This is a genomic window from Candidatus Velamenicoccus archaeovorus (assembly GCF_004102945.1).
In the GTDB taxonomy this organism is placed as follows: domain Bacteria; phylum Omnitrophota; class Gorgyraeia; order Velamenicoccales; family Velamenicoccaceae; genus Velamenicoccus; species Velamenicoccus archaeovorus.
In genome coordinates this window covers 1,554,999-1,667,251 of record NZ_CP019384.1, presented here as the reverse complement: position 1 = coordinate 1,667,251, position 112,253 = coordinate 1,554,999, and the positions used below count along the sequence as shown (strand labels likewise).

Sequence of the window (112,253 nt, the reverse complement as noted above, 5' to 3'; positions counted from 1 at the left end):
TCAAGGATTTCACGGACAAGGTCGGCGACGCCGAATTCGTGATCTCCGGCAAATCGGATTACTGGCGCGCGATCTTCAAGCGCCAGCTCGATCCCTTTGCCGCGACGACGCAGAAGAAGCTGAAACTTAAAGGGGATTTCGCCAAGATTTCGCGCTGGTATGTGCCGTTCAACCGGCTCTTCGATCTGTGGACGAGCGCGCCGGTAGCATAGTTTTACCCCGCACCTGCGTGTGGGGCATGGATGCTGCGAGGATAAGATGATGCAATATCAGATGTATATCGACGGCAAGATGTGCGATGCCAGGGACGGCGCGCGGCTGGAGGGCGCCAACCCGGCGACAGAAGAGAAGATTGCATCGTTCCCGAAAGCGGGGACGGCGGACCTGGAAGAGGCGGTCCGTGCGGCCCGCCGGGCTTATGACGAAGGCGAGTGGCCGCGGATGTCTTTGTCTGAACGGGCGCAGATCCTGGTGCGCGTGGCGCATCTGATCCGTGAACGCGCCTATGAGCTTGCGAAGATCGAGACGCAGGACACCGGCAAGACGACCAAGCAGACCACGTTCATCGATATCCCGACCGCCGCCAATGCCTACGAATATTTTGCTGGGGCTGCCGCCGAGGTCAAGGGCGAGACGATGACGGTCCCGGCGCCGGCCATGAGCTATACGCTGCGGGAGCCCGTAGGCGTCGTGGGCGCTGTCATCCCGTGGAATTATCCGTTTCTGATGGCGGCCTGGAAGATTGCCTCAGGTATTATTTTAGGTAACACCTTGGTGCTTAAGCCTTCGCAGGAGGCCTCGTTGAGCTGCCTGGAGCTGGCCAAGATCCTTCAGGAAGTGGAATTGCCTGCCGGCGTCGTCAACATCGTGACAGGCGAAGGCCGCCTGTTGGGGCACGGCCTGGCTGCATCCATGGATGTCGATATGCTTTCTTTTACCGGATCGACGGAAGTCGGCCGGGACGTGATGAAGGCGGCCTCTTCGAATTTAAAGAGGCTTTCTCTGGAATGCGGCGGCAAGTCGCCGAATATCCTTTTTGCGGACTGCGATCTGGAGACGGCCGTCAACGGCTCTTTGTGCGCCATCTTCATGAATCAGGGGCAGATGTGCGTGGCGGGATCGCGGCTTCTGGTCGAAGAATCCATTTATGAGAAGTGTGTCGAGCTTTTGGTTGAAAAGACCAAAAAGCTCAAGGTCGGTTCGCCCGAGGATCCGGCAACGGACATAGGCCCTTTGGTCAGCGATAAACAGAGAAAAACCGTCTTGGAGTATATCGCCGTCGGAAAAAAAGAGGCCAGGTTGGTCGTCGGCGGCGGCGCGCCGAAGGATTTGCGCCGGGGTTTCTACGTCGAGCCGACCATTTTTGCCGATGTGGACAACAGCATGCGCATCGCCAGAGAGGAGATCTTCGGTCCCGTCCTGTCGGTCATCAAAGTCAGGGATGCGGAGGATGCCGTGCGCATTGCCAACGATACGATCTATGGCCTGGCGGCCATGATCTGGACAAAAGACGTCAACAAGGTGGCGACCGTGGCCAGAAGGCTGCGCGCAGGCACGGTCTGGGTCAATACCTTCGGCGGATTTTATAACGAAGCGCCTTTCGGCGGCTACAAGCAGAGCGGTTTCGGCCGGGAACTCGGCAAGGAAGGCCTGTGCGAATTAACGCAGGTCAAGCATGTCAATGTCGATCTGACGCCGGGCGGCAAGACCTTGGTCGCCTCTTGGTTTAATGTGTAGGGCATAGAATGAAAAAATCCAAAATCCCAATTTCCAAATCCCAAACAAATTCCAATCACCAAAATTACAAATATAAAAGATGCTGGTCGTTGGTCAATTGAGATTTGAACATTGTTTGGAATTTGGAGCTTGGTGTTTGGAATTTAACGTGCGGCTTGTGATTAGGCAAGAGGAGTTTCTATGAAAAAAGTATTGTTCATCATGCCTCCGATCGGTGGATGGGCGACGCACGGCGTGATCAAGGCGCCTAACCAGTATTATGCCCAATTGGCGGCCTATGTCCGGCAAAAACAGTCCGGAGAGCCTTTTGTCGTGGATGCGCGCGCGCTCGATCTTACCTACGACGGCATCAAGGCGAAGATCAAGGATATCGGGCCCGACCTTGTTGTTTTGGGCGATATCCTGCATTCGACAGGCGGACTGGCGGTCATCTGGCATTTTAACAAAATAGCCCAGGCCGTCAAAGAGGTGAGTCCGCATAGCAAGGTGGCCGTCGGCGGCCTGTGGTATTCAGCCCTTTATCGGGAAACATTGGAAGAAAATCCGGCGATCGATTTTGTCCTGATCGGGGAAGGCGAACAGACGCTGGATGAATTGCTGCGCAAGCTCGACGACGCAAAAGGGGCGGATTATTCCCGCATCGCCGGTCTGGCGTCCCGCAAGGCCGGGCAGGTCGCGGTCGGCCCCCACAGGGAGCTGATCAAGGATATCGACGTTCTTCCTTTACCTGCTTACGATCTGTTCCCTATGGAGAAATACGTGGCGCACACCTACTGGACGAATTTCTGCGAGCTTTTTACCAGCCGCGGGTGTCCGGGCGGATGTTCTTTCTGTTATGAATGGAGCCAGTATGATCCGCGCTTTCCGCAGGATTTTGTCTCCTGGCGTTCGCACTCCGCCGGCCGGATCGTCGAAGAACTGGAGCTCTTGACGAAAAAATTCGGCGTCAAGACCGTCGTCTTTCAGGATGACGCCTTTAACGTGAATTACGATATGGTGAAGGATGTCTGTAACGGCATCCTCGAGAAAGGCATCAAGATCAATTGGGTGATCCTCGGCCGTGCGGACGACTGGTCGAGACAGGAGGATTTGATTCCCTTGATGAAGCAGGCCGGTATGTTCATGGGGTTGGTCGGCATTGAGGTCAGTGATGATGCCGAGTTGTCGCGGATCGGCAAAGGGGTGACGGTTTCGCAGATCAAGAAGACCGTTGATGCCCTGCGCAGGAATAATATCGCGACGATCGGGACGTTCATGATCGGTTTTGAGGATGATACGGAGGAAGCCGTCAAGAAACGGTTTTCATTTGCCGATCAGGTGGACCCGGATATTTTTGCGTTGCAGTTTGTGACACCCGTGCCCGGATCTCCCCTCTGGAAGAAGGTCGTCAAGGAGGGCCTGCTGGATCCAGCCAAGATCAGCCTCAAGGCTTGGGATTTTCAGCATCCGGTTGTCCCGACTAAACACCTTTCCGTCGAAGAGGTCGGGCGTCTGGGGTCCTGGTGCATGAGGGAATTTTTCTCAAGGCCCCACCGTATCCATAGGATCATGGCCGGCAATTATTCAGATCTGGCCAAACTCTGCGTCAAGGACTATATGGCGAACATCTCCAAGTTCGAGGCTGCGGCCACTAAAGGAGATTTGTATGTCTGAGCATATCACCATGAGTTGGGAAAAGACGACGGAAGAGCGCTTCAATAAGATGCTCTCCAAGATGCCGATTTTCCATCGGCACATGACGGAGGTCGGCGCCACCCAGAAGGCGGAACAAAACGCCAAGACGCGCGGCTCCAGGACCGTCGAGGAAGAGGATCTGATGCGCGCCATGTTCTCCGAGGTGCCTATGCAGTTCTATTCTTTGATGATCAAGCTCCTGGACGATGTGGGCTTTGATTATAAGAAATACAATCTGCCCCGTTAGAAAAAATATCACATTGGTTTCAAGAGAGGACCCTGTGGGCGCAAGGTTGTTGTGATGGAGCATGGCGAAACGGGAAAATTTTTTCAAACGGCGTCTGCCGGTCAGGAACGGCGCAAGCGTCCGCTGACAGTGGAAGAAAACAGGCATTCCATCATCATCAGGACGGACCAACCTGCTCTTTTGAGAAAAGAAATCATCTGCTGGGGGGAGGCGGAGTGGTGGCCGAAGGGTTCTTTGATGGCCTTCAAGCGCCTCTCCTCGGGCGAAGTTGCCGTAGGCACCCTCTATATGCAGAAGGTGCTTTTGCCCTTGGCGCCCCGGTGGCGCGTTGAGGTCAGCGAGGTGACGAACGGGGGCATTTCCCGCAGGTTTCTCGACGGGATGTTCAAGGGATTCGAGCAAGTGAGTTTCCAGAGGGTGGCCGGCGGCTGGCGGGTGGAGTACGCCATGCATTACGAGGTGTGCGGATCTTTAAACAGGTTTCTGTGGTTTCTGGTCTTTCGGCGCCTGCACGACCGTAACATCAAAGAGATACTGGGGAACCTGAAGATATTCATGGAGACACAGTGAGTCCCGCCAGGCCCTCCTGGTGTGGTATGCGCAGGCCTGTCCCTTGTAGATTAGTCCTTCCGCTATGTGGTTAGCCGACCCATGGGGCATGAATAAGACGGTGTTTAGCGGCCAGCAGTATTTTTTGGAGATTTAAGGGGATGAAGGTTGCCGTTATCGGATTGGGAGCTATCGGCGGGCTCGTCGCCTGCTGCTTGAAGTCTCGCGGAATCCCTGTGGTCGCGGTCGGCCGCCCGGAGCAGAAAGAGGCGGTAGAGCGTGAAGGGTTCGTGATTGACGGCGTGCGCGGGCGTTCGGTCGTTTATTTGGACGTTCGGCCGCGGCTGGAAGAGCGCGTGGACCTGGCGATCGTGACGGTTAAGACCCAGGATATCCGGGATGCCGTCGACAAGTCGCGCGTCTTTTTGGCCCAGGCCGACATCCTTTCGGCCCAGAACGGCGTGCGTGCCGACAAGCTCCTGGGGGTGATGCTGGGCGAGGAGAGGATCATCTCGAGCATCGTTATGTTCGGCGCGACCTATGTTCCCTACAACAAGGTCGTGCATAATTTTGAGGGCAAATGGCTGATCGGCCGGCCCGGAGGAACCAATGACGCAAAGGTCAAGGCGGTCGTCGATTTTTTGACGCCGGCATTTGCGGCCGAAGAAGTCGAGAACATCCAGGCGATGAAATGGACGAAGATTTTTTTGAATTCCGGCAATGCCCTGCCGGCGATCCTGGGCAAGAGCATCCAGGAGACGTATGCGAACATGGAGATGTGCAAGCTGGCCTTGCGGCTCCAGCGGGAAGGATTCGATCTTTTGGAAAAACTCGGTATCGCACCGGCGAGCATGCCGGAGTTCGATGTTGAGAAGCTTAAGGGGTTGACCCGCATGCCGCCGGACCAGGCAGCGCCCGTTTATTCGCAGATCATGGTGAATCTGAGCCGGGAGCCGCTGTATGGTTCGATCCTCCAGAGTATCCGGCGCGGCCGGCCTTCGGAGATCGATTATATTAACGGCGAATTCGCCAATCAGGCCAAGCTTCATAATGTCGACGCGGTCCTGAATTCCCGGATCGTTGAGATGGTGCATCAGGTGGAGAAGTCTGGAAAATATATGACGGAGGAACAAATTCTTGCGGCCTTGGAAGTTTGATATCAGGCTGTGCGTTTTTTGAGGGGGCCTCGAGGAGACAGGGAGTTTAAGATGGAAGAGAAAAAACAGACATTTGGGGCGCTGCGGCGGAGACTGCGGATGAAATTCTGCCGCTTGCGCGCGACCGTCGTCAAGAAAGAAGGATTTTGTTATCACCACTATGAGGTGGGCAACCAGTTTGTTTTCGAGGATTTTACCCATCCGCAGAAAGATTTCTGTCTGGGGGCGGTGCATTCGATGTTCCCGGCGATGTATGCCTTGACTTTCGGTGCAGAGTTCCCTTTTATGGAAAACACGCGGTCTTTGCGTACGACGTGTCCGGACGGAAAGAAAGTGGAATTTTTGATCGAAGTCATTGATGAACAAGGAAATGTTTTGGCGAAGCCCCGAAGCGCGGCACCCGCGGGCCCGAACCCCAAGACCATGGACATCGAAATCAAGGAGTGCACAGGCAAGTGTCATTATGGCTACGAGATCGGCGACAAGATCCGTGTCAAAGGGCTCAAGTGCCCCGACGGCTTTTGCGGGGCGGCCTATCATATGATGTTCCCGACGCTGTTTGCATTGAATTTCGGGGCGTCATATCCGTTCATGGAAAACCCGGATTCATTGGATACGCTGACGTGTCCCGACGGCGGCCATGTTGTTTTCAAATTGACGAGAGTGGAAGAAAAAGACAAATAGCGCGTCAATAATCAAGCTCCAAGATGCAATCTCAAACAATAACCAATCACCAAGATTCAATAATCAAACAGCGCTGTTGTTTGTTTGATCATTGGTGATTGGGATTTGGAATTTGCTTGGGATTTGTTTCTTGGTCACTGGTGATTAAAGGAGTGTTTTTCATGAAGAGACGAGTTGTGGTGACAGGCCTGGGTGTCATATCGCCCAACGGTATCGGAAAAGAAAATTGCTGGAAGGCCATGGTCGGCGGCGTTTCCGCCGTGCGCAGGGTCGATATGTTTGATGTCTCGATGTTCCGCACGCGGATCGCCGCTTATTCCAAGGAGTTCAATCCGTTCGAGCTGGGCTTGAATGAAGAAGAAGCGGAGCGGATGGACCGCTATGTGCAGTTCGCGGTCGTGGCGGCCCAGATGGCGGTCAAAGACGCCAAGCTGGATTTTTCAAAGATCAACAGGCAGCGCGCCGGCGTAAGCCTGGCCAATGCCATCTGCGGCACCAAATACATGGAAGAAGAATTCGCGCTGGTGACGGATAACGGCAAAAATCCCATCGATCCCCGCCTTGTGCGGCCTTACCTTTATGATGCCTCCATGTTCAATACGCCTTCGGCCGAGATTGCCGCCAAATACCATCTCAATGGTATCTGCAATACGATATCGACCGGATGCACGGCTGGGACCGATTCCATGGGGTTCTGTTTTGAAACGATCGCCGACGGTGACGCGGATATCATGATCGCGGGCGCCTCGGAAGCGCCCCTGACGCCCATCACCTTCGGCGCCTTTGACGTGGTGAGCGTCTTGTCCGCCAGGAACGATGAGCCGGAGAAGGCCTCGCGGCCGTTTGACAACAAACGCGACGGCTTTGTGCTTTCCGAAGGATGCGGCATTCTGGTCTTGGAAGAACTTGAGCATGCTAAAAAGCGAGGGGCGCATATTTATTGCGAGATCATCGGTTACGGCACCTGTAATAACGCTTTCCACATGACGGACCTTCCGGCCGACGGCCTGGCCATGGCGAATTGCATCACGCTCGCGCTCAAGGACGCCCGGATCGCGCCCAAGGATATCGATTACGTCAATGCGCACGGTTCCTCGACGCGGATGAACGACGTCTTTGAGACCAATGCCTACAAGATCGCCCTGGGCGAAGAGGCGTATCGCATACCGATCAGTTCGCTCAAATCCATGATCGGCCACCCCTTGGCGGCGGCCAATGCCATCGAGATGGTGATGGCCTCCATCATTTTCGAGCGCAACCTGATTCCTCCGACGATCAACCAGGAGGTGCGCGATCCGCAGTGCGACCTGAATTACATTCCTAACAAAGCGATTGAGAAAAAGGTGGACTTGATCCTGAAGACATCGAGCGGATTTTCCGGGATCCATTCGTCTCTGGTCATGAAGCGTTACCAGGAGGGTCAATAATGAAGAAGATCGCCATCACAGGTATCGGCATCGTTGCTCCCTCCGGGATAGACAAGAAGGTCTTTTGGGCCAATATCAAGGCCGGCCGTTCGGAGATCAAGACCATCGACCGTTATGACGCACAGCTGTATCCGTCGCACATCGGCGGCCAGATCCACCAGCTTGACGCCTACTCGCATATCTCTTCGCGCCTGCTCCAGAAGATAGACCCGTTTTCCCATATGGCCCTGATCGCCTCCGAGATGGCCCTCAAGGACGCGGGTATCGACCTGACCAAAGAGAACCTGAACCATATCGGCATCTTCATGGGCAATGCCCTGGGCGGGTGGCTTTACGGAGAGACCGAGTTGCGCGACCTTTATATCGAAGGGCGCGAAGGGGTAAGCCCTTACATGGCTTCGGCATGGTTTCCGGCGGCGCCGCAGGGGCAGGTTTCCATTTATTACGGCATCAAAGGGTATTCCAAGACCGTCGTCTCCGACAGGGCGAGCTCATTGATGGCCATCGGCCACGGGGCCAAGGTGCTGGGTAAGGACAAACTGGATTTTATCCTCGCCGGAGGCATGGAAGCGCCCTTGTCGCCCTACGGTCTATTGTGTTGCAATACCAACGGCGACTTGTCTGTGGATAACGAACATCCCGAGTCCGCGTATAAGCCGTTCGATAAAAACAGGGCTGGTTTTGTCGTCGGAGAAGGCGCCGGCATTATGATTTTTGAGCCGCAGGAGCGGGTTCAGGCGCGTGGCCGCAAGCCTTACGGTTATATCACGGGATACGGTACGACCTGCGACGGCGTGGACAGGATCAAGGCGAATCCCGACGGCAAAGAGCTGGCGCGCGCCATCCGCATGGCCTTGGATGACGCCGGCTATAAGCCGCAGGACATCGATTACATTTCTTTGGACGGCGCGGCGACCATAGAAGGCGATGTGAGCGAAGCCGCGGCCATCAAAGATGTTTTCGGCAGCCGCGCGGCGCATCTGCCTGTCAGCGCGCCCAAGACCATGTTCGGCAATCTTCTGGGGGCGTCGGGCGCCGTCGACATCATCATCACCTTGCTGGCCATGGAGCATAGCCTTATTCCTCCTACGCTGAACCTTAAAGATGTGGATCCCCGTTGCGCGGGGCTGGATTATGTGAGAGAAAAGGCCCGGCCGGCCGAGATTCATAAGGCGCTGGTGATTTCGCGAGGACGCGGCGGGATCAATGCGGTCGTCGCTTTGGAAAAAGTCAAATAAGGACTTAAGTTGTGGAGCAAGGCGAACACAACTTAATGTCCGCATTTGACCCAGCACCAATTTTACTAACAAGTTTAGATGTAGAGATAAACGTTGGTGTTGGGGGACAGGTTGTTGCGATATAGAAAAGTATATCAGTAAAATTAGTGCTGGGTTTAATTCGCGCAAAACAATTTACGTTCACTATCGTTCCGTAAATTCTGCGCTCATTAAAGGAGGCTAGATGGACACGAAAGGAAAGGTGAAGGACGTCGTCGTGAAGTTGCTTAAGGTCAGGCCGGAAGAGCTTAAAGAAGGCCAGACCCTTGAGCAGAGCCTGGGCGTCGATTCGACGGAGATGGTCGAGGTCTGCATTGCCCTTCAGAAAGAATTCGGCGTGCAGCTCGGAGAGAAGGAAGTGACGAAATACCAGACGCTTGACCAGATCGCCGGCGTCATTAATAAAAAGAAAGGTTGATCGGTTTCGCTATATCCAAGGCCAGGAGGCGGGTGATGGATACGGTCCTTCAGGAACAGTTGTTGAGATGGCGCAGGGCGAACCGCAGGTTGTTTTTCTGCGGCTGGGCGCTTATCGCCTGTGTTGTTTTTTCCTGGATTTTTCTGGCGTTTTCCAGCCAGCGTCTGCAGGCTTATCTTTTGAGACCCGGCGCAGAGGAGCGGGTGATCTTGAGTAAGCTGGATACAGCCGGGCCGCTTTCTCTCCGCGAGAAGAAACTGTTGGCTGTGACGAAGACGTTGATCATCGCGCCAAGGGCGATCCTCAAGGTCCTCACGATCCGTTTTGCCCAGACGCTGACGATGGTGATGGGGATTTTTGTTCTTGGCTTTTCCGTCTGGGAACGGAAAAAACTGAACCTGTTGCAGAAATTGGTTGAGACGAAATGAAGATCATTGATTTGAGCCTTCCTATTGACGATACGCTGGCCGAGACCCATGCGGCAAGGATCGACAGGATCGCGCATGCCGAGGGTGTCGAGCATTTCAATGAGATCGTGATGGCCAGGCAGCCCGGCGGCAAAGAGCGTTTCCGGAAAGGTGAGCGGGCGGCGATGCCGGAGGAGGTTCCCGACGGCGAGATGCTCTCTTTGGAGATCGTCCACGCCTCCGTTCATATGGGCACGCATGTGGATGCGCCGTTCCATTACGGTTCGAAATGCCAAGGCAAACCCGCCAGGAAGATCGCCGACCTTCCTTTGGAATGGTGCTATGGTGCCGGGGTCGTCTTGGATTTTACGCACCTGAGATACCCGCAGAACATCGCGAAAGCTGATGTCGTCGCCGCCCTCAAGCGTATCTCCTATAGGCTCCAAAAAAATGACATTGTTCTTATTTATACGGGAGGGGACAAACTCGTGGGGACGCCGGACTACGTCAACAAATATGTCGGCATGCTTCCCGACGCCCTGGAATACATCCTGGACCAGGGTGTCAGGATGCTCGGCATCGACACGATCGGCTTGGACCGGCCATGCTTCGAGATGTTTAAGGAATTCCTGGACACCAAGGACAAACAGAAGATCTGGCCCTGCCACTTTTTGGGGCGCAAGCGCGAATATGTCCACATGGAACGTCTGGGCCACCTGGGAGACATCCCAAAGCCCTTCGGTTTCAAGGTGTGCTGTTTTCCCGTCAAGGTGAAGGATGCGGGCGCCGGCTGGACGCGGGCCGTTGCGATCATAGAAGAGTGAGAGAAGAAAGGCCCCTCGCCTCTGCGATAGACGTCAGGGAGGGGAGGGCTCGGGGTCAATTTCAGACAAACACATTCAGCAGAAATTGAGGGGTTTATTATGGGATATACCTGCAATTCGATCACGATCAAAGCGCCTTATGAGAAGATATTCGATATCTCCAACGATATCCCAAGATGGACGGAGTTGTTCGGCGGCGAGTATAAAGAGGCCAGGGTCGTCAAAAAAGAGGCCAGCAAGATCGTCTTCCAGCTGACGGACGACGAGGGCCGTTCTTGGCAGTCCTTCAGGCTCCTGTTCAAAAAGGATTATTTTACGTACGCCGAGAGGCTAGACCCGAAATTTCCCTTTGAGTACATGAAGATCATCTGGCTCTATACGCCGACTCCCGACGGCGTCATCTTGACCTGGATCCAGCATTTCACGATGGACAAGAAGGCCAAGTTCAATGACGAGCAGGTGGAAGGGTTCATCAATAAGCACTCCAGGGAGAACCTGGAAATTTTCAAAAGAGTGATAGAAAAAGAAGCTGCACAAGTTTAATTCCGAATTCCAAATGATGAATGTCCAATAAATGTCGAATGACGAATGGCCAAAGTTCGGGGGCTTCGTTATTTTGATCTTTGACTCTGCGCGGCCTAAGGCTCCGCCCTTTAGGCCGGGGAGCATGGGTTGACATTAAGAATTTATTCGTCATTCGGATTTAGGAATCGGACATTGGCAAATTTAGAGAGGTTGCTATCAAGCGTTCTGATTTTTCGATATTGTGCCTGCAAGGGTTTTGTATCGCGTTTAATGTGGCGTCGGTATCGGCCATCGTGCCGGCCATCGCCTCGGATTTCGGCATCTCTGATTTTGTGGCGGGCCGCATCAACTGGGCCTACATGCTGCCTTACGGCATCATGGCGCTTCTCTACGGCCCTTTGACGCGTGTGTTTGAGAACCGGCATATCGCGGTCGCAAGCCTCTTGTGTTTTTCGATTTTCAGTTTTTTGTCCGGGATCGCCGCCGATATCTCACAGCTTTTTGTCTACAGGTTACTCGTCGGGATGTTTGCGGCAGCCATCACACCGCTGTCTTTGATCTATATCGCGGACCATGCCCCGCAAGACGGCAGGGGTAAAGCTGTCGGGCTGTTTTTCAGTGCGACGTTTATCGCGGATTTAAGCGGGCTTTTTTTGAGCGGTATCATCCCCTGGAGGGCCATGTTTTTTATCCCGGCGGTGCTGGGCGGGATCACGGCTTTTTTGACGGCGCGTCATTTTCCGGCGACGCTTGCCGGCGCGCCTTTCGGTTCCGCCGAGAGGCGGGATGAGGTCGGCATGCGCTATGCCGAGGCCTTCCGGGACCGAGGGATCCTGGCGGCCTTTGCCTATATTTTTTTGATCAGCATGCTGTATCACGGCGTGCGGCAGTGGCTGGGGGTGTATTTTGCGCAAGGATTGGGTCTGCGTCAGTTTTGGGTATCGATGGTCCTGACCATGGCAAGCATCGCCGGCATTTTCGGCGAAGCCATGGGCGGGTTCTTGTCCGACCGCCAGGGGCGTATTCCGACGCTCAAGATGGGCGTTTTCCTGATGGTCCTGTCTTTGGCGATCCTGATCTTTTTTAAGGCCGTGGCCGCCTTGTGCGTCATCCTGCTTATCTGGGGATTCGGCTGGACCATGAACCATGCCGGGCTCTCGACGCATTTGACGGATTTGAACAAGCACTACATCAAGGAGATCTCGAGTCTCAACAGTTCCGTGCGGTTCGTTTCCGGCGGACTGGGCGTGATCGCCGGCGGCTGGGTCATGCAGAGGGGGTTTGCGCCGGGTTTTGCCGTTTTTGCGGTTGCCTTGTTTTTGATGTATCTTCAAACAGATAAAATTTTAAAAAAGGAGTTGGCATGACGTCATTAAAAGGGAAAGCGGTCATCATTACGGGCGCCAGCCGCGGCATCGGCCGGGCCATTGCCGAGAGCCTGGCGAAAGAAGGCGTGAATCTTGTGATTGCGGCCAGAGGCAAGGAGACGCTGGAGGCGACAGCCGCCCAGATCGCCAAGGCTTACGGCGTCAAGGTCTTGGCCGTGCCTTGCGACGTCAGCAAGCAGGCGGACCTGGAGAACCTGGTCAATGTTTCGATCAAGGAATACAAAAAGATCGATGCGCTCATCAACAATGCCGGCGTTTCCAGCCAGTATCCGTTCCACGAGCAACCCCTCGAAGACATCGAGAAGCTTATGTATACTAACTTTTTCGGCTACGTCATGCTGACGCGTCTGATCATCAATCATTTTGTCGCCAACAAGGGCGGGGCGGTCATCAACATGGTTTCCGGATCGACCATGGTCGATCCGCCGCCGCGGAATTTCATCGTCTATACCTCGTTGAAGTGGGCCCTGCGCAAGTTCGGCAAAGGGCTTTTCTGGGAGATGCGCGATTACGGCATCAAGGTGACGTCGTTGTTGCCCGGCGTGACGGATACGGAACTGACGGGTAAGCTCAAGGACGTCTCCGAAGACCGCAGCCGTCTTATGTCGACGGAGGCGATCGAGAATGCGGTCAAGTTCGCCCTGACGGTCCCGGCAAACGTCTGTCCTCTGGAGATCTCGGTCATCAACCAGCAGACGCCGTGGACAAAACCCGTTATTCCGTTGAAACAGAACCATCCGACTAAATAACAAGGAGTCGTTATGTTGATGCATCCATGTGGAAATGTTTGTAAGCGCCGCGCAAGGTTTTTCGGCCATGTTCCGGCGAAAGCGGGACAGTTGTTTTTTTTGTCGGTCCTGCTTGTGGCCGGTTGCGTCCAGGCCCAGGATGCCCCGAAGGCTTTTGTCCTGGATGATTTTGAGGGGCCCATCATCTCGGATCCCAAGGGGACCATTGACGCCGGCGCCGGGAACGGCTCAAGCGTGGCCGTCAGCGCCGATAAGGAAAATAAAAAATCAGGAGAGCAGTCTTTGAAGATCGATTACGACGCCGTCAGCGGCGGATATATCTGGGTGGCGCGGGGATTCAACCTGGATGTGAAAGGGGCCGACCGGTGGACGAAAAAACCGCAGGATATCCCCTGGTCGAGCTATGGCGCGCTCAGTTTTTATCTCTACGGCACGGCGTCGGGGATGCGGATGGCTTTTGATATCAAGGACGCCGGCGGCGAGATGTTCCGTTTTATGGTGACGGATGACACGAAAGGCTGGAAGCAGGTCGTTTGTCCCTTCGACCAGTTTTTCCCTAGGGGCGATTGGCAGCCGCCGACGGCGGATGTTAACGGCGCCCTGGATTTTCCCGTCATGAGTTTTCAGTTCGAGCCGATCGCCATCGCCAAAGGCACGATCGATGTGGATGACGTCAGCCTGGAGCCGTTAAATTGATAGTTTTTTGAGCCTCTTGAGTTAAAAAATTCTATGAACTCAACGAACTTTATGAATCCATATGATTATCGACGCCCATAGTCACTGGTTGCCGCAGGAGATCATAAGCTCCGCCCATTTTTACTCCAAGGCCTGGGGAGATATCGAAGCCCATCTCAAGGCCATGGACGAGGCGGGGGTTGACCGCGCGGTTTTGAGCTATCCGACCTCCGATGCTTTTGTGCGCCTGGGAGGCTTCAGAGAGGTGGCGGAGGTCTTTAACGGGAGCGTGGCCGGAGTCCTGCGTAAATATCCGGAGAGATTCATCGGCGCGGTCGTCCTTCCGGTCGATGAGAAAAAAGGCATGGTCGATACGTACAAGAAGGCGACGGCCGAACAGGGTTTTCGGGCCATTTCTCTTGCGACCAGCACCAACGGCTTATTTTTGGACGACCCGCGGTATTTTGATCTTTATGCCCTGGCGCAGGACGAGGGGGTGCCGGTTTTTGTCCATCCCCAGATCGTCAAGCCTATCGGATCCGAGAAAGTGGAAGATCCCCTCCTGACGCCGGTGATTGAATATGTTTTTGAAACGACCATGTGCGTGGGCAAGCTGCTCATGTCCCAGGTCTTCGAGCGGTTCCCGGAGCTGAATTTCATCTTTGCCTATTTCGGCGGCGTCACGCCTTTTATTGCGCACCGCTATGACGCGACATACACGATGTTGAGGGGTGTCAATTTCGTCCGCGACCTCGGGGACCTCCCCTCGGCGTATCTCAAGCGCATCTATGTGGATACCAGCGGCGACAGAACGGCGGCAAACTACCTGTCGTCCCTGGAGCTTTTCGGCCCCGGCCATATCGTCTGGGGCAGTGATTATCCGGCAAAAAAAGATGTCAAGGGGTCCATGGGGATCCTGCATGACTTGGATATAGCGGAAAAGGACCGCCGGGATATCTTGGGCGGGACCTTGGAGAGGATTTTTCAGGAGGTAAAGTTATAGGGAATAAGCGTTTATCCCTTGTCTCAACGCTTGTCAATTTTTCCAGGGTAGGCCGTCGGCTTCGCCAGGACGGCCATCCGGCAAAAATTTACGGCGCAAGCCGCGGAGTTAATTTTGTAAGGAAGAGAAACCTCAATATAGGCAAAATTAAGGAGGATACGAATGAAGATTTTATTTGTTCAACCGCCGTTGGGCGCCTGGGCGACATGGGGAACGCATAAAGCCATCAATATCGGCCATGCGCAGCTGGCGGGTTTCTTGCGTCAGCATAACCCGGACTTGGAGCTCGCCGTCCTGGATTGCCGCGCCTACGGCCTGACGGAAGCGCAGATGCTCGACAAGGTGGGAGAGTCCGGCGCCGACATCGTTTATCTCGGCGATATTCTGCATACGACCGGAGGATTGGCCGTTGTTTTCATTTACAATGAGGCGGCGCGCAAGATCAAGGAGCGCTATCCTCATGTCAAGATCATCGTCGGCGGCATCTTTTATGCTTCAGCGTCGGAATTTACCATGAAGGAAAATCCGCACCTGGACTTCTGTATCGCAGGGGAAGCGGAGCTGACGTTGAGCGAGTTATTGAAAGAGCTGGTCAAGACCAAGCCGGACATCGCCGGCGTCAAGGGTATCTGCTGGCGCGATAACGGCAAGATCACCCTCAATGCATACCGGCCCCTCATCCAGGACCTGAACACTTTGCCTATGCCGGCCTACGATCTGTTTCCCATGGATGTCTACGTCAGCCATACCTATTGGAAGAATTATTCGGAGACGTGGAATTCCCGCGGGTGCCCGGCGGCCTGCACCTTTTGCTATGAATGGGGCCAGTATGACCCCCGGGGGCATCAGGACCTGAAAAATTACCGCTATCGTTCCGGCAAGAAGGTCGTCGACGAAATGGAGATTTTGTACGAAAAGCACGGCACGCGTGTCATTGTCATGATGGACGATACGTATAATGTTTATCGTTCGCGCGTGGAAGAGACGATCGAGGAGTGTTTGCGTCGCGACAACAAGATGAAATGGATGCCGTTGGGCAGGGCGCCGTATTTTATCCGCGATATCGATTTGTTCAAGGACCTGCGGCGTGCCGGCTGTTTTATGTGCCTTGTGGGCCTGGAAGTCGCCGATGATGAGGAGCTGCGCAAGATCAAGAAAGGCATTACCGTCGAGCAGGTCAAGGAAACAGTGGCGAAACTCAGGGAAGCCGGGATCGCGACGGTGTTGACCTGGATGATGGGCTTCGAGGACGATAACGAAGAGAAGATCAAGGCGCGCTTTGAGGCTGTCGATGAGGTCGATCCGGACATCATCGCCCTTCAGTTTTTGACGCCCATCCCCGGATCGCCGATCTGGGAGGAGGCAACCAAAAAAGGCCTCTTGCGTCTGGAAGACCTCAACAAAAAGATCAGACAGTGGGATTTTCATCAGCCGATCATCCCGACGAACCACCTGACGGTCCCGGAGATAGCGGACCTTGGTTCCTGGGCGTTCCGCGAATTTTATTCAAAACCGGGCCGTATCCAGAGGGCCATGCATAACCGCAATTACGATCCCCTCGTCGGCTTGTGTGTGAGGGATTTCATGAATAACGTGGGCCATTTCGAGAAGGAATCCCACGGCACAAGGTCTTACGTCGGCAAGGAGTGAGCCGCCGGACTCGGGCGCCCTTCGAGATGTTTTCCGTAACGCAGACACCGCTGAAATTTGATGGGGGCCGGCGTATTCTGGCTCTGGGCACGGATACGCGGCCGGGTCTTTGTTGGGTTGACGGAAAAACCCTGTTCCAGTTGTCTCCTCGGCTGGAGGCGGAAGATATCGAGGAATTTTATCGGCAGGCGGTCGCCTTTGCCGTTCGAAGATACTGCGTGCGGCCGGCCGTCATCGCTTTTGATCCTCATCCGCATTTTGCTTGCCGGAGGCTGGCGCCTCTTCTTCAGAAAGAGCTCTTTCCCTCTGCCCGCCTCCAAGCCGTCTATCATCATTGGGCCCATGTGGCCAATGCCGTTTTCGATATGCAAACGCGGCGGCCTTTCATCGGCGCGGCTTTTGACGGAACGGGCTTCGGCGCCGACGGCCGGATGTGGGGCGGCGAATTTTTTTACTGCAGCGCCAAAGGTTTTGTGCGCGCGGGCCACCTGGATTATCAGCCCTTGGCCGGCAATGAAGCGGCGATCCGGGAGCCATGGCGCATCGCATACGGGATCCTCAGGACAGCGGGTGCCGGCCGCACGCCGTTTTCAGGAAAGATCCCTGCCAAAACACTCCGTCTTATCGATCAGATGATCGCCCGGGGGGTTCAGACGCCGCTTTCGTCGAGCGCAGGCCGCCTGTTTGATGCGGCAGCGGCCCTTTTGGGGTTGACTCCGGCGGTCGCCAAACAGGCCCAGGCCGCACAGGCTCTGGAGGCGGCAGCCGCATCCTGCGGTCAAGAGGTGGGCAGCTATGGGATGCCTATCGCCAGGTCGCGCGACGGTTGTCTGGTCCTGGATACAGGGTTTCTTTTTATCGCGATGCAGCGGGATCTGGCGCATCGCATGGCGAAGGAAGCCATCGCCATGAAATTCCATAGTGCCTTGGCGGAAGGCATTTTTTTTGTTTGCAAGCGTCTGGCCCGCAGATACGGCGTGCCCCGCGTCTATGTCTCGGGCGGCGTGTTTTTGAACAGGATATTGACGCAAAAAATTACAGGATTGTTCGGCAAGAGCCGGTTGCGCCTGCTTGTGCCGCCGCCGCCGTTGATGACGGATGCTGCGATCGCACGCGGCCAGATTGGATATTGTCTGATGAGGCGGTCCGGGGTTGATGATAAGAAATAACCATGCAATGACCAATAACCAAATTCAAATTTCCAAATAGTCGCACGTTTGGTTAGCGGTGATTTTTAACATGTACCAGAAAGCGAGTCCGTGATATGTGTCTGGCTGTTCCCATGAAGATCGAGACGATCGGCAAGACGGAGGCGCTTGTGAGCGCTGGCTCCCTGAAGGCGCACGTGAATATCCAGCTTTTGCCGTCTTTAAAGAAAGGCGATTATGTCCTTGTGCATGCGGGATTGGCGATCGAGAGACTCGATCCCTTGAAGGCCAGGGATACGCTTAAGCTTTACCGCGATGTCGCGCGCAAAGGCAGAAAAGAAGAGCCATGAAATATGTCGATGATTTCAGGGGGGCTGAAGCTTGTCTGGCTATGGCGCGCCAGATCAACGCCGCTGCCGCCGACCGATCCTACAGGATCATGGAAGTTTGCGGTACGCACACGGCCGCCATCAGGCGTTTTGGCATCCCTGCCATGCTTTCCAGCCGTATCCGGCTGATTTCCGGACCGGGCTGTCCCGTATGCGTGACCAGCGACGCTTATCTGCGGAATGCATTCCGGATGGCTGCAGATAAAAACGTGACGATCGCGACTTATCCCGACATGTTGCGCGTTCCTGCCGACGGCATGTCTCTTCAGGACCTTAAGGCGAAAGGGGCAGATGTTCGCGCCGTGAATTCCGCTCTGGAAGTTTTGGAGATCGCCAGGGAATCGGAAGGCAGAACGGTCGTTTTTCTGGCCGTCGGCTTTGAGACAACGGCCCCGGCGACCGCTATTCTGGCCCAGAGGGCCCGTCGGGAAAGGATCAAAAATTTGAAGATTTATTCTGCGCACAAGACAATTCCGCCGGCCCTCTTGAGCCTTGGGAGAGATAAGGAGCTTTGTCTCGACGGCTTTCTCCTGCCGGGCCATGTCAGCGTCGTGATCGGTGTGCAGGGTTACCGGCGGGCGATGCGTTCCCTGCGGCTGCCTGCCGTGGTCACCGGTTTTGAGCCGCTGGATATTCTTTCGGCGATATTGACGATCGTCGACGCCGCCCGCCATCGCAAAGCGGTCCTGAGGAACGGTTATGGCCGGGTGGTGAGAGAAGGGGGCAATCCGAAGGCAGTGTCGTTGTTAAAAGAAGTTTTTGTGTCAAAAGACAGCCTGTGGCGCGGCCTGGGCGTAATTCCCGGAAGCGGCTTGTTCTTGCGCAAACCCTATGATTCCCTCGATGCGCGGCGCACTTTCAGCCTGAGGCAAGAGGATGAATGTCGGCTAGACAACGGCTGCCGGTGTGCCGGGGTGCTGACAGGTAAGATCGAGCCATCGGCATGCCGTTATTTCGGCAAACAATGTATCCCTCAGAAGCCCCTCGGCCCCTGCATGGTTTCACGAGAGGGTACCTGCAGGGCGTTTTTCGAGACGCGATGAAAGAATATATCTCCCTTTCCCACGGTTCCGGCGGTGCGCTGACGCAAAAACTCATCCGCGAGATCTTTGCGTCTGCTTTTGATAATGTCTATTTAAGGAAGCTCGACGACGCGTCTGTCGTTGAGCTTCGCGGGGGCCGCTACGCGATGACGACGGATTCTTTCGTCGTTGATCCGATCATTTTTCCCGGAGGAGATATCGGCAAGCTGGCTGTCTGCGGGACTGTCAACGACCTGGCGTCCTGCGCCGCCGAGCCCAGATATCTTTCGGTTTCTTTCGTGATCGAGGAAGGATTGCCTTTCGATGTCCTGGAGTCTGTTGTCTCCTCCATGGCGCAGGAAGCCGGACAGCAACGAGTGTTGATTATCACGGGGGACACGAAAGTCGTGCCCCGCGGCAAGGCCGACAAGCTTTTTATTAATACGACAGGGATCGGTCTGGTGCATAAAACTTTGGAAGCAGGCATGATACGTCCCGGAGACAAGATCCTGATCAACGGGCCGGTAGCGCAGCATGGTGTGAGTGTCCTGGCGGCCCGCCAGGGGTTTGAAGGCCGGGAGAGCCTAAAAAGCGATTGCAAATCCTTATGGCCTATTGTAAAATTGTTACTTCAAGAACATGTGGATGTCCGTTTTATGCGGGATCCGACACGCGGCGGTGTCTCTGCAGTAGCCAATGAGATGGCCCAGTCGAGCGGTTTTTCTCTGGTTCTGGCGGAACGCGACATCCCCGTCACTGCTTCCTGTAAATCTTTCTGCGAAATATTAGGCCTGGAGCCGTTGGATATCGCCAACGAAGGCAAGATGCTCTTTTTTATCGGTGCAAAAGACGCGCATCGCGCCTTAAGGATTTTGAGATCGGTTCCGTCCTGTCGCAGGGCTTCGGTTATCGGCGACGTCTTGTCTGAGCGAAAAGGCAAGGTTTATCTTAAGACAGCGGCCGGGGGATCCCGGATTTTGGGGATGCCGGTTGCGGAAGCCCTTCCGCGGATCTGTTGAGCCATGCATGAGACGGGTTTGATCAAGAATATGCTTGAGGCGGTTCGCCGGGTCCAAGAAGACCACGCCGGCCGCCGGATTGAAGCGATTACCGTCGAGATGTCGGCGTTCGGTGGCTGGGACGAAGGGCATTTCCGGGAGCATTTCCAGGAAGCGGTCGGGGGGACGCCTTGGCAGGACGTGCGTCTCGAGATCAAGAAGGTCATGACGGGGCCGGAGGCCAGGCTCGTGAGCGTCACGTTCAAAGACAAGAATTGAAGTTGACTGACAATGTCCTGTGGGGGTAAATGTATGAAATATGCGATCATAGCCAAGAAAGACATGCCGCGGTGGTTCGACTCGTTAAAACGCCACGGCAAGATCTTTGGACCCAGGAAAAAAGAACACCAGTATGTCTTCCGCCCCATCGATGAGTTCGAAGAGATGTCCCTCGTCTATATCCCGACGATCCTGCCCCCCAAGAAATATTACTTTCCCCAGAAAGAGGCCCTGTTGAAGTTCAGCATCGATCCTTACAAGACGGACAAGGCCATTAAGGAGTTCGAGGAGTACATCCTTTTTGCCGTCCATACCTGCGATATCGCGGGTATCCAGTGTCTGGACGTCGTCTTCAATGACAATCCGGCCGATCCGAATTACCTGAACCGTAAGGAAAAGACGACGGTTATCGGTATCGAGTGCATGGACTATTGCGATAGCCATGCGTCCTGTGCGGCTGTCGGCAACCATGTGCCCCGCGGCGGCTATGATATCATGCTGACGGACTTGGACGGATCTTATGCGATGCACATTAATTCCGAGAAGGGTGAAAAGCTTGCGGTCGGCAAGAGCTATATCCGCGAGATGAACGCGACGGACAGGGCCCGGCTGAAAAAAGCCCAGGACGAGAAACTGAAAAAATTTCATAACGAATTCAGCAAGGATATCAAGTCCGTCGAGAGGGCCTTTGACGACGGATTCTTCAGCCCTGTGTGGCAGGACGTGGGCCGGCGGTGCGTCGGCTGCACCAACTGCACGGCCGTCTGCCCGACCTGTTACTGTTTCGACATCGCCGACGAGATGGAGATGAACCTGAATGACGGCGTGCGGACGCGGACGTGGAGCTATTGCCAGATGGACGATTTTGCCAAAGTCGCCACAGGAGAGGATTTTCGTCCCGGACGGGACGGCCGCCAGCGCCACAGATATTACCGGAAATTCAAATACCCTGTGACAAAATACAACAAGTATTTTTGCACGGGTTGCGGCCGCTGCACGCGCACCTGCATGGCCAAGATCAGCCTGGTGGAAACGGTGAATGCCCTCTTGGATAATAAGGCATAGCAATTTACTTCTCATTCTGCCAGAGGCGGAAAGGTTAAAGGAAGGTAACGTTACTCCTCGTGTAAGCATCTTGACAATTTATGTCTGCGACCAGCCTTCACAGAGCTCAGGCGGGCAGCCATAAATTCTCAAGATACACGTGGAGTTAATTCTGCCAGAGGCGGAATTAAGGAGTAGGGTATGAAAACAGAATTGTCTTATCAGGAGCTTCTCAAGACCTCTCCGTACAAGCCGGTCAAGGCGAAGATCGTCAAGACCAACAAATACACGGAGTTTGAGAAGCTGTTTCGTATCGAGCTTGACGGTAAAAAAGACCTGGAACATGTTCCAGGGCAGTTTGTGCAGGTTTCCCTTTTTGGCGTGGGGGAGGCTCCGATTTCCGTCTGCTCATCGCCGACGGAAAAAGGGTATTTCGATTTGACGGTCCGCCGCGTCGGGGGGCTCACGACCGCCATGCATAAGCTGGAGACAGGCAGCGTCCTGGGGATCCGCGGGCCGTTCGGCAAAGGGTTTCCTCTCGATGCGATGCGGGGCAACGATATCCTGATCGTAGCGGGAGGCCTGGGGATCGTCCCGTTGCGTTCCCTTATCCATTACATCCTCGACCAGCGCAAGGATTTCGGCGACGTGCAGATCCTTTTGGGCTGCAAGACGCCCAAGGACATGCTTTTCGGCGAGGAAGTCGAAGCCTGGCAGAAACGGGCGGACATCAAATTCAACTGCACGGTGGACCGCGCCGACCCGGACTGGAAAGGCAACGTCGGCTTGATCACGAGTCTCATCCCCGGCGCCTCTATCGAGCCGAAAAAGACCTATGCCGTTGTCGTCGGGCCGCCGATCATGTATAAATTCGTCATCGTCGAATTGTTGAAGAAAGAGATCCCGGGACATCAGATCATCGTTTCGCTGGAGCGCAAGATGAAGTGCGGGCTGGGTAAATGCGGCCACTGCCAGATCCGCGGCGTCTATGTCTGCCAGAGCGGCCCGGTCTTTACCTATGATGAGCTGCGGCAGATGGAAGGGGAGTGCCACGAGGGGGAATGCCATGTCTAAAGCGAAGCCCAAAGTCGCTTTTTTTGAGTTTACGGATTGCGAAGGATGCCAGCTGCAGGTGGCTAATCTCGGCGCCGACCTTCTGGAGTTGACGAAGGCCGTTGATATCGTGAATTTCCGCGAAATCATGAGCGAGGAAGGGCAGGAGTATGATGTCCTCGTCGTCGAAGGGAGCATCGCCTCCAAGCATGACGAAGAGAGGCTCAAGGCGATCGCCGCCAAGGCCAAGGTCATCGTGGCGCTCGGCGCCTGCGCGGCAACAGGCGGGGTCAATAATCTTAAGAACCTTAAATCCCTCGAAGAGCAGAAAAAAATCGTTTACGGAGACGTCGATCCCGTCAAGGACGCCGTTGCCGCCAAGCCGATCGATGCCGTCGTTAAAGTGGATTATTATGTCCACGGTTGCCCTATTCACGGCCCGGAGTTCGTTAAGGTGATGCAATGCGTGCTCATGGGCAAACCCTACAAGGTTCCGACATATCCCGTGTGTGTTGAATGCAGGCAGAACGAGAATGTCTGCCTGTATGACAAAGGCCAGTTTTGTCTGGGGCCGATCACGCGCGCGGGCTGCAACTCGTGGTTGCCGAATAACGGTGTTCCATGCGTCGGCTGTCGCGGTTTGATCGATAATCCGGCCGCCAACGCCCAGAAAGACATCCTGGAGAAATACGGCCTGACGGTCGAAGGGATCCTGGATAAATTTACGCTCTACTGCAACGCCCAGAAGGAGAGGGCCAAATATGACAAAGAGTTCAAATCCTGATCCAGAAAGGACGGCCCGCCGCGCTTCCCATAGCGGGGGGGCAAAGGACGTCAAGATCGACGTTCACTATCTGACGCGCGTCGAAGGCCATGGCGATATCACGGTGGATGTCCGCTCCGGTGAGCTTAAGGAGTGCAAATTCAAGGTCATCGAGTCGGCCAGATTCTTTGAGACGATGTTGCGCGGCCGGTTGATCTACGAGGCCCAGCATTTGACAAGTCGCATCTGCGGCATCTGCGCCTGCGGCCACAGCCTGACGTCGATCAAGGCCTCGGAAAAAGCGCTCGGTATCGTGCCCCACGAGGATACGCTCCTTTTGCGTAAGCTCCTCCTGCATACCGAACAGATGGACAGTCACGTCCTGCACGCCTATGTCCTTGTTGCGCCGGACCTCCTGGGCGTCAAGAGCATCATGCCCCTGGTGAAGACCCACAGGCCTGTCATTGAGCGGGCCTTCCGCATGAAAAAGCTTTCCGATTGGGCCGGAGAGATCCTGGCCGGACGTCACACCCATCCAATCTCTTTTGCCATCGGCGGCTTGACGAAGATCCCCGAGAAGGCCCATTTACAGAAGCTGCGGGAGATGATGGTGGAGGCGCGCGCCGATTACGCCGAAACGGTCGAGCTCTTCAAGAAGCTGGCGCTGCCGTCCTTCGAGCGCAAAGGGCAGTATGTGGCGCTGTCGCATGAGAAAGAATACGCATTTTATGACGGAAAGATCAATGTCAACGGCGAAAAGCTCGTCGACCCTCAGGATTACCTGTCGGTGATCAAGGAAGAGGTACGCGATTATTCTTCTGCGAAATTCGTGACGGTCAACAAGGCGCCCTATATGGTGGGCGCCTTGGCGCGCTTCAATCTTAACGGCGACAAACTGGACAAGAAATCAAAAGAGGTCGCTTCTTACTTGGGTTTGAAGCGTCCGTGCGCCAATACCTTCATGAATACTGTGGCCCAAGTCGTTGAATGGGGTTATTGTCTGGAGGATTCCATCTCCATCCTCGAGAGATTGATCAAGAACGGCATCGACGAGGAAAAGGTCTTGGTGACGATGTATCCGAAAAAAGACCAATGGCCGATCAAGACGCGCGCCGGTCGCGGTGTGGGGGCGGTCGAAGTGCCGCGCGGCATTCTTTTCCACGATTATACGGTCGACGACCACGGCGTCGTGGCGGCCGCCAACTGCATTATCCCCACAAACCAGAACATCAATAATCTTGAGGCCGACATGAGAAAAATCGTTCCGGAAATCGTCGGCATTCAAGGCGAAGAGGAGATGCGCCTGACGCTGGAAATGCTGGCCAGGGCCTACGACCCCTGCATTTCCTGTTCGACGCACTTGCTTGATGTTAGATTCGTCTCGTAATATCGCCGTCATCGGCCTTGGCAATACCCTGCGCCGGGATGACGGCATCGGGATCCATCTCCTTGCCGAGCTCGAGAATGAGCTCAAAAGCAGCGGCATTTCTTTTCTGAACTTCGGGATCGCAAGCTTCGGTCTGGTCAATTTCTTGGGCGAATTTCGCAAGGTCTTGTTGATCGATGCCATGGATGCCGGATTTGCCCCTGCCACCATTAAGATCTTTCGTCTGGAAGAAGCACAGGTCTATGCCAGCCAAAGCAAGATTTCTTCGCATGAAATATCACTGGCCGATCTCCTGGAAATCTACAATGTCCTCGGCCTGGCGACGGATATCCATGTGGCCGGCATCCAGGTAAAGGACGCTTCCTACGGCCTTGAGATGACGCCGGAACTGGAAAAGGCCAAGGAGGACATCGTCAAGAACATCAAAGAGCTCGTCCTCTCCTGGCTTGAGGAACAAGAAACGAGCCGGGAGTGATCCGCCTCGCCGGGATGCGTCCTATCATGATTTCATTCACGACCGCGCGCAAGATTGTTTTCCGCCATCTGCCTCGACGTAAAACCTCCTGTCTTGAACTTGTTAAAGCCGAAGGAAGATTTTTGAGCCGCGATGTCATGGCTCCGACGGACGCTCCTGCTTTTGACAGGGCTGTCATGGACGGCTTTGCCGTGCGCAGCCGGGACACGGCGGATGCGCCGGTCGTCCTGCGGGTCGTCGGGTTTGTTCCTGCGGGTCGGGTCTTTGGCCGCAGGATCGGCGCCGGCGAAAGCGCTGCCATCGCCACGGGCGCCGTGATGCCTCCGGGCGCAGATGCCGTCATCAAAAAAGAAGATGCGCAGGTTTTGTCGGACGGCCGCCTGCGGGTGGTGCGCCGCGTGTGTCGGGGGAAGGACGTTTATCCCCGCGGCCGCGATTACAGGAAAGGGACGCTTCTCTTGCGGCGCGCAACGTTGTTGAATCCGTCGCGCATCGCCCTTCTGGGGTCCCTGGGATACGGCTGTGTCGAGGTCTTTGCGCCTGCGCGTGTCGCTTTGTTGACGACGGGTGATGAGGTCGTTCCAGCCGGACGGTGCGCGCGCCGCGGCCAGGTCTATGATGCGACAACACCCATGATCTTCTCCAGTTTGTCGCGCATGGGCGCCTTGTGTGAACATCTGGGACACGCCCCTGATCGTGTGGCCCTTTTGGACAAGAAGGTCCGTCAGGGGCTGAAGCATGACATTCTCATCGTGACTGGAGGCGTCTCGGCAGGCGCAAAGGACTATGTGCCGCGGATGTTGGCCAAGAACGGCGTGACCCGTCTTTTCCATAAAGTCCTGATTCGGCCGGGCAAGCCTTTGTGGTTCGGCCGCCGGGGCCGTCAACTGGTTTTTGGCCTCCCCGGCAACCCCATAGCGAGCCTCGTGACATTCATGTTGTTTGTCAAACCGGTGATAGAATACCTTCAGGGGGGTGAGGGCAAGTCTTCCTTCTTGCAGGGTGTTTTGCTGAAAGATGTGTATAATGAGAGCGAGCGCCTGTCGTTTCTGCCGGCACGCCTGCGCCGTCAAAACAGGGGAACCGGCCTTATGCCTCTGACGTTCCATGGGAGCGCGGATATCTATCACGTCGCAGGCGCGGATTGTTTTTTTGCGGCGCCTGCGCATGCGCGGTTGAAAAAAAAGACGCACGTTTCTTTCTTCAAGATATGACGCATACATGTTCATATTTACGGCTTTCCTTGACGGATCGCTGCTCCTTCGATTGTTTTTATTGCGGGGCGCAGAAGAAGGAGGCATTTCTTTCCGATCGGGAATATCTGGACGTCGGTGAACTTGAACGTCTGGCGCGGCTTTTTGTCGGTCTCGGTATCCGCCATGTCCGGCTGACCGGCGGCGAGCCCCTTTTGCGCGCCGGCATCCACGATATCGTCAGGCGGCTGGCGGCGATCAAAGGGCTTGAGTTGGTATCGATGACGACAAACGGTTTTGCGCTCGCAGATACTCTCGCCGCGCGCCCATTCGTGGGTCTGCGGAGGCTCAATGTCAGTCTTGATACGCTTCAAAGGGGCCGTTTCCGTTCATTGACCGGCGTCGACGGCCTGGAGCGGGTGCTGGAAGGCATCCGCGCCGCCCGCCAGAACGGCCTGACGGATGTGCGCATCAATGTCCTTCTGGTCCGGGGTTTTAACGACGACGAGATCGCTTCGTTCGTGCGTTTCGGCCTGGAGCGCGACCTGGTCATCCGTTTTATCGAATATTTTCCGACGCAGAAGCGCCGTCAGGCGTTCAGATCTCTCTATGTCGCTTCGGCCGACGTGATAAAAATCATCGAGACGACATTCGGGCCTTTGGCGCCGGAGGGGTCTGATCCCTTGTCCGGGCCGGCGCAATATTATCGGCTCTCCTGCGGCGGCCCGCGTCTGGGGTTTATCAGTTCCGTCACGCATTTTTTCTGTTCCGGGTGCAATCGTCTGCGCCTGACGGCCGACGGCAAGCTTTTCCCCTGTCTGCATACCGAGCATTATGCGGACGTGGGGACATTGCTGCGCGCCGGACGAATAGATGACGTCGCCAACCTTATCGCGCAGACAGCCGAAGCCAAGGGCCGCTATAACAAGATGACGTGCAGCAGGTTTTTTGAAATGTCGTCCATCGGAGGATGAGATGGGATCCGTAAGGGGCCGTATCAGGATGGTGGATATTTCACAGAAAAAATTTTCAGCGCGCCTCGCCTGCGCGCGTGTCCGTCTCTGCGCGTGTTCCCGCGTTCTCAAGATGATCAAAGAGAACGCACTGGGGAAGGGCGATTGTCTGGCCGCCGCCCAGGCGGCGGGGATCCTGGCGGCCAAGAATACGGCGGGGACGATCCCTCTCTGTCATCCTTTGCCGGTCAGCTTCGTCGATATCTCGTTTTCATTCCGTCCGGAGGCCCTGGAGATCACGTCTGTCGTCAAAACCGCCTATGCCACGGGCGTCGAGATGGAAGCGCTTTGCGCCTGCGCGGTCGCGGCCCTGACGGTTTATGATATGGCCAAGGCCTACGACAAGGGCATCGTGATCAAAGACCTGCGTCTTCTGGAGAAGAGGGGCGGCAAGAGCGGGGTCTGGAAGGCATCTCTGTGACAAGCGGACGCATCTTTTCGATCAACGTTTCCTCCCAGAAGAAAGGTCCTAAATCCATGCAGCGCCTAGGGCGTCTTGTCGCAGGCCAGGGCCTGGAGGGAGATGCCCATGCAGGGCCGGGTATACGCCAGGTCAGCCTTTTGAGCATTGAAGACATCGAGAAATTCGAGGATGTGGTCAAGGCGGACGGCGTTGATCTCCACCCCGGCGTTTTTGCCGAGAACCTGACCACGGAGGGCATGGATCTTTCAGATGTCAAGGTCGGCGACCGCCTCGCCGTGGGGCCTTCGGCCGTCTTGCGCGTGACCCAGATCGGCAAGGCCTGCCACGACGGCTGTGAGATAAAAAAGAAGACAGGAGTGTGTCTTATGCCGACAGCCGGCATCTTTGGCGTCGTCGAAGAAAGCGGGGAGATCCGCCTGCGCGACCCTATCCGTCTGTTGCGCGAGAAGAGATCGTTCTGGCCATGGTCGAAGACATAAGGAATCTGAGTCTCGTGGAACTGGAGAAAAATTTGACGGCCGGCGGGTTCCCCGCTTACCGCGCCCGCCAGGTTTTTGACTGGCTCTATAAAAAAGGTGTCGGCGATTTTGCCACCATGGCGAATCTGCCGCATGATCTTAAAGCCTTTTTAAAGAGTTATTATACGGTTCAGTCTCCTGCCATCGAGAAGATCCAGACGTCGGCTGACCTGACTCAAAAATTCCTCCTGCGTCTCAAAGATCGTTCCCTGATTGAGAGCGTATCCATCCCGGCCAAATCCCGCCTGACGGCTTGTTTGTCTACCCAGGTCGGCTGCCGCTATTCCTGCGCTTTTTGCGCGAGCGGGATCGCGGGTTTCAGGCGCAATCTTGATGCCGGCGAGATCATCGGACAGTTTCTGACCATCGCCGCCCATGTGCCCGGCGGCCATATTTCGAACGTCGTCTTTATGGGAATCGGCGAGCCTCTGGATAATTATGAAAACCTTTTGCGGGCGATCCGGATCCTCAATGACGAGCAGGGTGTCCGGTTGGGCGCCAGAAAAATGACGATCTCGACCTGCGGCCTGGCGCCGGCCATCGAACGCCTGAGCCGGGAAAAGCTGCAACTGGAGCTTTCTGTTTCCCTTCATGCGGCGACGGATGAAAAACGCAGCCGGCTTCTGCCCGTCAACAAGCGTTTCCCGCTTGAGACGCTGATGCGCGCCCTGCGTGTCTATGCCCAGGCGACGAAAAGAAAGATCACTTTCGAGTATGTGCTTTTGCGCGCCTTTAATACGACGGTGGAGGATGCACAGGCGCTGATCGGCCTCATTCGGGGCCTCAATGCCCGCGTCAACCTGATCCCCTTCAATCCAGCGGTTTCCCGCCTGGGATTCGAGCCGCCAGTGAAGCTTGAAGTCTTGTTTTTCAAGAGCTATTTGGAAAAGCACGGTGTGGATGTGACCCTGCGTCTGCCGCGCGGCAGCGATATCAGCGCCGCCTGCGGCCAGCTGCGTTATCAGACGCTTCAAGGAGACAAAGAACATGGCGCCTAAAATACACACGACGGAAATCAAGGTGCGATATGCCGAGACGGACAACATGGGGATTGTTTATTACGCCAATTATCTCGTTTGGTTCGAGGTAGGGCGTACGGAATATCTTTTGAGCCAGGGCATGGATTACAGGGATGTCGAGAAAGACGGGCTGTTCATGGCCGTGGTCGAGGCCCACTGTGTCTATAAGGCACCGGCGCGCTACGGCGAGACCATTGTTGTCTCCACCTGGCCTGCGGCCGTCAGGAATTCCAGCCTGACGTTCGAATACAAGGTCACACGCAAAGGCGAAGATAAAGTCCTGTGTGAAGGATATACCTCTCATGTCTTGATCGATAGGGATTTGAAGCCGAGAAAGATCCCCGAAAAGATCAAGGCGCTTTTGAGTTGACGAGAAATGTCTTCTTTTGTCCCAAAACTGCTTGTTTTTTTCTTGCCGGTGATATGCTGTGTTTGTATGGGCTGCGCCACGGCGCGTCCACCCGCCATCCCTTCGGGGCCGGAAACCGTTGTTGTCGATAGCGCCGAGGAAGTGCAGGTTGGCCGCAGCATGGCCCAATTGATCATCGCGCCGCGATATGCACCGTGGAATAATTCCGTCGAGCAACGCCGCCTCAATGCCATCGGCCGCAAGATCGCTGCGGCTTCGGACAGGCCTGATATCGTTTATCATTTGCAGACTTTTGATAGCCCAGATTATGATGCCTTTGCGCTTCCTGGAGGCTACGTCTATCTGTCCCGCGGGTTATATCAAGATCTGGATGATGACGGACGGGCAGCCATTGTCGCCCACGAGATTGCACATGTGGCGGCCTATCACACCGTCAAGCGCATGCAGTCTGTCTTAGGGGATGAGATGTTTGTCGGTCTGGTATTGGCGGGCGTCGGGCAGAAAGACCCTCAGATCATCCGGATGGTCGCCGGCGCTTCGGACGCGGTTTTTGATCTCTTGGGCCGCGGCTATGGCCGTCAAGATGAGCTTGAGGCGGATGCGCTCGCCGTGAAGTATCTGGCACGCGCAGGATACGACCCCTATGCCCTGGCAGACACTCTGGAATTTCTGATGAAGGAAAAAAAGAAGGCGGGCAAGGCATTCGAGATACTGAATGCGCCTGTGCGTATGAGCGAGCGTATCAGAAGGTCTAGAAAAGAGGCGGAGATCGCCGGCGCCGGTTTTGGGTTTTAGCCTCTTTTTAAAAAGTTTTATGCTATAATGATGCCTATGATGGATCAAGAAGAAGGCGGCGGATCAAAAATAAAATCCATCCTTATCATTGACGATGAAAAGGACATTCTTGATTCTCTTTCTGGGTATCTGGAGAGGAACGGTTATGACGTTGAGGCGGCTGATAACGGCGCAGAGGGGTTGAGGCTGGTTCGCGATCGTCGACCGGATCTCGTCATCCTGGATTTGATGCTGCCTGATATCGACGGCTCCGATATAGCGGCCCGCCTTCTGGAAGATCCTCTTACAAGCCGTATCCCCATTATTTTTTTGACCAGCATTGTAAGAAAATCAGAACAGCTGAAGCCGCGGCGCGTCACCAAGCGCTGCGTCGTGGCCAAGCCTTGTTCGCCTGCAGAGATCCTGGGGCGCGTCAGAAGCATCATCGGTCCGCCCAGGGTCTCCTAGAGAGAACCGTGTCACGTAAGCGCGTAGAAAATTTTTGAGACGCTGCCGATTCCCGGCGGCGTTTTTGCTAATCCCCCTTGCCAGAGTTTCCTGTCCGCTTGGGGCAGGCGAGGCTAGCCTGCGGGGGCAGAGAGAGGCAGCTTTATGCGTCTTCAGGTATTTTTGTCGCACGCCGGCATCTGTTCCCGGCGCAAGGCCCTTGAGCCGATCCTGGCCGGCCGCGTGACCGTCAACGGCAAACAGATCACAGAGCCGTCTTTCGATGTCCGTCCGTCGTCGGACAAAGTCTGTTTTGACAGCCGTCCTGTCCATCTCCCCCAGAAGATTTATCTCCTTCTCCACAAACCTCAGGCGACAATAAGCACTGTCAGCGACCCTCATGCGTCCAAGACCGTCCTGGAGCTCATCCCGCAGCACTTGAGATCCGGCTTGCATCCCGTCGGCCGCCTGGATAAGGACACGACCGGGCTTTTGTTGTTGACCAACGACGGGGAATTGACGCATAAAATGAGCCACCCGTCCTATGAAGTGGAGAAAGTGTACAGGGTTGTTTTGAACAAGGAGGCCGGGGATGGCGATATCCGCCGGATCAGCCAAGGAATTCTGCTGGAGGGTCAAAAGACATTGCCATGCCGCATCGTCAAGAGGGGGCCGATGGAACTGGAAATGGCGATTCACGAGGGCCGCAAACGCCAGATCCGCAAGGTCTTTGCCCTTTTCCATTATCATGTCGAGAGGCTTAAGCGTATCCGTCAAGGGGGTCTTGAGTTGGGCAGCCTGAAAGAAGGGGAGTGGCGTTTTTTGACGCCTCAGGAAGTAGCCAGGATCATGCAGGAGATCCGGAAAACGCCGAAAGGAAAAAAGAAAAAATGACCGGTTCCGCATTGTCTCGCGCGCCCCGCATGGTTTTTTGCGACGCGAAAGGAGATGTGTTCGTCCATCCGTCGTTGAAGGCATTGGGGTTTGACGGTCAAGGGTTTGTTTTACCCGCGCAGGAAGAGTGGATCTCTTTGCCCGCGGGGAGTAGTTTTTTCTACCTGCCGGGTCATCGTGCTTTCGGTTTTGATCCCCTTGCCGGAAAAGCGGCTGTTCTCGAGGAAATACAGGGGCGAGGGGTCTATCCCGCTGCCGGTTTCATGGTTCCCGGCTATACGCGTTTTTATCTGCCGGCAGCCCGAAAAACAGACCCAAGGCTTACCCTGCCTTTGTGGCCCTATACCGCCGTTGGATATGCCCAAGGGAAGTTTGTGGCTGCGGCTGTCCGTATCGACGCCGGCCGGAAACAGAGACCGTCCTGTTACGCAGACCGGCCGTCGATCGTCAACGGTATGCGCCGTTTGTCGCGCCAGTATCCGTCAAACAGGCTCCTGAAACATCTCAGGCATTGCGCCCTGCAATATAACTGTCGCAATGCACAGAATCTTTTTTTGGGCCGGTGGGAAGCGCCTTTGCCTGTTTCTCCCCTGTGCAATAGCCGTTGTCTGGGGTGCCTGTCTGCCCAGGACACGGACTGTTCTTCGTCCCACAGCCGGATCCGTTTTGTCCCTTCGGCCGGCGAAGTGGCCGAGATCGCCATCCATCATCTGAAGCATGCGCGCGCCCCCATCGTCAGTTTCGGCCAGGGATGTGAAGGCGAGCCGCTTCTGGAGGTCGATGTCCTCAAAGAAGCCATCATACGGATGCGGCGCGCCACGAAGAGAGGGACCATTCATCTCAACAGCAACGGATGCGATGCGGCCCGCATCAGGGCGTTGGCGGCCTGCGGCCTTGACAGCGTGCGCATCAGCATCAATAGTTTTCATCCGCGTCTCTATGGGGCTTATTACAGGCCTCGGGGCTATGCGTTCAGCGATGTGATCGCCAGCATCAAGGAAGCCAAAAGCAACGGATTGTTCGTTTCCCTGAATTATCTGACTTTTCCCGGTTTCACCGACGACGCGGATGATGTCGCGCGGCTCGTCTCTTTTTTGAAAAAAGGAAACGCGGATCTGCTCCAGCTAAGGAATCTATGCATCGATCCGGAGGTTTTCTCTGAAAAGATGGCGTTGGTAAACGGCCGGCCTGTCGGGATCCTGCGCATGATCCGCCGGATACGGCAGGAGGTTCCGCGGCTACGACTGGGCTATTTCAATCTTCCGAAAGAAAATTTCCGGCCTTCTCTTTAGACTGGAACGCGTTATAAGAATATGTTACACTTATATTTATGAACAATCTCTGCAGAATGAGCAGACGCCTCAAAGATTGCGCCGCACGGCTGCATTTTGCGGCGGGACTTGATAGAAGAAGGTTTTCTCTCAGGGCGGGGTTCACTCTTCTTGAGATTGTCATTATTGTCGTTGTCACTTCCGTCCTGGCTTCTCTTGCCGCCGTTTCTTATTTCCATGTTACTTCTAAAGCCCAAGATGCCGAAGCCCTCAATAATCTCGCCGCTGTCCGTAAGGCGCAGTTGTCGGAAGCGGCCGCGAAGGGGGCGTTCGTCAACGCGACGAATACCCAGGAGATCAACGAGCGTCTCACGGAAGTGCAGATTGAAGATAAGGATTTCACGTATAAGATCGTCAATGTCACGGCCGATGATTTTGCGGCTGTCGCCGAGCGTGTCGACGAAGAAAAGGCGCAGGAGAAACCGATTGTCATTGCCATGTATGCCGATGGTCATGTCGGCTATACCTACGCCTCAGGTTCTTCCTCCGGCGGAAGTTCTTCTTATGGCGGAGGCGGCGGTTCTTCAGGAGGCGGTTCGTCCGGCGGGTCTTCAGGCGGTTCCTTGGGCGGCTCCTCCGGCAGCAGCGGCTCTTCGGGCAGCGGTTCTTCGGGGGGCAGTTCATCCACAGGGTCTTCGGGAGACGGTTCCTCCGGGGGCAGCACAGGCGGCGGCACCGTCGCTGCCATGGGGTTCACTTATCCGCCCGTTGCAACAGGGAATGACGGTTTTGTCACTATCGGTTGGGCCGGGATCGGTATTTATCCGGATTCTTATGATATCTACAGGTCGACGTCGGCGGCGGGCGAGTTCGAGCTGCTTTATGAAAATTGGTATGGCACAACCGATTATTATACGGATTTGACCGTTACCAATGATACGACGTATTATTACCGCATCGATGCCCATTACGGCGAACAAGCCACCTATTCCTCCGAAATCTTTTCCGCAACGCCTTCGGCAACGTCGCAATACGCCTTGCAGGCCGCAGAGGCCTTGTTGGAATTGGCGACCAGCCCTACGGGGGCGACGATTGCAGAGATCATTTTATTGTATGACGTGAAGGTGGGGTTCGGCAATTGCGACAATTCGGTTGCGGCGTGGTACGAACCTCTTTTTAACACCATCAGGATCAATCTGGATGAATTTTCGAGTACGGCGGAAGTGCAGGCGGCCATCCTGGCCCACGAAGGGACCCATGCCTGGTGGACCAACGATATAAACCAAGGCCAGCCGGAACGCGGCGAGAATCTGGGGGACAGCATCGATCAGGAGTACAATGCCTTTTTGAACGGCGCTACCGTCTGGGGCGATATCAAGGGCGGTCAGACAGATTACAACCAGGACAGCTGGGCAAGCGTGATCGCCCAGGGAGAGGCCGACGCGAAAGAGGTCATTCGTCTTTATTATCCGGATTTGCCTGAATATTGATCCTGGGGCACAGGAGGAGGTCTTGAATGAAGCTGAAGAGTATAGCCGTTGTGTTATTTTTTTTAGTTTGCGGAGTTCTTCTTGTGATTTTGTTTTTGCCGCGGATGGAAGGCGTGTCCTACCAATCTTCCTTCTGCACCTTGCGTTATCCCAAGGGCTGGACCCTGCGGGAATCCAAAGGCAAGACTGAAGCCTATACCCAGGTCCATGTCTTCGGCGAACGCAACAAAGACCTTGGTTTCGGGCCTTCCATCACCTTGACGGTCTATCCCAAAAAGGACAAAGGGGGCGTCTATGCGAGCGCCCAGGCCCTGGCGGACCACGCCGTCCAAGCCGCCCATGGCCTGTCGTCCTTCAAGCTGGAGTCCCGCTCCACTGTCAAACTTCCTTTCGGGATCGACGCCTTGCGCTGTGTCATGACGTATGTCCTGCGGCTGCCCATCTACCAGGTCAACGCCAAAGATGTCCTCCTCAAGGAAGAGACCTATTATTTCGAAAAAGGCGACGATATCTATGTGCTGAGTTATAAGAATATCGCGAAGGATTTTACTCCCAACCTTGCCTCATTCCGCATGATCAAAAAATCCATAAGGATCAAGTGATGAATTCACCTGCCAGCAAGGCGAGAGAGGTCGAGAGGTTTTTGAGGGGGCGCCGGGGACAAGGGGTCCTTGAGTTCGTCCTCATGTTTACGGTCCTTGCGATAACGGTCGTTTTTTCAGCCTTCCACATCTTTAAGCCCTCCGTGACAAAAATGTATGCCGACGCCGGAACGAAAATGAACGATTCCGGCGGTCTGATTGCCGAAGATGTCGGTCAGCCCTTGAATATGTTTGACGATGAGACCGGCGCTGCATCCGGCGGCGGTTTTGCCGGCAATAGTGGAGGTTCTTCGGGGGGATTCAGCGGTCCCGGCGGTTTTGGCAGCGGCAGTAGCAGCGGCGGCGGGACAGGAGGAGGCGGGGGCGGCGGCGGTGCAGGGACAGGGGGAGGCATAGGGGCGACAGGCGGATCAGGGGGCGGCAGTGATGCTGGGGCGGGCGGAAGCTTTCCTGGAAGCGGCGGCGGCGCAGAAGGCGTGGGCCGCAGTTTTCCACAAACGCCTCTAGCGATCGGCAATGACAGCTTTTTGAGCCTGAGTTGGGAGGCGGCCACAGGGACCCCTGTCAGTTATAACATCTATCGCGCCACGGCACCCGGCGGGCCGTATGAGTTTTTCGTGGAAGGGTGGACAGCGACCTGGTTCACGGACGTCTGGACGACAAACGGCTCCACCTATTATTATCGTGTAGATGCCGTTTACGACGATGGGGCGGTCGTTTCTTCCGGCGTTTTTTCTGGCACACCATCGGCGGATTCGGTATATGCCGTCGCGGCGGCCGAAGCCCTGACGAAACTCGACGAATCCAGCAATGGTTCCGCGCTCGCCGATATCATAGATCTTTATGATGTCAAGATCGGTTTTGGAACAGGCGTCTCCGATGCCGTCGGATGGTACTCTTCTTATTTCAATACGATCATCGTGGATCTCTCGCAGTTCGGATTGTCCCAGGGCGTTCAGACTTCCATCCTGGCCCACGAAGGGACCCATGCCTGGTGGACCAACGATACAAGCCAGGGCCAGCCGGAACGCGGCACGAATCTGGGGGACAGCATCGATCAGGAGTACAATGCCTTTTTGAACGGCGCCGCCGTCTGGAATGAGATCAAGGACGGCGATACAGATGCCAATCAGGATGGGTGGGCCTCTGTGGTTGCTTTGGATGAAGCGAGCGCAAAAGAGATCATCCGGACGGCTTATCCGGATCTCCCGGAATATTAATCCCTGCGCCGGAATTCCCTGCCCGCTTGAGCGGGCGAGGCTATGCCCGTGGATTGGCTTTGTCTTGCAGACAAAACCATGGCGGGACAGGGACGTCACCCCACGGCCGCCCCTGACTGGAAGCCAGGGGCGGGCCCGAAGGGCTGGCCTTCTCGGCCCTCTGTCTATGGATCGAAAACATTTTGGCTTCATGATCTTTACCGTCGCCGTTGTTGCGGCGGCCGTTTTTCAAGGAGACACGATGGCGGATCAGGATTTCTCCTACCAATCTTCCTTCTGCACCTTGCGTTATCCCAAGGGCTGGACCCTGCGGGAATCCAAAGGCAAGACTGAAGCCTATACCCAGGTCCATGTCTTCGGCGAACGCAACAAAGACCTTGGTTTCGGGCCTTCCATCACCTTGACGGTCTATCCCAAAAAGGACAAAGGGGGCGTCTATGCGAGCGCCCAGGCCCTGGCGGACCACGCCGTCCAAGCCGCCCATGGCCTGTCGTCCTTCAAGCTGGAGTCCCGCTCCACTGTCAAACTTCCTTTCGGGATCGACGCCTTGCGCTGTGTCATGACGTATGTCCTGCGGCTGCCCATCTACCAGGTCAACGCCAAAGATGTCCTCCTCAAGGAAGAGACCTATTATTTCGAAAAAGGCGACGATATCTATGTGCTGAGTTATAAGAATACAGACGTTGATTTTGCTGCTCAGGAAAGCCTGTTCCTGGACACCCTGGAGTCCTTCAAGCTATCCTGAAATTCTTTTCCCAAATCCCTTTGACACAAACCTTCTTCGTGTTATGATTTTTATAATCAGTGGCACGCCAGGATATTTTTTGTCCTTTTGGGCCGGTTTTAGATGGCCGGCAGCTGGGCAGGAAGGGGGCAGTTTTGTCTAAATTGTCGCGTTTCGGCGTATCGATGGAAGAGGAATTCTTGGGCCGCTTCGACGCTTACATGCGCCGCAAGGGATACAAGAACCGTTCGGAGGCCATCCGTGATTTGATCCGCGGTGTTTTTGTGGCCCAGGAGTGGCAGGCGAATGAAAGAGTGGCCGGCGCGCTCCTGGTCGTTTATGACCATCACAGGCGGGACCTGGTGGAGAATCTTCTGGGGATCCAGCACGGTGCGCAGGAGCATATCGTTTCCACGCAGCATATCCATCTGGACCATCATAACTGTTTGGAGATCATCGTCGTCCGCGGCCGCGCCAGGCGTATCCAGGATCTTTATGACCGGATCCAGGCGCTCAAGGGTATCAAACATACGTCTTTAAGTATGGCGACGACAGGCAGCAAAATCCTCTAGAATCCTGCCGCTGGCGTACAAGGTGCGCGTGAGGAGCCGTCGGTTTTCCTGATCCCGGAAGGGCCTGTCCATGCATCATAATTTCATTGACGCATATTCCCACACGGATTCTTTTTTGTGCCGGCGCGATCCCCGCGTGAAACTTTTTGTTTTCGGTCTTTTTATCTTGCTTGTGCTTTTGCAGCCCTCCACCGGCATGCGGGGGCTTGTTTTCTACGGTGTCCTTTTGGCGGTTGTTTTTATTTTTTCGCACCTGCCGCTGAGGCCGATCGCCGGCCGCATCCTGACCCTGTTGCCCTTCGTGCTCTTGACGGGGTGGTCCATGCGTGCGGCATCCGGCGGGCTTGCCGTGACCGTCATCAAAGCGGTGGAGGCCATGGTGGCGGTTTTTCTGATGGTTTCGACGACGCCGTTCCCGCGGTTGCTCAAGGCGTTGGAAGCCATGCGGTGCCCTTCGATCGTGATCCGGATGTTGTCGTTCTTGTACCGCTATATCTATCTTATCCTCGATGAGTTCATGAAGATGCGCCAGGCCCAGTTGTCGCGGACAGTGGGCGGCCGTCTTTCGCCAGGCCGCCAGGCGAAGATTTTTTCAAGTATCCTCGGCCATTTGTTTGTCAGGTCCTACGAAAAAGGAGAAAGGGTGTATCTGGCCATGTGTGCGCGTGGCTATGACGGCACCGTCCGTGTTTTGGCCTATCCGGGGTTTGCGCGCACGGCCGCATGGGCGGATGGGGCCTTCCTTGTAATCTCCATTTTGATCATGGGCAGCCTGGAGGCATTATGTCTTATGCCGTGGAAATAGAGCATCTTTATTTTAGCTATCCTGACGGCACGCAAGTATTGAAAGACCTGTCGGTTGCTATTTCCGAAGACGATTCTGTCGGTCTGATTGGGCCTAACGGCGCCGGCAAGACGACTTTGCTGTTGCATCTTAACGGTATTCTGCGCGGCGAGGGAAAGATCAAGGTCTTTTCCCGCGAGATATGTGACGAGACCCTTGCCCGCGTGCGGCGGGATGTAGGGCTTGTCTTTCAAGATCCCGATACGCAGCTTTTTATGCCGACCGTCTTTGATGATGTTGCCTTTGGTCCGTTGAATATGGGCCTGCCGCAGGACGAGATCGGCCGGCGCGTGCACCGGACGCTCGGGGCCGTGGATATGGAGGCGAGCGCTGAACGGCCGTCGCATCATCTGAGCTTTGGCGAGAAGAAGAGGGTTTCGGTGGCGACGGTGCTGGCGATGGCCCCCCGGCTTTTGGTTCTCGATGAGCCCACCAGCAATCTTGACCCCGGCCACAGGCAGCAGCTGATGGAGATCCTCAGGGGGGTTTCAATGACCAAGCTGATCGCTTCCCACGACTTGGAGATGATCCGGGTCCTGACTCGGCAGGTCATCTTGCTGAGCGGAGGCCGCATCGTCGCCTACGGCCCTACCCGCGAGATTCTTTCCGACCACCAACTCCTCAAGAGCAACGGATTTTTTCTTCTCTCCTGACCTTTGCCAAATGCCTTATTTTGTGCTATATTCTTCCCGAAGGAAGAAAGGTGGCATATATGACGTTGTGTTATATGCCGTATCGTATTCTTGAGAAAAGGTCTCTGGGAAACCCGGAGGCCTTTTTTGTTTCATGAGCCCAGGGCCCCGGCAAGCAGGGAGTGCAGCCGGCCAGAATTGCCCGGCCGGGGAAAAGCGGCCAAAACATCTTCGCGGAGGGACTAGATTCCTTTAGGCCAAAGGAGAGATATGGATTACTTAGAAAAGATCCTTAATCCCGGAGATGAAGACCTGCCGTTGGTTTCGCGGCTTCTCTACCAGCTGATCGACGAAAAGTATCGCACGCTGTTGGACGAATCCAGCGATCTGATGGGTATCGTCGACCGCGAGGGGAAATTTATTTACGTCAACAGACAGTTGGCGGATTCGCTCGGGTATACCAAGAAAGAATGTTTGGACATGCATATGTACGATATCATCGCTCCGGAGAGCCGGGCGGCGTTCGCGGAGAGGGCAAAGGAGTTCCTGAAGTCGGGCCGCCTGCGGATGCAGGACTTTGTCCTGAAGACCAAGTGGGGCGGCAAGGTCACCGGCGAGATGAACTCTATAGCATTCTGCGATAATCAGGGGCGTTACTGCGGCGCCAAGGCCGTTTTCAAGGATAGGACCAAGCTCTTGGAAGTCCAGAGGCTTGAGAAAAAATACGAATCGATGCTTGAAGACGGTATCGATACGCTGGATTACATCATCATGATCCTCGATAGGAGTTTCCGGGTGCACTGGGTCTCTTCAAGCGTCGGCACGTATTTTGGCCTCGATAAGAGAGGGGCGGTCGGCGAGGACATACGCAGGATTTTCCGGGAGAACTTTAAAGACTTGATCCTGGATCATGACCTTTTTTTGCAGGGTATCCTTTCGGCCTACGAGGCCAACACCGCCGTGGAGAATGTCGAGTACCAGATGAAAAGGCCGGGCAGTCCGGACATCGACTATATGGAGCACTGGAGTTATCCCATCACCCACGGCGAACTTAATGGCGGCCGCGTGGAGATATTCCGCGACATCACCCGGAGGAAAAAGTCGGAGGAGATGCTCGAGTACTATTACAAAAAGATACACACCATCATGGAGCATGCGGTGGAAGGCATCGTGGAATTGCGCACGGACAATTCGATCCAGTTCGTCAACAGAAGCTTCTCGGATTTGATGGGGTATCTTGAATCGGAGATGGTGGATCGGAGCCTTTATGATTTTATTCTGCCCGAGGAACACAGACATCTTCCTTCCGTCAAGCTGATCCGCAGGGCCCAGGAGATTATTTTCGTCAAGAAAGACGGCCATTATCTTTATGCCCTGGCATCCAGCATTCCTCTTGTCTTCGGTACGCAGCCGCCTCACACCCTTGTGTTCATTTCGGATATCACGGAGGCCAAGACGGCATCCATCAAGTTGCGGGATGCCAACCTGACGCTGCGGGCGCTCAATGCCTCGCTGGTGGAAAATGCGCTCAAGGACGTGCAGACGGGTGTGTATAATTATCGCTATCTTCAAGAAAGGCTCCACGAGGAGGTTCATCGCGCCCGCCGTTATTGGCGGTCGTTCGCCGTCATCATGATCGATCTGGATTTCTTTAAGGCTGTCAACGACGCCTACGGTCACTTGTTCGGAGATACGGTCCTTAAAGGCTTCGCAGATCTTCTGAGGATCAGCGTACGCGCGACGGACATCGTGGTGCGTTCCGGGGGAGAAGAGTTTGTCGTCTTCTGTCCCGATACGGACAGCTTCGGGGCTCTCGCCACGGCCCGTAAGATCGCCGCGGCGCTGAAACAGAAACCTCTCGGCAACAAGGAGCGCCGTGTGACCATCACCATCAGCATGGGGATCGCCTCTTATCCGGAGGTGAATGTTTTAGATCCCGTGGCCCTTTTGAATGCCGCCGACCAGGCGATGTATCGAAGCAAGGCCGCCGGCCGCAATCGCATCACGATTTTCCATAAAGAAGAAGCAGGGATAGCAAAGACGCAGGATCCTGTCCATGCCCCCGAGGAAAACCTTTTCGTGAAGATGAAACAACGACTGCGGTATGTGAATTTGAGAAATGAAGAGGCCCTGCTGGAATCCTTCAGGCCTTTGATGCGCAAGACCGATGAAATCCTCGGCTATGAGCCTGGTTATACGGATCGTATCGTCAAGGATGTGGAAGGTCTGTGTCTGGAGATGGCGTTGCCGCAAGAGGATGCGTCTCGTGCGAGGCGCGCAGCGTTATTGTGCAACCTTGGTTTTTTGAGTCTCCCCAGGGATGTTCTGCGCAAATCCTTGCTGAGCGACCAGGAAAAAGCGCTGGTGCGGCGGCATCCTTTTTTCAGCATAGACCTCATCGGCGATGTCGCTTTCCTGGCGGCCCTTAGAGAGGATGTCCTAGATCACCATGAGCATTTTGACGGTTCGGGGTATCCGCGCGGCCTCAAAGGGGGGATGATCCCGATCGTCTCGCGGATGATCGCCGTTGCCGAGGCCTATGAGGCGATGATCTCTCCGCGCCCCTACCGTGTCAAGCCCTTGAGTTGCAAAGAAACAGCAAGCGCCCTTGCCAAGGAATCCAGCCGTCAGTTTGACCCTTCCATCGTCGCCTGTTTCCTTAAACAAATTAATTCGGCAAAAGAAGCGTGATCCTTAATTTTGTCAGGACTTCCATCGTCGCCTGTTTCCTTAAACAAATTAATCCCGTTTTCCAGAATTCCCTGCCCGCTTGGGCAGGCGAGGCCCAGCTCGTGGATTGGTTTTGTCTTGCAGACAAAACCATGGCGGAGCAGGACGTCGCCCCACGGGCTCGCCCTGGCTTTGCCTAGGGCAGGCCCGTGGGGCTCCAGGTGATTTCGTAGCAGGCTTCCAGGCAGGCATTTTTCTGTTTCGCGATCCACCGGGGCCCTGGGGGCCGGAATGCCGTGTTTTTGCAAAGATATTTGACGCATTCGCCGGCGGTCAATCCTCGCCTTTTAAGGCGAAAGTAATGTATCCGCCGTCTTGAGTGTCAACCCTGAGGCAAGCCCCGCTTTTTAGGGCAAGGACAACGAAGGGTTGACTTTTAGTCCTGTTGTGATATATTGGCTCAAATCTTTAAAAATACAAAGGTTTTCTGCTTAACCGCTTCTCAATGTCATAAGACGTGCGCCCGTGGCGGGTTGTGACATTGATGGCACAAAGCAAAGTAAAAGGAATGATTCCGCCAGAGGCGGAAGAATCAAGGAAATAAACGTTACTCCCCGTGTAAGCATCTCGACAATTTATGTCTGCGACCAGTCCTCACAGAGTTCGGACGGGCAGTCATAAATTCTCGAGATACACGTGGAGTTAATCCCGCCAGAGGCGGAATTAAGGAGGGTTCTTATGAACAGGATGTGGATGGGGGTTGGGGTGTTGGCGGCGGCATTGACCGTAGCCGGATGCGCTACGACCAAGTCGGGTTCCGCTTCGCTGGAAAACCGCGTGCAGGTTCTTGAAAGCAAAGTCCAGACGTTGGAAGGGCCAGTGATGACGTCCGAGGCGCCGGTTTCTTTCGAGAAAGAGTCTTCAGGGGCGACGGCGGCAACGATGACGAAGAAGCAGATTCAGCAGGCCCTGAAGAACGCCGGTTATTATGATGGCAAGATTGACGGCAAGATCGGGCCGAAGACCACCGCCGCGATCAAGCAATTCCAGAAAGATTTGGGTCTTAAAGCCGACGGCATCGCCGGTAAAAATACGAAAGAAAAACTTTTGAAATATCTTCCATAATAGGATGGCTTGATGGGCTATCCTTTTCAGAAAGGCAAGATCAGAAAGGCAAGATAAAAAAATGTTCTCTTTGCGTTTTGCGTGTGCCATCTTTGTGATTTTTGGCTTTGCCGTGTCAGGATGCGGCAAAGACAGCAATAAAAAACAGAAATTTGCCGTTGAAGAAGGCGTCCTGAATTTAAGCGAGGCGGATAATCTTCTTTCGGGATCGCGCGATGAGGCCGTAGAGATCGTGGATAACGGCCAGCAGGCACAGACACAGGTGGCTGTGGATGTTCCTGTTCCCGCGGATGCCCCCGTTTTGGAAGAAGCAAGACCTTCAGCCGTCGTTTTGGGGGAGACGCCGGACGAGAAGGGGATCCAGACGGCCCTGAAGGACCTCGGGTTTTACCAAGGTGAGATCGACGGCAAGATCGGTCCCAAGACGAAAGCGGCCATCCGGGAGTTTCAGCAGAAAAACGGTCTTGTGGCCGACGGCAAGGTCGGGCCAAAAACCTGGGCGGCGCTCAAGGCGGCCTTGACGGTTTCCCGGGATCCTCAATAAACCAACGAACATATGCCCGATAAAAATCAACCTCCTACTAAGCATGCGAGGCTCAAGACTTGGGTTTCAGAGATGGCATCTTTGTGCCGGCCCGACCGCATCGTCTGGATCGACGGCTCAGAAGAGGAGAAGAGGCGTCTTGAAGACGAGGCTGTGGCCACCGGTGAGATCATCCGGCTGAATCAGGAAAAGCTCCCCGGCTGTTTGTATCACCGCACGGCTGCGAACGATGTCGCCCGCACGGAACATCTCACCTTTATCTGCACAAAGAAAAAAGAAGACGCCGGTCCTACGAATAACTGGATGTCTCCCCGCGATGCTTACCGCAAGGCCTCGGATTATTTCAGGGGGGCCATGAAGGGACGCACGATGTATGTGGTCCCGTTCTCCATGGGGCCTGTGGGTTCCCCTTTCAGCAAGATTGGCGTTGAGTTGACGGATAGCATCTATGTCGTCCTGAATATGCGCATCATGACGCGTATTGGTCAGAAGGTGCTGGATTTCCTTGGCGCCGACGGCGAATTCACCAAATGTCTTCATTCCAAGGCAGACCTTGATATCGGCAAAAGATTGATCCTCCACTTTCCGGAAGATAACGCTATCTGGAGCGTCGGATCGGGATATGGCGGCAACGTTCTTTTGGGCAAGAAATGCCTCTCGCTGCGTATCGCCAGTTATATGGGGCTGCGGGAAGGCTGGATGGCTGAGCATATGCTGATCATGGGCATCGAGGAGCCCAATGGTCATGTGGAATATATCGCCGCCGCGTTTCCCAGCGCCTGCGGCAAGACGAACCTCGCCATGCTCATTCCTCCCGAAGGTTTGAAGAGCAAGGGGTATAAGATTTGGACCGTGGGCGACGACATCGCCTGGATGCGGATCGATTCCGACGGAGCCCTCTGGGCGGTTAACCCGGAGGCCGGATTCTTCGGCGTGGCGCCAGGGACAAACTCCAAGAGCAATCCGAACGCCATGGCGACGATCAGGAAGAATACGATCTTTACCAATGTCCTCCTGAAAAAAGATTTTACAGTGTGGTGGGAAGACGGCAATGAGCCGCCTCCGCCGGAAGGCATGGATTGGCGGGGCCAGCCGTGGCGGCCAGGCATGAAAGATGAGCATGGCAAGATCATCAAAGGCGCCCATCCGAACAGCCGCTTCACCGCGCCGGCATCCCAGTGCCCCTCGATATCTTTCCGCCTGGAACACCATCATGGCGTGCCTATTTCCGCTATTGTTTTCGGCGGCCGCCGTGCGCACTTGGCGCCTTTGGTGTATGAGGCGTTCAGCTGGCAACACGGCGTCTATGTCGGCTCCACCATGGCGTCCGAGCGCACTGCCGCCCAGATGGGCACGGTGGGCGAGGTTCGTCGTGATCCTATGGCTATGTTGCCTTTCTGCGGCTATCACATGGGTGATTATTTCAAGCATTGGCTTGCGATGGGCAAAAAAATGGAAAAACAGCCGAAAATCTTCCATGTCAATTGGTTTCGTCTTGATGAACACGGCAAGTTCTTATGGCCGGGCTATAGCGAAAATCTGCGCATCCTGGAATGGATCCTTGACCGTTGCAACAACAGGGTTGAGGCGGTCAAGACGCCTGCCGGATATGTCCCCAGGCTGCAAGACCTGGACCTGACGGGGCTGAATATTTCCAGGGATGCCCTGCAGAAGGTCCTGGAGATCGACCGTTTTGAATGGCTTCAGGAGATGGAAAGCCAGAGGGAATTCTTGAAAACTTTTGGGGATAGGCTTCCGCGGGAGCTCTGGGCCGAGTGGGAAGCGCAGAACAAGAGACTTCAGGAATAGATAGCATACATGTCCGAGAACGTTCTCCTCCAGACGAATTTTTCCGATTTAAAGCTCTTGCGCCGTGGCAAGGTGCGGGATGTCTACGATCTCGGCGACAGCCTGTTGATCGTCGCCACAGACCGTATTTCCTGTTTCGACGTTGTCTTAGGCTGCGGTATCCCTCATAAGGGAGAAGTCCTGACGAAGATCTCCCTTTTTTGGTTTGATTACCTTCGGGATATCTGCGAAAACCATCTATTGACGGCGGATGTCAACGCATACCCGCCGCAGGCCAAAAAATACCACGAGGCCTTGCGCGGCCGATCGATGCTTGTCAAAAAAGCCGAACCTCTCGCCATCGAGTGCATCGTGCGCGGCTACCTGTCCGGTTCCGGATGGAAAGAATACCTGAAGACGCAGTCTGTCTGCGGCATCAGGCTGCCGGCCGGATTGAAAGAGTCGCAGAAGCTGCCGCAAACCATTTTTACGCCTTCCACCAAGGCGGATATCGGCCATGACATCAACGTCGACGAGGCCGGCGCTGCCCGGATCGTCGGCAAAGAAGCTCTCGCCGATGTCCGCGCCAAGGCCGTCGCCCTCTACGAAAAAGCCGCCGCTTACGCCCAGACAAAGGGGATCATTATTGCCGACACCAAGTTTGAATTCGGCGGATATGGCGGCAAGCTCATCCTGATCGATGAGGTCTTGACGCCGGATTCTTCCCGTTTTTGGCCGCAAGAAGGCTATGCGCCGGGCCGCCCCCAGCCCAGCTTTGACAAGCAGTTTGTGAGGGATTACCTTGAGACGCTTTCCTGGGACAAGACGCCTCCGGCCCCGGATGTGTCCGCCGATGTCATTCAAAAGACATCCGAGAAATATCTCCATGCGTTGAAAGTCCTTGCCGGCCTCTGACCCCTGATGGAATTCGCTCTGCGCGGCGATTATATCGAACTGGACAATCTTTTGAAGGCTTCCGGCATCGCGGCCAGCGGCGCCGAGGCCAGAGACCTTATTCGTCAAGGCCTGATCCTCGTTAACGGCGAAAAAGAAAGCCGCCTGCGCCGCAAGATCAGGAAAGGCGACAAGGTCGCGGCCGGCCGGATTCTTTTGGAAATCATCTCGTCAGTGGTATAATAGATTTGAGGATGGGAGAGGAACAAACTGGAGGTGACGTATGTGTAAAGTCTGCGGTTGTACCCCATGCAAGTGCGGCAAGAAGATCGTCAACGGCAAGTGTGAAGGGTGCGGCAAGGAATTTGATAAGTGCACCTGTAAGAAAAAATGACCGCCCGGTCGATGGGCATAAGCGTTCCCAAAAAGCCTGATGTTTTATCAGGCTTTTTTGTTTGTCCGCTGCGCGCCTGAAAATCCCTGGAATAAAATCCGCTTCTCTTACGTCTAATATCCGGAGAATCGATGAAAGAAGACGCCTTTTACATAGAACAGTTTCTCGGCGGGGAAGAGAAGGCATTTGAAGCGATCGTCAGGAAATACCAGAACAGGGTCCTGAATATCGTTTTTTCCCTGATTGGAAAAGACAGGGAGAGTGAAGATATCGCCCAAGAGGCATTTTTGAAAGCCTACCGCGGCCTGAAGGGTTTTAGGCGACGCTGCTCTTTTTCGACATGGCTCTATCGCATTGTGTTGAATACGACGTACGATTTTCTGCGTAAAAGAAGGGACGTTGTTACGGAAGAAGAGGCTTTGGGGCAGAGTGTCGACGCTCGCGGCGGCCACAACGATGTGCTTTTTGTGCTTTTGATGAAAGAGAGAGATGTCTTGATTCAGAAGGCGCTGGGTAAAGTCCCGCTGGCATACAGGTCGGCGGTGGTCCTCAAAGATATCGAGGGATTAAGCTATGCCGAGATATCGAAGATTCTTTCTTGTCGCATAGGGACTGTGGAATCGAGGATCTATCGCGCCAGGCAATTATTGAAAAAAGAACTGATGAAATTTGGGGGAGATGTGATATGAATGCATGCGCACGAACCAGGAGATTGTTGTCCCGCTACATAGACAAGGAGGCCGCAAAGAGGGATGCGGCTTTCATTGAAACGCATGTGGCTGGTTGTTTCTCCTGTCGGAAAGAGTTACGGGAGCTCTCTTGTGTCAGGGAGGTTTTGTTGAAAAAAGAACGCAGGACTTTGCCTGAGGGAGAGCTGGCGAGGCGTCTGTTGAGGGAGGTTCTGCGTCGGAGGAGCGGGCAGGAAGATTCTTCTCCGGGCGGCATGGGATATTTTGCGCGCCGGCTTATCTTTCTTCCGGCCATCGGTATCGCGCTATCCGCAGCTTTTTTGATTTTGGTCCCCCAGCAGACGAACCGGTATTCATGGGAAGAGCATATTCTCAGCGGGGCTCCGACGACAACGGCGATGACGCTGGGGTTGCTTTTGGGGGCCAGAGTTAATTCCACTCCATAGAAAGAAAGGAGAGGCTTATGAACAGGAATGCGGTGTATCTGGCGGTTTTCGCAGTATTGTGCGTTTTGGCCGGCGTTTTGGCAGGTGCCGGCATCGTCAGGAAGGCGGTTTGTCCGGAGTTTGGGCCTCCGGGCCGGCCGGATTTCGCTGCGAGGGCCGAACATTTCATGAGACGCGGTCCCGGTGGCGGGGTTGGCCCCGGAAGTCCTGTTGAGATGCTGGCGGATCGGCTGGATCTTAGCAAGGAGCAGAAAGCCGATGTCGAGAAGATTTTAGAGGAATCGCGCCAGGAGGTTGAAAAATTGGGAGAAGATGTTCGCTACACGATTGATAAGATCAAGAACGAAGGCGACGAGCGGATCATGAAAATCCTTGATCCAGGCCAGCAGGAAAGGTTTATGGAGCTTCTCGAAGAAATACACGGATCCGGCCGTCCCGGGGAAGGACAGGGTCCCATGGGAGAATATGGTCCGCCGCCTTCTGAAGATTTACCGTCCAGGAGATGATGGGCATGTCGTCTTTGCTTCCGCAGCCTGGGTTTAGAGAGGAAGACTGTTTTTTCATCGAATTCAAAAAAAGAAAGGATGGCTTTGATGAGAATGCCGGCGTATGTCTTGGGCCAGAAGATAGCGATGTGTTTGATTTTATGTTTTTCGTTATGTTCGGCGGCGAGCGTCTTTGGTGAGGAATCCCAGACGGCATCTCGGGACGAAGAATCCTTATTTCCTCCGCCGCGGCATGGAGAGGATCCTTCAGGCGGAGGCGAAATGAAAGCCCCGCCCCAGGAAGCGATCGACGCCTGTTCAGGCAAGGCCGAAGGCGACACGTGTCAGTGCCGCGGGCCCAGAGGGGAGGAGGAAACCGGCATTTGCGTCTCGACGCCGGACAAGAAATACTTTGTCTGTAGGCCGGATCGCGCTTCCCGCGGCCCTCAGGACGAACAGGATTAGTCTCGACGATAGATCGAGATGTGATTATCTTGGAAAAAAGAACCCCCTGGCAGTTGCTGTCAGGGGGTTTTGATTTTGGGGCTGCGTTTTTTTAATTTTATGCCGAAGGAGGGAGTCGCCCGCCACAAAGATCGGCGGGTCCTTCGTGAAAATTTTATGCTGGAGGAGGGAGTCGAACCCTCACGGGCGTAAACCCAATGGTTTTTGAGACCACCGCGTATGCCATTCCGCCACTCCAGCAGAATCTTTATATCTATATCTTTGTGGCGGTGATTTTGTCCGCCAGCGCCTTGTGGCGGAAACCCTCACGGGCGTAAACCCAATGGTTTTTGAGACCACCGCTCGCCTGCCGTCAGGCAGGCATGCCATTCCGCCATCCGCCACTAAGGCTTCGGCGGATGGCGTGCGCCACGAGGACATCGGCGCACGGCCGCCGACGTATTGGTGGAGGCCGCCCGCCAACGTTCTGGTGGAGGGCGCCACTTCGGCAAAAAGTGGTTATCTTTCTCCCTCTGTTTTGAACCATTTGAGCATCTCAAGAGGCAGAGGAAAGACGATGATGGACGATTTTTCCGTCGAGATGTCCATAAGCGTCTGCAGATAGCGCATCTGAAGGCTCATCGGCTGTTTCTGGAGGATCTCGGCGGCCTGCGAGAGTTTCTGGGAGGCCTGGAATTCGCCCTCGGCCGAGATGACCTTGGCGCGGCGCTCTCTTTCGGCTTCCGCCTGTCTGGCCATGGCGCGCTGCATCTCCTGCGGCAGGTCCACGTGCTTGATCTCCACATGGGAGACCTTGACGCCCCACGGGTCTGTGGCCTTGTCGATGATCAGCTGAAGTTCCGAGTTGATTTTTTCCCTTTCCGAAAGGAGCTCGTCCAGACTGACCTGCCCGACGGTAGAACGCAGGGACGTCTGGGACATCTGCGATGTGGCGAAGTGGTAGTCTTCCACTTCCAGAACGGCATGCGAGGGGTCCATGACCCTGTAGTAGACAACGGCATTGACTTTGACGGATACGTTGTCTTTGGTGATGATGTCCTGCGGCGGCACGTCCAGTGTCACGGTGCGCAGGCTGATGCGTTCCATTCGGTCGATGGGGAAGAAGACGAAGATGACCCCGGGCCCTTTGGGCCTGGCCAGGATGCGGCCGAGGCGGAAGATGACGCCGCGCTCGTATTCGTTAAGGATCTTGATAGAGTTCAGGAGATACACAACGACGATGATGCCGATGATGAGAGGGAAGCTCATGATTCCTCCTTAATCCGCCTCTGGCGGATTAACTCCGAAGCCTGCGCAGGTTCATTTCACGAACACCCCTGGTGTTTGTGAGTGAAATGAACAAGCGTTCTGGCGAGGAGTCTTCTTTTTTTAAAACCCTCCGCCTCTGGCGGATTAAAAGCACGAAGTTCAGCGCTCTATTTTGTCACAAGCAGTTTGACCTTGTCAATTTTAATGAGGGCGTGACTTATGGGGCTGCATTCATAAGTCATTTGCCCGAATTAACCCGCCAACGCTTTGTGGCGGGCCGATCAGGGTTCTTATTTTGTCACAAGCAGTTTGACCTTGTCAATTCCTATCACTTTTATTTTTTCATCTTTGGCGATCGGCAATGGCCCTTTATTGATCGCGCTCCAGATCTCGCCATTCACAAAAACCTGGCCTTCTGCGTCAGGCGCCATATCTGTGCCGGCCTTGCCTTCTGTTCCTGGAAGACTTTCGGCCCCTGTCATGATCTTGCGGCGGTGGGCCCGCACGACGTTGGTGACCAAAAAGATCGCAATGGCCGCGACAGACAGGACCAAAGGCAGGATGATGTTCAGGGAGATGGTCAGGCCGCTGAAAGATGAATCAATCAGCATGAGGGACCCCAGAAGCATGGAGACAATCCCGGCCAGCGTCAAGAGGCCGAAAGTGGCCGGTGTCAGGGCTTCGGCGATGAACAGAATGATCGCCAGGCCGATAAGAAGGAAGCCGGCAAAATTGACCGGCAGGATCGCAAAGGCGTAGAAGGCCATGACGAGAGATATGACGCCGGCGACGCCGGGGAAGATGACGCCGGGATGTGTGATCTCGATAAAAAGCCCCAGGAAGCCTATCATCATAAGGATATAGGCGATGTTGGGGTTGATCAGCGTATTAAGAATATTTTGTCTGGTCGTCAGGTTTGTGCGGTGTAGGAGCGCATTTTTAGTATTTAAAATGACGGTTTTGTTATCGGCAATGACGATCTGGCGGCCGTCCAGTTTTTTCAGGAGATCGTTCGTATCTATGGCAATGAAGTCGATGATGCCTTTGTCCATGGCTTCTTTTTCCGTGGCGGAAACGCTTTTAAGGACCGTTTCTTTGGCCCATTCCACGTTGCGCTTCCTGTTTTTTGCGATCGTTTCAACCCAGGCGACGGTGTCGTTGAGGACCTTGTCCTCCATGACGTTTCCTGTCTGGGGGGCTGGTGCTTCTTCATTCTGCGGAGATTGTTTTTCTTTCGTCCGCGGCGATATTTTCTGTTTTTTCTGGGACCGCAGGGTTTCCGTCAACTCTTCGATGGCTTTTTTGAGCGGGCGGTCTTCTCCCTTTTCTCCGTTGACGCCCACGGGGTGGGCTGCGCCGATGTTCGTCGAAGGCGCCATGGCGGCCACGTGGGACGCTAGGGTGATGAAGACGCCTGCCGAGCCGGCGCGGGAGCCCGAGGGCGCGATATAGGTGATGATTGGAATCGAGGCGTTCATGATCTTTTTAACGATGGCGCGCGTCGATTCCAGGAGGCCGCCCGGCGTATCCAAGATGATGATCACACCCTGATAGCCGTCGTCCTCGGCCCTTGTGATGCCTTTATCGATATAGTCGGCGACGACGGGTCCGATGATTTTGTTGTCGATGGTGAGGATCAGAAACTGGTCCTGGGTTTGGGGTTGAGGTGTCGAAAAAGAAGGCGGCAGGACAGAGAAGAGGATACCTAAGAGCAGGACCAGGATAAAGGCCTGTCTGCGGCGGCTTTTAAAAAGAGGCGCAAAGGTTTTCATGGCTTAAACTCCGCTTTGATGGATCGGCTATGGAAATAGGCGATGACGGCGCTGTGATAGAGAATCGAGATGATATTTTTGACGTCGGCGGCGATGGTTGTTTCTAGCTCGCAGCAGAGCACGATGATGCCGGCGAAAATCAGGACCTTGCTGAGGATGACCCATCCCGCAAAAAAGATCAAAAGTTTTCTCGTATAAGGCCGTCTCAAAAGGATACCTGCGCCCAGGCAGATCGAGATCAGGCTGCTCGTGATGACAAACGTCAGAACGTTTGGAGGCTTGGGGAGGAATCCTGCGAGAATATTGCGGCCTATCGCGGCCAGGGTGACGGTGCCGATGCCGATTTCGATCAGACCGAAGAGAAGAATGCCTTGTTTTGGCTTCATGAGCCGGGGTTAGGCACGACCTTGTTGGTTTACATTGCGGTGGTGGCGCCGAAACTCGCTATGACCCTTGCCGGGTTATTGACGCTCGTTCCGGCATCCACCATCTTTTTTGCCTGTCGGGGACTACATTAAGGATGGGGCGTCGAAATAAGCTGCTTCGCTTGTCCTCTTCGAGGAGGCTCCTCTTCGCTACGCACTCGCTGTGCAACGCTTATTTCGACATCCACCACTTTTTCCCTTGTCGGGAAAACATTAAGGTGGGGGCGCCGAAACTCGCTATGACCCTTGTCGGGTCATTGACGCTCGTTTCGGCATCCACCATCTTTTTCCATTGTCGGAAAAAGATGGTGGAGCTGACGGGGATCGAACCCGTGACCTCCTGACTGCCAGTCAGGCACTCTCCCAGCTGAGCTACAGCCCCAATTGATCTCTAATATTAAAATGGCTTAATAATCATAGTATAGAGCATCGGGGTTGTCAACATTTAAAGGAGGGGTAGAAGAGGGGGCGGTTGGGGGTTTTGCGCCGTCAAATGTTGTTGAAGGCTTTGCGGTTTTGTGTTAATATCACCCTATTCGTTTCGAAAGGCCTCGAGAAAACCCTCATGTTCCTGGGTGTCCACGTCTCTATAAGCAGGAAAATCTACGAATCTGTCGACAGGGCGGCGGGCCTTGGCTGTAGCGCCATGCAGATCTTCTCCAGGAATCCCAGGCAATGGAGGCAGCTGGAGATTGGGGAAGAGGACGCCAGGGAATTCAGGAGAAGACGCAAAGAACATGGCATCGGGGTCGTGGCCGTCCATGCGCCATATCTTATAAATCTGGCAACGAGTTACGGCCCTCTTTATAAAAAATCCATCGCGGCCTATATTGAAGATATGCATGAGGCCGCTCTTCTGGGCGCCGAGTATCTCGTGACCCATATGGGCAGCTATAAGAACAGCACGCTTCCCCGCGGGCTTAAGGCGTTCATTGCGGCCGTCAATGAGATCCTTAAGGAAACCAAGGATTTGAGCGTCAAATTGCTTTTGGAGAACACGGCCGGTTCCGGATCGTGGCTTGGGGCGACGTTTGACCACCATCGCAGGATCTTCGGACATGTCAAAGACAGCCATCGGCTGGGAGTTTGCCTGGATACGGCGCACGCCTTCGAAGCGGGATTCGATATCCGCAAGCCCCGGGTCGTGGATATGCTCCTGGCCCATATCGAAGAGAGGACGCGCAAGGGCGCCATCCGCGTCGTCCATTTCAATGATTCGATGACGGCCCATGCGTCTCACCATGACAGGCATCAGCATATCGGAAAGGGCTTGATCGGCGCCGCCGCCCTGAAATACATCGTCAACCATCCCGTATTGCGCGAAGCGGCCTTTATCCTTGAGACGCCGAAGGAAACGCCGCGCGCAGACGCCATGAACATGAAACGGCTCAAGGCGATGGTCGCATGATGTCGTCTTAAAACTGAAACTGCAAGTCATAAAACCATGGATTATCATTTTAAAGATCTGGAAAGCAAGTGGCAGAAGATCTGGGCCGAGGATAAGCTTTACAGGGCCGTCCCGGACAAGGCCAGGCCGAAATATTACGTCCTGGAGATGTTTCCTTATCCGTCGGGCCGCATCCATATGGGGCACGTGCGCAACTATACCATCGGCGACGTCGTGGCCCGCTACAAGATCCTGCAGGGTTTCCAGGTGCTGCATCCCATGGGATTCGACGCCTTTGGCCAGCCCGCCGAGAATGCCGCCATCAAGCATAAGTCGGACCCCGAGACTTGGACGCTCAAGTGCATCGACTGGATGAAGCAGGAACTCCTGCGCATGGGGTTTTCCTATGACTGGGACAGGGAGATCTCCACCTGTCTTGCGGAATATTACCGGTGGAACCAGTGGATCTTTCTGAAGATGCTGGAGCGCGGCCTGGCGTATAAAAAGGCCTCCAGTGTGAACTGGTGCCCTAGTTGCGAGACGACTTTGGCCAACGAAGAGGTCGTCGACGGCGGCTGCTGGCGTTGTCACACGCCTGTTGTCGAGAAAGAGCTGGAGCAGTGGTATCTTAAGATCACCGCCTACAGCGATTGCCTCTTGGACGACCTGGGAGGGTTGGAGAATTGGCCGGAGCGCGTGATTGCGATGCAGAAGAACTGGATCGGCAAGAGCTTCGGCGTCGAGATATTCTTTAAGCTGGAGAAGGGCGACATATTGAGGGTTTTCACGACGCGGCCGGATACGATTTTCGGCGCGACCTACGTCGTTCTGGCGCCGGAACACCCTCTGGTGAAAAAGCTTATTTCGGGAAAGCCGCAGGAACAGGAGGTTTTGCGGTTTATCGACCGCGTTGCTAAAGAGACCAAGCTGGCGCGGGTCGCCGAAGACGTCAAAAAAGAGGGATGTTTTACGGGCGCTTATGCCGTCAATCCCGTCAACGGCGAGAAGATCCCTGTCTGGGTCGCGGATTATGTCCTGATGGAATACGGCACAGGCGCCATCATGGCTGTGCCGACGCACGACCAGAGGGATTTTCTGTTTGCCAAAGAGCATGGCCTGCCCATGCGTGTCGTGATCCAGCCCAAAGATCAGCCGCTGGTCGTGGAGACGATGCAGGAGGCCTTTGAGACCGAAGGCGTCATGGTCAATTCCGGAGTCTTCGACGGCCAGGACAGCAGCGGCGCCAAGAAGAAAATCTCCCTCTGGATGGAAGACAAGATGATGGGCAAGATCGCCGTCCACTGGCGGCTGCGCGACTGGCTCATTTCGCGCCAGCGTTACTGGGGGACGCCCATCCCCGTCGTCTATTGCGCTTCCTGCGGTGTTGTCGGCGTGCCGGAAAAAGACTTGCCTGTTGTCCTGCCCAAGAATGTGACATTCACCGGAGAGGGCGGAAGCCCGCTGGCAAAGGTCAAAGAGTTTGTCGAGACAAAATGCCCCAAATGCGGCAAGCCGGCCCGCCGGGAGACGGATACGATGGCGACGTTCATCGACTCGTCGTGGTATTTTTTAAGATTTTGTTCTCCGCAGTGCGCGACAGCGCCCTTTGACAAAGAGGAGGCCGCTTATTGGATGCCCGTCGACCAGTATATCGGCGGCATTGAGCACGCCGTTCTGCATCTTTTGTATTCCCGTTTTTATACGAAATTTTTGGCGGATCTGGGACTGGTCGCCGTGCGCGAGCCGTTCCAGCGCCTCCTGACACAGGGCATGGTGCTCAAGGAAGGCGAGGTCATGTCCAAGTCCAGGGGTAACATCGTCGATCCGGACGAGATCATCAAAAATTACGGCGCCGATACCTTGAGGCTTTTTATCCTTTTTGCGGCCCCGCCCGAGGCGGAGCTCGACTGGAATGACAAGGGTATGGACGGCGCCTGGCGGTTTTTGAACCGCGTCTGGCGCCTGGCCGACGGCCTCGGGACAGCTGCCGGCGGCAGCCGCATGTCGTCTCAAGGCCTCGACGCTGTCGTCAAGAAAATGCACCAGACGATCAAAAAAGTCACCTCCGACATGGAGGGCGGCTTTAAGTTTAATACCGCCATCTCCAGCATTATGGAACTGGTCAACGAGCTCTACAAACTTACGGAGGACGAGCAGCGCTCGAGCGTTGCGGCCCAGGCCGTCAGGGTCCTCGTGGTCCTTTTGGCGCCTTTTGTGCCGCATATCTGCGAGGAGATGTGGCGGATGCTGGGCAACAAGACAAGCGTTTTTAAGGCGTCATGGCCGTCTTTTGATCCGTCCCTTCTGGTCGAAGAAGAAGCGACCTACGTTGTCCAGGTCAACGGCAAGGTGCGTTCCAGGCTTTTATTGAGCGTTGACGCAGGAGAGGAAGAGGTCAAGCAGGCGGCCCTGGCTGATCCGAAGGTCAGGGAGTGGACGGCCGCCAAAGCTGTCCACAAGGTGATCGTGGTGCCTAAAAAACTTGTCAGTATCGTCGCGTCATGATTTCATTGACTTCCCAGGAACGGAAGATCCTTATTTTTCTATGCGTCCTTTTGAGCGTGGGTCTTTTTTGGGCGCACGGCCGCAAGGCCTTTGGCTGCAACAGGAGCGCTGTCGAGGTCTACGCAGATGCGCAGGTGCCCTGTGTCGTGGATCTCAACCGGGCCACCATGGCGGAGCTTGTGGCGGTGCCGGGGATCGGCGAGAAGACGGCGCAGGAGATTTTGCGGGTCCGTTCGCTTAAAGGCCGCTTCAACTCGGTCGAGGAACTCAAGCTTTTGAAGGGGATCGGCGACAAAAAGGTCGCCGGTTTTAAGAAATATTTGTTCGTCAGATAAGATCAGGCACTCGGCGGCCGCTGGTCTCTGATTTCAAGGCCGGCGGTCGGAAAGGGGTTTCGCATGTTATTTTTCATCGTTAAGGGCGGGATTGTGATGGTCCCGATCATCCTGGCCAGCATTGTCGGCGCCGGGATCATCGTGGACAGGTTTATTGTCATCCGGCGCGTCTATCGGCTGGACATGCAGAAATTCTCCAGGGACGTCCTGGATCTCGTCGACAAGGGCAAATACAGGGAGGCCCTTGTCCTCTGCGGCCAAAAGAAGGATTATCCCCTGGCGGCCATGTATGCGGCAGCCATTGAAAACCGGCTCCTGTCCCGCTTGGAACTTGAGAAGCTTCTGGAGCGCATGGGCAACCATGCGGTCAAGACACTGGAGAAGAGGCTGGGAGGCCTGGTGTCTGTCGTGGGAATATCGCCTCTTATGGGTTTTCTGGGGACAATCACGGGTCTTATCCGCGCCTTCATGGCCTGGGAGAAGGCCGGCAACGACGTGACGGTCAGCGCTCTCGCCGGAGGGATTTACGAGGCCATGATCACGACCGCCGCCGGGCTCATCGTCGCGATCCCGTATTACCTGTGTTACAATTATTTCATCAGCCGCATCAAATATTTTTCCCATGAACTCGACGACTATTGCTCGCAGCTCTTGGAGCTTTTGACAAGAGGGAAGGTCCTGTGAAGATCGCGCCGACCAGGAAATACATGTTCAACCTCGAGTCCGTCGCCATGACGGACATCGTCTTGAACATGTTTATCTTTTTCTTCATTTCGTTCAGCCTTCTTTATACCTTCAATCCGACGAAGGACAAGGTGATCAAGGTCAATTTGCCTTCGGCCAAACACGTCATGAATCCCGGTTCTCCCGGCGGATATGTCACGATCGTCCTTTCCGGCGAAGGCCCGTTGTATCTCGAAGGCGAGGTCGTGACGTATAAAGAGTTGGAAGACCGCCTCATGCAAAAGAAGGCGGCCGAACCCGGCATGACGGTCATTATTCAGGTCGATCGCCTGGCGCCGTTCAAGAATGTCGTACGCGTCCTGGATGTTTTGAACGGTCTGGGGATCGAACGGCTGCGCATCGCAGCCCAGCAGGAAAAGTAGCTCTCCCGCACGCACCTCTCGCTCGACAAGGTCCTTTCCCGCAAGCGCTTTCCCAAGGATGGTTATGGAAGGGCGCCGTCTCGTGTCTGTGCCTCCGGTCGTGGTTTTTACCCTATGTTACGTCTCGGGCATTCTTTTGGCCTCCGGTTTACATCCGGCGCCGGATTATTTCCCGGTGTTTCTTTTGTTCGCTTTGGCGGCTTGTTGTTTGACGGTCCGGCGGCCGAAAGGGTTCATTTGCTGCGCTGCCGGTTGCGTCGTTCTTTTCGGCATGTATGCTTTCAGCGTCAGGGCCATACCCTCAAAGGATATCGTTGCCGTCTGGACGGGGTCCTGCGAGGTCCGCGGCGTTATCGTGACGGATGACGATCTGTCGGGAAATTTCTCCCTGAAAGCCGAGGAGATTTGCCGGCAGGGCGAATGCCGCCGCGCCGGCGGCCGCGTGCGTGTCCGCGTCAAAAAGGCCTTGCAGTCGCAAGTCTTCGGCACCTCGGAGAAAGACCGGCCTCTTTTTTACGGCGACCGGGTGGCGTGCCGCGGCCGCCTGTCCCCGATGAGTTCTTTGAGCAAGGTTTTTCGGGCCCAAGGAAACGATGCGGTTCTTTGGCTGCAGGCGCCTGTGGCGCGCCGGGGATGGAGTAAGGCTGCGGCGCATACCCGCGGGGTATTTTTTGCCCGGCAGTATTTTTCCAGGCGCATCCGCCTTTTTCATTCGGGCGAGGCGGCACGAGTTTTGGAAGGCATCCTTTTGGGCAAAAGGGCGGAATTCCCGGAGGCGCTGCGCCAGGATGCCGTCAGGGCAGGGACATGGCATATTTTTGTCGTCAGCGGCTCGCATGTCGGGATCATTGCCTTCGGCGTGATGGTCCTTTTGAAAATATTTCGGTTCAAGGGGAGAATCAGGGCAGGGGCGACGGTTCTTCTTCTCTGGGCCTATTGCCTTCTCACTGGAGCTTCGGCCCCTGTTGTGCGCGCCACCGTCATGTCTTGCGCGTTCATCTTTTGTCTTGTCGTCGAGCGCAATCCATTATTTTTGAATGCGCTGTGCCTGAGCGGGTTAGCCATTCTTTTGTTTGATCCTCTTCAATTGTTTTCCAGAGGATTCCAGTTGTCTTTTTTAAGCGTGTTTTTTATTTTTTGGGTGTATCCCCTTGTAGACCCGGCCGCCCTATTTGAAAAATATCTGTCCCGTCTGCCGCTGTTGAGCCGCTGGAGCCGGCGGCTGGCCGCCGGAGGGGCGGTGTCCTTCTGCGCCTGGCTGGGGACAGCGCCCCTGATCGCCTATGCCTTCGGCAACCTGTCCTTGATCGGCCTGATCGCCAATATGGTCGTCATACCTCTCTCGGGGCTTGTGATGGCGGCCGGTTTTTCCTTCCTTTGCTTTTGTTGGTTTGCGCCTTTGGCGCGATACCTGGCCCTTGCCGATGATCTTTTGGTTTTTGTCTTTCTGTGGGCCAACAGGTTTTTCGCCGGCATGCGCGGGGCGTTCTTCTGCGGCTTCTGCTTGCCGTGGCCGGCCGCCCTGGGCATCTATCTGCTTATTTTCCTGATGGTTGCGGCCTTGAAAGGGAGAAAGCGAATCCTCTCTTGAGTTTAAAAAAAAGTTTTGCTATAATCAGACATTCCAAAGGACATCCCGTCGTTGAGCAAGTAGATTTCGTGCCGATGTAGCTTCCCGACGCTCACTTGCGTTCGGTCGGGATCCCGACTTCCGCCGACTGGCGGAACGTCGGGACAGTTGGTATAAGTAGATTTCATGCCGATGTAGCTCAGTTGGTAGAGCAGCGCTTTCGTAAAGCGCGGGTCGGAGGTTCAATCCCTCTCATCGGCTTATCTTTTCGAAGAGCCGGTAAAAGGCGTCACGCCAGGAGGTTTCCGCCAAAAAGATTGGCGGACCCGCCGAAGTTCTAGTGGCGGGCAATCCCTCTCATCGGCTTATTTTGTTGACCCCGTTAGAGAACAAGGTTCTCTAACGGGGTGAATCCTTTCTATGGCCCGATTCCGCAATATTCTTCGAAACCGTAATTTTTCTCTTCTCTGGCTGGCGCAGATCATTTCGCAATTCGGCGACAGGCTTGACCAGATGGCGTTGATCGCTCTTGTGCATCGTTATGCGCCAGGATCGACGACGCAGATGGCCAAGATCATGGCCTTTACCATCGTGCCCGTGTTCCTGATCGGTCCGGTTGCCGGCGTGTATGTGGATCGCTGGGACAGGCGCCGGACGATGGTCGTCTGCGATATTTTGCGCGGCATCTTGGTCCTTCTTATCCCCCTATGGCTGATGCGGCTGTCCTCTTTATGGCCCATCTATATCGTCGTTTTTATCGTGTTTTCCCTGGCGCGTTTTTACGTGCCGGCCAAGATGTCCATCATCCCGGACTTGGTCAAAGCCGACGACCTGCTTTTGGCGAATTCCCTGGTGAATACGACGGGGATGGTCGCCGCCATGTTCGGCTTCGGCCTCGGCGGCATCCTTGTCGGCATGGTGGGGGCCCAGGGCGGTTTTACGATCGACGGCGCCAGCTTTTTGATTTCGGGCATCATGATCTTTTTCTTGAGCACGAAGCTCATCCGGCAGGCCAAAAAGGAAAAGCTGATCGAGGTGGGCAAGGATATCGCGGATGTGATCCGTAAATCCGCCCTGGAAGAGATGAAGGACGCGGTCAACTTCCTGAAGAAGGACCCGCGCATAAGCTCTTGTTTCGGCATCCTTTTCTTCCTATGGGCTGCGCTGGGCGCAGTTTATGTGGTGGCGATCGTTTTCGTGCAGGAGGCCTTTGCTTCCGTCACCAAGGAACTCGGTCTCCTGGTGGTCGCGCTCGGCCTGGGCCTGTTTGTCGGCTCCCTGGGTTATGGCCGTCTGGGCCAGAAGACCTCGGGGATGAGGACGATTTTCGCTTGTATTCTGGCGGCTGGGGTGATATTATCTGGCTTTGTCGTGGCCGTTATCCGGTTGCCCCACCTATTGTTAGCGATGGGCCTGGCTTTTGTCCTTGGCCTTGCCGTATCTCCCATCATGACGGTCACCAACACCATGGTGCATCAGCTGACGGATAATTCCATGCGCGGCAAGGTCTTCAGTTCCCTTGAAGTCATCATGCACCTGGGTTTTCTGGCGAGCATGATGATCGCCGCGCCCCTGGCCGACCGCATCGGTTCGGTGAAGATCCTCCTGGGCGTCAGCGCTTTTCTGGTCATTGCAGGCATTGGAGGGTTATTGAAGTTCTATGGTCAGGATCGAAGAGCATAAACATCTCACCGAGAACAAACCTATCGAACAGGCGGCCCTGCCTCGCCGCGTGGTCATCCCCCTCGTACAACATTTAGGAAAAAGGCTCGACCGCGTGTTTGTCAAGGCGCAGGACCATGTCAGGCGCGGCGATTGCCTGGCGACGTCGGACAAGGGCGTCTTTGCTCCCGTGCATGCGTCCATCTCCGGGACGGTCAAACAGGTCGCCGATTTTCCGCATCCGGTTTTTGGTTTTTGCCGGGCCATCGAGATCGAGTCAGACGGCAAAGACGAGGCGGCGGAGTCGATGAAGCCACGGACGGCCGGGGAGATCGCCTCGCTGACGGCGGCCGATATCAGGACCATTGTTTTTGAATCCGGCATCGTCGGTCTCGGCGGCGCCACGTTTCCGACGCATATCAAGCTGGCGCCCGCCCGGCCGATAAAGGATTTTATCGTCAACGGCGCGGAGTGCGAACCGTATTTGACGGCGGACAGCCGGCTTATGATCGAGAGATCCCTTCAGATCATCGAGGGGGTCAAGCTTGTCGCCAGGACCATACAGCCGGAGAATGTTTTTATCGCCATCGAGGACAACAAGCCGCAGGCCATCCGTCGCATGAAGGAAGCAGCCGGGTCCCTGGGGTGGCACGTGGTCGTCCTTAAAACGGCCTATCCGCAGGGCGGCGAGAAGCAGGTGATCAAATCGTGTCTTCGCCGGGAGGTCCCGCCGGGAAAACTCCCTTTTGACATCGGCGTCCTCGTGCAGAACGTCGGCACGGTGTTTGCCGTTTACGAGGCCGTTTATTTCCGTAAACCCCTTTATGAGCGCGTGATGACGGTCTCCGGCGCATGCCTGGAGAATCCGAAGAATCTTCTGGCGCGTTTGGGAACGCCGGTGAAAGATCTTTTGGAGCAGTGCGGGCCGATGACAAGGGAGCCCAAGAGGATCATTATGGGCGGGCCGATGATGGGCATCGCCCAGTTCACGCCTGAGGCGCCGGTGATCAAGGGGACGAGCGGCATCCTGGCCTTGGACGAGGATGAGGAAAAGGAACAAGAAGAGTCTTTTTGCGTGCGTTGCGGGCAGTGCGTCGAGAATTGTCCCATAGGCCTGAATCCTGGCCTGATCGCGCTGGCCATCGCCAAAGGACGACTGGACTTGGCTCAAGAGTACGGGATCATGGATTGTATCGAATGCGGCTTGTGCGCCTATCTGTGTCCGGGCCGGCGCCATATCGTTCAGGCGATCAAGGCGGCGAAAATCAAAATCAGGAAAGGAAAAACAACCTAATCGTTTCCGCCATAGAGCGATGGCGGATTCAATTCGCACAGCGACTTATGTTTCCATAAGTCGTGTGCTCATTAAACATGCAAAATAATTTTGTCAGGTATGCGGCGACATTGGCTATCATCTGCTTGGCGGCTTCAGGGCTTTTGAGCGTTGTGTATAACGTGACGCAGCCGAAGATCGCGGCCCAGGCGAAAATGGAGGAAGAGTCGGCTCTCCAGGATGTCTATCCAGGGGCGGCGCGTTTTGAGCCGGTGGAAGACAAGGGAAGCGTTTTTTATTACAAGGCCTTGAATACATCGGGCGATCTTCTGGGATATGCCTTTAAGGCGGAAAAGAAGGGATATTCCAGCACGATCGTGACCATGGTGGGCATGGATACCAAGGGCATCATTCAACGCATCAAGATCCTGTCACAGAATGAGACGCCTGGACTCGGGTCGCGCATCGAAGAAGTCAGGCAAAAAGAGACGTTCTGGGATGTTGTCCTCAGGAAGGCCAATATCTCACAGAAGCCTCGGCCGTGGTTTCAGACCCAGTTCGAGTCCAAGAGCTATAAGGGCCTGGAGCGCAATGTGGAAACGATCACGGGCGCCACGATTTCTTCTTTGGCCGTCATCGTTTCCGTCGAAGAAAAAGCCGGAAAAATCATGGAGAGCGTACAAGATGGCCGATAAATTTTTTGTGGCACATGCCCCCCATATGCGTAAAAACGAGTCCATCGCCGGCATCATGTGGCGGGTCAATCTGGCGTTGATCCCGTCGGGCCTGGTCGCCCTGTTTATCTTCGGGCCGTCGGCGCTGTGGGTGGTCCTGTCGAGCGTCCTGGCGGCTGCCGGGACGGAGGCCTTGATCCAGAAGGCGCGGGGACAAAAAGTGACCGTTTGCGACGGCAGCGCCTTTATGACAGGGCTTTTGTTGGCCTATAACCTGCCGGCGCACTGCCCGCTTTGGGTGGCGGCGGTCGGCAGCATCTTTGCCATCGCCATTGCCAAGCAGGCCTTCGGCGGGTTAGGCCGCAATATCTTTAATCCGGCCCTGGCCGGCCGGGCGTTTCTTATGGCGGCATGGCCGAAATATATGACGACGTTCACTAAGCCGTTCGTCTATGACGCCGTGACGCAGGCGACGCCCCTGTCTCTGATCAAAGAAGGCAAGGCTTCTGGGGTTGTCGACCTCGGCCTTTCCTACTGGGACCTTTTGATCGGCAACCGCGGCGGCGCGCTCGGCGAGGTGTGCATCCTGGCCTTGCTTTTGGGGGGCGTTTATCTTTTGTACAAAGGCATCATCAGCTGGCATACGCCGGTCAGCTATGTGGCCACCGTCGCTGTTTTCATGTGGGCCTTCGGTTCCCCGGATGGTTTCGGCCGGGGCGATGCGCTTTTTCAGGTCCTCTCCGGCGGCCTGGTCCTGGGCGCGTTCTTCATGGCGACGGATTACGTGACGTCGCCGGTCACTAAAAAGGGCCAGGTGATTTTCGGCGTCTGCTGCGGCCTGTTGACGGGCGTCATCCGCCGCTGGGGCGGATACCCCGAAGGCGTATGCTATTCCATCCTGATCATGAATGCGGCCGCCCCGCTGATCGATCGTTTCGTGCAGAAGCGCAGATATGGAGCGAGTCGATGAAAAGACTCTGGCACGAATTTATCAAGGGCATTTTTTCGGAAAACCCCATCTTTTTCATCGTCCTCGGTCTTTGTCCGACGCTCGCCGTCTCGACATCCGTCAATAATGCCGTCGGGATGGGGTTGGCGGCGACGTTCGTTTTGGTCTGCTCCAATGTCATCATTTCGGCGATCCGCAGGCTTGTTCCGGACAAGATCCGCATCCCGTGTTATATCGTCGTGATCGCCGCCTTCGTCGTCATCGTCGAGATGGTCATGAAGGCCTATGCGCCGGCCTTAAACAGGGCGCTGGGCGTTTACGTGCCTCTGATCGTCGTCAACTGTATCATCCTGGGCCGGGCCGAGGCTTTTGCGTCGAAAAACCCGGTTTTGCCGTCGCTGGCCGACGGCCTGGGGATGGGTCTGGGGTTCACTCTGGCGCTCCTCATCATCTCGGCGATCCGCGAGACCCTCGGCAACGGCACCTTGGCGGGCTTAAGCATTTCTCATCGCTTTGAGCCGGCGCTTGTCCTGTCTCTGGCGCCGGGCGCGCTCCTCATCCTGGGGCTTCTTATGGGAGTCATTAAATGGGCAAGATCTTTGCGATCATAATCAGCAATCTCCTCATTAACAACTATATCCTCTTTAGGTTCATGGGGCTTTGTCCTTTTTTGGGCGTTTCCAAGCAGACAAAGCCCGCTTTCAGCATGGGCCTGGCCGTTATCTTCGTCCTGCTTTTGTCGGGCGCCATGACCTGGGCCGCCTACAATTATGTTTTACTTCCTTTCAGGATCGATTATATGCGCACGGTTGTTTTCATCCTGGTCATCGCCGCATCGGTCCAGTTCATCGAGATGGTCATCTTGAAGATGTCGCCGGCGCTCTACCGCGCGCTTGGCATCTATCTGCCCTTGATCACGACCAATTGCATCGTTCTGGGCGTGACGGTCATCAATACGGAGGATTTTTTTGCCGGAGGCAAGGCGATCACCGGAAGCTTCGGCTATTCCGTGCTTCAGGTATTTTGCGCCGGGGTCGGTTTCCTTTTTGTCCTGATGTTGATGTCGGGTATCCGCGAACGCCTTGAGCTGGCGGACATCCCCGAATCGATGGAGGGGCTCCCGATCGCCTTCATCATCGCTTCGATCATGAGCCTGGCTTTTATGGGGTTCGTAGGTATGAGGATATAACGGCAACATGGCGACCAGCATTATTGCTTCCATAGCGACACTGTGCGGCCTGGGGATCTTTTTCGGGTTTGTGCTGGCTTATGCGGCGAAGAAATTCCATGTTCCGGTGGATCCGACGATCGAGAGGATCCTGGCCAAGCTGCCGGGTGCCAATTGCGGCTCCTGCGGCAAGGCCGGCTGCATGGGTTTTGCGCAGGCGCTCTTGGCCGGAGAACTCGATCTTCATTCCTGTTCCGTCGCGGCGACGGAGAACAAGAAAGACATTGCCGCTATCCTGGGGTTGAGCCTGGAAGAAAAGGCCAAAAAGGTGTCCTGTCTGCATTGTTGCGGCGGCAACCACGCCAAAGACAAGTTTTTATACGACGGCATCAAGGACTGTCTGGCGGCCTCGCTGGTCCTGGGCGGCCAGAAAGAATGCGCCTATGGCTGCCTGACGTACGGGACATGCGTCAAGGCCTGCCCGTTCGACGCGATTGAAATGACGGGGGAAGGTTTCCCTCGTGTCATCGAATCCAAGTGCACGGCCTGCGGCATATGCGTGAACGTCTGTCCCAAAGGGCTCTACACGCTCATTCCTTTTGAACCAGAAAAAGCAAAAATTTATGTGGCGTGCACGTCGAACGATTCGGGGAAAGTCGTCATGTCCGTCTGCGGCGTCGGCTGCATCGCTTGCCGTCGCTGCGAAAAGGCCTGTCCCCACGGCGCGGTGGCCGTCATCGACAACCTGGCGCGCATCGATTATGATAAATGTACGGGTTGTCTTGAGTGCGCCAAGGTTTGTCCGACAAAAGTCATCAAGGTGAGGGGCGCACAGCCTTCACCGTCACGATGAGATGCCTATGAAGACTATCGCTGTTTTTGTTTCGGGGAACGGGACGAACTTGCAGGCGATCATGAACGCGGTCGTCCGCGGCGCGTTGAAGGCGCGGATAGCGCTCGTGGTCAGCGACAAAAAGGATGCCTTTGCATTGAAGAGGGCCCGTCGCGCAGGCATCAGCACCTTGTTTTTGGATCCGAAAGATTACAGGGACCGCCGGGCCTATGACGCAGCGGTCCTGCGTCACCTCAAGGCGCAAGAAGTCGACTTAATTGTTTTGGCGGGTTTCATGCGGATCCTTTCGCCGTCGTTCGTGCGGGCCTACAGGAACCGCATCCTGAATATCCATCCTGCGCTTCTGCCGGCTTTTCCCGGTGAGCGCGCCATCAAAGACGCCTTTCGCTACGGCGTCGGCGTCACCGGGGTCACCGTCCATTTTGTCGATGAGGAGGTTGACCACGGCCCTATCATTGTCCAGGAGCCTGTGCGGGTGCTTGCGACGGATACCATGGAGAGTTTGGAGAAGAAGATCCACAAGGTCGAACACCGGATTTATCCCGAAGCGATCAAGAAGGTTTTGTCCGGCGGGCTTATCCTGAAAGGCCGCCGCGTCCTGCCCGCATCCCATCCAGAGAAAACCTAGTCCCGGTATTCCGGGAGTTCCACCTTCATCTTTTTAAGCTCATCGAGGCTAAGCTTGACGGTTTCCTCCGAGAACGTATCCGTCAGCTCTACGCCCTGGATGTCCTTGTAGTTGTAATTCTGGATGACCTCGGCGGCGATCTGCTTGACGTAGTCCAGGGGTTTGATGTTTTCTTCCTCCGGGCTCAAGTCGTAACGTTTGCGCAGAAATTCGAACTCCAACTTCAGAATTCCGAATTTCTGTGTGTAGGAGGTTGTTTTGAGTTCAAAAAGATTATTGAGTTTCTTGTCTTTGGCGAAGAGGCTCTTGGCGCGGTGGATGATCTGCATGCAGATGAATTCGTCGAAGGTGATGTCGCGGTAACTCTGCGTTTCTCCCGTCGTATCTCCGATAAGGGTTGGGTCAAAGCGCACATCGCGCACGCTGCGCATGAAGTATTCGCCACGGGAGAATTTTTCAAGGACGGCCTGTTCGAGGTCGGGGATATATTCTACCGTCAGAAGGGCGACGCCGAATTTTTTGATGTCCGCGCCGACGACGGCCAGGAAATCAAGCTTGGCGTCCGTGCTCAAGATAACACGGTGCGCCGCGTTCATGACCTTATTGAGCTTTTCGAGACCCGCCTTGTCCCATCCCGCCGTTTTCTCTTCAATCAGGTCTGTCATCGGCACGTAGATCCACATGGTCTTTCCGGTGATGCGGATGTGGATGTCAATACCGACCTCATTCTTGACCATGCGGGCGAGCTGCTGCGGCATGGTTTTTACCGGATACGTCGGTTCACAGCCTAAAAGAAGGACTGTGGCTGCGACGACTGCAAGAAAGGCGGGTGGAATCTTAAACAGGTTTCTGATAGGGAGGGGTCGGCAGTGAGCCGAATTTGGTTTTGTTGTATTCCTTGAAGATGGCATCGATTTCATCGAATTCGAGCTCTTCTTTTTTCAGGAGTTCGTTGGCAAAGCGGTTCAACAACACGTTTTCATCCCGCAGGAGCGTTTCGGTCTTGGCGACGCATTCCTGGAAAATCCGCTGGGTCTCCTGGTTCAATTCACCCTTGACCTGTTCGGAGATCTGCTGTTCGGGAATAGCGGTGAAGTCTCCCAGGTGTTTGCCGTCCATCCCGAGGCGCCAGACCATGATATGGGCGACGCGCATGGCGTTGTTGAAATCGGATAAAACGCCGTCGGATGTCGTCCCGAATGTCAGTTTTTCCGCCAGGTATCCGGCGACCGACACCTGGATATTGGCCATGAGTCTTTCCCTGTTGGAGGTGAAGATCTCTTCGCGGGGCTGATGGTGGACGACCCCGAGGGCGCCGCGGCGCGCGATGATGGAGGCCTTGAAGACGTCGTCCGTCGGATGGAGCAAATAAAGTGCAATCAGGTGGCCGGCTTCGTGGTAGGCCACCAGGCGTTTTTCGTCGTGCGTCATGTGTTTGCGATGTTTGATCCCCAGATCGATGCGTTCCATGGCTTCGGAGATGTCCTTGTGGGTGATCACGTCGCGCTTGTTGCGCAGGCAGATGATGGAGGCCTCTTTGACGATGTTTTCCAGGTCTGCGGGCGACTTGTAGACCGCCTGGCGCGCCACCTTGCCGATATCGATGGACTTGTCATAAGGGACCTTGCTTAGATAGAACCTTAAGACCTCTTCGCGGCCCTGAAGGTTCGGTTTTTCGATATAGATCTTTCGGTCGAAGCGCCCCGGGCGCAGGATCGCCGGGTCGAGCACGTCTTCGGGAGAGTTGGTCGCGCCGATCACGACGACGTTTTCCTTTTCGTCCTGCAGGCCGTCCATTTCGACCAGAAGCTGGTTTAAGGTGGTGTTGCCTTCCTGGCCGCTCATGAAGCTGAAGGTGCGGGTGCGTCCGATGGCATCGATTTCGTCGATGAAGACGATGGCCCCGCCGTGCGCATAGGCCAGGCGCCGGGCCTGCTTGAAGAGCTTGCGGACGCGCCTGGCGCCGACCCCGACGAATATCTCTGTGAATTCACTGGCCGACAAAGACAAAAACGGCAGGCCGGCTTCTGTGGCGATGGCCTTGGCCAGATACGTCTTGCCGCATCCGGGAGGCCCGATCATGAGTAAGCCTTTGATGATCTTTCCGCCGACCTTTTGGACGGCGGAATGGTCTTTAAGGAGGTTGACGACTTCGATCGCCTCTTCTTTGGCCTCATCGATGCCCAGGACGTCTGCAAAGTTGACATTGACCTTGGAGCCCCGGACTTTTTTGGTGTCGATCTGGCCGAAGCGGCCGAACATGAGCGATACGTAGATGATCGCCGAGATGGCTGATGCCAGTATCCACATCATGATCTGGATGGGTAGCTGGGCCAGCTGCATCTTGCGGTAAAAAGACTCCAGGCCCATAAAGCCCCAGATGGAGAGGCCTGTGAGCACAATGGTGACCACGGTGCTCGTGACGGCGATCCAGTGGTCACGCAGGAATGTCTTGATCTGTTTATAGGTGAATTTATCGATTTTCATAATAGTCTGAAGATAACATAAATCGTTGTTCGTGTCAATGCGGCATTCTTTCGTTCGTGAACCCCGGGGCTCTTTGGGGATATATTAAATCCCTTGACGCGTCCATGTGGTTGTGATAATCTTTTCACCTAATATTTCCTATGACAACGTTTATGTGAGGTTTGGAGGCGATATGTCGGTAGTCAAGAAAGTGGTTGCAAGAGAGGTCCTGGATTCAAGGGGGAACCCTACGGTTGAAGCGGATGTTGTTCTGGAGTCCGGGGTTATGGGCAGGGCTATCGTTCCTTCAGGGGCGTCCACGGGTGAGCATGAAGCCCTGGAATTGCGCGATGGGGACAAGGCGCGCTATCTGGGCAAGGGGGTCCTGAAGGCCGTCGCCAACATCAACGGCCCCATTGCCGATAAGATCAAGGGGATGGAGCCCAGCTTCATGGCGCTCGACAAGGTCATGATCGAGCTGGACGGCACGGAGAACAAGGCCAAGCTCGGCGCCAATGCCATCCTCGCCGTCTCCATGGCCGCCGCCAAGGCCCAGGCCATTGAGGAACGCAAACCCCTCTATAAATATCTGGGCGGCAAGAATGCCCATATCCTTCCTGTCCCGATGATGAACATTTTGAACGGCGGGCTCCATGCGGACAACAACCTCGATTTTCAGGAGTTCATGATCATGCCTATCGGCCTGCCGTCATTCAGGGAAGCCCTGCGCGCCGCTGTCGAGACATTCCATAATCTTAAGAGCATCCTTAAATCCAAGAAGCTTTCTACCTCCGTGGGAGACGAGGGCGGTTTTGCGCCGAATCTTCAGTCTAATGAGGAGGCTTTGGGGCTGATCATTGACGCGATCACCAAGGCCGGCTACAAGCCGGGAAAAGATATCTCTTTGGCCTTGGACGTAGCGTCCAGCTCGTTTTACAAGGACGGCAAGTATGTCGTGGAGGGCAAACCAAAGACCGCCGAAGAGATGATCGCGATTTACTCGGAGATCATCGCCAAATATCCGGTTGTCTCTATCGAAGACGGCTTGGCAGAAGACGATTGGGACGGCTGGAAGAAATTGACGGACATCCTTGGCGCCAAGTTGCAGCTGGTGGGCGACGACCTGTTTGTGACGAACGTCAAGAGATTGCAGACGGGCATCGACAAGAAGATAGCCAACTCCATCCTGATCAAGGTCAATCAGATCGGCTCGCTCAGTGAGACTTTGGATTGTATCGAGCTGGCCGGAGAGAATAAATATTCGGCGGTCATCTCGCATCGTTCGGGAGAGACCGAGGACACGACGATCGCCCATATCGCCGTCGCCACGGGCGTCGGCCAGATCAAGACAGGTTCTCTTTCCAGGACTGACAGGATCGCCAAGTATAACGAGCTTTTGCGCATTGAGGAAGAATTGGGCAAGAGCGCGGTTTACGCGGGGACGCTCTGGCCGGATAAGATCTTCGGAAGGGTGTAAGCTTTAAGGCCTTCGGCCATAAGGCCGAAGGGACGGCTGCCGCCTGTGGGAAGAGACCTTGAAGAATTTGCGGCTTTTCATCATTTTTGTTATTTTGCTCATCATCTTCCTGCCGGGGTTTGCCAAGTTTCAGGAGTTGAAGGCCAAGCTGGCGGAGACCGAAGAAAAGATCAGGAAGGCGCAGCGCCAGAACGCCATCCTGGAGCAGAGGATCGCCCAGCTGCAGAACAATACGGCGTATCTGGAGATGGTGGCGCGCGACAAGATGGGTATCGTCAAGAAGGGCGAGACGGTGCTTAAGATCATACGCGAGGATGAAGTTGACGTCGTGAATCAGACGAATGCTTCAAAAGAATAGTTGCGTTTCATTGTTCTTTCTGTACAATGAATGATCGCGGGGTGGAGCAGCCTGGTAGCTCGCAAGGCTCAACAATGGGTCCCACGGCCGGTAACGGCCGATGGAAAACCTGTCAAATTCGGTGAAGCCCTCGGCTTTAAGCCAGGGTAATACCGAGCCAAGCTCCCATTGATTCGTTTTGCATTCGTAAAAGCGAATCAAAACGGTGGGAGAAGGTGTAGAGACTAGTTGGCAGGAATCCTCTTAAAATGAGGATTAAGGGATAGTCCGGACTACAAAGCCGGAATAGTGCCGGTGGCAGCGAAAGCTGTAGTAGTAAAGCATAACCTTGAGGCCGTCCGTTCAAATCGGACCCCCGCAACCACTATGATCTCTCGAAATCCACATAGAGAGATAGAAAAAGCCCTGACTGGGCGAACCGGTCAGGGCTTTTTCTTTGTCTTGCTGTGTCAAAGAGTTAGGGCATAATTTTTTTCATTGTTTTAGCGTTTACGATCTCAGCTTCAAATCCTCCTGCAGGTTCGCAAGATCTAGCCAAGTAAATCTCGCCAAACTATCTCTTTATCTCGGAATTGGCGATTAGTTTCTTGGAGTCAGTGTCGCGATTATTCGACGATATATCGCGTATTTTGATCGAATAATTGGCGAGAAACTGGAATTTTTCAGGCAGGTTTTGATTAGCGGTTACCGGCGATCAAGGTTTGCCACTTGGCTAATTGATCGGTCCAGATGGCTTCTTTGAGGAGAGGGCGAATTTTGAACTCTGTGAGCGCGTTGATGGCAGGCGTGTCGGTAGAGAGGATCTCACTTTGAATGGCAGGACATAGGAAAAGAGTATTCATGGTTTGATCCATGCGCGTCACACTTAGGTTAAGCCACTTACAAGCCTCGCGGGGATGCTTGATCTTTCCAGTATTGACGAGCTGTTGGACTTGATGAGCTAAGACAAGCATTGTTCGAACGGTGGGTTCTTTTTTGATTTCTTCTTCTTTGTGCCACTTGTTTAAAGGCCGCACCTGCTGTAAATCCGCATCAAACTCAAGCCTCAGGTCGTTATCGGCGAGCGTTATGCCGAGTTTTTTGCTACTGGCCGTATAGTCGACTTCCTTGAGCAATATCTTGAAGATGCGCCGCTTTTCTTGTGGATGCAGGGTGTCCCAAACAGGCGACAGAAGAGCGTCGGTTTCCTGTTTATAGGCGTGTTTTTCTCTTTTGCTTTTATCGGAGAAGATCTCTCGCAGACAGTTGACCACGGCGTCTTCGATTGCCTTGGAATTGACGGATCTGGTAGGGCAGGAGCTATGGCCAAGCTTCTGAGCATTGGTGCAGGTGTAATAGCGGTATTTGTGAGTGCCGTTTCTTATGGTATAGGTATGTGTCATATAGGTTCCGCAGATCTTGCAGTGTAGAATACGGCTCAATAAGCCTGTGCAGTCTACGTTCTTTGTTGCTTTTCGTTCCCTGTGGTTTTCATTGAGCAAGGCTTGGGTTTTCTTGAAGGTTTCCTCGTCGATAATAGCTTCATGCTCGCCATCATAAATCTGGCCATTGTATAGTGCTTTACCCATATAGATCGGATGCCGGAGCATCCATTGGATTCTTGCAACGCTATATTTGACCCCACCTAAGGTTTTGCCGTTCTTACAGGCTATCTTGTTCGTCTTATAGCCCTTCTCATTGAACATATGTACGATTTTGAGCGTAGAGTTGCCCTTGAGATAGAGGTCAAAGATCTCACGGACTACCTTTGCGCCTTCGGGGTCTACGATTAATTTCTTATTGTCATCCACGCAATAGCCTAAGGGAGCTATGCCGCCGGTCCATTGGCCGCGTTTCCTGGCAGCGGACATCTTGTCTTTGGTTCTTTCGCGGGCAATTTCACGTTCAAACTGCGCGAAAGAAAGGAGGATGTTCAGCGTCAGTCGGCCCATTGAGGTATTGGTGTTGAATGATTGCGTTACAGAAACAAATGTCACGTTGTTTTTGTCAAAGAATTCGAGCAACTGCGCAAAATCCGTCAGGGAGCGGGATAGCCTATCGACTTTGTAGACCACGACGCAGTTGATTTTCTGATTCTTGATCTCTGAAAGTAGTTTTTGTAGTCCAGGCCTATCCATATTTGCGCCTGTGAATCCTCCGTCATCATAGGGTTCTTGAAGCACAACCCAGCCTTCATGTTTTTGGCTGTTAATGTAGTTTTCGGCGGCTTCTCTTTGAGCATCAAGGGATGTGAAGTTCTGATCAAGTCCTTCAGAGGTTGATTTGCGCGTGTAAATGGCGCAGTAGATGCGTTTCTTGGATTGTTTTGTCTCTTCCATGATCATTCCCTATAGATTGAAGAACAGGTATCCGTTCCAGTGCGCGCCGGTAATTTCTTTGGCTATGGCCGTCAGGCTCTTATAGACCTTGCTACGGAATTCAAAGCCTGATTCGAGGATTTTGACCTCCAGCTTGATACCTTTGTATTCTTTGATGATCACTGTGCCGGGAATGGGCAGTCTCTTGTCGCGGCTCAGTTTTGTTTTCTTAGGACGTTCTTTAAGGGCATCATCGGGCCGCAGCGTCTTGTTATTTATGGGGTCAAATTGCTGGATTAGCTGCTGGATTTTATTCTGGGCCTCCACAGAAATTCCGCCGTATTCCAGCTCCTGCAGCCTGTATGCGATCTTGCGCCATAAATACACTTTATTGTTAGAGGGGGTCTGTTGACCTGGGAATAGCTCGGCGTATTTTCCCTGTAGTTCACCGATCGACTTTTCTCTAAGTTCCAATATTTGAGATAGTTTTGTTTCCGTCATAAATCGGCTCCTTTCATCTTCATGTACATATAGCCATACAGTTCGAGAGATATCAAGTAAATAGAGATATAATTCCTTGATATCTAAGGTGTTGTGATTTGTTCAGGGAAAATTTATAGAGTATCTCCTGATTCTTTTGGCAAGCATGGGCTTAATTAGTTAATATATTAACATTTAAGATATTGACAAATATGGCTTTTTGTGCTATAAATAATAGCAACCGTATAAAAAGGAGGCAGACATGCAAAGAATAGAAAAGACAAGCGAGGATAAGCGGCCAAGTTACTATTTGAGTAATCTGCGGGATTACGGCAAAAAATCCAAATGGTTCCATTGGCATTCAGCAGAGCTGTTTTTAAACCTGATTTATACGCACGATGCAATCTTTAACCATCTTGCGTCTAAGCTTGAAGCTAGCGGGCTTTCCCGCTCCACGCTCAATATTTTAAATATTATAAGTCGCAGTGAAAACAAGGGATGTACTCATAGAGAATTGAGCGACTTGTTATTGGTAAGCCGCGCTAATATAACGGAACTGGTTGATAATCTTGTGCGCAGGAATTTAGTTGAACGGCAGGGCTCAGAGAAAGACCGCAGGTTAAGTATTGTTAAAATTACCAGGAAAGGCGAAGAATTGCGTAATTCCGTTACTCCTTCTTATTATTTAGAAATGAAAAAGCTCGCTTCTTGTTTAAATAGTAATGAACGGCATAAATTGAATAAGATATTGGCCAAATTAAGATTAAAAACTCTTGCTTTACGCAGTGTTACTGGAAGAAAATAAAACCAAATGAATTTTACTTATAGCATAAAAAATAAAATTAACCTTAGGAAAGGCATTTTCATTAGATTCGTTTTTCTAATTTTATTCTTTTTTTCATCTACGGTTTTTGCTTCAACGGATGTTTCTGAACATACCGGTAATTTACCATCTGTTGAACAATATACTTACTTGAATTTGAGTGATGCCACAGGATTGGCCTTAAAAAATAATCTTACTACTCTTTTGGCCAATGCCAAAACTGAAGAGGCTAAAGGCAAAGTATTCCAGTCGGCTTCTTACCTCCTGCCGCATGTATTACTTGACTTGCAACAATCCCGTGTTTTTAAAGAAAATCTTGTCGAGATGGGGTTTTCTTCTTTCGGGATGATTGGCCCTTATAATTCTTTTGACGGCAGAATCCAATTGGTGCAACAAATATTCGATTTAAGCGCAATTGAGCGATTCCGGGCCGAAAAGGTTAATTCTAAAATAGCCCAACTTGATGAAGAGCTTGCGGCTAAGCAAGTGAGGGCAGCGGTTAGCCTTGCGTATTTGAATGCGTTAAGGGCAGAGGAGGACTCGGATGCCGCCAAGGCGGATTTGGATCTGGCAAGACAGCTTTTAAAATTGGGCCGCCACCAAAACGTGGCAGGATTAGCCACAAGCATTGATGTGGCGAGGTTTGAGACGCGCGAAGCCGAAGCAGAGGCTAGGAGTTTGCAGGCCACGATGGATTTACGCAGGTCCTATATAGAGCTTAACCGCGTAATCGGGTTGCCGTTGACTACCCGTTTAAAGTTGACAGATACGATGGATTTTGTGCTGGAACATGTTTTCTCCGCCGCCGAAGAGGTAGGCTTCGCCAATAAAAACAGGACAGAGCTGAAGATTTCCGGCGAACGCATTCAGCACGACGAATTCAAGCTTAAGGAGGCAAAATCGGGAAGATTGCCTACCGTTGGGCTAATGGGTGATTACGGCTTGGGCGGCGATAGTCCAAACGGCTCATTACGGAATGTAGGCGAGGTTGGCGTAGCTTTAAAAATGCCTATTTTTGACGGCGGAATGATTAAGGGAGAGATTCAAGAGGCAGAGAGCAATAAACGCCAATCCCAATTGATTTTTAACGACTTAGGCAAGCAGGTAGACGAAGACGTGCGCTTAGCCTTGCAATCGCTTGTTATCAGCGCTAAACAAGTGAGAGCAGCCAAGAAGGTTCTTGCTTTAGCCAATAGAGAATTAGAGATGAGCAAGGATTTGTTTTTGGCCGGTATAGGCGATAATATTGAGGTTATTGACGCCCAAACTGCCCTTGCCCGCGCCAGGCAGCAATATGTGGCCATGCTTTTTCAGTATAATTCGGCACGGGTCAATCTTTACTCCGCTTTAGGCAACATAGAAACATTTACTCTTTCCAAGAAAGGAAAATAAGATGAGCGATAAGTTAAATGTTCCGGTCAAAAAAATCAAATTGCTGCATAAGAAAAGATTCATCATCCCGGCAATTGTTTTGCTGATTTTAGGATGTTCCTTTGGCCTTTATTATTATTTTTACGCCTTGTCGCATACCTCCACAGACGACGCTTTTATCGAAGGACATGCCATTTCGATCAGCCCTAAGGTTTCCGGGCATATCTTAAAAGTCTATATCGATGATAATCAGGAAGTAAAAGAGGGAGAGCTTTTAGCCGAGATAGATCCGCGTGATTATGAGACGCGCTTAAAGATGGCAGAGGCAAATTTAGAAGCAGCCCAGGCAAAGGCAGCCCAGGCCGAGGAAGACGTCAGCCGCTATAAGAAGCTTATTTTAAACGATGAGATATCTAAACAGAACATGGAGCATGTTCTTGTCAGGGCGAGGGTGGCTAACGCAGAGGCAGATCAGTCAAAAGCCGCTCTAGAACAAGCAAAGCTTGAGCTTTCCTATACCAAGATTTATGCGCCATCCGCAGGCAGAGTGACTGAAAAGTCAGTGGAGGAGGGCGCATTTGTGCAGATTGGCCAGATGCTGTTAACTATCGTAACTCCTGAGCGCTGGGTTGTGGCTAATCTTAAGGAAACAGATCTTAAGAATATATTGCCTGGCCAGCCGGTAACGATAACCATAGACGCTTATCCCGGAAAAGTCTTCAAAGGGCATGTAGATAGTATTCAAAGAGGCACAGGCGCGCGTTTCAGCCTTTTGCCGCCTGAAAACGCATCGGGTAACTACATAAAGATTGTACAAAGGGTGCCGGTTAAAATAGTATTTGATGAAGAACCTGATCCGAAGCATCCGCTTGCATTAGGGATGTCGGTAATACCTGCTATCAAGATAAAGTAAACCAGGAGAATTGATGGTTGCTGAAAGCCCTGCCCATGGCAGTAATAAATGGATGGTTACGACAGCGGTAATGCTTGGGGCATTCCTGTCTGTTATGGATACGAGTATAGTCAATGTCGCTCTTCCCTATATGATGGGGAACTTTGCCGAAACCTTATCCGCAATTACCTGGATAGCTACCATCTACACTATTGCCGCTATTATAGTCATTACCATGACCGGCTGGCTGAGCGCATTGATGGGCAGGAAAAACCTTTATTTATTTTCTTTCATTTTGTTTACCATAGGGTCGGTTTTATGCGGGACAGCCAAGACATTCCCCCAAATGCTTATCTATAGGATTATCCAGGGGATAGGGGGTGGAGCTCTAATACCGATTTCCCAGGCAATTTTACGCGAGACTTTTCCCAGAAAACAGCATGGTATGGCCATGGCTATTTTCGGGATGGGCATCGTGTTGGCGCCCGCGTTAGGGCCGATCGTGGGCGGTTGGCTGATTGACCACTATGGCTGGCCATGGATTTTCTATATCAACATTCCTATCAGCTTGGTAGGAATATGGATGGTTTATCATTATGTGCATGATCCTGAATATCTAAAACGCGGCATAAAGAAAGTCGATTGGTTCGGTATATCATTTCTTATGGTCGGCCTTACGGCCTTGCAAATAGTTTTGGAGAGAGGCCAGGAAAAAAACTGGTTTGATTCCACATTTATCATAACCTGGTCAATCGTATCCGTAGTTGCGTTGCTCGCTTTGATCTTTTGGGAATTGTGGACTGATGAGCCGGTTGTTAATTTGCGCATATTGCGCAATGTTCCGTTTGCGATCGGGTTTACCGTAGTAGGGATATACGGAATCGCGCTTTACGGGACGACTTTTATTTTGCCGCAGTTGACGCAGAGTTTATTGGGGTATTCGGCGTATCAATCCGGCCTGACGCTTCTGCCCAGGGCCCTTACCTTATTTATATTTATGCCTCTTGCAGGAAGGCTTTATAACCATATAGATGCAAAAAAAATGATTATTTTAGGCATAGGCGTTAGTTGTTGGTCTTACGCATTGCTGGGGCATCTTTCGCTTAATATCGCCTTCGAGAGCCTGGTTCCCATATTGCTTTTGATGGGAGCGGGGATGGCTTTTGTGTTTGTCCCGCTTTCCACCGTATCCCTGATTACCATACCAAACAAAGATATGACGAATGCGACAAGCCTGTATACTCTCATGCAGCGCATCGGGGGCAATGTCGGTTACGCCGTAACCGTTACCATATTGCAGCGCAGGATGCAATTTCACCGTTCTCATCTGGTTGAGAATATTTCCGCCTCGCACGGGCGTTTCCTGGATATTTATCATATGTTTACCGGGTATTTGCATAAAAACGGCTATGGGCCTGTCAGCGACCGGCTCGGTACTTTTTCATTTATTGACCATCTTATAAACCGTCAGTCGACGATGCTTTCTTACAATGACTTATCTTGGATTTTTATGTTGATGTTCGCATTTGTTACGCTCTTTATTTTATTCCTGCCGCATAGCAGGACCGTTAAGAGCACCGATGAAGTGGCTCTTATAGATTAGAACACCTCCCCCCGCCTTACTTAAAAAACCAGCTATCCCAATAAACGATTTCTTATTACGCCCAAAAACGCTTGACAAAATAGAAATTGAATGATATATTTTTATAATGAATAATAATTCATTAATTGAGCAATACCTCTAAAGAGGTAAAAGGCCAAAATGGCAGCATTTAACAGAAAAGAAAGAGATAAGTTATTGCGCAAAAGCGATATCCTCAAAGCGGCAGAGCGTATTTTTGCCATAAAGGGGTATCATCAGGCGACAATTCAAGACATTGCGAAAGAAGCCCAGTATGCCGTAGGGACAATTTACCTGTACTTTAAGGACAAGGAAGTTTTGTATCTGGAGCTGATAGAAAGAAAGATAGGGGATTTAATATCCGGAGTAAAAAAAGAAGTAAATAATACAGAAGATGCGAAAGAAAAAATCAAGGTCTTGGTCCGTCAGCAATTAACGTATTTTGAGGAGAACCAGGATTTCTTCAGAATCTATTTTTCAGAAAGAGGGGGCTTGCGTTGGGCGATAAAAGATAAGATTTCAAAGAACACAGTGGATAAATTTGTGAAATACCTCGATTACATTACTGAACTGCTCAAGGATGCCCAAGGAAAGCACCTGATTAGGCAAGACTTAGAGGCAAAAAGATTAGCTTATGTGTTGGCTTCGATGTTAAATGCGGTTATCTTCCCCTGGCTTAAAGGAGCTTGCAAGAAAGAAAAAATAACCGATATGACAGATTTTATCCTGGATATTTTCTTTAACGGAGTGGAGCAGAAACAATGAAGAAACTCTTAAATCTCTTGCTTATAAACATTCTTATTTTTGCGCCTGCTCTTGAGGCAAATGCCTTAGATAAAAAAGCCGCTGATGAGGAAAAAGCAAGGGAAGTAGAAAAAGCCCTTTTTATGGCCGCAGGAGCGCAGAATAGAGTTTTGAGGATCGGCCTGGTAGATTGCATTGCTTACGCTTTAAAGAATAATTCAGAAATACTTATCAAGCGCATTGAGCCGAAGCTAAAACAGGATGACGTAAGAATAGCCGAGGCGGATTTTGAGCCGACTTTTAATGCCGAATATACAATACACGATAAGAATGAAGTTTCATCTAATGTTTTGCAGGGAGCAGGTGTTTATAATTCCCAGGACACGAGGCTTAACGCGGATGTTTCAGGCAAGCTTGTAACCGGCACAGAATATAAGATGGAGTTTCTTAACCAGAGATATAAAAGCGATTCTGTATATCAGGTTTACAACCCTTATTATACAGCAGAGCCTAAGATCACCATTACCCAGCCGCTTTTTAAAGGATTCGGCATCTTGGTTAATAAAGCGGATATTACAGTAGCCCAGAATAATAGGCTGCAATCCGACGCATCTTTTAAAGATACGGTTATGGATACCATCAGCAAGTCAAAGACCGCTTACTATAATTATATTTACTATCTTGAGGCTTATGCCATTGCGAGGTTATCTTTGGAACGCGCCCAAAATTTACTGGAGATTAACAAGGCCCGGTATCAGAAAGGGCTGATTAGTTCGGTTGATTTGCTGGAAACAGAAGCTGCCGCGGCCCAGAGAGAGAAAGCAGTAATTGCGGCTGAGACATTGATGAAAAAAGCAGAAGACGACCTTAAGCTTATTACTAATTTAGTTGATGACCCCGAGGTTTGGAATGCTAAGGTTGAATTGATAGACCAGCCGGAATTTAAGGTTGAAGAAGTGGATTTATTACGAAGCCTCCAGGACGCTTTTCAATACAGGCCGGATTATTACTCGGCGAAGATAGATTTAAAAAACCGGGATATAAAGATTGCCGCTGCCAAGAATGCCGCGCTTCCTACGGTTGACCTGACGGGCAGTTTTGGCCTGAATGGATTAGGAGAGGATTATCAGAATGCCCTTGAAAAAGTTAATTCCGACTATACCGATTGGAGCGTAGGAGTCAAGTTCAGCGTTCCCTGGGGCAGCGGCGACCGGGCAAAATATGACCAGAAAAAATTAGAAAAAGCCCAAGCCCTGCTGTCATTTAAAAGATTAGAGCAGAATATTATCCTGGAAGTCAGGGATAAGGTCAGATTAGTCAAAGCGCGCGAGCAGCACGTAGATGTGGCTAAGCTCTCTAAACAAAAAGAAACTGAAAATTACGAGGCGCAGAAGGAGCGTTATGCTGCAGGACAGGTTTCTACACATGATATGCTGGATTATCAGGATAAATTAGCGCAGTCCGAACTTGACTATGTTAACGCGTTGATTGAATACAACATAGCTCTCATTAATCTGGATAAATCTCAAGGCTTAACTTTAGTTAAGAATGATATAAAATTAGAGGAGTGAAGAAATGGCAAACAAAAATAATTTGCGCTTACCTTTATATTTAGTCTTTGGATTGGTATTTTCTTTTGCTGTCGCCGGATGCGGCCCGTCTTCCAAAGAAAAAGCAAAAGAGCAAAAAGAGGCTATCCCCGTCAAAGTTATGCGGGTTGAGCTCAAGGATATACAAAATACCCTGGATTATGTGGGAGATATCAAGGCGGAGGATGAGGCAGTCGTTTATCCCAAGGTAGGCGGAAAGATAATCGAGAAGCTTAAGAATGAAGGCGATTCTGTGGCTAAAGGGGATGTTATCGCTTACATTGACCGCGATGAGGTGGGATTTAAATTTGAGAAGGCGCCGGTAGAAAGCCCGATGAGCGGGATTATCGGCAGGGTTTACGTGGATATCGGGACACAGGTAACGCCCCAGACCCCGGTTGTTTTAGCAGTGCGAATGGATAACGTAAAAATAGACCTGGATATCCCGGAGCAATACCTGCCGAAAATCTCCGTCGGCCAGACCGCGCAGGTTTTTGTGCAGGCCTATCCTAAAGAAAATTTTACGGGTAAGGTTTCGCGGATAAGCCCGGTGCTGGATTTAGAGACGCGCACCGCCCCCATAGAGATAATTATTCCCAATCCGGAGCACGCATTAAAATCAGGTATGTTTGCAAATGTAAAATTAGTGATTGAGGAGCGTAAAAATGTGCCGGTGATTGTGAAAGAGGCGATTATGGGCAAAGAGCCCGGTCTTTACGTTTATGCCGTTAACGGCGATGCGGCGCATCAGAGGAATATCAAATTAGGGATACGCCAGGGCGCTGATTACGAGGTAATCGATGGGCTAAAGCAAGGGGATCAGGTCGTGGTAATGGGACAGCAGCAATTGTACGATCTTGCTCCTGTCAGCATTGAAGGAGAAAAAAGCGGCCAAAAAGAAGAATCCAAAAGAGAGGGGCAAAGATGAACCAGGCATATCTGAATGGGAGAGTCGCGGTGGTTACCGGAGCCAGCAGGGGCATTGGCAAGGCGTTGGCAGCGGCCGCTGCAAGCTTAGGGATTAATTTGGCGATTGCTGCGCGGGGAGAAGGTCCTTTAAAGGAAACCGCCGAGGAAATTGCCGAGAAATACAAAGTTGCCGTCCTGCCGGTGGTATGCGATGTCACAAAATTAGAGGACTTAGAAAACCTAGTTGATAAAACCAAAGAGAAATTCGGCCGCATTGATATATTAATCAATAACGCGGGAGTTTCCAGCCAGTATCCTTTCCAGAACCAGCCTTTGGAAGATCTCGAGAAATTAGCGCATACAAATTATCTCGGCTATGTGCGCCTGATACGTTTAGTGATCAACGATATGATAGAAAATAAGTCCGGAGCGATTATCAATATGGTTTCCGGCTCGACCCTAAATGATCCTCTCCCGAGAAATTTCATCGTTTATAGCTCATTAAAAGTAGGCTTGCGCGCTTTTTCAAAAGCTTTATTTTGGGAGTTACGCGACCATGGCATAAAGGTCACTTCGATTTTGCCCGGGGTAACCGATACGGAGTTAACCGGGAAGTTAAAAGATATAACCGCGGATACCTCGCGTTTGATGACGACGGAAGCAATAGAAAACGCATTAAAGTTTGCTTTAAGCGTACCGGCGAATGTTTGTCCTTTGGAAATTTCAGTGATAAATCAGCAGACACCTTGGACAAAGCCCGTAATTCCCTTTAAACAGCAGCATCCGGATAAATAAAATGGCCGTTTTAATGATAAGTCTTTAAATTTTTGAAGAAATGGGCTACTCGCAGTTGTATATAGGAGGAATTCGATGAACTTACCGGAATTTGGCGTAAAAAGGCCGGTTACGAATATAATGATTTTTTCGGCGATTATTATTTTGGCATTATACAGCCTGACCCGCTTAGGAATAGATTCTATGCCGGAGATTGAGCCGCCGTCGATTTCCGTCATCTCTACCTATGAAGGCGCCAGCCCTGAAGACGTAGAAATAAAGGTAAGCGAACCACTGGAAAACCAATTAGCCACTACTCCGGGAATTGAAAAAATCACTTCGCGCTCACTTGAGGGACTTTCAGTTGTGACGCTTAAGTTTGTCTGGGGTACTAATCTTGATGAGGCTTCAAATGATATCCGCGACCGCATTGAGCGCGCCAAGCGCTTTCTCCCCGATATTCCCGATGAAATGGATACCCCTTTTATCTTTAAATTTAATACTGCCATGTTCCCTATTCTTATGGTAGGGATTACCGCAGAGCAGAGTTATCCTGAGCTTTTTGATATGATTGACAAAAGAGTAGGAGACCCCCTAAGGCAGATTCCCGGAGTAGGCACAGTGCAGCTTAACGGAGGGTTAGAGCGCCAGATTAATATCTGGATAGACAGGCACAAGCTTGAGGGATACGGGTTTTCCATACTTGACGTCCAAGATGTTTTAGCTAAAGAAAACGTTACCCAGCCGGCAGGCAGCATAAAATCCGGTTTTACGGATTATCTTCTGCGCGTGCCCGGAGAGTTTGCCACTCCTGATGAGATAAACTCGGTTATCCTGGGCAAACGCAACGGCAATCTTGTTTACCTCAAAGACGTTGCCCGGGTAGAAGATAGCTTTAAAGAAGTAACCAACATTGTGCGCATCAACCGCCATCAGGGCCTTTTGATGATGATCCAAAAACAGACTGGAACCAATACCGTGGAAGTAGCAAACCGGGTGAAGAAAAAGATGGATGAGCTGCAAAAAACTCTTCCTAAAGACGTAAAAATGTACCCGGTTATGGATTCTTCTCATGACATTATCAATTCTCTTAATTCGCTTAAATCTACGGTTTGGGTAGGAGGAATCCTGGTAATTCTCGTAGTCTGGTTTTTCCTGCGTCAGTTTTTGCCCAGTTTGGTAATCGCCCTGACCATTCCTTTTTCGCTCCTGATTGCCTTTATCTATCTTTTCTTAAGCGGCAAGACCATCAATACCATCAGCCTTTCTTCTTTGACTATTGCTATAGGAATGGTGGTAGATAATGCGATTGTTGTGGTGGATAATATCCATCGCCATCTGGAAAGAGGACAACGTCTGCAGGAGGCTTCGATCTTTGGTACGTCTGAGATGTTTCTCGCCATTGCCGCATCCACCCTCACTACCGTGGTAGTGTTCTTGCCCTTGATTTTCATTACCGGAGTGGTGGGAATAATGTTCGGAGAATTGGCGATCATTGTAATAGTCACGCTTTTAGCCTCGCTTTTTACTGCGGTAACATTTACCCCGATGCTTGCCTCTAAGTGGATGGGAGTTAATAATGGCCAGGCAAAAGCTAAATTTAAATGGTTTAGTAAATTCTACCAGATTTCCGAACATTGGTTTAAATCCTGGGAAGAATTCTACAGAAAATGCTTAGCCTGGTGCCTGGGGCATAAAAAAATAGTCATCTTTGGATTTTTGGGGGCTTTTATTTTCAGTTTATTTTTAACCCGCTTTGTGGGAAACGAGTTCATACCCGAACAGGATTCAGGAGATTTGCGCACTACAGTAAATCTTCCCATAGGCACACGCCTAGAGGAGACTGATAAAGTTGCTACGAAAATAGAAGATATTTTTAAAGAAGAAGCGCCGGAAGAGAAATTTATGTATGTAAGAAGTGGGCTAACCACAGGCGTGGGCGCGGTATTTGGAGGGCAGTCAGGGACTCATATTACTTCCGGAGGAGCTAAGCTTGTGCCTAAAACCGAAAGAAAGCGCTCGGTTAAAGAAATCGCCCAAGTCATCAGAAATAGAATCAGGCAAATCCCCGGCGTCTTAAAGACCGATATCACAACAGGAAGCCCCATCGGCAGAATAATTACCGGCACAGCAGGCAAACAGGTTCAGGTTGAAATTATCGGCCATTCTTTTGAAGACACGAATACAGTGGCGCAAAAAATAAAAGAAATTATGGAAAAAATACCGGGGGCAATTGATATAAGTATTTCCCGCGAATTGAACCGGCCGGAGCTAAGAATAGAGGTGTACCGGGAAAAGGCAGCGGCCTTGGGTCTGAATATGCGCACTATTGCCGACAGCATCAAGACTTTTGTGGAGGGCGCAACCGCCACTAAATACCGCGAAAAGGGAGAAACCTACGACATATATGTGCGCCTGGAAGAGCAGTTCCGCGCCAAACCCGAAGACGTGGAGAATCTTTCCATAGTCTCACCTTTTACGGGAAAACAGATTAAATTAAGCACGGTTGCCAGGGTTTATGAAACCGCAGGCCCTATTGAGATTGAGCGTAAGAACCGCGAAAGAGTGCTGAGAGTAGAATGTAATACCTATAAGCGCTCAATGGGTAAGGTTATTGAGGATATTAAAAAGAGCCTCAAGAAGATAACCATACCCTCGGATATTGTGATAAATTTTGGCGGCGAGGCAGAAGAGCAGGGAAAGGCATTCAAGGATTTGATTCTTCTCTTACTGTTAGGCATTGCCTTGGTATATATGGTTATGGCCGCGCAATTTGAGTCTTTATTGGACCCGTTTATTATTATGTTTGCTATACCCTTTACTTTTACCGGAGTAATCCTGGGGTTTATTTTGACAGGAACTACTTTGAGTGTAATAACCTTCTTGGGTATGGTTATGCTTATGGGAATAGTGGTCAACAATGCCATAGTACTTGTAAGTTATATAAATATCCTGCGTGCCCGCGGATTATCTATGTTGGATGCGGTAACCATCGGAGGTAAAGAAAGGTTAAGACCGGTGTTGATGACTACGATTACCACCGTAGCTGGGCTCCTGCCTTTAGCTCTTTCAACAGGAGAGGGCTCAGAGGTTTGGCAGCCGCTAGGTATTACTATGCTAGGAGGACTTAGTTTATCTACGTTAGTTACTATGTTTTTTGTGCCTACGCTTTACGCTGTGTTTGAGGCAAAGATTAGAAAAGAACGCCTGCCTGCCGGCAGGCAGGGAGGCAAAAAGAAATGATGACGATGATGATGACAATGATTACCTATAATGAAGCGATTGACGATGAAGTAATGGAGATTTTGGAGAGTTGCGGGGTGAAGAATTACACTAAGATAAAAGGAGTCTTTGGTAAGGGCGAAACCAGCGGCACGCATTTAGGCGATGACATCTGGCCCGGCAGGAACAATATTTTATACGCGGCCTGTCAAGACAATGAAGCAAGGCAGCTCATTTTGTATGTTAAAGAATTGCGCAAGAAATTGGGCAAAGAAGGCGTAAAGGCATTTGTTTTACCGCTTGAGGAGATGACTTAAAAGGAGGCGCGAGAATGGATTTAAGAGAGGTATTTAAACAAAGGCGATCAGTAAATTTTTTTGATGCAAAACGCAAAGTAAGCGAAGAAGAAGTCAAGAAAATTTATGCGATGGCAAGTCTTTGCCCTTCCTCATTTAACCTTCAGCCTTGGAAGATACTTTTGATCTCTAACCCTGAGGAGAAAAAGAAACTGCGCCAGGCAGCCTTAAACCAACCCAAAGTAGAAGAGGCTTCAGTTATAGTTGTTTTACTAGCGGATATCAAAGGATATGAAGAAATAAATAAAGTCTTTGATGATATGGTAGAGAAAGGCTATCAAAAAGAAGAAGCAAGAGATACCTACGCAGGGCTTGCCAAAAGCCTTTATGGGAATGATATTTCCGCCAGAGGATTTGCCTTAAGAAATGCGGGGCTTTTTGCAATGAGTTTTATATTGGCTGCTAAATACCTTGGCATTGATACTCATCCCATGGATGGTTTTGAGCAGGATAAAGTCAAAGAGGCATTCAATATCCCTGATAGATATGAGGTAGCGATGCTTATTGCTGTAGGTTATCACGACAAAGAAAAACCTTTGCTCACACGCTTAAGGAGAAAAAATTTTGATGAGGTTGTAATAAAGATGTAAAGGAGTTTGTCTGGAGTTTGGATGGGATAACCTAAGGGGAGCCGGATGAAAATCGGCAGGGTGCGCAAATACGCATTATTGATCGGTGCCATTCTTGCCTTGCTATTTTCAGGGCTTAGGGAAGAATGGCATTCGCTTTCTTGGTTTGGGATACATATAGGCTACGATTATCATTTTATCGTTAAAGAAAAAATGCGGATTATCGCAGCCATAATTGTTATAGCTTATGTTGTAATCGTAATGGCAAAGGATGATTGATGCGTTTTAAAAGCAAAATTCATGGCGCTGTAAAAGTAGGAAAGAGAGGGCAGGTAGTTATCCCGGCCAAATTAAGAAAATCTTTCGCTATTAAGCCGCGGGACCGCCTGTTGGTTTTTGCTCAAGCCGATAAAAAGATAATCAGCCTCATGCCGGAAAAATATTTCAGCAAGCTTTTGGGAAAAGCGGGGGATAAAATTTATAGAGGACTTTAAGGGTAGAATGAAATTTTTTAAGAAAAAGCTGGAAATCCCGGAATATCAGAAGCAGGAATATATTCAGAGAATAAAGCAGGTGCTAGCTAAAAAATTAAACATACTGAACTTGAGTTGGAGCCAAATACTCATTGTAAAGAAGACCTGAATTTTGATTCCTTGGATTATATAGAAGCGGCGGTGATCCTGGAGGATGAGTTTAACGTGGAAATTTCCGATGATGACGCCGATAAGTTTCTGATAATCGGAGATGCCGTAGAATATTTATATATAAGATCTGGAGAATGACCTCTCGGACAAACAGGGATTTTTAAAACAAAACAGATAATGGATGTCTTGGACTCGTTGTTTTTGATCATAAGGCTTTTAAACAAAGATAAGCGGATTTTTATGCATGGAAAACGGGTTGCGGACATTGCCTGCGCCATTGCCAAGAAAATGCAATATTGCGCGGAGGGTATCAGGCAGGTCCGCTTAGCGGCATTTTTCCATGATATCGGAAAAATCGAGGCGCCGGAACAGATTCTTAATAAGCCGAGCGCTCTCAATAAAAAAGAGATTGCGATACTCAGGAGGCACCCGGAGTCAGGATATCGTTTGTTGGAATTTCTAAAACCGGATTCTATCATTGCGGAAGTCGCGCTTCAGCACCACGAAAGACTGGATGGCTCAGGGTATCCTTTCAGTTTGCGCGTCAAGGATATTAATCCTGTAGCAAGAATAATTGCGGTTGCCGATGTGGTAGATACGATGACCTCCCCGCAGGTGTATAGGCCTGCATCCACAGTGGATCAGGCCTTGCAGGAGATCAAACAAAATAGCGGTCTGCTATATGATGTTAAGGTCGTTGACGCTGCCTTGGCAGTAATCGCAGGAGGCGGTAAGCTGAAGAAATTTAATGAGGCGTTAAAAGAAGGGGTTAGAGAGAATGAAAATATTGGGTATTCTGGCCAGTCCGCGCAAAAATAAAAGCAACACCTTGGATCTGCTTAAAGAAGCACTTTCTGCTGCGCAAGGACATGGTTTTTGCGAAGAAATCATCCATCTCTGCGACTATAAAATAGAATTCTGCCGGCATTGCGAGGCCTGCCATAAAAACATCTTATCCTGCCCCATAAAAGACGATGTCCGTCTTTTGCAACAGAAAATATTGGAGGCCGATGCGATTATTTTTGCCAGTCCCGTATACATCCACCATATTACAGGTCACTTAAAAAATCTCTTGGATCGCTCAAGCCATTTTATCCACTGCCAGAGATTATTGGAGAAATATGCGGCGGCAGTGGCAACATCGGGAGGCGGGCCGCATGATATGGTTCCGGAATACATAAAACAATATACGACTGCCTGCGGAGCCCGCTATGTGGGTGGAGTTTCTACCGCGGTACCTCTTGACAAAGAGATAAAAAGGAAGGCGTATAATTTAGGCGTGGATTTAAGCGAGGCTATAAAAAGAAAGAAGATATTTCCTGTTGAAGAAGCGGTTATCCAGACCCAGAGGGAGTATTTTAAGCAAGTGATTATGGCAAAGAAAGAAGACTGGCCTGGTGAATATCGCTACTGGAAGGAACAGGGCTGGATATAGGAATCAGACACAGGGGAAGCCCCAAGGAAAATTGATCATGGAAAATTTGTCCCGTCGCTTAGTTTACGAAAATTTGGCAGATGCGTCTCTGAAACTTTATCTCGTCCTTAGGAAACGCCTGGAGGCCGCGGCAAAAGAAATAGACCTAAGTTATCAACAAGCGCAGGCGCTTACTTTTTTGAAAGATAAATCTTCCGTAAGCATGACTGCGCTGGCAAATGAATTTGGTTTGACTCGGGCGGCAATGACCGGCTTGATTGGTAGGTTGGTTGAGAAAAAGATGGCAGCGCGCGAGTACGATCCGAAAGACAGAAGGACCGTGCTTATCAGGATCAGCAAAAACGGTAAAGCAAAAAGCGACAGCTATCGGAAGAAATTAACGGCTTTTTTTAAAAAGATAGCCTGCGATTTGGGTTCTGAAGAAAGAAAAATCTTTATTGAATTATCCAAGAAGCTCAAGATCTTGGATTTGTGAGGATCGCGCATGAAATTCGCCCGCAATATCCAAATAGATCTCGAAATAGAAAAAGAGAGAGGCAGGATTCTGTCTTCGGGCAGTTTTTCCGATGATTATCACGATTTTAAATGTAGGATGATTTTTAAACTGCCCAATTTAGAAGTGGTGGATGTTAAAGTCGAAATTAATAAACTGCCGAAAGAAGTCTGCCGAGTCCCTTTTGACAGATTGGTTGGTTTAAGGGGGGTAGCGGTCGGAAGAGGATTCCGCCAGAAGGTCAAAAAGGCGATAGGGGGCGATCAGGGCTGCATCCACCTGGTCGATCTGATCCACGAGATAGCCCAGGGCATTGTTGCCTTGTTGAGGAAAGCCCAGATGACGCCCGACGGCAAAGAAATGAAAGATTTTCCAGACGGTACATTTTATGGTGTTTGTATGGGGTTGAATAAAGGAAAATTAAAAGTCGATAATAATGAGGATTAGCCGATGAAGATATTATTTTTGACCCCGCCTATGGGTATGTGGGTTTATTTTGGAAGAATGAAATCTATCTATCCTGGATATGCCCAATTGGCCGCTTATTTACTTGAGAAGTCGGATGTCGAGGTCGCTGTTTTGGACTGTCCAGCTTATGAATATACTCATCAGCAGATGTTGGATGAGATCAATACGATTAAGCCCGATATTATCGGCATGGGGTGCGGTACGACTTGGGTTCATTGCGTATATGAGGCAGCCCAGCAGATTAAAAAGAGATTTCCAGATATAAAAATTCTCTGCGGGGGAATGCATTTTAATGCTATGCCTATTGAATCCCTAAAGGAACATCCGGAGATTGATTTTGTTGTTGTCGGAGAAGGTGAAAATACCCTCTTGGAATTTTTAGAAGAATCTAAAAAAAGAAGCCCTGATTACGACAAAATAAACGGTTTAGGCTATAGAAAAAATGGCAAGGTTGTCTTAACCCAGCCACGCTGTCTCATCAAAGATTTAGATTCTTTGCCGCTTCCTGCTTACCATTTATTTCCGATAGAAAAGTATGTTCATTATTCTTACTGGCCAAGGGCCGTGCGGATAGTAACCAGTAGAGGTTGTTCTGGCAGGTGCAGCTTCTGCGTTCAATGGCAACAGTACGATAAGAGAATGAAAGAAAATGTTGGCATTTGGAGAGGTCTTTCCGGCAAACGCATAGCCGATCAGGCCGAACTTTTGGTCACGAAATACGGCGTCCAAATGTTTGATATCCAGGATGATGAATTTAATAATCAGGCTGAACGTATCGAAGAATTCTGCGATGAAGTCATAAAAAGAGATTTGCATTTTTCTTGGATGTTTTTAGGCAGGGCCGATGCATTCGCTAAACAGATTGGGTTATTTCCCAAGATGAGAAAAGCCGGTTGTATTTTGACCCTAGTCGGCGTAGAGGCCGAGACTGACGAAAAGCTAAAGTCTATGGGTAAGAATATCACCATATCCGAAATTAAACATGGTATTGATGAGTTGCGCAGAAATGATATAGCTACTTGTGGAACTATAATGATCGGTTTTTGGGATGATGATGAGGCGATAATCAAGCGTCGTGCCCAACTATTGGACGAGTTGGACCCCGATTTAATGACTGTCGATATCCTTGTTCCTTATCCGGGGACAGACCTGTGGGATGAATTAAAGGATAGCCCGAGACTGGAAATAAAAGATTTCCGTTTTTTTGATATGGCCCATGCTTTAATGCCTACAAAATATCTTTCAAGAGAAGAAATTAATCGTTTGGCTGCATGGATGAATAGAGAGTTTTATTCCAAGCAAAAACGGATTCAAAGAATGCTTCATGGATACTCCAGTCCTTTAGTGGCTGCTTGTTGCCGTAATTATATGGAAGTTGCATCCAAGGCAGAGGAATGTTTCTTGAAGGGCGAGGCGTTTATTTAATTTTTGTTTATCACTATGTTGAAGAGAATAGCCGTGAAGACAAGATTAAAACAAACATTTCTAAGAAGCAAAGAAGATGGCAATATAAGCAGATTGATAGAGGTGTTGTCGATAATTGCAATAATTTTACTTGTTTTGGCGGTTTTAGCATGTTTAAAAACAGCCGACCTGATTATGCGATGGGTTGTAAGATTATTTTTTAAGGTTACGTAGGGCGAGAAACAATTTTTTTAATAGATGTCCACCTCTTAAGAGTGGACATATCTCTACCATTTACAGTGCAAAAAGTTAGAGATAAATGAGCTTCAAAAAGGCGGACATTTTGGACAAAATAACTATCTCTAAAGCGCAAAAACAGCCCAAAAACAGCCAATTTGCTATATAATTAGGCGATCCAAGCAGGGAGAGGAAGTTCTATAGACCCCGGACCCCCGCAACCAAATAAAAAGACACCCGAAAGGGTGTCTTTTTATTTGGGTAGCCAGGGGCCCTCGTGGCGCCGTTCCTCCGAAAGCCATTCGCTGCGAAAATTTTTTCCAAATTTTCTTGCGGCCTTCGGAGTTAATTCGGGCAGATGACTTACGTTTATTCGCTACGCTCATTCCGTAAGTCATGCCCTTATTAAAAATCGGACCACCGCAACCATATTAAAAAAACACCACTCGGAAGGGTGGTGTTTTTTTAATATGACATAGAATAGGGTCCTGAACGGTTCCCGTTTCTCAATGTACGTTCCTCTTATACGGGCGGCCAACCAATCCAGTCAAGACATAATGTCTTGGCTTTCTTATTTTTGTCGGAGTATAATGGGGACAGTTCGGTTGAAATTCAATAACTGTTTGCAGTTATGTTATAACAATAACATGAAAAATAGAAAAATAAGTGTTGCAATAATTGTTTTGTTTGTTTTTTTCTTATTCGACTCTGTTATCACGGCAGCCGAAGAACTGGACTTGAAGAGGGCCATGAATGAGGCCTTAGAGGCGAATCCTGAGATTTTGTCCGCCAAAAGGTCGTATGAGGCTGCGAACGCACGTATTTGGCAGGCGGCAAGCCTTACTGATCCCATGTTTTCGGTCGGCTATGATAAGATGACCGCTGACAGGATGCTGACAGGCGAGCCCATGAAGACCTACGAGATATCACAGGATATCCCTTTTCCGACTAAGCTTTTTTTGCGCGCTAAGGTTGCCTCAAAGCTCGCCAAAATGGCCTATGAGAACTATCAGGCCAAAGAAAAAGAAATCATCTCCCAAGTCAAGAGCGCCTATGCAGAACTTTTTGTGATTTATCGAGAGATTGAAGTTAACAAAGAAGACAAAAGTATTTTAGAGCAACTTTCACAATCAGCCGTCTCGCGGTATAAAACAGGAGAAGGTCCCCAGGCGGATGTTTTGAAAGCGCAGGTGGAGCTGGCAAGCGTTGACACAGAGCTTGTTATGCTTGAGCAAAGACGCCTGACAGCCCAAGGCAGATTAAATGTTCTTCTGAATAGAGACCCTCAAGATGAGCTCGGCGCACCTTCTGCCGGCGAGACGATAAAATTCAGTCAGACACTGCAAGATTGCTATGCTCTCGCTAAACAAAATAATCCTGAGCTGAAAGCCTATCGCTATGCCATAGATAAGGGCCAGGCAGCTTATCATCTCGCCCAAAATGAATTTTTGCCTGATTTCAGAGTGACGTATAAACAGATGATGAATGATGAAAAGTCTTGGGCGGGAATGGTGGGTGTTACCGTCCCGTTATGGTTTTTCCAAAAACAGGCTTTTGGCGTTAAAGAGATGAAGTCAGAGCTCGAGATGGTAAAGGCCGAGTATGCTGCCAAAGAGAAGGCCGTGCTTTTTGATGTCAGGGATGCTTATGCGCGCGTGGAAGCGAATAAAAAATTAATAGAACTTTACGAGACGTCGTTTTTGCCTCAAGCAGAAGAGACGTTGGAGGCATCGCTCAAAGGTTACGAATCCAATCAGTCTGATTTTCTCACGCTCTTGGACAGCCGAAGAATGCTCATCGATTTCAAACTCAAACACTATAATGCCATTCTTGAGCTTAAAGTCGCTCTGGCGGACTTAGAGCGCGCCATCGGAACAGATCTTGACGGTTCACAAGTAAAAGAGGTTGCTTATGAAAAGAAATAATCCTTTATTGATCATTGTTATTTTAGTTGCCTTGAGTATAGCTTTATTGGCATATCATTCTATGGCGGCTGGGGAACAGATGCGTCATGATTCGATGACTGCCATGCAAGATGTTTCTTCCTCTCAAGGCAAGACTCCGCAGGAAGTTTGCCTGGAACATAAATGTCCTATGCATCAATGCGGGATGCAGGTAAGAGTACATCTGAAGCCCGGCGAGAGAATAAAGTGTCCTATTTGCGGTGAATATATCACGACGGAAAATAGCAAAATCGTCCCGGTTGCTGAAGAAAAAAATGCAGCAGCCAAAGAAGAGCGCAAAATTATCGCTTATCGTAATCCGATGAATCCGCAAGTCACGTCACCCGTGCCTATGAAAGATTCTATGGGCATGGAGTATGTTCCTGTTTATGAGGAGGAAGGAGCTGCGCATCCCGAAGGCGTTTCTATCAGCCCTGAAAAGCAGAAACTGATGGGGATTAGCGTTTCGCCTGTTACGAAAAGAGACCTTGTAAAGATCGTTCACGCCTCTGGCAAGATCGCCTATGATCCCGAGCTTGTTGTGACCCAGGAAGAATTCATCCAGGCGCTTAAAGTGCAGGACGAGACAAAAGATTCTCCTCTGCAGGACGTTATTGACCGCGCTAAATCCGTCACAGATGCAGCCCGCCAGAAGCTGAAATTGAAGGGTATGAGCGACGACCAGATTGCCGAACTTGAAAAGACGCGGAAAGCGCAGACGAACCTGTATCTGCCAGCCAAAGGCGAAAATGTGTGGGCGTATGTTTCTGTTTATGAATATGAGATAGGGCTTATCAAAGTTGGCATGCCTGTGGATATTGAGGCCGTTGCTTATCCGGGCGAGGTATTCCAGGGCCAGGTTGCTTCCGTCAATCCTGTTTTGGATGCCGCAACCCGCACTAATCAGGTGCGCGTAGAAATAAAGAATCCCGATGATAAGTTGAAACCAGAAATGTTTGTTTCCGCGATGATAAAGATAGACATCGGCGAAAAATTAGCTGTGCCTGAGGATGCGGTGATCGATACAGGAGAGCGCAAAATCGTCTTTGTTGCGACTCCGGAAGGATATTTCGACTCCCGTGATGTCACGCTAGGAACAAAAGCTGAAAAGTATTACGAAGTGCTTTCCGGCTTGACGGAAGGAGAGAACGTTGTCTCCTCCGGCAATTTCTTTGTGGATTCAGAGAGCCAATTGAAAGCACCCGCAGCCACGCAAACTCACCAGCATCAGCAATAACACCTTTCTTTAAAGAAAGCGGTGTTTGATGGGTAGCTTGATAGACAGGATCATAGAGTTTTGCGCCAAAAATAAGCTCATTGTTTTTATTATGGTGGGCGTGGCTGTCGTTGGCGGCATCGTCGCCATAAGAAATATCCCCCTCGACGCTATCCCAGACCCTTCTGATACGCAGGTCATCGTTTACGCAAAATGGGACAGGCCTCCGCAGGTCATTGAGGACCAGGTCACTTACCCAATTGTTTCATCGCTTCTCGGCGCTCCCAAGATAAAAGATATCCGCGGTTTTTCAGATTACGGATTTTCTTACGTCTATTGCATCTTTGACGAGGGGACTGATATCTACTGGGCGCGTTCAAGAGTCCTGGAATATCTTTCTAAAGTCACGCCACAACTGCCAAAGGATGTGCAGGTCGAGCTCGGCCCCGATGCCACGGGCATCGGCTGGGTTTTTGAGTACGCGCTTGTTGATGAATCCGGCAAACATTCCCTCCAGGATTTGACGACTTTTCAGAACTGGCACCTTAAATATGCGCTCCAGTCCGTCAAAGGCGTCAGCGAGGTCGCCAGCGTCGGCGGCTTTGTCAAACAGTATCAGGTTCTCGTTAATCCCGATGCCCTGGTTGCCACAGGTATTTCCATCAATGATGTGATGATGGCGCTTAAAAAATCCAACCAGGAAGTCGGCGCCAGGCTCCTGGAATTTTCCGGCAAGGAATACATGGTGACCGTGCGAGGATATATTTCTTCGCTGGATGATATTAAGGAAGTCGTGCTTAAAGTCGGTAAGGACGGAGTGCCGGTCAAGATTAAAGACGTCGCGTTGGTGCAATTCGGGCCTGATATCCGCCGGGGCGTTGCCGAGCTGGACGGCAAAGGCGAGGTGGTCGGCGGCATAGTTGTTATGAGATATAAAGAAAATGCACTTAAAGTCATTGAGCGCGTCAAAAAGAAACTTCATGATGTCAAGCTTCCTGACGGAGTCAGGCTGGTGACCACCTACGACAGGTCAGATCTCATATTAAGATCAGTCGATACCTTGAAACGGAAGCTCATTGAAGAAATGATCGTTGTCAGCCTTGTTATTCTAGTCTTTTTAATGCACATCCCATCGGCCATTATCCCTATTGTGACATTGCCCATTGCCGTTATTATTGCATTTATCCCGATGTATCTTATGGGGCTGACTTCAAATATCATGAGCTTGGGCGGTATCGCTATTGCCATAGGCGCCATGGTGGACGGCGCCATTGTTGTCGTTGAGAATGCCCACAAAAAACTTTCACACTGGCAAGAGGAAGGAAGAAAAGGGGATTATAAAGAAGTCATCATCAATGCTGTCAAAGAAGTGGGGAGGCCATCTTTCTTTTCACTTCTCGTCATCGCGGTTTCTTTTATACCCATATTCACCCTGGAAGGATTTGAAGGAAGGCTTTTTAAGCCGCTCGCCTTTACCAAGACATTTGCCATATTTTTTGCAGCACTTCTTGCCATAACATTAGACCCGGCCATACGATTGCTTTTTACGCGTCTTGATTTCTATAGTTTTAGGCCAAAATGGCTCTGTGTTATCGTCAACCATGTTCTTGTGGGAAGGATCCATTCTGAAGAGAAGCACCCTATCAGTAAAAGGCTGTTTAAATTCTACGAACCTGTTGTCCAATTCGTTTTGAAGAAGCCGCGAGCCATTATTGGTTCGGCTGTCTTGGTTTTCCTGCTGACGGTACCGGTCTTTTTTAGCCTCGGTAAAGAATTTATGCCGCCTTTGAATGAAGGCACCATCCTTTATATGCCGACGACCCCCCCTGGGATCTCCGTCACAGAGGCGACAAAACTTCTTATGATTCAGGATAAGATTTTAAAAACTTTTCCAGAAGTTGTGACGGTTTTCGGAAAAGCAGGCCGCGCCGCTACCTCAACGGACCCGGCGCCGTATTCCATGATGGAAACAGTCGTTGTCTTAAAGCCCCAGAATGAATGGCGGCCTAAGCACCGGTGGTATTCAAGTATTCTGCCTGAATTCTTAAAATCGCCTTTACGGATAATCTGGCCTGACAGGATTTCCTGGGATGACCTTATTAAAGAGATGAATGAAAAGCTTGAGTTGCCAGGCCAGGTTAACGCATGGACTATGCCTATCAAGGCAAGAGTCGATATGTTGACCACAGGTGTGCGTACTCCTGTTGGGATAAAGATTTACGGGGATGATCTCGGAAAGATTGAAAAAATCGGGACTGAAGTTGAAGGCCATCTGCGGCAGGTCAAAGGTACGCGAAGCATCTATGCGGAAAGGACTTCTGGAGGTTATTTTGTCAACTTCAAATTAAGAAGAGATGATATTGCCCGTTATGGATTGACTGTCGAAGATGTAGAGACAGCTCTGATGACTGCTGTTGGCGGCGAGAATATCACCCAAACCATAGAGGGGAGGGAGCGGTTCCCTGTCAATGTGCGCTACCCGCGTGAATTGAGGGACGATATTGAAAAACTTAAAAATGTCTATATTCCCACGTCTTTGGGCGCCAATATTCCTCTTGCGCAGCTTGCCGATATAGAAGTAACGACAGGTCCAGCGATGATCAGGGATGAAAACGGCTCGTTGGCAGGCTATGTCTATATCGACGTGGCTGACAGGGATATTGGCAGTTACGTGAACGAAGCTAAAGAGATCTTAAAGAAAAATTTGACATTACCGGCAGGTTATTCCCTTGTTTTCAGCGGTCAGTATGAGTTTATGGAACGGGTCAAAGAGAGAATGAAGATCGTTGTGCCGCTGACGCTCCTTATTATTTTCTTCCTGTTGCATTTGAATACCGGCAGCTTTGCCAAGACGTTCATCATTTTACTGGCAGTTCCTTTTTCCCTCATAGGCGTTGCCTGGATTTTGGTTTTCCTGCACTATAATTTGAGCATAGGCGTATGGGCCGGTATCATCGCGCTATTGGGTGTTGATGCGGAAACTGGGATATTCATGCTTCTTTATCTTGATCTTGCCTATGAGGATATGAAAAAAAGAGGCATGATGAAGACCGTCGGTCATCTCAAAGAAGCTATTCTTCATGGTGCAGTGAAAAGAGTGAGGCCCAAGATGATGACGGCCTGTGTTTTATTTATCGGCCTTTTGCCCATTATGTGGGCGCAAACCTATGAAGCTGGCGCTGATGTCATGAAACGCATTGCCGCTCCCATGGTTGGGGGGATATTCACTTCGTTCATCATGGAACTCGTCGTCTATCCCGCCATCTATTTGTTGTGGAAGAAGAGAGACTTAGAGGCCTGACGCCTAGCTTCCAAATTTAATAATAAAAATTGTGAAAAAAGAAAATATCGCTCAATTAGCATAAGGGAGAAGAAATCCTATAGACCTCAGTTCCCCGCAACCACTTTAATGAGGTAAAAAAGCCGACCTTTTCTGGTCGGCTTTTTTACATTCAGGGCAGTGCCGCCGCAGGGTGAAACCCGCAGGCGGCCAACCACCGTCAAATTTCAAAAAAAGACCGCCTTGAAAGAGGCGGTCTTTTTTTGAAACTGTCCTTTGGTATTTCGTATCAAGGTGGTATAATAATGCCAACCGCAGAATATAAAGATTAGCAAATCTAAAGCCGAAAAGGGCAGGTCTACTAACCTTTACGGCTTTTTTATTTGCGGAACGTTACCCCCATGTGCATGTCGCAAAAGAATAAGCAGGCACCAGCATGAAGATAGTCCTCATAGAGCCAGGTTCAACGATCGCCAATGTCTATAGCAAGATTTCCATGCCGTTGCTGGGTCCGGTGTATTTGGGAACGATCCTAAAGAACCAGGGGCATGAGGTCGAGATCTACAAGGAAGACATTTATACCCCTGACTATGCCGGCATCAAAGCCGATATCATCGGAATCTCTATTTTGACCGCCACCGCTAACCGCGGCTATGAGATTGCCAGAAAATTCCCCAAAGAGAAAGTCATTATAGGCGGGGTGCATGCAAGTCTTGTGCCGCAGGAGGCCAGGAGATTTGCCCGGCAGGTGGTCGTCGGTGAGGCCGAGGGGGTCATCGGAGACATCGTCAACGGCGAGGTTCGGGATGAAATTGTATACGGCAAACCAGTTGAAAATTTAGATCTATTGCCTTACCCGGATTTTTCTTTGATTAAAGGTTACCGTCTGCCCGCTTTTATCACTCCTGTTTTGACATCGCGCGGCTGCCCTTTTGACTGCAGTTTTTGTTCCGTGACCAAGATGTTTGGCAGGACGTATCGTTTCCGCAGCGCCGAAAATATCAGAAAGGAACTGCTGGCCGTACGGTCCAAGAATATCTTTTTCTGCGATGACAACTTTACCGCGAACCCAAAGCGCACACGCCAGCTCTTGGAGTTTCTTGTCCGGATGAAGAAGCGCCATTGGGCTTGTCAGGTGCGCTGCGATGCCGCAAAAGATGAAAGTTTGCTTGCACTCATGGCCCGCGCCGGATGTAATACCGCATGCATAGGTTTTGAGTCCGTTAATCATAAAACCCTCGAGGCGTATGATAAGAAACAGACGATTGAAGAGATCATCCATGCCATAGGGTCTTTCCACAAAAAAAAGATTAAAATCCACGGGATGTTTGTTTTAGGCGGCGATGATGATGACAAGAAAACAGTGTGGGACACGCTGCGCTTCGCGGTCAGGCACAAAATCGATACCATCCAAATGATGATCCTGACTCCTTTGCCCGGGACCAAGGTGTACGAGGAGCTAGAAAAACAGAAACGTATTTTCAGCAGAGATTGGTCGCTCTACGACGGGCAGCACATTGTTTTCGCTCCTAAATTATTATCCGCCCGGGAGCTTCAGATGAATGTGCTCAAGGCTTATGCCAGGTTTTATTCCGTTTACAACACCCTGGTTTTATTTGTCAGATTGCATTTCAGGAATGCATTCCTTCGCCTTATGGGCCATAAGATCGTCAAAGACTGGTTGCGGCATAACCGCAGCATGCGTTGGCTGGCGCAAGAGGGTATCTTTAGCTGATGAAAAAAATAATGACTTCGCATAAGGGCAGGAGATGCAAGTTTCCTGGTTGCAAAAATATTTTAAGCATTTATAATCACGAAGCCTATTGCCATATTCATCTCAAGTCGCTAGATAGGGCATATAAGCAGAAGGTTTCCAAGTAAGGAGCACATCGTGAGCAGAGATAATTATTCGTATAAGAAGTATCAGAAAGAATTGGCCAGGAAAAAGAAGGCAGAGGAAAAGAAACGGAGAAAACTGGAGAAAAAAGCGGCAGAGGGTGCGCCTGAGATCGAGCAGGTCCCTTTAAGCCAGGATCTTCAGAGTGAACAATAGGAGGGAATAATGGGGTATCAAGATGGCGGATTCAGCCGTCCGCGGGAGATGCACAAGGCGATTTGCTCAGATTGCAAGAAAGAGTGCGAAGTCCCTTTTAAGCCAAGGGATGGTCGACCGATATACTGCAAAGATTGTTATTCGAAGCATAAAAACGAAGGACGTTAGCTCCTAAAGAGGCGAAATGTCCGTCTCTTGAGAGCGGATATATTTCTGCTTATTGCGGCGCAAGAAGCCGGAGATAATTCAGCTTAAAAATAGCGGATAAATCGGACGTGGTTCGGTTGTGCGCGCCATTGTCCTGAGCAAGCGAAGCGCGACGAAGGACAATCCTTGAAAGGACCGCCTTGAAAAAGGCGGTCCTTTTTTTGAGGCCGTCCTTTTGCGTACATACTTGTCGTTTTTCAGAATTCATTGACACAAGAGGATCCCGCGATAAAATAATTATGAACATTGGTTCATAAATACCGGGGGGTCCATGAGGCCGAAAAAGACAAGATGGGTCAAGTGTTTGCCGGGGGAGAGGTGCTTTCGTCCGAAATGCAGACCGCCACGCAGGCTCGATGGTGTTATTTTAAGCATTGATGAGTTTGAGGCCATGCGGCTTGCCTATCTTGAAGAAATGAAGCAAGTCGATGCGGCCAAGCTGATGAAGATCTCCCGGCCGACATTCTCCAGGATTATTGCCTCAGCGCATAAAAAAATAGCCGATGCCTTGGTCAACATCAAAGCGATAAAGATCGAGGGCGGATGTTGCAAGATTAAAACAAAGAGTAAAAGATGAGCGATGGCATTGTTGGAAAACTTTCATTTTTGGACAGGTTGTTGACCCTTTGGATCTTTCTGGCCATGGTTGTAGGCGTCGGGTCAGGATACCTTTTTCCTCAAATCGTGAATTTCTGGGATAAGTTTCAGGTTGGGACGACCAATGTTCCGATCGCCATCGGTTTGATTCTCATGATGTATCCGCCGCTGGCCAAGGTCAGGTATGAAGAATTGAAAGATGTCTTTCGCGACTACAAGGTTTTAGGGCTTTCGCTGGTCCAGAACTGGATCATCGGCCCGGTTTTGATGTTTGTGCTGGCGATCGCGTTCCTGCGGAATTATCCGCAATATATGGTCGGCTTGATCATGATCGGGCTGGCGCGTTGCATCGCGATGGTCATCGTGTGGAACGAGCTGGCCCGCGGCGATACCGAGTATTGCGCCGGCCTGGTTGCGCTGAATTCCGTATTTCAGGTGCTGTTTTACTCCGTGTACGCATGGGTGTTTATTACAATTCTTCCGACCTGGTTCGGTCTTCGCGGTATGGCGGTGCATGTCACGATATCCCAGATCGCCAAGAGCGTTTTCATCTACCTGGGGATCCCTTTTATCGCAGGGCTTATGACCCGTTTTGTCCTTATCAGGCTTCAAGGTAAAGAGTGGTATGAAAAGAAATTCATTCCCAGGGTTAGTCCCGTCACCCTCATCGCGTTGCTTTTTACCATCGTCGTCATGTTTTCCTTGAAGGGAGAATATATCGTCAAGATCCCCCTTGATGTCGTGCGCATAGCCGTACCACTTCTTATATATTTCGTTGTGATGTTTTTGGTATCTTTCTATTTGGGTGTCAAAATCCATGCCGGTTACGCCAGAACATCGACACTTGCCTTTACCGCTGCCAGCAACAATTTTGAGCTGGCCATCGCGGTGGCCGTGGCTGTCTTTGGGATCAATTCGGGCGAGGCGTTTGCGGCTGTGATCGGGCCTCTCGTAGAGGTTCCGGTGCTCATCAGCCTTGTCAGCGTCGCCCTCAGATTCAAAAACAGGTATTTTCATGACTAAACAGAAAGTCTTGTTTGTCTGCGTCCACAACTCCGCCCGGTCTCAGATGGCTGAGGCCTTCCTCAAGCAGATGGCGCCGGATAGGTTTGATGTTGAGAGCGCAGGTCTTGAGCCAGGCAAGCTGAATCCTATTGTTGTCGAGGTCATGAAGGAAGCCGGGGTCGACATTTCGCAAAACAAGACCAAGAGTGTGTTTGATTTTTACAAGCAGGGCAAGCAATATGATTATGTGATCACAGTTTGCGATGAATCGCAGTCAGGCAGATGTCCGGCATTTCCGGGGAGCGGCAGGAGACTTCATTGGGGCTTTGACGATCCGGCGGCTTTTGAGGGCGCCTACGATGAAAAGCTGGAAAAAACAAGAACGATCAGGGATCAAATTAAGCAAAAAATAAAAGACTGGCTGAAATAATTCTAATCGGATTTGGAGAAGCTGGTCAAAGAGAAGAGTTCCCGAGGCAGCCTCATCGAAGTTTGGGATCGAAGGGCCATGAGGGAAGTCCGTCGACCAAGGCTTGAGCACCCGATAGATATATACTAAACTTGCTTTATGCATAAACGCCATAAAATCCTGATCATTTTGATGGTTGCCGTCATTTTTTTTGGCGGCATCCCTGTTGTTTTCTCTGCCCCTGACCATGCGTGTTGCTGCGCGTCATGCCATTGCAAGATCCTTGCCTGTCTTCATGTGTGTGTCAGCCCGGCAAAGATAGAAAGGGATGTCTTTTCCCCGCGCCTCGTTTCGGCCGGCGCACTCCCGCTGGCGCCGGAGTTTGCGTATCAACACAAGGCTGTCCGTACCGTTTTTCATCCCCCGAATCCGGCCCTCGCTGATCCGTCATAAGTTGTTTTTCAAACATTCATAACAAAGGAGTATCTATGAATAAGTCACTTTTGTTTGTGCTGTTCATGGCCTTGTTTCTGTTGACGGGACAGGCCTATGCGGAAGGGAAGTGTTGTGGGGCTAAGGGCGGCGGCTGTGCCATCGAAGCATGCTGTCAGAAGGGCGCCTGCGCCTGTGCATGCGCTTGCTGCAAGGATGGTGCATGCGCCTGTGCTGCGTCCAAGTGTTGTCAGGGCGGCGCTTGCTGCAAGAAATAAGCAGCTGGCGGCGAGCCTGGTCAAACGGGGCGGGATTTTCCCGCCCCGTTTTTTGTGCCCTCCGTCGATGTTGTCCGGCGTCCCACAGCGGGGCAAAATGCGGCGTTGGCCCGGAAGGCTTAAATCCTGGCTTTTTATTTTTTATCGGCATATAATAAAAAGAAATGCGAAGAAGGGCGGAAAAGCGGCCGCAAATGAAAAGGAGCACTATGGGCAGGGGGGAATATTTCGGACAAAAAGTAGTCATGCTGGCCGTATTATTTCTTATGGCGGCCTGGCCGGCGCGCGTCTGCGCGCAAGCGCCTGACGTCAACAAGAACCCCGTCATTATTTCGGATAGGCAGGCCATTGCTATCGATCGCAGATTACTGGCAGCGGCCAAGAAAGCCAATAACCCCCAGGCGGTCAAGCTTGCCAAAGAGAGACTGAGCCAGGATACCGCCCGGTTGAAGAGAGACCTGGCGTCCATCAAAAGGGAATATCGCGCCATCCGGACCAAAAAGACTGAAACGAAGAAGGAGAGCGCAGGCGGCGAAGCGACGCAGGAGGATAAGGATCTTGAGGATTCTTCGGAAAAGTAGGCGTGGTGAGCCGGTTTTTTAAAAGCCGCCAAAGGGAATAGCTTTAACCGAAATTATGGTGTTGCAGGAGGAGATGGTATGAAAGTAAAAATAGCGATAGGTATGGTTTTTTTGGGGTTTCTTCTGGTGTTGTCTTTCCAGGATTTGATGGCGGCCGCAGGCGAAGGGAAGCTGGCGCAGGATTTTACGTTGGTATCGACAGCAGGACGGACGGTTTCGCTTTCCGATTACAAGGACAAAAAGAACGTCATCATCATGTTCTGGAAGACGAACGGCCTTTATTGTCCGTTCGAGCTCAATAATCTCAAGGAGAGATATCAGAAATTGGAGAAGGAGGGTTTTGAGGTCCTGGCCGTGAACAAGAAGGAAGCGGCCGCCAAGGTCGCAAGTTTCGCCGGCAAGCAAGGCCTTCCTTTCCCTGTCCTCTTGGATGAGGATGGGAAAATCTGCGACATTTACGATATCGGCGGTGTCCCCGTCTTTTTGATCATCAACAAAGAGGGCGTCATCACGTGGCGCGGTTACAGATTTCCCGAAAGATACGCGGAGCTGACGAGTTTATGAGGAGGGTTTTTGGAGAGGCTTTTCGACAAAAAATAAAACGGTTGTTTTTCGTAAAAATATTTTTCCGGCATTCCTCTCCTTGTAAAATAATTATTTTTTCTTTTTTATCACCCCTTGAAAATCCTGCGTTTCTTGTGTTAAATTTGCAGTAGATAGCGAAACAAGATATTAGACAGGGGGAGAAACTACTAGAGGGCAGGCTATGCCCGGTAATCTATAACAGATTTCTCCCCTTGTCCTTTTTTTGCCAGGTCAAATCCTCTGGAATTTCGTAACTACTTCCATTACAAAGAGTTAAATACATATTCATTGGCGCTGTCGCGCATGGCGGAGCCATCAGTTTGCCGCCAAAAGGCCCGCCGTTTTGTCCCTTTTGGAATTCCCCCTTATTTTTCCCAGGTGTCGTGATATAATAGCGCTGTGGAAATCCTGTCTTTCGTCAGGAAGAACCTTTTTTGGATACTTTTGGGGTTGCTGGTCGTTTCTTTTTTCGGCCGCAACAACTATAAGGGTGTCGTTGGCATTGCCGCCGAGGCCCTCCAGGACCCCATCCAGACACCCCTCCCGGTATCCCCGCCTATTACCTTCAGGGCCAACGGTTATGCCTATGAGCTTGAGCCGCTGTATCATTACGAGATCAACGCCATGCTCGTGCACAAGCTTAATTACCGGACGTTCAGTATTTATAATTTCGATAAGGTGTTTCCTTTTGACCTTTGTCTGATCTGGGGAGACAACCTTTCGAAAAAGTCATATCGGGCCAACACTTTGTCTTTTTCTCAGGACTGTCGGTTCTGCTGGGCGCAGTGGAGAGAGTCTCTGCCGTTCAATCTGAACCAGCTTTCCAACAATCATCTCTTGATGAACAGCAGGAAATTTGAGAGGATCATCGGTTTTCTGGTTTATGGGGACCAGATCAAGATCACGGGAAAGCTGGTGAACGTCAAGGCCCGCAAGCTTGGTGCCGGCGGCGATTGGGATTCACCGGCCGAAGTCAGCTGGCATACGAGCACCAGCCGCACAGACAGCGGCGCCGGGGCCTGTGAGGTTATTTTCGTCGAAGACATCAGGATCCTCAAGGCCGCCAATGTGTTCTGGCGGTCGGTTTTCCTTGTCAGCCTTGCCGGTGTCCTTGGGCTGATTGCCTTGAATCTTGTCCGGTTTTTTTCAAGGGCCGGCCGCACGCCGAAATTCGAAGAGTGATCTTGCGGGGTATCGGGCACAAGGAGGTCGTTCCGCCGGAGGCGGAGGGAAATCGAGGCAAGACTCCTCGCGTAAACATCTCGAAAATATCTGTCTGCGACCAGTCCTCACAGAGTTCGGACGGGTTCCGCAGAAAGCGGAATACTGGCCTTTCTGATAAGGCCAGGTGCATCCAGATATTTTCAAGATACGCCGCCGCAGAAAGCGGCGCACCGGCCCATCCGATGGGGCCGGGTGATCGGAGTCATCCCGCCAGAGGCGGAGGGAAACGAGAGAGAGGACCCCTTGCCTAATCGGCTTGTTCATTTTGTTCATATGCGCCAGAGGCACTCACAAAATGAACGGCGCAGGCTGCGGGGTTATCCCACCGGAGGTGGGATAAGGAGGTGGGTATGTGGCGATTGCTTTATTGTTTTCCCGCATTGTATCTTTTTTCAGCGTTGAGTCTTATCGTCGGCCTTTTCATTTACCTTAAACCGGACAAGGCCATCCAGTTCCAGATCGCTTTCTATCGGCGGATCAACTGGAATATGCAGCCTGTTTCCATGCAGAAAGAGGTGCGTAACACGAAGGCGATGGGATTGTTTCTTGTGGTTGCCGCCATGGCTGCGATCATCGCTATACTGCTGAAAAGCCGCTTATAACGGTTCAGCCGCGGATGCATGCTGTTTTAAGGCTTTAGATAAGATCCTGCATGGTATGAGCTGCGCACGTAAGGCGCGCTTTCGACATGGAGGAAGCCCAGAGAGAGGGCGATCCGGCAGTACTCTTCAAACATTCCGGGGGGGAGATATTCCTTGACCTCGGTATTTTTTTTGTCCGGTCTCAGATATTGCCCCAGCGCCAGAAAGTCGCAATCCACGCTTTTTAAGTCACGGAATGCCTCCGTGACTTCACTCTGCGTTTCTCCCAACCCCAGCATGAGGGCTGTTTTTGTTTTGAGGCGTGCGTTTTTCTTTTTAGCCGAGGCGAGGACGTCGAGGGAACGCCTGTAATCCGCCCCTGGCCTCAGGTGATAAAGGCGGCGGACAGTCTCCAGATTATGCCCGAAGATGTCGGGCGTGTTGGCGGCAACGGCGGCGACGGCATCCCTGTTTCCCTGGAAGTCCGGCACGAGGACTTCAATGGTGGGTTGCGATGAGATTTGTCGCAGCATCTTTATGGTCTGCGCAAAGTGGCCGGCGCCGCCATCGGCAAGATCGTCGCGCGTGACGCTGGTGACAACGACGTGGCGCAATCCCATCTCTCGGGCGCATGCGGCGACACGTTGAGGTTCCGTTGGGTCAAGGGGTTCCGGGGCGGTACCTTTGGCGACATGGCAAAAGGCGCAGGAACGGGTGCATACTTTTCCCAAGATGAGGAATGTCGTATGCCGGTTCTTGTAGCATTCGGAGATGTTGGGGCAGCGCGCTTCGCGGCAGACGGTATTGAGACCGCGGCGGGCCAGCAGTTCGGCCGTCTCTTTGCTGCCCGAGAATTCTATCTTTTTTTTAAGCCATGGCGGCCTGCGTTCGATAGGCATGGATGGTTTCTGTCATTGGGTCGATTCTTTTGAGATTCCAGCCGGCCCCGGCGTACTTGTTGTCTTTCAGGAGAGCGGCTATTTTTTCTTCCTTCCGGTCCAGCCTTGAATCCAGGAAATCGGCACAGAAGTGGGATTTAAAAGCCGATACGACGGCTTCCGATGTTTCATGTCCGCCGATACGCCGTTTCAGAAGGGTGCTTAAATCTGCGACATCCGGCAAGGGGTGCCGCAGGCAGGGTTCCGGCCGGCGGCGATCGAAGCTTAGAGGGATCGAACCGTGTTGGAGGATGATGTTTTTGGAGCGTTTTTGCGCGCTGCCCCCGAGTTTCCTGCCGTCGATGAGGATATCGTATTCTTCGTTACGGCTCGAACATAAGTCTGCGATTTTGTGATCCATGCCGTGAACGCCGCTGTCTCCGGCAAAGCAGGCTTCTAGGCCGAGGATCCGGTAGGCTTCTATCAGAAAGGACGTAATTCTTCCGTAGGATGCCTTGACGCCGCGCGTCTCCAATCCCAGGTCTTCGGTCGAGGCTACAATGCAGTAAGTCAGTTCATCGTTATGAAAAAGGGCGCCGCCCCCCGTGGGCCGGCGTACCATGGCCGTGCCGCAGGCCTCAAGGGCCTTGAAGTTGAAAAGTGCTGCGGGGTCCTGAGAAACGCCAAAGGAGAATGCGGCGGGTCTCCAACCATAGAGGCGCAGGATCGGCAGGCTGCCGTTTTGCCTGTAGGAGAAAAAAAGCGCTTCGTCGACGGCCATGTTCGTGGCTGCGTCGGCATATCCGGACGTGATCAGGCGGAAGGTTTTCATGGGTTTAGAGCTTTGCGGGGTAGCGAGCGCATGGGTTTGCCGGGGATCGAGTTAAGAGATGTTTTTTCGTTGGTCCGTCAACCTAAGCCGGTTGCCTCTTTTAGATAGAGGCGCAATTCATTTCGCGTGCGGCCTTGGTTTCATCGAGCCTGGCGACAGGCGTGGTGAGAGGCGCTTTTTTAAGGGCTTCCGGATTTTCTTTGGCCAGGCAGGCGGCGCGGACCATGCAGTCGATAAAATGATCCAGGGTTTCTTTGGATTCCGTCTCCGTCGGTTCGATCATAAGGGCTTCTTTGACGATGAGGGGAAAGTAGATCGTCGGCGGATGGAAGCCGCAGTCGATGAGATATTTGGCGATATCAAGCGCATGGACGCCGTGCGCGGTCTGGGGGGCGGCAGACAAGACACATTCGTGCATGCAACGCGAGGCCGCCGTGTCATAGTGGTCTTTAAGCCTGGCCAGGACATAGTTGGCGTTGAGGACCGCATGCCGGGCCGTGCGGATGAGCCCTTCGCGTCCCAAGTAGAGGATATAGGCATAGGCCTTCAGGATCACCAGGAAATTGCCGTAAAAATGGGCCAGATAGCCGATGGAGTCCGGATGGTTATAGTCTAGGGCAAACGTGCCGTCATGGTTCTTTTTTACCCGCGAGACAGGGAGGAATTTCTCCAGTTTGTTCTTGACGCCTACCGGACCTGCCCCAGGCCCCCCGCCGCCGTGCGGCGTTGAGAATGTCTTGTGAAGGTTGAGATGGATGACGTCAAATCCCAGGTCGCCCGGCCGGCAATGCCCCAGGATTGCATTGAGGTTGGCGCCGTCGTAATACATGAGGGCGTCGACCTTATGGGCAAGGCGCGCGATTTCATCGATCTGGTTTTCAAAGAGTCCCAGCGTGTTGGGGCAGGTCATCATGATCGCTGCCACATCGTCGTTGAGCTTTTCTTCGAGGGCCGCCAGGTCCATCGTGCCGTCGGCATTGGATGGAGTGTTGATGATCTCGTAGCCGGCGATCGCTGCGCTGGCCGGATTGGTGCCGTGCGCGGAATCCGGGATGATGACATATCTACGTTTTCTCTTTTTGGCACGGTGGTAGGCGGCGATGAGCATGACGCCCGTCAGCTCCCCGTGGGCGCCGGCCGCCGGCTGCAGGGTGAAGTGGTCCATGCCGGTGATTTCGCAGAGCAAGCATTCCGTTTCATAAAGGACTTCGAGCGCGCCCTGGACGCGGGCGGCGCCTCCTTTAAGCTGCGGCAGGATGGGGTGGAGCCTGCAGAATCCTTCTAGGCGGCTTAAATCTTCGGTGAACTTCGGGTTGTATTTCATGGTGCAGGAGCCGAGAGGATAAAAATTAGTATCGACCGAGAAATTCAACCGCGAAAGGTTTGTGAAGTGGCGCACGACATCGAGTTCCGAGACTTCCGGCAGCTCGCAGGCGGACCTGCGCAGAAATTTTGCATCCGGCGCCTTGGCCTGAGGCACGTCGGCGCAAGAGAAGCGCGTGCAACGTCTTCCGGGCCGGCTTTTGTCGAAGATCATTTCCATAGGACCGACTCCAGTGTTTTGGCGTAATGCGCGAGATCTTTCTTTCTGTATTTCTCTGTGACGGCAACGGTCATATAGCTTTCCATGCCTTTGTAATAGCGGCCCAGCGGAAATCCTGCGGCGATGCCGCGTTCCAGCATGGCGGCGATAACGGCATGTGGGTCTTTAGGCAAGACCACTGTGAATTCATTGAACGTCGGCGAGCTGCGCTTGACCTCGACGCCCTTGATTTTCGAAAGCAGGTTCTTGAGGTGCTCGGCATTGTGGTAATTCAGGGCTGCCAGCTCCGCCAACCCCTCTTTGCCGATGCAGGAAAGATAGATACAGGCGCGCAGGGCGCAGAGTGCTTCGTTGGAACAAATGTTGGATGTCGCCTTTTCCCTGCGGATATGCTGTTCTCTGGCCTGGAGCGTCAGGACAAAGCCTGTTTTGCCGTTCGTATCGACGGCGCGGCCGACGATGCGGCCCGGCATCTTGCGCGCCAGCTCTTTTTTGACCGCCATGAAGCCCAGATAAGGCCCTCCGAACGCCAGGGGGAGTCCCAGGCTTTGGCCTTCGCCGGTCGCGATGTCAAAGCCGCATTCCGCCGGCGTCTTGAGCATTCCCAGACTGATGGGATAGACGGAGGCGATGGCCAGTGCGCCGCAGGCATGGGCATCGGCAACGATATCTCCATGGTCGTCGATGGCGCCGAAGAAGTTCGGGTTTTGCAGGATGACACAGGCGATCTTGTCGTTCAAGTGTTCTTTGATTTTGGAGCGGTCTGTCTGGCCGTGGACGACGGGGATCTCGACGAATTCGATCTCCAGGTTTTTGGTGTAGCAGGTGAGCATGGTGCGGTAGATGGGCGAGACCGCGTTGTCGACGAGGACGCGGTTGCGTCCCGTGGCCCGCCGCGCCATCATCATGGCCTCGTAGAGGGCGGTGCCCCCATCATAGAGAGAGGCGTTGGCGATCTCCATACCGGTGAGGCGACAGATCGCGCTTTGGTATTCGTAGATCGCCTGCAGGGTTCCTTGAGAACATTCAGGCTGGTAGGGGGTGTAGGCCGTATAGAATTCACTCCGGGAGCTGAGATGGTCGACGACGGCGGGGATCTCGTGGTCATAGAATCCGGCGCCGATAAAGCAGAGGAGGTCCTTGGCGTTTTTGTCCGCGAGGTTCTTTATCCTGGATGCGACCTCGAACTCGGAAAGCCCCTCCGGGAGATTGAACGAACGCGGCCGCTGTTCTTTCTTGATGACGTCAAAGAGGGCCTCGATGTTCGGCGCGCCGATGGCATCGAGCATCTCTCGGCTATCGCGTTCCGTGTTGGCGATATAATCGGGCATAGGGGCTATAATCCTTCGACATAGGCCTTGTAGGCGGCCGGGTCCAGCAAATTCTTGGTTTCCTGGGGATCTGCAAGGTTGATCTTGGCGATCCATCCTTTGGCGTAGCAGTCTTGGTTGACGAGGCCGGGATCGGCATTGAGCGTGTCGTTCGCTTCGGCGATCATCCCCGAGACGGGCGCGTAGATGTCCGAGGCCGCCTTAACGGATTCAATGGTCGCCATCAGCTGAAATTGTTTGACGCCCTGGCCTTTTTTGGGCAACTCGACGAACGTGACGTCGCCCAAGGCATGCTGGGCATAATCCGTAATGCCGGCTGTGGCTGTTGCTCCTTCGATCTTGACCCATTCATGTTCTTTCGTAAAATAAAGTCCGTCCGGGATGTTCATGGCGTGCTCCTTATCGTTTAAGGGATGTGTGCTTCACGAACGGTTTGTCCGTGATCACGGCCTCGATTTTTATTTTGTCGTCTCCGACGCAAATATCCAGTCCGCGCGCCGCAGGGGCATTATCAAGGAATCCCATGCCGATGCCGCAGTTCAAATGCGGAGAGAAGGTGCCGCTGGTCACAAGTCCTTTTTTCTCGCCGTCGATGAAGATATGATGTTCATGCCGGGGAGAGCGGCGTGAGAGCGCGCGCAGATAGACGCGCCGGCGCGACACGCCCGTTTTCTTTTTGAATGTCAGCGCGTCCCTGCCGATGAAATCTTTTTTGAAGTCGACGAATTTTTCGAGGCCCGCCTCAAGGGGGGTTGTTTCTTCGTCGATGTCCTGGCCGTAGAGGCTGTAGCCCATTTCCAGACGCAGGACGTCGCGGGCACCGAGGCCCGCAGGCTTGACGCGCGGGTCGTCCAGAAGCTTTTTCCAGAGCGCCGGGATCTCTTGTGAGGGGAGATAAAGCTCATAGCCCAGCTCTCCGGTGTATCCTGTGCGGCTGACGAGGCCCGGCCTGCCCAAAACTTCGGTTTCCAAAAACGTGTAATAGCCGAGATTTGCCGCCTTTGGCGCGATCGTTTTGATGATATCGCGCGAGAGGGGGCCCTGCAGGTCTATCTTGCCGGTTTCGGCAGAGACGTCGCGGAATTCCGTACCGGGCTTCAGGTGTGCCTGGAAATGCTTTTTGTCTTTTTCAATGGTAGCGGCATTGACGACGATCATCCAGTCCGCCGGCCCCTTGCGGTAGACGATCAGGTCGTCCAAGACTCCGCCTTTTTCGTTGAGGATGGAGCCGTAGCGGCAGCTTCCCGTCGGCATATCGCACAGCCGCGCCGTGACGAGGCGTTCCAGGCCGCAGGTCTGCGGGTCTCCTTTGAGGAGAAATTCGCCCATGTGGCAGATGTCGAAACAGCTCACCGCAGACCGCGTATGCAGGGTCTCGGCGATGATGCCTTCATATTGGATAGGCATGTTCCAGCCGGCAAAGGGGGCCATGCGTGCGCCGCGGACGATATGGTCGGCTGTGAGGGGGGTTGAGAGGATTGAATTCATGGTTATTTACACCTGGCCCAATTGGATGGGCCAGTGCGCCGCTTTCTGCGGCAATAAAAAAGCCTGGTTACGAAAACCCAGGCTCACGATTTTCTTTCAAATACGCTTCCTCATGGTTGATTCCATGTCGCCAGAAGCTTTTGTTACCAAGTTGTATCTGTATTATATCAAAGACCGGGGGGTTGGCAAATAAAAAATCTTTTCACAGGCTTGGCATTGTTTGCTATGATAGGACAACGAAACGCAGAATTTCTTTTCAGAAAAGGAGTCTTGATCTATGCCTCAGGTCCAATTGAATGTCCGCCTGTTGGAAATGTCGCAGCATCCCGTGGCCCTGATCTACGCCGCCTGCCGTCAGTGTTATTCTCCTCGTTTTGCCGGCGAGCTGTTCGACGAGAAGGAGGAGGACCCGAAGAAGCAGGCGGCGTTCATCCGCAAGGTCGTCGCCTCGGGACACGAAAGTCCGCTGGAGCACGTGAAATTCACCTTCGCGATCGAAGGCGTGTCGCGCGCGCTGACGCACCAGCTGGTACGCCACAGGATCGCTTCTTTTTCCCAGCAGAGCCAGCGTTATGTGAAAGAGACAAATTTCGATTATGTCATCCCGCCCTCCATCGAGCAGGATGCGTCTCTGAAAGCGGAATTTCTCAAGACCATGGAGATGATCCAGTCGAGCTATAACAGGCTGCTGGAGGCCTTCAATAAAAAAGGCAAGGTGGGGCAGAACGCCAACCAGGACGTGCGCTTTGTCCTGCCCCAGGCGGCGGAGACCAAGATCGTCGTTACCATGAATTGCCGCGAGCTGATCCATTTTTTCCATCAGCGCTGTTGTCAACGCGCGCAGTGGGAGATCAAGCGGCTGGGCGACGAGATGCTCAAGATCTGCCGCCAGAAGCTGCCGGAGGTCTTTGTCGACGCGGGGGCCAAGTGCGACGCCTTGGGATATTGCCCAGAAGGGGAGGCCTTTTCCTGCGGTAAATATCCGCTGAAGGAAAAAGTGATCGGGAAACGCAAATAAATCTTTAGAGGAAGGACCCGCGTTTTTCCTGTTTCTTAAAAAACGAGGTTACGTATGGATTGGAAGATATTTCTGGCGACATTCAGCGCTATCTTTTTTGCCGAGATGGCGGACAAGACCCAGATGGTCGGC

At 52.2% G+C, this 112,253-nt stretch carries 121 protein-coding genes and 3 tRNA genes (2 of these 124 cut by a window edge); 109 read left to right on the top strand and 15 right to left on the bottom strand.

Annotation, left to right across the window (positions count from 1 at the left end; all coding sequences use genetic code 11):
* The 55 genes from BU251_RS07770 to BU251_RS07490 all read left to right on the top strand — a co-directional run.
* On the top strand, positions 1–212 hold the 3' end of the coding sequence (locus tag BU251_RS07770) for a class II aldolase/adducin family protein (protein WP_128700599.1). Its footprint begins 784 nt before the window's first position; 212 of the gene's 996 nt are visible here — the last part of the coding sequence; its start codon lies beyond the left edge, outside the window; it ends in the stop codon at positions 210–212.
* A 46-nt stretch (positions 213–258) separates the two neighbouring features.
* On the top strand, positions 259–1,737 hold the full coding sequence (locus tag BU251_RS07765) for an aldehyde dehydrogenase family protein (protein WP_128700597.1): 1,479 nt from the start codon (positions 259–261) through the stop codon (positions 1,735–1,737).
* A gap of 180 nt (positions 1,738–1,917) precedes the next feature.
* A complete protein-coding gene (locus BU251_RS07760) occupies positions 1,918–3,390 on the top strand; it encodes a B12-binding domain-containing radical SAM protein (RefSeq protein ID WP_128700595.1) in 1,473 nt (490 codons plus the stop codon).
* Positions 3,383–3,658, top strand: coding sequence for a hypothetical protein (locus tag BU251_RS07755; protein WP_128700593.1), 276 nt, complete (start codon positions 3,383–3,385; stop codon positions 3,656–3,658). Before BU251_RS07760 ends, BU251_RS07755 begins: the two co-directional genes overlap by 8 nt.
* A gap of 54 nt (positions 3,659–3,712) precedes the next feature.
* A complete protein-coding gene (locus tag BU251_RS07750; RefSeq protein ID WP_128700591.1) occupies positions 3,713–4,228 on the top strand; it encodes a hypothetical protein in 516 nt (171 codons plus the stop codon).
* Positions 4,229–4,368: 140 nt separating this feature from the next.
* Positions 4,369–5,364: a ketopantoate reductase family protein gene (locus BU251_RS07745; protein WP_128700589.1), complete on the top strand. Its 996-nt coding sequence runs from the start codon at positions 4,369–4,371 to the stop codon at positions 5,362–5,364.
* Positions 5,365–5,415: 51 nt separating this feature from the next.
* Positions 5,416–6,048 carry a TIGR04076 family protein gene (locus BU251_RS07740; protein WP_128700587.1) on the top strand — a complete coding sequence of 211 codons (633 nt, stop codon included), beginning with the start codon at positions 5,416–5,418 and terminating at the stop codon, positions 6,046–6,048.
* Positions 6,049–6,209: 161 nt separating this feature from the next.
* Entirely contained in the window at positions 6,210–7,475 is a 1,266-nt protein-coding gene (locus BU251_RS07735; protein WP_128700585.1) for a beta-ketoacyl-[acyl-carrier-protein] synthase family protein, read from the top strand.
* On the top strand, positions 7,475–8,713 hold the full coding sequence (locus BU251_RS07730) for a beta-ketoacyl-[acyl-carrier-protein] synthase family protein (RefSeq protein ID WP_128700583.1): 1,239 nt from the start codon (positions 7,475–7,477) through the stop codon (positions 8,711–8,713). The genes BU251_RS07735 and BU251_RS07730 overlap by 1 nt, the downstream gene beginning before the upstream one ends.
* 223 nt (positions 8,714–8,936) lie before the next feature.
* Positions 8,937–9,170 (top strand): acyl carrier protein, encoded by a 234-nt coding sequence (locus BU251_RS07725; RefSeq protein ID WP_128700582.1) that lies wholly within the window; start codon positions 8,937–8,939, stop codon positions 9,168–9,170.
* Between the two features lie 35 nt (positions 9,171–9,205).
* The gene (locus tag BU251_RS07720) at positions 9,206–9,598 is read left to right on the top strand and encodes a hypothetical protein (RefSeq protein WP_128700580.1); all 393 of its coding nucleotides are present in this window, start codon (positions 9,206–9,208) and stop codon (positions 9,596–9,598) included.
* A complete protein-coding gene (locus tag BU251_RS07715) occupies positions 9,595–10,401 on the top strand; it encodes a cyclase family protein (RefSeq protein WP_128700578.1) in 807 nt (268 codons plus the stop codon). The genes BU251_RS07720 and BU251_RS07715 overlap by 4 nt, the downstream gene beginning before the upstream one ends.
* 99 nt (positions 10,402–10,500) lie before the next feature.
* On the top strand, positions 10,501–10,944 hold the full coding sequence (locus tag BU251_RS07710) for an SRPBCC family protein (RefSeq protein ID WP_128700576.1): 444 nt from the start codon (positions 10,501–10,503) through the stop codon (positions 10,942–10,944).
* Positions 10,945–11,198: 254 nt separating this feature from the next.
* The gene (locus tag BU251_RS07705) at positions 11,199–12,293 is read left to right on the top strand and encodes an MFS transporter (protein WP_164908924.1); all 1,095 of its coding nucleotides are present in this window, start codon (positions 11,199–11,201) and stop codon (positions 12,291–12,293) included.
* Complete coding sequence (locus BU251_RS07700) at positions 12,290–13,063, top strand: SDR family oxidoreductase (RefSeq protein WP_128700572.1); 774 nt, start codon at positions 12,290–12,292, stop codon at positions 13,061–13,063. Before BU251_RS07705 ends, BU251_RS07700 begins: the two co-directional genes overlap by 4 nt.
* A 12-nt stretch (positions 13,064–13,075) precedes the next feature.
* Entirely contained in the window at positions 13,076–13,759 is a 684-nt protein-coding gene (locus BU251_RS07695) for a carbohydrate binding domain-containing protein (protein WP_128700570.1), read from the top strand.
* Positions 13,760–13,820: 61 nt separating this feature from the next.
* Positions 13,821–14,741, top strand: a complete 921-nt coding sequence (locus tag BU251_RS07690) for an amidohydrolase family protein (protein WP_128700568.1) — start codon at positions 13,821–13,823, stop codon at positions 14,739–14,741.
* 162 nt (positions 14,742–14,903) lie between these two features.
* Entirely contained in the window at positions 14,904–16,391 is a 1,488-nt protein-coding gene (locus BU251_RS07685) for a B12-binding domain-containing radical SAM protein (protein ID WP_128700566.1), read from the top strand.
* 26 nt (positions 16,392–16,417) lie between these two features.
* The gene (locus BU251_RS07680; RefSeq protein ID WP_128700564.1) at positions 16,418–17,560 is read left to right on the top strand and encodes a Kae1-like domain-containing protein; all 1,143 of its coding nucleotides are present in this window, start codon (positions 16,418–16,420) and stop codon (positions 17,558–17,560) included.
* A gap of 95 nt (positions 17,561–17,655) precedes the next feature.
* Positions 17,656–17,889, top strand: coding sequence for a HypC/HybG/HupF family hydrogenase formation chaperone (locus tag BU251_RS07675; RefSeq protein WP_128700562.1), 234 nt, complete (start codon positions 17,656–17,658; stop codon positions 17,887–17,889).
* Positions 17,886–18,971 (top strand): hydrogenase formation protein HypD, encoded by a 1,086-nt coding sequence (gene hypD / locus BU251_RS07670; protein WP_128700561.1) that lies wholly within the window; start codon positions 17,886–17,888, stop codon positions 18,969–18,971. Before BU251_RS07675 ends, hypD begins: the two co-directional genes overlap by 4 nt.
* Positions 18,968–19,969 carry a hydrogenase expression/formation protein HypE gene (gene hypE, locus BU251_RS07665; protein WP_128700559.1) on the top strand — a complete coding sequence of 334 codons (1,002 nt, stop codon included), beginning with the start codon at positions 18,968–18,970 and terminating at the stop codon, positions 19,967–19,969. Before hypD ends, hypE begins: the two co-directional genes overlap by 4 nt.
* A 3-nt stretch (positions 19,970–19,972) precedes the next feature.
* Positions 19,973–20,227 carry a hydrogenase/urease maturation nickel metallochaperone HypA gene (locus BU251_RS07660; protein ID WP_128700557.1) on the top strand — a complete coding sequence of 85 codons (255 nt, stop codon included), beginning with the start codon at positions 19,973–19,975 and terminating at the stop codon, positions 20,225–20,227.
* Between the two features lie 33 nt (positions 20,228–20,260).
* Positions 20,261–21,292, top strand: coding sequence for a 4Fe-4S dicluster domain-containing protein (locus tag BU251_RS07655; protein ID WP_164908923.1), 1,032 nt, complete (start codon positions 20,261–20,263; stop codon positions 21,290–21,292).
* Between the two features lie 180 nt (positions 21,293–21,472).
* Positions 21,473–22,345, top strand: coding sequence for an FAD/NAD(P)-binding protein (locus BU251_RS07650; protein ID WP_128700553.1), 873 nt, complete (start codon positions 21,473–21,475; stop codon positions 22,343–22,345).
* Positions 22,338–23,108, top strand: a complete 771-nt coding sequence (locus tag BU251_RS07645) for an NADH-quinone oxidoreductase subunit B family protein (RefSeq protein WP_128700551.1) — start codon at positions 22,338–22,340, stop codon at positions 23,106–23,108. The genes BU251_RS07650 and BU251_RS07645 overlap by 8 nt, the downstream gene beginning before the upstream one ends.
* The gene (locus tag BU251_RS07640) at positions 23,086–24,474 is read left to right on the top strand and encodes a Ni/Fe hydrogenase subunit alpha (RefSeq protein ID WP_128700549.1); all 1,389 of its coding nucleotides are present in this window, start codon (positions 23,086–23,088) and stop codon (positions 24,472–24,474) included. Before BU251_RS07645 ends, BU251_RS07640 begins: the two co-directional genes overlap by 23 nt.
* Positions 24,455–24,949, top strand: coding sequence for a hydrogenase maturation protease (locus BU251_RS07635; RefSeq protein ID WP_128700547.1), 495 nt, complete (start codon positions 24,455–24,457; stop codon positions 24,947–24,949). Before BU251_RS07640 ends, BU251_RS07635 begins: the two co-directional genes overlap by 20 nt.
* A 26-nt stretch (positions 24,950–24,975) precedes the next feature.
* Positions 24,976–26,163, top strand: a complete 1,188-nt coding sequence (locus BU251_RS07630) for a molybdopterin molybdotransferase MoeA (protein WP_164908922.1) — start codon at positions 24,976–24,978, stop codon at positions 26,161–26,163.
* 29 nt (positions 26,164–26,192) lie between these two features.
* The gene (moaA, locus tag BU251_RS07625) at positions 26,193–27,116 is read left to right on the top strand and encodes a GTP 3',8-cyclase MoaA (RefSeq protein ID WP_164908921.1); all 924 of its coding nucleotides are present in this window, start codon (positions 26,193–26,195) and stop codon (positions 27,114–27,116) included.
* A gap of 1 nt (position 27,117) precedes the next feature.
* Entirely contained in the window at positions 27,118–27,576 is a 459-nt protein-coding gene (gene moaC, locus BU251_RS07620; RefSeq protein ID WP_128700541.1) for a cyclic pyranopterin monophosphate synthase MoaC, read from the top strand.
* Positions 27,573–28,058, top strand: coding sequence for an MOSC domain-containing protein (locus BU251_RS07615; RefSeq protein ID WP_228767802.1), 486 nt, complete (start codon positions 27,573–27,575; stop codon positions 28,056–28,058). The genes moaC and BU251_RS07615 overlap by 4 nt, the downstream gene beginning before the upstream one ends.
* The gene (gene rlmN / locus BU251_RS07610) at positions 28,043–29,095 is read left to right on the top strand and encodes a dual-specificity RNA methyltransferase RlmN (protein WP_128700539.1); all 1,053 of its coding nucleotides are present in this window, start codon (positions 28,043–28,045) and stop codon (positions 29,093–29,095) included. The genes BU251_RS07615 and rlmN overlap by 16 nt, the downstream gene beginning before the upstream one ends.
* Positions 29,085–29,486: an acyl-CoA thioesterase gene (locus BU251_RS07605; protein WP_128700537.1), complete on the top strand. Its 402-nt coding sequence runs from the start codon at positions 29,085–29,087 to the stop codon at positions 29,484–29,486. The genes rlmN and BU251_RS07605 overlap by 11 nt, the downstream gene beginning before the upstream one ends.
* 6 nt (positions 29,487–29,492) lie before the next feature.
* The gene (locus BU251_RS07600; RefSeq protein ID WP_128700535.1) at positions 29,493–30,281 is read left to right on the top strand and encodes a M48 family metalloprotease; all 789 of its coding nucleotides are present in this window, start codon (positions 29,493–29,495) and stop codon (positions 30,279–30,281) included.
* A gap of 36 nt (positions 30,282–30,317) precedes the next feature.
* Entirely contained in the window at positions 30,318–30,728 is a 411-nt protein-coding gene (locus tag BU251_RS07595; RefSeq protein WP_164908920.1) for a response regulator, read from the top strand.
* A 144-nt stretch (positions 30,729–30,872) separates the two neighbouring features.
* Entirely contained in the window at positions 30,873–31,601 is a 729-nt protein-coding gene (locus BU251_RS07590) for a pseudouridine synthase (RefSeq protein WP_128700531.1), read from the top strand.
* Positions 31,598–32,893, top strand: a complete 1,296-nt coding sequence (locus BU251_RS07585; RefSeq protein ID WP_128700529.1) for a radical SAM family protein — start codon at positions 31,598–31,600, stop codon at positions 32,891–32,893. The genes BU251_RS07590 and BU251_RS07585 overlap by 4 nt, the downstream gene beginning before the upstream one ends.
* 56 nt (positions 32,894–32,949) lie before the next feature.
* The gene (locus BU251_RS09485) at positions 32,950–34,362 is read left to right on the top strand and encodes a hypothetical protein (RefSeq protein WP_194946676.1); all 1,413 of its coding nucleotides are present in this window, start codon (positions 32,950–32,952) and stop codon (positions 34,360–34,362) included.
* Between the two features lie 26 nt (positions 34,363–34,388).
* Positions 34,389–34,964 (top strand): hypothetical protein, encoded by a 576-nt coding sequence (locus BU251_RS07575; RefSeq protein WP_128700527.1) that lies wholly within the window; start codon positions 34,389–34,391, stop codon positions 34,962–34,964.
* Positions 34,964–36,184: a fibronectin type III domain-containing protein gene (locus BU251_RS09560; RefSeq protein ID WP_228767801.1), complete on the top strand. Its 1,221-nt coding sequence runs from the start codon at positions 34,964–34,966 to the stop codon at positions 36,182–36,184. Before BU251_RS07575 ends, BU251_RS09560 begins: the two co-directional genes overlap by 1 nt.
* A gap of 166 nt (positions 36,185–36,350) precedes the next feature.
* Complete coding sequence (locus tag BU251_RS07555; protein WP_128700521.1) at positions 36,351–36,929, top strand: hypothetical protein; 579 nt, start codon at positions 36,351–36,353, stop codon at positions 36,927–36,929.
* Between the two features lie 134 nt (positions 36,930–37,063).
* Complete coding sequence (gene nikR / locus BU251_RS07550; RefSeq protein ID WP_128700519.1) at positions 37,064–37,480, top strand: nickel-responsive transcriptional regulator NikR; 417 nt, start codon at positions 37,064–37,066, stop codon at positions 37,478–37,480.
* A gap of 70 nt (positions 37,481–37,550) precedes the next feature.
* A complete protein-coding gene (locus BU251_RS07545) occupies positions 37,551–38,285 on the top strand; it encodes an energy-coupling factor transporter transmembrane component T family protein (protein ID WP_128700517.1) in 735 nt (244 codons plus the stop codon).
* A complete protein-coding gene (locus tag BU251_RS07540; protein ID WP_128700515.1) occupies positions 38,264–38,977 on the top strand; it encodes an energy-coupling factor ABC transporter ATP-binding protein in 714 nt (237 codons plus the stop codon). The genes BU251_RS07545 and BU251_RS07540 overlap by 22 nt, the downstream gene beginning before the upstream one ends.
* A gap of 249 nt (positions 38,978–39,226) precedes the next feature.
* Positions 39,227–41,647: a diguanylate cyclase gene (locus tag BU251_RS07535; RefSeq protein ID WP_128700513.1), complete on the top strand. Its 2,421-nt coding sequence runs from the start codon at positions 39,227–39,229 to the stop codon at positions 41,645–41,647.
* A gap of 717 nt (positions 41,648–42,364) precedes the next feature.
* The gene (locus BU251_RS09595) at positions 42,365–42,751 is read left to right on the top strand and encodes a peptidoglycan-binding domain-containing protein (protein ID WP_128700511.1); all 387 of its coding nucleotides are present in this window, start codon (positions 42,365–42,367) and stop codon (positions 42,749–42,751) included.
* Positions 42,752–42,812: 61 nt separating this feature from the next.
* Positions 42,813–43,295 (top strand): peptidoglycan-binding domain-containing protein, encoded by a 483-nt coding sequence (locus BU251_RS07525; RefSeq protein WP_128700509.1) that lies wholly within the window; start codon positions 42,813–42,815, stop codon positions 43,293–43,295.
* Positions 43,296–43,367: 72 nt separating this feature from the next.
* Positions 43,368–45,104 carry a phosphoenolpyruvate carboxykinase (GTP) gene (locus BU251_RS07520; RefSeq protein ID WP_228767800.1) on the top strand — a complete coding sequence of 579 codons (1,737 nt, stop codon included), beginning with the start codon at positions 43,368–43,370 and terminating at the stop codon, positions 45,102–45,104.
* 9 nt (positions 45,105–45,113) lie between these two features.
* A complete protein-coding gene (locus BU251_RS07515) occupies positions 45,114–45,998 on the top strand; it encodes a phosphoribosylaminoimidazolesuccinocarboxamide synthase (RefSeq protein WP_128700506.1) in 885 nt (294 codons plus the stop codon).
* A gap of 6 nt (positions 45,999–46,004) precedes the next feature.
* A complete protein-coding gene (locus BU251_RS07510) occupies positions 46,005–46,220 on the top strand; it encodes an RNA-binding S4 domain-containing protein (protein WP_128700504.1) in 216 nt (71 codons plus the stop codon).
* A 282-nt stretch (positions 46,221–46,502) separates the two neighbouring features.
* A complete protein-coding gene (locus BU251_RS07505) occupies positions 46,503–47,060 on the top strand; it encodes an RNA polymerase sigma factor (protein WP_128700502.1) in 558 nt (185 codons plus the stop codon).
* Complete coding sequence (locus BU251_RS07500) at positions 47,057–47,506, top strand: zf-HC2 domain-containing protein (protein WP_128700500.1); 450 nt, start codon at positions 47,057–47,059, stop codon at positions 47,504–47,506. Before BU251_RS07505 ends, BU251_RS07500 begins: the two co-directional genes overlap by 4 nt.
* Before the next feature lie 17 nt (positions 47,507–47,523).
* Positions 47,524–48,012 (top strand): hypothetical protein, encoded by a 489-nt coding sequence (locus tag BU251_RS07495; RefSeq protein WP_128700498.1) that lies wholly within the window; start codon positions 47,524–47,526, stop codon positions 48,010–48,012.
* Between the two features lie 87 nt (positions 48,013–48,099).
* The gene (locus tag BU251_RS07490) at positions 48,100–48,456 is read left to right on the top strand and encodes a hypothetical protein (protein WP_128700496.1); all 357 of its coding nucleotides are present in this window, start codon (positions 48,100–48,102) and stop codon (positions 48,454–48,456) included.
* Positions 48,457–48,613: 157 nt separating this feature from the next.
* Here the strand turns inward: BU251_RS07490 and BU251_RS07485 are convergent.
* The 5 genes from BU251_RS07485 to BU251_RS07465 all read right to left on the bottom strand — a co-directional run bounded on the left by BU251_RS07485 (position 48,614) and on the right by BU251_RS07465 (position 52,283).
* Positions 48,614–48,696 (bottom strand) — tRNA-Leu (locus BU251_RS07485).
* Between the two features lie 258 nt (positions 48,697–48,954).
* Complete coding sequence (locus tag BU251_RS07480; RefSeq protein WP_128700494.1) at positions 48,955–49,704, bottom strand: slipin family protein; 750 nt, start codon at positions 49,702–49,704, stop codon at positions 48,955–48,957.
* Between the two features lie 290 nt (positions 49,705–49,994).
* The gene (locus tag BU251_RS07475; protein WP_128700492.1) at positions 49,995–51,476 is read right to left on the bottom strand and encodes an NfeD family protein; all 1,482 of its coding nucleotides are present in this window, start codon (positions 51,474–51,476) and stop codon (positions 49,995–49,997) included.
* On the bottom strand, positions 51,473–51,862 hold the full coding sequence (locus BU251_RS07470) for a hypothetical protein (RefSeq protein ID WP_128700490.1): 390 nt from the start codon (positions 51,860–51,862) through the stop codon (positions 51,473–51,475). The genes BU251_RS07475 and BU251_RS07470 overlap by 4 nt, the downstream gene beginning before the upstream one ends.
* Before the next feature lie 345 nt (positions 51,863–52,207).
* A tRNA-Ala gene (locus BU251_RS07465) sits at positions 52,208–52,283 on the bottom strand.
* 183 nt (positions 52,284–52,466) lie between these two features.
* On the opposite strand from BU251_RS07465, the gene BU251_RS07460 reads away from it, so the two are divergent.
* The 15 genes from BU251_RS07460 to purN all read left to right on the top strand — a co-directional run bounded on the left by BU251_RS07460 (position 52,467) and on the right by purN (position 66,011).
* Complete coding sequence (locus BU251_RS07460; protein WP_164908919.1) at positions 52,467–53,309, top strand: deoxyribonuclease IV; 843 nt, start codon at positions 52,467–52,469, stop codon at positions 53,307–53,309.
* A gap of 36 nt (positions 53,310–53,345) precedes the next feature.
* The gene (leuS, locus tag BU251_RS07455) at positions 53,346–55,793 is read left to right on the top strand and encodes a leucine--tRNA ligase (RefSeq protein ID WP_128700486.1); all 2,448 of its coding nucleotides are present in this window, start codon (positions 53,346–53,348) and stop codon (positions 55,791–55,793) included.
* Entirely contained in the window at positions 55,790–56,128 is a 339-nt protein-coding gene (locus BU251_RS07450; protein WP_128700484.1) for a ComEA family DNA-binding protein, read from the top strand. Before leuS ends, BU251_RS07450 begins: the two co-directional genes overlap by 4 nt.
* Before the next feature lie 63 nt (positions 56,129–56,191).
* Positions 56,192–56,812, top strand: coding sequence for a MotA/TolQ/ExbB proton channel family protein (locus tag BU251_RS07445; RefSeq protein ID WP_128700482.1), 621 nt, complete (start codon positions 56,192–56,194; stop codon positions 56,810–56,812).
* Complete coding sequence (locus BU251_RS07440; RefSeq protein ID WP_128700480.1) at positions 56,809–57,234, top strand: ExbD/TolR family protein; 426 nt, start codon at positions 56,809–56,811, stop codon at positions 57,232–57,234. The genes BU251_RS07445 and BU251_RS07440 overlap by 4 nt, the downstream gene beginning before the upstream one ends.
* 64 nt (positions 57,235–57,298) lie before the next feature.
* Positions 57,299–58,825, top strand: a complete 1,527-nt coding sequence (locus tag BU251_RS07435; RefSeq protein WP_164908918.1) for a ComEC/Rec2 family competence protein — start codon at positions 57,299–57,301, stop codon at positions 58,823–58,825.
* Positions 58,826–58,992: 167 nt separating this feature from the next.
* Positions 58,993–59,065: transfer RNA gene (locus BU251_RS07430), tRNA-Thr, on the top strand.
* A 159-nt stretch (positions 59,066–59,224) separates the two neighbouring features.
* The gene (locus BU251_RS07425) at positions 59,225–60,487 is read left to right on the top strand and encodes an MFS transporter (RefSeq protein WP_128700476.1); all 1,263 of its coding nucleotides are present in this window, start codon (positions 59,225–59,227) and stop codon (positions 60,485–60,487) included.
* The gene (gene rsxC / locus BU251_RS07420; RefSeq protein ID WP_128700474.1) at positions 60,465–61,760 is read left to right on the top strand and encodes an electron transport complex subunit RsxC; all 1,296 of its coding nucleotides are present in this window, start codon (positions 60,465–60,467) and stop codon (positions 61,758–61,760) included. Before BU251_RS07425 ends, rsxC begins: the two co-directional genes overlap by 23 nt.
* Before the next feature lie 77 nt (positions 61,761–61,837).
* The gene (locus BU251_RS07415; RefSeq protein WP_128700472.1) at positions 61,838–62,434 is read left to right on the top strand and encodes an RnfABCDGE type electron transport complex subunit G; all 597 of its coding nucleotides are present in this window, start codon (positions 61,838–61,840) and stop codon (positions 62,432–62,434) included.
* Positions 62,424–63,383: an RnfABCDGE type electron transport complex subunit D gene (locus BU251_RS07410; protein ID WP_128700470.1), complete on the top strand. Its 960-nt coding sequence runs from the start codon at positions 62,424–62,426 to the stop codon at positions 63,381–63,383. The genes BU251_RS07415 and BU251_RS07410 overlap by 11 nt, the downstream gene beginning before the upstream one ends.
* The gene (rsxE, locus tag BU251_RS07405) at positions 63,380–63,973 is read left to right on the top strand and encodes an electron transport complex subunit RsxE (protein WP_128700468.1); all 594 of its coding nucleotides are present in this window, start codon (positions 63,380–63,382) and stop codon (positions 63,971–63,973) included. The genes BU251_RS07410 and rsxE overlap by 4 nt, the downstream gene beginning before the upstream one ends.
* Complete coding sequence (locus BU251_RS07400; RefSeq protein WP_128700466.1) at positions 63,949–64,551, top strand: electron transport complex protein RnfA; 603 nt, start codon at positions 63,949–63,951, stop codon at positions 64,549–64,551. The genes rsxE and BU251_RS07400 overlap by 25 nt, the downstream gene beginning before the upstream one ends.
* A gap of 7 nt (positions 64,552–64,558) precedes the next feature.
* Complete coding sequence (locus BU251_RS07395; protein ID WP_128700464.1) at positions 64,559–65,383, top strand: RnfABCDGE type electron transport complex subunit B; 825 nt, start codon at positions 64,559–64,561, stop codon at positions 65,381–65,383.
* A gap of 7 nt (positions 65,384–65,390) precedes the next feature.
* Complete coding sequence (gene purN / locus BU251_RS07390) at positions 65,391–66,011, top strand: phosphoribosylglycinamide formyltransferase (protein ID WP_228767799.1); 621 nt, start codon at positions 65,391–65,393, stop codon at positions 66,009–66,011.
* Here the strand turns inward: purN and BU251_RS07385 are convergent.
* Both BU251_RS07385 and BU251_RS07380 read right to left on the bottom strand, forming a co-directional pair.
* The gene (locus tag BU251_RS07385; RefSeq protein WP_128700460.1) at positions 66,008–66,769 is read right to left on the bottom strand and encodes a hypothetical protein; all 762 of its coding nucleotides are present in this window, start codon (positions 66,767–66,769) and stop codon (positions 66,008–66,010) included. The genes purN and BU251_RS07385 overlap by 4 nt on opposite strands.
* 79 nt (positions 66,770–66,848) lie before the next feature.
* Entirely contained in the window at positions 66,849–68,498 is a 1,650-nt protein-coding gene (locus BU251_RS07380) for an AAA family ATPase (protein ID WP_128700458.1), read from the bottom strand.
* 172 nt (positions 68,499–68,670) lie between these two features.
* Between BU251_RS07380 and eno the strand changes: the two genes are divergently transcribed.
* On the top strand, positions 68,671–69,954 hold the full coding sequence (eno, locus tag BU251_RS07375) for a phosphopyruvate hydratase (RefSeq protein ID WP_128700456.1): 1,284 nt from the start codon (positions 68,671–68,673) through the stop codon (positions 69,952–69,954).
* Positions 69,955–70,012: 58 nt separating this feature from the next.
* A complete protein-coding gene (locus tag BU251_RS07370; protein ID WP_164908917.1) occupies positions 70,013–70,312 on the top strand; it encodes an FtsB family cell division protein in 300 nt (99 codons plus the stop codon).
* A gap of 677 nt (positions 70,313–70,989) precedes the next feature.
* Here the strand turns inward: BU251_RS07370 and BU251_RS07365 are convergent.
* Positions 70,990–72,630: a recombinase family protein gene (locus tag BU251_RS07365; protein ID WP_164908916.1), complete on the bottom strand. Its 1,641-nt coding sequence runs from the start codon at positions 72,628–72,630 to the stop codon at positions 70,990–70,992.
* A gap of 9 nt (positions 72,631–72,639) precedes the next feature.
* A complete protein-coding gene (locus BU251_RS07360; protein ID WP_128700450.1) occupies positions 72,640–73,110 on the bottom strand; it encodes a DUF2924 domain-containing protein in 471 nt (156 codons plus the stop codon).
* Between the two features lie 241 nt (positions 73,111–73,351).
* Here BU251_RS07360 and BU251_RS07355 point away from each other — a divergent pair, with 241 nt between their 5' ends.
* The 35 genes from BU251_RS07355 (at position 73,352) to BU251_RS07190 (ending at position 105,052) form a co-directional block, all read left to right on the top strand.
* Positions 73,352–73,894 (top strand): MarR family winged helix-turn-helix transcriptional regulator, encoded by a 543-nt coding sequence (locus BU251_RS07355; protein WP_128700448.1) that lies wholly within the window; start codon positions 73,352–73,354, stop codon positions 73,892–73,894.
* Positions 73,895–73,900: 6 nt separating this feature from the next.
* Positions 73,901–75,304, top strand: a complete 1,404-nt coding sequence (locus BU251_RS07350; protein WP_128700446.1) for a TolC family protein — start codon at positions 73,901–73,903, stop codon at positions 75,302–75,304.
* A gap of 1 nt (position 75,305) precedes the next feature.
* The gene (locus BU251_RS07345; RefSeq protein ID WP_128700444.1) at positions 75,306–76,196 is read left to right on the top strand and encodes an HlyD family secretion protein; all 891 of its coding nucleotides are present in this window, start codon (positions 75,306–75,308) and stop codon (positions 76,194–76,196) included.
* Positions 76,197–76,209: 13 nt separating this feature from the next.
* A complete protein-coding gene (locus BU251_RS07340; RefSeq protein WP_128700442.1) occupies positions 76,210–77,778 on the top strand; it encodes a DHA2 family efflux MFS transporter permease subunit in 1,569 nt (522 codons plus the stop codon).
* 159 nt (positions 77,779–77,937) lie between these two features.
* On the top strand, positions 77,938–78,561 hold the full coding sequence (locus tag BU251_RS07335; protein ID WP_128700440.1) for a TetR/AcrR family transcriptional regulator: 624 nt from the start codon (positions 77,938–77,940) through the stop codon (positions 78,559–78,561).
* A complete protein-coding gene (locus tag BU251_RS07330; protein WP_128700438.1) occupies positions 78,558–80,111 on the top strand; it encodes a TolC family protein in 1,554 nt (517 codons plus the stop codon). The genes BU251_RS07335 and BU251_RS07330 overlap by 4 nt, the downstream gene beginning before the upstream one ends.
* A gap of 4 nt (positions 80,112–80,115) precedes the next feature.
* Positions 80,116–81,057: an efflux RND transporter periplasmic adaptor subunit gene (locus tag BU251_RS07325; protein ID WP_128700436.1), complete on the top strand. Its 942-nt coding sequence runs from the start codon at positions 80,116–80,118 to the stop codon at positions 81,055–81,057.
* Positions 81,054–81,833 carry an SDR family oxidoreductase gene (locus BU251_RS07320; protein ID WP_128700434.1) on the top strand — a complete coding sequence of 260 codons (780 nt, stop codon included), beginning with the start codon at positions 81,054–81,056 and terminating at the stop codon, positions 81,831–81,833. Before BU251_RS07325 ends, BU251_RS07320 begins: the two co-directional genes overlap by 4 nt.
* A 75-nt stretch (positions 81,834–81,908) precedes the next feature.
* Positions 81,909–85,055, top strand: a complete 3,147-nt coding sequence (locus tag BU251_RS07315; RefSeq protein WP_128700432.1) for an efflux RND transporter permease subunit — start codon at positions 81,909–81,911, stop codon at positions 85,053–85,055.
* A complete protein-coding gene (locus BU251_RS07310) occupies positions 85,052–85,351 on the top strand; it encodes a PG0541 family transporter-associated protein (RefSeq protein ID WP_128700430.1) in 300 nt (99 codons plus the stop codon). Before BU251_RS07315 ends, BU251_RS07310 begins: the two co-directional genes overlap by 4 nt.
* Before the next feature lie 14 nt (positions 85,352–85,365).
* On the top strand, positions 85,366–85,980 hold the full coding sequence (locus BU251_RS07305) for a nitroreductase family protein (protein ID WP_128700428.1): 615 nt from the start codon (positions 85,366–85,368) through the stop codon (positions 85,978–85,980).
* Between the two features lie 45 nt (positions 85,981–86,025).
* On the top strand, positions 86,026–86,238 hold the full coding sequence (locus BU251_RS07300; protein ID WP_128700426.1) for a hypothetical protein: 213 nt from the start codon (positions 86,026–86,028) through the stop codon (positions 86,236–86,238).
* Positions 86,238–86,453 (top strand): AbrB/MazE/SpoVT family DNA-binding domain-containing protein, encoded by a 216-nt coding sequence (locus BU251_RS07295; RefSeq protein WP_128700424.1) that lies wholly within the window; start codon positions 86,238–86,240, stop codon positions 86,451–86,453. Before BU251_RS07300 ends, BU251_RS07295 begins: the two co-directional genes overlap by 1 nt.
* A 114-nt stretch (positions 86,454–86,567) precedes the next feature.
* Positions 86,568–86,741 carry a phosphopantetheine-binding protein gene (locus BU251_RS07290; protein ID WP_320416945.1) on the top strand — a complete coding sequence of 58 codons (174 nt, stop codon included), beginning with the start codon at positions 86,568–86,570 and terminating at the stop codon, positions 86,739–86,741.
* Between the two features lie 57 nt (positions 86,742–86,798).
* Positions 86,799–87,422, top strand: coding sequence for an HD-GYP domain-containing protein (locus BU251_RS07285; RefSeq protein WP_228767797.1), 624 nt, complete (start codon positions 86,799–86,801; stop codon positions 87,420–87,422).
* A complete protein-coding gene (locus BU251_RS07280) occupies positions 87,391–88,038 on the top strand; it encodes a flavodoxin family protein (protein ID WP_164908915.1) in 648 nt (215 codons plus the stop codon). The genes BU251_RS07285 and BU251_RS07280 overlap by 32 nt, the downstream gene beginning before the upstream one ends.
* A 37-nt stretch (positions 88,039–88,075) precedes the next feature.
* Positions 88,076–88,513 carry a MarR family winged helix-turn-helix transcriptional regulator gene (locus BU251_RS07275; protein WP_128700418.1) on the top strand — a complete coding sequence of 146 codons (438 nt, stop codon included), beginning with the start codon at positions 88,076–88,078 and terminating at the stop codon, positions 88,511–88,513.
* 9 nt (positions 88,514–88,522) lie between these two features.
* On the top strand, positions 88,523–88,978 hold the full coding sequence (locus tag BU251_RS07270) for a DUF2889 domain-containing protein (RefSeq protein WP_128700416.1): 456 nt from the start codon (positions 88,523–88,525) through the stop codon (positions 88,976–88,978).
* A gap of 3 nt (positions 88,979–88,981) precedes the next feature.
* A complete protein-coding gene (locus tag BU251_RS07265; RefSeq protein ID WP_128700414.1) occupies positions 88,982–90,424 on the top strand; it encodes a B12-binding domain-containing radical SAM protein in 1,443 nt (480 codons plus the stop codon).
* On the top strand, positions 90,394–90,627 hold the full coding sequence (locus tag BU251_RS07260) for a hypothetical protein (protein WP_128700412.1): 234 nt from the start codon (positions 90,394–90,396) through the stop codon (positions 90,625–90,627). Before BU251_RS07265 ends, BU251_RS07260 begins: the two co-directional genes overlap by 31 nt.
* A gap of 660 nt (positions 90,628–91,287) precedes the next feature.
* A complete protein-coding gene (locus tag BU251_RS07255; RefSeq protein WP_164908914.1) occupies positions 91,288–92,565 on the top strand; it encodes a TolC family protein in 1,278 nt (425 codons plus the stop codon).
* Complete coding sequence (locus BU251_RS07250) at positions 92,552–93,820, top strand: efflux RND transporter periplasmic adaptor subunit (protein ID WP_128700408.1); 1,269 nt, start codon at positions 92,552–92,554, stop codon at positions 93,818–93,820. Before BU251_RS07255 ends, BU251_RS07250 begins: the two co-directional genes overlap by 14 nt.
* A 37-nt stretch (positions 93,821–93,857) precedes the next feature.
* Entirely contained in the window at positions 93,858–97,100 is a 3,243-nt protein-coding gene (locus BU251_RS07245; protein ID WP_128700984.1) for an efflux RND transporter permease subunit, read from the top strand.
* Positions 97,101–97,515: 415 nt separating this feature from the next.
* Complete coding sequence (locus tag BU251_RS07240) at positions 97,516–98,814, top strand: B12-binding domain-containing radical SAM protein (RefSeq protein WP_128700406.1); 1,299 nt, start codon at positions 97,516–97,518, stop codon at positions 98,812–98,814.
* Positions 98,815–98,970: 156 nt separating this feature from the next.
* Positions 98,971–99,132 carry a hypothetical protein gene (locus BU251_RS09455; RefSeq protein ID WP_164908913.1) on the top strand — a complete coding sequence of 54 codons (162 nt, stop codon included), beginning with the start codon at positions 98,971–98,973 and terminating at the stop codon, positions 99,130–99,132.
* Positions 99,133–99,141: 9 nt separating this feature from the next.
* Positions 99,142–99,300, top strand: coding sequence for a CxxC-x17-CxxC domain-containing protein (locus BU251_RS07235; RefSeq protein ID WP_128700404.1), 159 nt, complete (start codon positions 99,142–99,144; stop codon positions 99,298–99,300).
* A 310-nt stretch (positions 99,301–99,610) separates the two neighbouring features.
* Positions 99,611–99,916 carry a DUF134 domain-containing protein gene (locus BU251_RS07230; RefSeq protein ID WP_128700402.1) on the top strand — a complete coding sequence of 102 codons (306 nt, stop codon included), beginning with the start codon at positions 99,611–99,613 and terminating at the stop codon, positions 99,914–99,916.
* Positions 99,913–100,959: an ACR3 family arsenite efflux transporter gene (gene arsB, locus BU251_RS07225; RefSeq protein WP_128700400.1), complete on the top strand. Its 1,047-nt coding sequence runs from the start codon at positions 99,913–99,915 to the stop codon at positions 100,957–100,959. Before BU251_RS07230 ends, arsB begins: the two co-directional genes overlap by 4 nt.
* Positions 100,952–101,371: an arsenate reductase ArsC gene (locus BU251_RS07220; protein ID WP_128700398.1), complete on the top strand. Its 420-nt coding sequence runs from the start codon at positions 100,952–100,954 to the stop codon at positions 101,369–101,371. Before arsB ends, BU251_RS07220 begins: the two co-directional genes overlap by 8 nt.
* Positions 101,372–101,509: 138 nt before the next feature.
* Entirely contained in the window at positions 101,510–101,803 is a 294-nt protein-coding gene (locus BU251_RS07215) for a hypothetical protein (protein WP_128700396.1), read from the top strand.
* Positions 101,804–101,838: 35 nt separating this feature from the next.
* Entirely contained in the window at positions 101,839–102,060 is a 222-nt protein-coding gene (locus BU251_RS07210; protein ID WP_128700394.1) for a hypothetical protein, read from the top strand.
* Positions 102,061–102,254: 194 nt separating this feature from the next.
* Positions 102,255–102,641, top strand: coding sequence for a hypothetical protein (locus BU251_RS07205; RefSeq protein ID WP_128700392.1), 387 nt, complete (start codon positions 102,255–102,257; stop codon positions 102,639–102,641).
* A 78-nt stretch (positions 102,642–102,719) separates the two neighbouring features.
* A complete protein-coding gene (locus BU251_RS07200) occupies positions 102,720–103,205 on the top strand; it encodes a peroxiredoxin family protein (RefSeq protein ID WP_128700390.1) in 486 nt (161 codons plus the stop codon).
* A gap of 420 nt (positions 103,206–103,625) precedes the next feature.
* Entirely contained in the window at positions 103,626–104,408 is a 783-nt protein-coding gene (locus tag BU251_RS07195) for a hypothetical protein (protein WP_128700388.1), read from the top strand.
* Positions 104,409–104,800: 392 nt separating this feature from the next.
* A complete protein-coding gene (locus tag BU251_RS07190; protein ID WP_128700386.1) occupies positions 104,801–105,052 on the top strand; it encodes a hypothetical protein in 252 nt (83 codons plus the stop codon).
* 26 nt (positions 105,053–105,078) lie between these two features.
* Here the strand turns inward: BU251_RS07190 and lipA are convergent, their stop codons facing one another.
* The 6 genes from lipA to gcvT form a co-directional block, all read right to left on the bottom strand.
* Positions 105,079–105,930: a lipoyl synthase gene (lipA, locus tag BU251_RS07185; protein WP_128700384.1), complete on the bottom strand. Its 852-nt coding sequence runs from the start codon at positions 105,928–105,930 to the stop codon at positions 105,079–105,081.
* Entirely contained in the window at positions 105,899–106,741 is an 843-nt protein-coding gene (locus BU251_RS07180; protein ID WP_128700382.1) for a lipoate--protein ligase family protein, read from the bottom strand. Before BU251_RS07180 ends, lipA begins: the two co-directional genes overlap by 32 nt.
* A 100-nt stretch (positions 106,742–106,841) precedes the next feature.
* Positions 106,842–108,284 carry an aminomethyl-transferring glycine dehydrogenase subunit GcvPB gene (gene gcvPB / locus BU251_RS07175; protein WP_128700380.1) on the bottom strand — a complete coding sequence of 481 codons (1,443 nt, stop codon included), beginning with the start codon at positions 108,282–108,284 and terminating at the stop codon, positions 106,842–106,844.
* Entirely contained in the window at positions 108,275–109,615 is a 1,341-nt protein-coding gene (gene gcvPA, locus BU251_RS07170; RefSeq protein WP_128700378.1) for an aminomethyl-transferring glycine dehydrogenase subunit GcvPA, read from the bottom strand. Before gcvPA ends, gcvPB begins: the two co-directional genes overlap by 10 nt.
* A gap of 5 nt (positions 109,616–109,620) precedes the next feature.
* On the bottom strand, positions 109,621–110,004 hold the full coding sequence (gene gcvH / locus BU251_RS07165) for a glycine cleavage system protein GcvH (RefSeq protein ID WP_128700376.1): 384 nt from the start codon (positions 110,002–110,004) through the stop codon (positions 109,621–109,623).
* 10 nt (positions 110,005–110,014) lie between these two features.
* Entirely contained in the window at positions 110,015–111,103 is a 1,089-nt protein-coding gene (gene gcvT, locus BU251_RS07160) for a glycine cleavage system aminomethyltransferase GcvT (protein WP_128700375.1), read from the bottom strand.
* A gap of 277 nt (positions 111,104–111,380) precedes the next feature.
* Between gcvT and thyX the strand changes: the two genes are divergently transcribed.
* Both thyX and BU251_RS07150 read left to right on the top strand, forming a co-directional pair.
* Positions 111,381–112,121, top strand: a complete 741-nt coding sequence (thyX, locus tag BU251_RS07155) for an FAD-dependent thymidylate synthase (protein ID WP_128700373.1) — start codon at positions 111,381–111,383, stop codon at positions 112,119–112,121.
* Between the two features lie 54 nt (positions 112,122–112,175).
* Positions 112,176–112,253 carry the 5' portion of a TMEM165/GDT1 family protein gene (locus BU251_RS07150; RefSeq protein ID WP_128700371.1) on the top strand. It continues 195 nt past the right edge of the window, so 78 of the gene's 273 nt are visible here — the first part of the coding sequence; its start codon is at positions 112,176–112,178; its stop codon lies off the right edge, out of view.

What these genes read in the sequence shown, in the direction of transcription:
- BU251_RS07695 (WP_128700570.1), top strand. Translation starts at nt 13,076, where the DNA reads ATGTTGATGCATCCATGTGGAAATGTTTGTAAGCGCCGCGCAAGGTTT.
- BU251_RS07750 (WP_128700591.1), top strand. Translation starts at nt 3,713, where the DNA reads ATGGAGCATGGCGAAACGGGAAAATTTTTTCAAACGGCGTCTGCCGGT.
- BU251_RS07295 (WP_128700424.1), top strand. Translation starts at nt 86,238, where the DNA reads ATGCGTTTTAAAAGCAAAATTCATGGCGCTGTAAAAGTAGGAAAGAGA.
- lipA (WP_128700384.1), bottom strand. Translation starts at nt 105,930, where the DNA reads ATGCCTATCGAACGCAGGCCGCCATGGCTTAAAAAAAAGATAGAATTC.
- BU251_RS07480 (WP_128700494.1), bottom strand. Translation starts at nt 49,704, where the DNA reads ATGAGCTTCCCTCTCATCATCGGCATCATCGTCGTTGTGTATCTCCTG.
- hypE (WP_128700559.1), top strand. Translation starts at nt 18,968, where the DNA reads ATGAAAGAATATATCTCCCTTTCCCACGGTTCCGGCGGTGCGCTGACG.
- BU251_RS07325 (WP_128700436.1), top strand. Translation starts at nt 80,116, where the DNA reads ATGGCAAACAAAAATAATTTGCGCTTACCTTTATATTTAGTCTTTGGA.
- BU251_RS07535 (WP_128700513.1), top strand. Translation starts at nt 39,227, where the DNA reads ATGGATTACTTAGAAAAGATCCTTAATCCCGGAGATGAAGACCTGCCG.
- BU251_RS07635 (WP_128700547.1), top strand. Translation starts at nt 24,455, where the DNA reads ATGTTAGATTCGTCTCGTAATATCGCCGTCATCGGCCTTGGCAATACC.
- BU251_RS07730 (WP_128700583.1), top strand. Translation starts at nt 7,475, where the DNA reads ATGAAGAAGATCGCCATCACAGGTATCGGCATCGTTGCTCCCTCCGGG.
- BU251_RS07725 (WP_128700582.1), top strand. Translation starts at nt 8,937, where the DNA reads ATGGACACGAAAGGAAAGGTGAAGGACGTCGTCGTGAAGTTGCTTAAG.
- BU251_RS07275 (WP_128700418.1), top strand. Translation starts at nt 88,076, where the DNA reads ATGGAAAATTTGTCCCGTCGCTTAGTTTACGAAAATTTGGCAGATGCG.
- BU251_RS07385 (WP_128700460.1), bottom strand. Translation starts at nt 66,769, where the DNA reads ATGCCGCAGCAGCTCGCCCGCATGGTCAAGAATGAGGTCGGTATTGAC.
- BU251_RS07640 (WP_128700549.1), top strand. Translation starts at nt 23,086, where the DNA reads ATGACAAAGAGTTCAAATCCTGATCCAGAAAGGACGGCCCGCCGCGCT.
- BU251_RS07335 (WP_128700440.1), top strand. Translation starts at nt 77,938, where the DNA reads ATGGCAGCATTTAACAGAAAAGAAAGAGATAAGTTATTGCGCAAAAGC.
- BU251_RS07220 (WP_128700398.1), top strand. Translation starts at nt 100,952, where the DNA reads ATGACTAAACAGAAAGTCTTGTTTGTCTGCGTCCACAACTCCGCCCGG.
- BU251_RS07260 (WP_128700412.1), top strand. Translation starts at nt 90,394, where the DNA reads ATGTTTCTTGAAGGGCGAGGCGTTTATTTAATTTTTGTTTATCACTAT.
- BU251_RS07545 (WP_128700517.1), top strand. Translation starts at nt 37,551, where the DNA reads ATGCATCATAATTTCATTGACGCATATTCCCACACGGATTCTTTTTTG.
- BU251_RS07735 (WP_128700585.1), top strand. Translation starts at nt 6,210, where the DNA reads ATGAAGAGACGAGTTGTGGTGACAGGCCTGGGTGTCATATCGCCCAAC.
- rlmN (WP_128700539.1), top strand. Translation starts at nt 28,043, where the DNA reads ATGGTCGAAGACATAAGGAATCTGAGTCTCGTGGAACTGGAGAAAAAT.
- BU251_RS07410 (WP_128700470.1), top strand. Translation starts at nt 62,424, where the DNA reads ATGGCCGATAAATTTTTTGTGGCACATGCCCCCCATATGCGTAAAAAC.
- BU251_RS07460 (WP_164908919.1), top strand. Translation starts at nt 52,467, where the DNA reads ATGTTCCTGGGTGTCCACGTCTCTATAAGCAGGAAAATCTACGAATCT.
- BU251_RS07425 (WP_128700476.1), top strand. Translation starts at nt 59,225, where the DNA reads ATGGCCCGATTCCGCAATATTCTTCGAAACCGTAATTTTTCTCTTCTC.
- BU251_RS07190 (WP_128700386.1), top strand. Translation starts at nt 104,801, where the DNA reads ATGTGGCGATTGCTTTATTGTTTTCCCGCATTGTATCTTTTTTCAGCG.
- BU251_RS07505 (WP_128700502.1), top strand. Translation starts at nt 46,503, where the DNA reads ATGAAAGAAGACGCCTTTTACATAGAACAGTTTCTCGGCGGGGAAGAG.
- arsB (WP_128700400.1), top strand. Translation starts at nt 99,913, where the DNA reads ATGAGCGATGGCATTGTTGGAAAACTTTCATTTTTGGACAGGTTGTTG.
- hypD (WP_128700561.1), top strand. Translation starts at nt 17,886, where the DNA reads ATGAAATATGTCGATGATTTCAGGGGGGCTGAAGCTTGTCTGGCTATG.
- BU251_RS07500 (WP_128700500.1), top strand. Translation starts at nt 47,057, where the DNA reads ATGAATGCATGCGCACGAACCAGGAGATTGTTGTCCCGCTACATAGAC.
- BU251_RS07315 (WP_128700432.1), top strand. Translation starts at nt 81,909, where the DNA reads ATGAACTTACCGGAATTTGGCGTAAAAAGGCCGGTTACGAATATAATG.
- BU251_RS07355 (WP_128700448.1), top strand. Translation starts at nt 73,352, where the DNA reads ATGCAAAGAATAGAAAAGACAAGCGAGGATAAGCGGCCAAGTTACTAT.
- gcvPA (WP_128700378.1), bottom strand. Translation starts at nt 109,615, where the DNA reads ATGCCCGATTATATCGCCAACACGGAACGCGATAGCCGAGAGATGCTC.
- rsxE (WP_128700468.1), top strand. Translation starts at nt 63,380, where the DNA reads ATGAAAAGACTCTGGCACGAATTTATCAAGGGCATTTTTTCGGAAAAC.
- BU251_RS07235 (WP_128700404.1), top strand. Translation starts at nt 99,142, where the DNA reads ATGGGGTATCAAGATGGCGGATTCAGCCGTCCGCGGGAGATGCACAAG.
- BU251_RS07445 (WP_128700482.1), top strand. Translation starts at nt 56,192, where the DNA reads ATGTTATTTTTCATCGTTAAGGGCGGGATTGTGATGGTCCCGATCATC.
- BU251_RS07585 (WP_128700529.1), top strand. Translation starts at nt 31,598, where the DNA reads ATGACCGGTTCCGCATTGTCTCGCGCGCCCCGCATGGTTTTTTGCGAC.
- moaC (WP_128700541.1), top strand. Translation starts at nt 27,118, where the DNA reads ATGGGATCCGTAAGGGGCCGTATCAGGATGGTGGATATTTCACAGAAA.
- BU251_RS07510 (WP_128700504.1), top strand. Translation starts at nt 46,005, where the DNA reads ATGGAATTCGCTCTGCGCGGCGATTATATCGAACTGGACAATCTTTTG.
- BU251_RS07595 (WP_164908920.1), top strand. Translation starts at nt 30,318, where the DNA reads ATGATGGATCAAGAAGAAGGCGGCGGATCAAAAATAAAATCCATCCTT.
- BU251_RS09595 (WP_128700511.1), top strand. Translation starts at nt 42,365, where the DNA reads ATGAACAGGATGTGGATGGGGGTTGGGGTGTTGGCGGCGGCATTGACC.
- BU251_RS09560 (WP_228767801.1), top strand. Translation starts at nt 34,964, where the DNA reads ATGAATTCACCTGCCAGCAAGGCGAGAGAGGTCGAGAGGTTTTTGAGG.
- BU251_RS07320 (WP_128700434.1), top strand. Translation starts at nt 81,054, where the DNA reads ATGAACCAGGCATATCTGAATGGGAGAGTCGCGGTGGTTACCGGAGCC.
- BU251_RS07205 (WP_128700392.1), top strand. Translation starts at nt 102,255, where the DNA reads ATGAAAAGGAGCACTATGGGCAGGGGGGAATATTTCGGACAAAAAGTA.
- leuS (WP_128700486.1), top strand. Translation starts at nt 53,346, where the DNA reads ATGGATTATCATTTTAAAGATCTGGAAAGCAAGTGGCAGAAGATCTGG.
- BU251_RS07540 (WP_128700515.1), top strand. Translation starts at nt 38,264, where the DNA reads ATGTCTTATGCCGTGGAAATAGAGCATCTTTATTTTAGCTATCCTGAC.
- BU251_RS07475 (WP_128700492.1), bottom strand. Translation starts at nt 51,476, where the DNA reads ATGAAAACCTTTGCGCCTCTTTTTAAAAGCCGCCGCAGACAGGCCTTT.
- BU251_RS07365 (WP_164908916.1), bottom strand. Translation starts at nt 72,630, where the DNA reads ATGGAAGAGACAAAACAATCCAAGAAACGCATCTACTGCGCCATTTAC.
- gcvPB (WP_128700380.1), bottom strand. Translation starts at nt 108,284, where the DNA reads ATGGAAATGATCTTCGACAAAAGCCGGCCCGGAAGACGTTGCACGCGC.
- BU251_RS07590 (WP_128700531.1), top strand. Translation starts at nt 30,873, where the DNA reads ATGCGTCTTCAGGTATTTTTGTCGCACGCCGGCATCTGTTCCCGGCGC.
- BU251_RS07655 (WP_164908923.1), top strand. Translation starts at nt 20,261, where the DNA reads ATGAAATATGCGATCATAGCCAAGAAAGACATGCCGCGGTGGTTCGAC.
- thyX (WP_128700373.1), top strand. Translation starts at nt 111,381, where the DNA reads ATGCCTCAGGTCCAATTGAATGTCCGCCTGTTGGAAATGTCGCAGCAT.
- eno (WP_128700456.1), top strand. Translation starts at nt 68,671, where the DNA reads ATGTCGGTAGTCAAGAAAGTGGTTGCAAGAGAGGTCCTGGATTCAAGG.
- BU251_RS07470 (WP_128700490.1), bottom strand. Translation starts at nt 51,862, where the DNA reads ATGAAGCCAAAACAAGGCATTCTTCTCTTCGGTCTGATCGAAATCGGC.
- BU251_RS07720 (WP_128700580.1), top strand. Translation starts at nt 9,206, where the DNA reads ATGGATACGGTCCTTCAGGAACAGTTGTTGAGATGGCGCAGGGCGAAC.
- BU251_RS07645 (WP_128700551.1), top strand. Translation starts at nt 22,338, where the DNA reads ATGTCTAAAGCGAAGCCCAAAGTCGCTTTTTTTGAGTTTACGGATTGC.
- BU251_RS07630 (WP_164908922.1), top strand. Translation starts at nt 24,976, where the DNA reads ATGATTTCATTCACGACCGCGCGCAAGATTGTTTTCCGCCATCTGCCT.
- BU251_RS07495 (WP_128700498.1), top strand. Translation starts at nt 47,524, where the DNA reads ATGAACAGGAATGCGGTGTATCTGGCGGTTTTCGCAGTATTGTGCGTT.
- gcvT (WP_128700375.1), bottom strand. Translation starts at nt 111,103, where the DNA reads ATGAATTCAATCCTCTCAACCCCCCTCACAGCCGACCATATCGTCCGC.
- BU251_RS07180 (WP_128700382.1), bottom strand. Translation starts at nt 106,741, where the DNA reads ATGAAAACCTTCCGCCTGATCACGTCCGGATATGCCGACGCAGCCACG.
- BU251_RS07675 (WP_128700562.1), top strand. Translation starts at nt 17,656, where the DNA reads ATGTGTCTGGCTGTTCCCATGAAGATCGAGACGATCGGCAAGACGGAG.
- BU251_RS07345 (WP_128700444.1), top strand. Translation starts at nt 75,306, where the DNA reads ATGAGCGATAAGTTAAATGTTCCGGTCAAAAAAATCAAATTGCTGCAT.
- BU251_RS07555 (WP_128700521.1), top strand. Translation starts at nt 36,351, where the DNA reads ATGGATCGAAAACATTTTGGCTTCATGATCTTTACCGTCGCCGTTGTT.
- BU251_RS07265 (WP_128700414.1), top strand. Translation starts at nt 88,982, where the DNA reads ATGAAGATATTATTTTTGACCCCGCCTATGGGTATGTGGGTTTATTTT.
- BU251_RS07240 (WP_128700406.1), top strand. Translation starts at nt 97,516, where the DNA reads ATGAAGATAGTCCTCATAGAGCCAGGTTCAACGATCGCCAATGTCTAT.
- BU251_RS07210 (WP_128700394.1), top strand. Translation starts at nt 101,839, where the DNA reads ATGAATAAGTCACTTTTGTTTGTGCTGTTCATGGCCTTGTTTCTGTTG.
- BU251_RS07310 (WP_128700430.1), top strand. Translation starts at nt 85,052, where the DNA reads ATGATGACGATGATGATGACAATGATTACCTATAATGAAGCGATTGAC.
- BU251_RS07760 (WP_128700595.1), top strand. Translation starts at nt 1,918, where the DNA reads ATGAAAAAAGTATTGTTCATCATGCCTCCGATCGGTGGATGGGCGACG.
- BU251_RS07305 (WP_128700428.1), top strand. Translation starts at nt 85,366, where the DNA reads ATGGATTTAAGAGAGGTATTTAAACAAAGGCGATCAGTAAATTTTTTT.
- BU251_RS07715 (WP_128700578.1), top strand. Translation starts at nt 9,595, where the DNA reads ATGAAGATCATTGATTTGAGCCTTCCTATTGACGATACGCTGGCCGAG.
- BU251_RS07525 (WP_128700509.1), top strand. Translation starts at nt 42,813, where the DNA reads ATGTTCTCTTTGCGTTTTGCGTGTGCCATCTTTGTGATTTTTGGCTTT.
- BU251_RS07400 (WP_128700466.1), top strand. Translation starts at nt 63,949, where the DNA reads ATGGGCAAGATCTTTGCGATCATAATCAGCAATCTCCTCATTAACAAC.
- BU251_RS07520 (WP_228767800.1), top strand. Translation starts at nt 43,368, where the DNA reads ATGGCATCTTTGTGCCGGCCCGACCGCATCGTCTGGATCGACGGCTCA.
- BU251_RS07450 (WP_128700484.1), top strand. Translation starts at nt 55,790, where the DNA reads ATGATTTCATTGACTTCCCAGGAACGGAAGATCCTTATTTTTCTATGC.
- BU251_RS07395 (WP_128700464.1), top strand. Translation starts at nt 64,559, where the DNA reads ATGGCGACCAGCATTATTGCTTCCATAGCGACACTGTGCGGCCTGGGG.
- BU251_RS07755 (WP_128700593.1), top strand. Translation starts at nt 3,383, where the DNA reads ATGTCTGAGCATATCACCATGAGTTGGGAAAAGACGACGGAAGAGCGC.
- BU251_RS07330 (WP_128700438.1), top strand. Translation starts at nt 78,558, where the DNA reads ATGAAGAAACTCTTAAATCTCTTGCTTATAAACATTCTTATTTTTGCG.
- BU251_RS07690 (WP_128700568.1), top strand. Translation starts at nt 13,821, where the DNA reads ATGATTATCGACGCCCATAGTCACTGGTTGCCGCAGGAGATCATAAGC.
- BU251_RS07230 (WP_128700402.1), top strand. Translation starts at nt 99,611, where the DNA reads ATGAGGCCGAAAAAGACAAGATGGGTCAAGTGTTTGCCGGGGGAGAGG.
- BU251_RS07435 (WP_164908918.1), top strand. Translation starts at nt 57,299, where the DNA reads ATGGAAGGGCGCCGTCTCGTGTCTGTGCCTCCGGTCGTGGTTTTTACC.
- BU251_RS09485 (WP_194946676.1), top strand. Translation starts at nt 32,950, where the DNA reads ATGAGCAGACGCCTCAAAGATTGCGCCGCACGGCTGCATTTTGCGGCG.
- BU251_RS07360 (WP_128700450.1), bottom strand. Translation starts at nt 73,110, where the DNA reads ATGACGGAAACAAAACTATCTCAAATATTGGAACTTAGAGAAAAGTCG.
- gcvH (WP_128700376.1), bottom strand. Translation starts at nt 110,004, where the DNA reads ATGAACATCCCGGACGGACTTTATTTTACGAAAGAACATGAATGGGTC.
- BU251_RS07650 (WP_128700553.1), top strand. Translation starts at nt 21,473, where the DNA reads ATGAAAACAGAATTGTCTTATCAGGAGCTTCTCAAGACCTCTCCGTAC.
- BU251_RS07685 (WP_128700566.1), top strand. Translation starts at nt 14,904, where the DNA reads ATGAAGATTTTATTTGTTCAACCGCCGTTGGGCGCCTGGGCGACATGG.
- BU251_RS07350 (WP_128700446.1), top strand. Translation starts at nt 73,901, where the DNA reads ATGAATTTTACTTATAGCATAAAAAATAAAATTAACCTTAGGAAAGGC.
- BU251_RS07340 (WP_128700442.1), top strand. Translation starts at nt 76,210, where the DNA reads ATGGTTGCTGAAAGCCCTGCCCATGGCAGTAATAAATGGATGGTTACG.
- BU251_RS07765 (WP_128700597.1), top strand. Translation starts at nt 259, where the DNA reads ATGATGCAATATCAGATGTATATCGACGGCAAGATGTGCGATGCCAGG.
- BU251_RS07250 (WP_128700408.1), top strand. Translation starts at nt 92,552, where the DNA reads ATGAAAAGAAATAATCCTTTATTGATCATTGTTATTTTAGTTGCCTTG.
- purN (WP_228767799.1), top strand. Translation starts at nt 65,391, where the DNA reads ATGAAGACTATCGCTGTTTTTGTTTCGGGGAACGGGACGAACTTGCAG.
- BU251_RS07605 (WP_128700537.1), top strand. Translation starts at nt 29,085, where the DNA reads ATGGCGCCTAAAATACACACGACGGAAATCAAGGTGCGATATGCCGAG.
- rsxC (WP_128700474.1), top strand. Translation starts at nt 60,465, where the DNA reads ATGGTCAGGATCGAAGAGCATAAACATCTCACCGAGAACAAACCTATC.
- BU251_RS07680 (WP_128700564.1), top strand. Translation starts at nt 16,418, where the DNA reads ATGTTTTCCGTAACGCAGACACCGCTGAAATTTGATGGGGGCCGGCGT.
- BU251_RS07300 (WP_128700426.1), top strand. Translation starts at nt 86,026, where the DNA reads ATGAAAATCGGCAGGGTGCGCAAATACGCATTATTGATCGGTGCCATT.
- BU251_RS07270 (WP_128700416.1), top strand. Translation starts at nt 88,523, where the DNA reads ATGAAATTCGCCCGCAATATCCAAATAGATCTCGAAATAGAAAAAGAG.
- BU251_RS07600 (WP_128700535.1), top strand. Translation starts at nt 29,493, where the DNA reads ATGTCTTCTTTTGTCCCAAAACTGCTTGTTTTTTTCTTGCCGGTGATA.
- BU251_RS07255 (WP_164908914.1), top strand. Translation starts at nt 91,288, where the DNA reads ATGAAAAATAGAAAAATAAGTGTTGCAATAATTGTTTTGTTTGTTTTT.
- BU251_RS07700 (WP_128700572.1), top strand. Translation starts at nt 12,290, where the DNA reads ATGACGTCATTAAAAGGGAAAGCGGTCATCATTACGGGCGCCAGCCGC.
- BU251_RS07415 (WP_128700472.1), top strand. Translation starts at nt 61,838, where the DNA reads ATGCAAAATAATTTTGTCAGGTATGCGGCGACATTGGCTATCATCTGC.
- BU251_RS07745 (WP_128700589.1), top strand. Translation starts at nt 4,369, where the DNA reads ATGAAGGTTGCCGTTATCGGATTGGGAGCTATCGGCGGGCTCGTCGCC.
- BU251_RS07490 (WP_128700496.1), top strand. Translation starts at nt 48,100, where the DNA reads ATGAGAATGCCGGCGTATGTCTTGGGCCAGAAGATAGCGATGTGTTTG.
- BU251_RS07660 (WP_128700557.1), top strand. Translation starts at nt 19,973, where the DNA reads ATGCATGAGACGGGTTTGATCAAGAATATGCTTGAGGCGGTTCGCCGG.
- BU251_RS07380 (WP_128700458.1), bottom strand. Translation starts at nt 68,498, where the DNA reads ATGAAAATCGATAAATTCACCTATAAACAGATCAAGACATTCCTGCGT.
- BU251_RS07575 (WP_128700527.1), top strand. Translation starts at nt 34,389, where the DNA reads ATGAAGCTGAAGAGTATAGCCGTTGTGTTATTTTTTTTAGTTTGCGGA.
- BU251_RS07515 (WP_128700506.1), top strand. Translation starts at nt 45,114, where the DNA reads ATGTCCGAGAACGTTCTCCTCCAGACGAATTTTTCCGATTTAAAGCTC.
- BU251_RS07710 (WP_128700576.1), top strand. Translation starts at nt 10,501, where the DNA reads ATGGGATATACCTGCAATTCGATCACGATCAAAGCGCCTTATGAGAAG.
- BU251_RS07200 (WP_128700390.1), top strand. Translation starts at nt 102,720, where the DNA reads ATGAAAGTAAAAATAGCGATAGGTATGGTTTTTTTGGGGTTTCTTCTG.
- BU251_RS07740 (WP_128700587.1), top strand. Translation starts at nt 5,416, where the DNA reads ATGGAAGAGAAAAAACAGACATTTGGGGCGCTGCGGCGGAGACTGCGG.
- BU251_RS07215 (WP_128700396.1), top strand. Translation starts at nt 101,510, where the DNA reads ATGCATAAACGCCATAAAATCCTGATCATTTTGATGGTTGCCGTCATT.